The 115343-nt window shown below is 66.1% G+C and carries 99 protein-coding genes, 10 pseudogenes and 1 CRISPR repeat array (1 of these 110 running past the window's edge); of the genes and pseudogenes, 50 read left to right on the top strand and 59 right to left on the bottom strand.

The window, feature by feature from the left end:
* A protein-coding gene (locus C3K08_RS16170) for a GGDEF domain-containing protein (RefSeq protein WP_158680037.1) crosses the window boundary here: on the top strand, nt 1–205 show its final stretch. It extends 593 nt beyond the left edge of the window; the window shows 205 of its 798 coding nt (coding positions 594–798); its start codon lies beyond the left edge, outside the window; its stop codon occupies nt 203–205.
* Nucleotides 206–260: 55 nt separating this feature from the next.
* On the opposite strand, the gene C3K08_RS16165 is transcribed toward C3K08_RS16170, so the two are convergent.
* A complete protein-coding gene (locus C3K08_RS16165) occupies nt 261–1193 on the bottom strand; it encodes a tyrosine-type recombinase/integrase (RefSeq protein ID WP_104992476.1) in 933 nt (310 codons plus the stop codon).
* A 180-nt stretch (nt 1194–1373) separates the two neighbouring features.
* Here C3K08_RS16165 and C3K08_RS16160 point away from each other — a divergent pair, with 180 nt between their 5' ends.
* Nucleotides 1374–1871 (top strand): hypothetical protein, encoded by a 498-nt coding sequence (locus C3K08_RS16160; protein ID WP_104992671.1) that lies wholly within the window; start codon nt 1374–1376, stop codon nt 1869–1871.
* Between the two features lie 97 nt (nt 1872–1968).
* Here C3K08_RS16160 and C3K08_RS16155 read toward each other — a convergent pair whose 3' ends face one another.
* Entirely contained in the window at nt 1969–3054 is a 1086-nt protein-coding gene (locus tag C3K08_RS16155; RefSeq protein WP_104992475.1) for a DUF4384 domain-containing protein, read from the bottom strand.
* Between the two features lie 127 nt (nt 3055–3181).
* Nucleotides 3182–3694 carry a hypothetical protein gene (locus C3K08_RS16150; RefSeq protein WP_104992474.1) on the bottom strand — a complete coding sequence of 171 codons (513 nt, stop codon included), beginning with the start codon at nt 3692–3694 and terminating at the stop codon, nt 3182–3184.
* A 189-nt stretch (nt 3695–3883) separates the two neighbouring features.
* Here C3K08_RS16150 and C3K08_RS16145 point away from each other — a divergent pair, with 189 nt between their 5' ends.
* Both C3K08_RS16145 and C3K08_RS16140 read left to right on the top strand, forming a co-directional pair.
* Nucleotides 3884–5329 carry a HAMP domain-containing sensor histidine kinase gene (locus tag C3K08_RS16145; protein ID WP_234009286.1) on the top strand — a complete coding sequence of 482 codons (1446 nt, stop codon included), beginning with the start codon at nt 3884–3886 and terminating at the stop codon, nt 5327–5329.
* Between the two features lie 9 nt (nt 5330–5338).
* Nucleotides 5339–5977: a response regulator transcription factor gene (locus tag C3K08_RS16140; RefSeq protein ID WP_104992473.1), complete on the top strand. Its 639-nt coding sequence runs from the start codon at nt 5339–5341 to the stop codon at nt 5975–5977.
* An 83-nt stretch (nt 5978–6060) separates the two neighbouring features.
* Here the strand turns inward: C3K08_RS16140 and C3K08_RS16135 are convergent, their stop codons facing one another.
* The gene (locus tag C3K08_RS16135) at nt 6061–7758 is read right to left on the bottom strand and encodes a diguanylate cyclase (protein ID WP_104992472.1); all 1698 of its coding nucleotides are present in this window, start codon (nt 7756–7758) and stop codon (nt 6061–6063) included.
* A 158-nt stretch (nt 7759–7916) separates the two neighbouring features.
* On the opposite strand from C3K08_RS16135, the gene C3K08_RS16130 reads away from it, so the two are divergent.
* Nucleotides 7917–8804 (top strand): DNA repair protein, encoded by an 888-nt coding sequence (locus C3K08_RS16130; RefSeq protein WP_104992471.1) that lies wholly within the window; start codon nt 7917–7919, stop codon nt 8802–8804.
* 196 nt (nt 8805–9000) lie between these two features.
* A CRISPR array of direct repeats spans nt 9001–10370; the repeat unit is 29 nt; unit sequence GTGTTCCCCACGGGCGTGGGGATGGTCCG.
* Between the two features lie 25 nt (nt 10371–10395).
* On the opposite strand, the gene C3K08_RS16125 is transcribed toward C3K08_RS16130, so the two are convergent.
* Both C3K08_RS16125 and C3K08_RS16120 read right to left on the bottom strand, forming a co-directional pair.
* A complete protein-coding gene (locus C3K08_RS16125) occupies nt 10396–13467 on the bottom strand; it encodes a GAF domain-containing protein (protein ID WP_104992470.1) in 3072 nt (1023 codons plus the stop codon).
* Between the two features lie 105 nt (nt 13468–13572).
* On the bottom strand, nt 13573–14871 hold the full coding sequence (locus C3K08_RS16120; RefSeq protein ID WP_104989851.1) for an IS701 family transposase: 1299 nt from the start codon (nt 14869–14871) through the stop codon (nt 13573–13575).
* Between the two features lie 90 nt (nt 14872–14961).
* Between C3K08_RS16120 and C3K08_RS16115 the strand changes: the two genes are divergently transcribed.
* The gene (locus tag C3K08_RS16115; RefSeq protein ID WP_104992469.1) at nt 14962–15207 is read left to right on the top strand and encodes a hypothetical protein; all 246 of its coding nucleotides are present in this window, start codon (nt 14962–14964) and stop codon (nt 15205–15207) included.
* Nucleotides 15208–15359: 152 nt separating this feature from the next.
* Here C3K08_RS16115 and C3K08_RS16110 read toward each other — a convergent pair whose 3' ends face one another.
* The 5 genes from C3K08_RS16110 to C3K08_RS18985 all read right to left on the bottom strand — a co-directional run bounded on the left by C3K08_RS16110 (nt 15360) and on the right by C3K08_RS18985 (nt 19045).
* Entirely contained in the window at nt 15360–16337 is a 978-nt protein-coding gene (locus C3K08_RS16110) for a site-specific integrase (protein ID WP_104992468.1), read from the bottom strand.
* Between the two features lie 198 nt (nt 16338–16535).
* Nucleotides 16536–16970, bottom strand: coding sequence for a hypothetical protein (locus tag C3K08_RS16105; RefSeq protein WP_158680036.1), 435 nt, complete (start codon nt 16968–16970; stop codon nt 16536–16538).
* Between the two features lie 713 nt (nt 16971–17683).
* On the bottom strand, nt 17684–17905 hold the full coding sequence (locus C3K08_RS16095) for a DUF433 domain-containing protein (protein ID WP_104992465.1): 222 nt from the start codon (nt 17903–17905) through the stop codon (nt 17684–17686).
* A 177-nt stretch (nt 17906–18082) separates the two neighbouring features.
* Entirely contained in the window at nt 18083–18502 is a 420-nt protein-coding gene (locus tag C3K08_RS16090) for a hypothetical protein (protein WP_104992464.1), read from the bottom strand.
* 375 nt (nt 18503–18877) lie between these two features.
* Nucleotides 18878–19045 carry a hypothetical protein gene (locus tag C3K08_RS18985; protein ID WP_369848642.1) on the bottom strand — a complete coding sequence of 56 codons (168 nt, stop codon included), beginning with the start codon at nt 19043–19045 and terminating at the stop codon, nt 18878–18880.
* Between the two features lie 122 nt (nt 19046–19167).
* Between C3K08_RS18985 and C3K08_RS16085 the strand changes: the two genes are divergently transcribed.
* The 5 genes from C3K08_RS16085 (at nt 19168) to istB (ending at nt 25790) form a co-directional block, all read left to right on the top strand.
* Nucleotides 19168–20436 carry a hypothetical protein gene (locus tag C3K08_RS16085; RefSeq protein ID WP_104992463.1) on the top strand — a complete coding sequence of 423 codons (1269 nt, stop codon included), beginning with the start codon at nt 19168–19170 and terminating at the stop codon, nt 20434–20436.
* A 252-nt stretch (nt 20437–20688) separates the two neighbouring features.
* Entirely contained in the window at nt 20689–22194 is a 1506-nt protein-coding gene (locus C3K08_RS16080) for a hypothetical protein (protein ID WP_104992462.1), read from the top strand.
* Between the two features lie 194 nt (nt 22195–22388).
* Entirely contained in the window at nt 22389–23387 is a 999-nt protein-coding gene (locus C3K08_RS16075) for a DUF262 domain-containing protein (protein ID WP_104992461.1), read from the top strand.
* A gap of 71 nt (nt 23388–23458) precedes the next feature.
* The gene (gene istA / locus C3K08_RS16070) at nt 23459–25024 is read left to right on the top strand and encodes an IS21 family transposase (protein WP_104992460.1); all 1566 of its coding nucleotides are present in this window, start codon (nt 23459–23461) and stop codon (nt 25022–25024) included.
* Nucleotides 25025–25031: 7 nt separating this feature from the next.
* Nucleotides 25032–25790, top strand: coding sequence for an IS21-like element helper ATPase IstB (istB, locus tag C3K08_RS16065; RefSeq protein ID WP_104989849.1), 759 nt, complete (start codon nt 25032–25034; stop codon nt 25788–25790).
* Nucleotides 25791–25878: 88 nt separating this feature from the next.
* Here the strand turns inward: istB and C3K08_RS16060 are convergent.
* Nucleotides 25879–26993, bottom strand: a protein-coding gene (locus C3K08_RS16060) for an IS3 family transposase (protein ID WP_234009238.1) whose coding sequence is annotated in 2 segments (ribosomal slippage) — nt 25879–26744 and nt 26744–26993 — 1116 coding nt in all. Because the reading frame shifts where the segments join, the coding sequence is not laid out codon by codon here.
* A 421-nt stretch (nt 26994–27414) separates the two neighbouring features.
* Here C3K08_RS16060 and C3K08_RS16055 point away from each other — a divergent pair.
* On the top strand, nt 27415–27822 hold the full coding sequence (locus tag C3K08_RS16055) for a DUF3105 domain-containing protein (RefSeq protein ID WP_158680035.1): 408 nt from the start codon (nt 27415–27417) through the stop codon (nt 27820–27822).
* A 222-nt stretch (nt 27823–28044) separates the two neighbouring features.
* On the opposite strand, the gene C3K08_RS16050 is transcribed toward C3K08_RS16055, so the two are convergent.
* From C3K08_RS16050 to C3K08_RS16030, 5 genes are all read right to left on the bottom strand, one after another.
* Entirely contained in the window at nt 28045–28665 is a 621-nt protein-coding gene (locus tag C3K08_RS16050; protein ID WP_104992458.1) for a hypothetical protein, read from the bottom strand.
* Nucleotides 28658–28969 carry a PadR family transcriptional regulator gene (locus tag C3K08_RS16045; RefSeq protein ID WP_104992457.1) on the bottom strand — a complete coding sequence of 104 codons (312 nt, stop codon included), beginning with the start codon at nt 28967–28969 and terminating at the stop codon, nt 28658–28660. Before C3K08_RS16045 ends, C3K08_RS16050 begins: the two co-directional genes overlap by 8 nt.
* Nucleotides 28970–29074: 105 nt before the next feature.
* Nucleotides 29075–30502: a replication initiator protein A gene (locus C3K08_RS16040; RefSeq protein ID WP_158680034.1), complete on the bottom strand. Its 1428-nt coding sequence runs from the start codon at nt 30500–30502 to the stop codon at nt 29075–29077.
* Between the two features lie 521 nt (nt 30503–31023).
* The gene (locus C3K08_RS16035; RefSeq protein WP_104992455.1) at nt 31024–31533 is read right to left on the bottom strand and encodes an RES family NAD+ phosphorylase; all 510 of its coding nucleotides are present in this window, start codon (nt 31531–31533) and stop codon (nt 31024–31026) included.
* Nucleotides 31530–31976, bottom strand: coding sequence for an antitoxin Xre/MbcA/ParS toxin-binding domain-containing protein (locus C3K08_RS16030; protein WP_104992454.1), 447 nt, complete (start codon nt 31974–31976; stop codon nt 31530–31532). Before C3K08_RS16030 ends, C3K08_RS16035 begins: the two co-directional genes overlap by 4 nt.
* Before the next feature lie 666 nt (nt 31977–32642).
* On the opposite strand from C3K08_RS16030, the gene C3K08_RS16025 reads away from it, so the two are divergent.
* Entirely contained in the window at nt 32643–33941 is a 1299-nt protein-coding gene (locus C3K08_RS16025) for an IS701 family transposase (protein ID WP_104989851.1), read from the top strand.
* A 36-nt stretch (nt 33942–33977) separates the two neighbouring features.
* Here C3K08_RS16025 and C3K08_RS16020 read toward each other — a convergent pair whose 3' ends face one another.
* The 5 genes and pseudogenes from C3K08_RS16020 to C3K08_RS16000 form a co-directional block, all read right to left on the bottom strand.
* Nucleotides 33978–34775, bottom strand: coding sequence for an IS5 family transposase (locus tag C3K08_RS16020; RefSeq protein ID WP_104989958.1), 798 nt, complete (start codon nt 34773–34775; stop codon nt 33978–33980).
* Between the two features lie 82 nt (nt 34776–34857).
* Nucleotides 34858–36156: an IS701 family transposase gene (locus C3K08_RS16015; RefSeq protein ID WP_104989851.1), complete on the bottom strand. Its 1299-nt coding sequence runs from the start codon at nt 36154–36156 to the stop codon at nt 34858–34860.
* 78 nt (nt 36157–36234) lie between these two features.
* Nucleotides 36235–37020, bottom strand: a complete 786-nt coding sequence (locus C3K08_RS16010) for an IS630 family transposase (RefSeq protein ID WP_104991621.1) — start codon at nt 37018–37020, stop codon at nt 36235–36237.
* A pseudogene (locus C3K08_RS18660) lies at nt 36960–37259 on the bottom strand (helix-turn-helix domain-containing protein); the annotation flags it as partial. The gene C3K08_RS16010 and the pseudogene C3K08_RS18660, both read right to left, overlap by 61 nt.
* Before the next feature lie 113 nt (nt 37260–37372).
* Complete coding sequence (locus C3K08_RS16000) at nt 37373–38095, bottom strand: hypothetical protein (protein ID WP_104992453.1); 723 nt, start codon at nt 38093–38095, stop codon at nt 37373–37375.
* Between the two features lie 333 nt (nt 38096–38428).
* Between C3K08_RS16000 and C3K08_RS15995 the strand changes: the two genes are divergently transcribed.
* Nucleotides 38429–38833, top strand: coding sequence for a hypothetical protein (locus C3K08_RS15995; protein WP_104992452.1), 405 nt, complete (start codon nt 38429–38431; stop codon nt 38831–38833).
* Nucleotides 38834–39145: 312 nt separating this feature from the next.
* Here the strand turns inward: C3K08_RS15995 and C3K08_RS15990 are convergent, their stop codons facing one another.
* On the bottom strand, nt 39146–40759 hold the full coding sequence (locus tag C3K08_RS15990; RefSeq protein ID WP_158680033.1) for a hypothetical protein: 1614 nt from the start codon (nt 40757–40759) through the stop codon (nt 39146–39148).
* Nucleotides 40760–41431: 672 nt separating this feature from the next.
* Here C3K08_RS15990 and C3K08_RS15985 point away from each other — a divergent pair.
* Together C3K08_RS15985 and C3K08_RS15980 are read left to right on the top strand one after the other, a co-directional pair.
* Nucleotides 41432–42457 (top strand): hypothetical protein, encoded by a 1026-nt coding sequence (locus C3K08_RS15985; RefSeq protein ID WP_104992450.1) that lies wholly within the window; start codon nt 41432–41434, stop codon nt 42455–42457.
* 244 nt (nt 42458–42701) lie between these two features.
* Nucleotides 42702–42968 (top strand): hypothetical protein, encoded by a 267-nt coding sequence (locus C3K08_RS15980; RefSeq protein WP_234009285.1) that lies wholly within the window; start codon nt 42702–42704, stop codon nt 42966–42968.
* Between the two features lie 17 nt (nt 42969–42985).
* Here the strand turns inward: C3K08_RS15980 and C3K08_RS15975 are convergent, their stop codons facing one another.
* The gene (locus C3K08_RS15975) at nt 42986–43831 is read right to left on the bottom strand and encodes an IS5 family transposase (protein WP_104992449.1); all 846 of its coding nucleotides are present in this window, start codon (nt 43829–43831) and stop codon (nt 42986–42988) included.
* 151 nt (nt 43832–43982) lie between these two features.
* On the opposite strand from C3K08_RS15975, the gene C3K08_RS18655 reads away from it, so the two are divergent.
* A complete protein-coding gene (locus tag C3K08_RS18655; protein ID WP_234009284.1) occupies nt 43983–45833 on the top strand; it encodes a DEAD/DEAH box helicase in 1851 nt (616 codons plus the stop codon).
* Nucleotides 45834–46055: 222 nt separating this feature from the next.
* Here the strand turns inward: C3K08_RS18655 and C3K08_RS18110 are convergent, their stop codons facing one another.
* The 3 genes and pseudogenes from C3K08_RS18110 to C3K08_RS15960 form a co-directional block, all read right to left on the bottom strand.
* Nucleotides 46056–46217: a hypothetical protein gene (locus tag C3K08_RS18110; RefSeq protein ID WP_158680032.1), complete on the bottom strand. Its 162-nt coding sequence runs from the start codon at nt 46215–46217 to the stop codon at nt 46056–46058.
* A gap of 58 nt (nt 46218–46275) precedes the next feature.
* Nucleotides 46276–47120, bottom strand: a pseudogene (locus C3K08_RS15965) (IS5 family transposase).
* Between the two features lie 24 nt (nt 47121–47144).
* A complete protein-coding gene (locus tag C3K08_RS15960; RefSeq protein WP_104992448.1) occupies nt 47145–47930 on the bottom strand; it encodes an IS982 family transposase in 786 nt (261 codons plus the stop codon).
* A gap of 15 nt (nt 47931–47945) precedes the next feature.
* On the opposite strand from C3K08_RS15960, the pseudogene C3K08_RS18980 reads away from it, so the two are divergent.
* The 3 genes and pseudogenes from C3K08_RS18980 to C3K08_RS15955 all read left to right on the top strand — a co-directional run.
* Nucleotides 47946–48143 (top strand): annotated as a pseudogene (locus C3K08_RS18980) (hypothetical protein); the annotation flags it as partial.
* 20 nt (nt 48144–48163) lie between these two features.
* A pseudogene (locus C3K08_RS18975) lies at nt 48164–48292 on the top strand (IS630 family transposase); the annotation flags it as partial.
* Nucleotides 48280–49065, top strand: coding sequence for an IS630 family transposase (locus tag C3K08_RS15955; protein ID WP_104991621.1), 786 nt, complete (start codon nt 48280–48282; stop codon nt 49063–49065). The pseudogene C3K08_RS18975 and the gene C3K08_RS15955, both read left to right, overlap by 13 nt.
* A gap of 179 nt (nt 49066–49244) precedes the next feature.
* Here C3K08_RS15955 and C3K08_RS15950 read toward each other — a convergent pair whose 3' ends face one another.
* From C3K08_RS15950 to C3K08_RS15940, 3 genes are read right to left on the bottom strand one after another with little or no spacing between them, the layout of a single operon-like run.
* Nucleotides 49245–50141: a ParB/RepB/Spo0J family partition protein gene (locus C3K08_RS15950; RefSeq protein WP_104992447.1), complete on the bottom strand. Its 897-nt coding sequence runs from the start codon at nt 50139–50141 to the stop codon at nt 49245–49247.
* A complete protein-coding gene (locus C3K08_RS15945) occupies nt 50134–50943 on the bottom strand; it encodes a ParA family protein (protein WP_104992446.1) in 810 nt (269 codons plus the stop codon). The genes C3K08_RS15950 and C3K08_RS15945 overlap by 8 nt, the downstream gene beginning before the upstream one ends.
* A gap of 46 nt (nt 50944–50989) precedes the next feature.
* On the bottom strand, nt 50990–52309 hold the full coding sequence (locus C3K08_RS15940; protein ID WP_104992445.1) for a replication initiator protein A: 1320 nt from the start codon (nt 52307–52309) through the stop codon (nt 50990–50992).
* A gap of 812 nt (nt 52310–53121) precedes the next feature.
* Here C3K08_RS15940 and C3K08_RS15935 point away from each other — a divergent pair.
* The 10 genes from C3K08_RS15935 to C3K08_RS15890 all read left to right on the top strand — a co-directional run bounded on the left by C3K08_RS15935 (nt 53122) and on the right by C3K08_RS15890 (nt 67088).
* Nucleotides 53122–53766 carry a MerR family transcriptional regulator gene (locus C3K08_RS15935; protein ID WP_104992444.1) on the top strand — a complete coding sequence of 215 codons (645 nt, stop codon included), beginning with the start codon at nt 53122–53124 and terminating at the stop codon, nt 53764–53766.
* 182 nt (nt 53767–53948) lie between these two features.
* Complete coding sequence (locus C3K08_RS15930; protein ID WP_104992443.1) at nt 53949–55211, top strand: VWA domain-containing protein; 1263 nt, start codon at nt 53949–53951, stop codon at nt 55209–55211.
* 114 nt (nt 55212–55325) lie between these two features.
* Nucleotides 55326–55589 carry a hypothetical protein gene (locus C3K08_RS15925; protein WP_104992442.1) on the top strand — a complete coding sequence of 88 codons (264 nt, stop codon included), beginning with the start codon at nt 55326–55328 and terminating at the stop codon, nt 55587–55589.
* A gap of 55 nt (nt 55590–55644) precedes the next feature.
* The gene (locus C3K08_RS15920; RefSeq protein WP_104992441.1) at nt 55645–58326 is read left to right on the top strand and encodes a PD-(D/E)XK nuclease family protein; all 2682 of its coding nucleotides are present in this window, start codon (nt 55645–55647) and stop codon (nt 58324–58326) included.
* Nucleotides 58323–61601, top strand: coding sequence for an exodeoxyribonuclease V subunit beta (locus C3K08_RS15915; RefSeq protein WP_158680030.1), 3279 nt, complete (start codon nt 58323–58325; stop codon nt 61599–61601). The genes C3K08_RS15920 and C3K08_RS15915 overlap by 4 nt, the downstream gene beginning before the upstream one ends.
* Nucleotides 61601–62041 (top strand): hypothetical protein, encoded by a 441-nt coding sequence (locus C3K08_RS15910; RefSeq protein ID WP_199777070.1) that lies wholly within the window; start codon nt 61601–61603, stop codon nt 62039–62041. The genes C3K08_RS15915 and C3K08_RS15910 overlap by 1 nt, the downstream gene beginning before the upstream one ends.
* Nucleotides 62042–62044: 3 nt before the next feature.
* Nucleotides 62045–62986, top strand: a complete 942-nt coding sequence (locus C3K08_RS15905) for a YafY family protein (protein ID WP_104992439.1) — start codon at nt 62045–62047, stop codon at nt 62984–62986.
* A gap of 47 nt (nt 62987–63033) precedes the next feature.
* Nucleotides 63034–64419, top strand: a complete 1386-nt coding sequence (locus tag C3K08_RS18650; RefSeq protein ID WP_234009283.1) for a DUF4357 domain-containing protein — start codon at nt 63034–63036, stop codon at nt 64417–64419.
* A gap of 69 nt (nt 64420–64488) precedes the next feature.
* Nucleotides 64489–65805, top strand: a complete 1317-nt coding sequence (locus C3K08_RS15895; protein ID WP_199777069.1) for an McrB family protein — start codon at nt 64489–64491, stop codon at nt 65803–65805.
* Complete coding sequence (locus C3K08_RS15890) at nt 65802–67088, top strand: McrC family protein (protein WP_104992438.1); 1287 nt, start codon at nt 65802–65804, stop codon at nt 67086–67088. The genes C3K08_RS15895 and C3K08_RS15890 overlap by 4 nt, the downstream gene beginning before the upstream one ends.
* 45 nt (nt 67089–67133) lie before the next feature.
* Here the strand turns inward: C3K08_RS15890 and brxL are convergent, their stop codons facing one another.
* The 15 genes from brxL to C3K08_RS15815 all read right to left on the bottom strand — a co-directional run bounded on the left by brxL (nt 67134) and on the right by C3K08_RS15815 (nt 87866).
* Nucleotides 67134–69179 carry a BREX system Lon protease-like protein BrxL gene (gene brxL / locus C3K08_RS15885; protein WP_104992437.1) on the bottom strand — a complete coding sequence of 682 codons (2046 nt, stop codon included), beginning with the start codon at nt 69177–69179 and terminating at the stop codon, nt 67134–67136.
* Nucleotides 69176–71443: a BREX-1 system phosphatase PglZ type B gene (pglZ, locus tag C3K08_RS15880; protein ID WP_104992436.1), complete on the bottom strand. Its 2268-nt coding sequence runs from the start codon at nt 71441–71443 to the stop codon at nt 69176–69178. The genes brxL and pglZ overlap by 4 nt, the downstream gene beginning before the upstream one ends.
* A 69-nt stretch (nt 71444–71512) precedes the next feature.
* The gene (locus C3K08_RS15875) at nt 71513–72304 is read right to left on the bottom strand and encodes a type I restriction enzyme HsdR N-terminal domain-containing protein (protein ID WP_104992435.1); all 792 of its coding nucleotides are present in this window, start codon (nt 72302–72304) and stop codon (nt 71513–71515) included.
* A gap of 47 nt (nt 72305–72351) precedes the next feature.
* Entirely contained in the window at nt 72352–73026 is a 675-nt protein-coding gene (locus C3K08_RS15870; RefSeq protein WP_104992434.1) for a hypothetical protein, read from the bottom strand.
* Nucleotides 73027–73305: 279 nt separating this feature from the next.
* Nucleotides 73306–74471, bottom strand: a protein-coding gene (locus tag C3K08_RS15865) for an IS3 family transposase (RefSeq protein WP_104992223.1) whose coding sequence is annotated in 2 segments (ribosomal slippage) — nt 73306–74201 and nt 74201–74471 — 1167 coding nt in all. Because the reading frame shifts where the segments join, the coding sequence is not laid out codon by codon here.
* 33 nt (nt 74472–74504) lie between these two features.
* Nucleotides 74505–75875, bottom strand: coding sequence for a DarT ssDNA thymidine ADP-ribosyltransferase family protein (locus tag C3K08_RS15860; RefSeq protein ID WP_158680029.1), 1371 nt, complete (start codon nt 75873–75875; stop codon nt 74505–74507).
* A 64-nt stretch (nt 75876–75939) separates the two neighbouring features.
* The gene (locus C3K08_RS15855; protein WP_104992432.1) at nt 75940–76581 is read right to left on the bottom strand and encodes an HNH endonuclease; all 642 of its coding nucleotides are present in this window, start codon (nt 76579–76581) and stop codon (nt 75940–75942) included.
* Nucleotides 76581–79802, bottom strand: coding sequence for an N-6 DNA methylase (locus C3K08_RS18100; protein ID WP_158680027.1), 3222 nt, complete (start codon nt 79800–79802; stop codon nt 76581–76583). The genes C3K08_RS15855 and C3K08_RS18100 overlap by 1 nt, the downstream gene beginning before the upstream one ends.
* A gap of 10 nt (nt 79803–79812) precedes the next feature.
* Nucleotides 79813–81834: a UvrD-helicase domain-containing protein gene (locus tag C3K08_RS15845; RefSeq protein WP_104992430.1), complete on the bottom strand. Its 2022-nt coding sequence runs from the start codon at nt 81832–81834 to the stop codon at nt 79813–79815.
* A gap of 39 nt (nt 81835–81873) precedes the next feature.
* Nucleotides 81874–85296 (bottom strand): BREX system P-loop protein BrxC, encoded by a 3423-nt coding sequence (gene brxC, locus C3K08_RS15840; protein ID WP_104992429.1) that lies wholly within the window; start codon nt 85294–85296, stop codon nt 81874–81876.
* A gap of 36 nt (nt 85297–85332) precedes the next feature.
* Nucleotides 85333–85866, bottom strand: coding sequence for a DUF1788 domain-containing protein (locus C3K08_RS15835; RefSeq protein WP_104992428.1), 534 nt, complete (start codon nt 85864–85866; stop codon nt 85333–85335).
* Complete coding sequence (locus C3K08_RS15830; RefSeq protein ID WP_158680026.1) at nt 85863–86630, bottom strand: hypothetical protein; 768 nt, start codon at nt 86628–86630, stop codon at nt 85863–85865. The genes C3K08_RS15835 and C3K08_RS15830 overlap by 4 nt, the downstream gene beginning before the upstream one ends.
* 187 nt (nt 86631–86817) lie before the next feature.
* Complete coding sequence (locus tag C3K08_RS15825; protein WP_104992426.1) at nt 86818–87039, bottom strand: zinc ribbon domain-containing protein; 222 nt, start codon at nt 87037–87039, stop codon at nt 86818–86820.
* A gap of 321 nt (nt 87040–87360) precedes the next feature.
* Complete coding sequence (locus tag C3K08_RS15820; protein WP_104992425.1) at nt 87361–87621, bottom strand: Txe/YoeB family addiction module toxin; 261 nt, start codon at nt 87619–87621, stop codon at nt 87361–87363.
* Nucleotides 87618–87866, bottom strand: a complete 249-nt coding sequence (locus tag C3K08_RS15815; protein ID WP_104992424.1) for a type II toxin-antitoxin system Phd/YefM family antitoxin — start codon at nt 87864–87866, stop codon at nt 87618–87620. Before C3K08_RS15815 ends, C3K08_RS15820 begins: the two co-directional genes overlap by 4 nt.
* A 43-nt stretch (nt 87867–87909) precedes the next feature.
* Here C3K08_RS15815 and C3K08_RS15810 point away from each other — a divergent pair, with 43 nt between their 5' ends.
* Together C3K08_RS15810 and C3K08_RS18970 are read left to right on the top strand one after the other, a co-directional pair.
* Complete coding sequence (locus C3K08_RS15810; RefSeq protein WP_158680025.1) at nt 87910–88563, top strand: ASCH domain-containing protein; 654 nt, start codon at nt 87910–87912, stop codon at nt 88561–88563.
* Complete coding sequence (locus C3K08_RS18970; RefSeq protein WP_104992422.1) at nt 88560–88769, top strand: poly(ADP-ribose) glycohydrolase domain-containing protein; 210 nt, start codon at nt 88560–88562, stop codon at nt 88767–88769. The genes C3K08_RS15810 and C3K08_RS18970 overlap by 4 nt, the downstream gene beginning before the upstream one ends.
* A gap of 380 nt (nt 88770–89149) precedes the next feature.
* Here C3K08_RS18970 and C3K08_RS15800 read toward each other — a convergent pair whose 3' ends face one another.
* From C3K08_RS15800 to C3K08_RS18645, 3 genes and pseudogenes are all read right to left on the bottom strand, one after another.
* The gene (locus C3K08_RS15800) at nt 89150–90229 is read right to left on the bottom strand and encodes a zinc ribbon domain-containing protein (RefSeq protein WP_104992421.1); all 1080 of its coding nucleotides are present in this window, start codon (nt 90227–90229) and stop codon (nt 89150–89152) included.
* Between the two features lie 108 nt (nt 90230–90337).
* The gene (locus tag C3K08_RS15795; protein ID WP_104991621.1) at nt 90338–91123 is read right to left on the bottom strand and encodes an IS630 family transposase; all 786 of its coding nucleotides are present in this window, start codon (nt 91121–91123) and stop codon (nt 90338–90340) included.
* Nucleotides 91063–91362 (bottom strand): annotated as a pseudogene (locus tag C3K08_RS18645) (helix-turn-helix domain-containing protein); the annotation flags it as partial. The gene C3K08_RS15795 and the pseudogene C3K08_RS18645, both read right to left, overlap by 61 nt.
* Before the next feature lie 133 nt (nt 91363–91495).
* Here C3K08_RS18645 and C3K08_RS15785 point away from each other — a divergent pair.
* Nucleotides 91496–91723, top strand: a pseudogene (locus C3K08_RS15785) (IS3 family transposase); the annotation flags it as partial.
* Between the two features lie 127 nt (nt 91724–91850).
* Nucleotides 91851–92657: a hypothetical protein gene (locus C3K08_RS18095; protein WP_158680024.1), complete on the top strand. Its 807-nt coding sequence runs from the start codon at nt 91851–91853 to the stop codon at nt 92655–92657.
* A 188-nt stretch (nt 92658–92845) separates the two neighbouring features.
* Here the strand turns inward: C3K08_RS18095 and C3K08_RS15775 are convergent, their stop codons facing one another.
* On the bottom strand, nt 92846–93109 hold the full coding sequence (locus C3K08_RS15775; protein WP_092265738.1) for a metal-sensitive transcriptional regulator: 264 nt from the start codon (nt 93107–93109) through the stop codon (nt 92846–92848).
* Between the two features lie 64 nt (nt 93110–93173).
* Complete coding sequence (locus C3K08_RS15770) at nt 93174–93377, bottom strand: heavy-metal-associated domain-containing protein (protein WP_104992418.1); 204 nt, start codon at nt 93375–93377, stop codon at nt 93174–93176.
* 154 nt (nt 93378–93531) lie between these two features.
* Between C3K08_RS15770 and C3K08_RS15765 the strand changes: the two genes are divergently transcribed.
* The 7 genes and pseudogenes from C3K08_RS15765 (at nt 93532) to C3K08_RS15735 (ending at nt 99933) form a co-directional block, all read left to right on the top strand.
* Nucleotides 93532–96039, top strand: coding sequence for a heavy metal translocating P-type ATPase (locus tag C3K08_RS15765; protein ID WP_104992417.1), 2508 nt, complete (start codon nt 93532–93534; stop codon nt 96037–96039).
* 32 nt (nt 96040–96071) lie between these two features.
* On the top strand, nt 96072–96488 hold the full coding sequence (locus C3K08_RS15760; RefSeq protein ID WP_092265724.1) for a hypothetical protein: 417 nt from the start codon (nt 96072–96074) through the stop codon (nt 96486–96488).
* 138 nt (nt 96489–96626) lie between these two features.
* Entirely contained in the window at nt 96627–97349 is a 723-nt protein-coding gene (locus C3K08_RS15755) for a MerR family transcriptional regulator (protein ID WP_104992416.1), read from the top strand.
* Nucleotides 97350–97408: 59 nt separating this feature from the next.
* Nucleotides 97409–98522, top strand: a pseudogene (locus C3K08_RS15750) (IS3 family transposase).
* Between the two features lie 50 nt (nt 98523–98572).
* Nucleotides 98573–98770, top strand: a pseudogene (locus C3K08_RS15745) (IS4 family transposase); the annotation flags it as partial.
* 42 nt (nt 98771–98812) lie between these two features.
* Nucleotides 98813–99208 (top strand): annotated as a pseudogene (locus C3K08_RS18640) (helix-turn-helix domain-containing protein); the annotation flags it as partial.
* Complete coding sequence (locus C3K08_RS15735) at nt 99148–99933, top strand: IS630 family transposase (RefSeq protein ID WP_104991621.1); 786 nt, start codon at nt 99148–99150, stop codon at nt 99931–99933. The pseudogene C3K08_RS18640 and the gene C3K08_RS15735, both read left to right, overlap by 61 nt.
* A 44-nt stretch (nt 99934–99977) precedes the next feature.
* Here C3K08_RS15735 and C3K08_RS15730 read toward each other — a convergent pair whose 3' ends face one another.
* The 3 genes from C3K08_RS15730 to C3K08_RS15720 form a co-directional block, all read right to left on the bottom strand.
* A complete protein-coding gene (locus C3K08_RS15730) occupies nt 99978–100748 on the bottom strand; it encodes a M23 family metallopeptidase (RefSeq protein WP_104992415.1) in 771 nt (256 codons plus the stop codon).
* Nucleotides 100749–100882: 134 nt separating this feature from the next.
* Complete coding sequence (locus tag C3K08_RS15725) at nt 100883–101974, bottom strand: transposase (protein ID WP_102128614.1); 1092 nt, start codon at nt 101972–101974, stop codon at nt 100883–100885.
* A 58-nt stretch (nt 101975–102032) separates the two neighbouring features.
* Entirely contained in the window at nt 102033–102632 is a 600-nt protein-coding gene (locus C3K08_RS15720; RefSeq protein WP_234009282.1) for a DUF305 domain-containing protein, read from the bottom strand.
* Nucleotides 102633–102766: 134 nt separating this feature from the next.
* Here C3K08_RS15720 and lgt point away from each other — a divergent pair, with 134 nt between their 5' ends.
* The 5 genes from lgt (at nt 102767) to C3K08_RS15695 (ending at nt 108374) form a co-directional block, all read left to right on the top strand.
* Nucleotides 102767–103720 (top strand): prolipoprotein diacylglyceryl transferase, encoded by a 954-nt coding sequence (gene lgt / locus C3K08_RS15715; protein WP_104992414.1) that lies wholly within the window; start codon nt 102767–102769, stop codon nt 103718–103720.
* A 121-nt stretch (nt 103721–103841) separates the two neighbouring features.
* On the top strand, nt 103842–104507 hold the full coding sequence (locus tag C3K08_RS15710; protein WP_104992413.1) for a response regulator transcription factor: 666 nt from the start codon (nt 103842–103844) through the stop codon (nt 104505–104507).
* The gene (locus C3K08_RS15705; RefSeq protein ID WP_104992412.1) at nt 104508–105611 is read left to right on the top strand and encodes a cell wall metabolism sensor histidine kinase WalK; all 1104 of its coding nucleotides are present in this window, start codon (nt 104508–104510) and stop codon (nt 105609–105611) included.
* A gap of 100 nt (nt 105612–105711) precedes the next feature.
* The gene (locus tag C3K08_RS15700) at nt 105712–106806 is read left to right on the top strand and encodes a protein kinase (protein ID WP_158680023.1); all 1095 of its coding nucleotides are present in this window, start codon (nt 105712–105714) and stop codon (nt 106804–106806) included.
* Nucleotides 106803–108374 carry a hypothetical protein gene (locus C3K08_RS15695; RefSeq protein ID WP_104992410.1) on the top strand — a complete coding sequence of 524 codons (1572 nt, stop codon included), beginning with the start codon at nt 106803–106805 and terminating at the stop codon, nt 108372–108374. The genes C3K08_RS15700 and C3K08_RS15695 overlap by 4 nt, the downstream gene beginning before the upstream one ends.
* Before the next feature lie 39 nt (nt 108375–108413).
* On the opposite strand, the gene C3K08_RS15690 is transcribed toward C3K08_RS15695, so the two are convergent.
* On the bottom strand, nt 108414–108632 hold the full coding sequence (locus C3K08_RS15690) for a hypothetical protein (RefSeq protein ID WP_104992409.1): 219 nt from the start codon (nt 108630–108632) through the stop codon (nt 108414–108416).
* Nucleotides 108629–109285 carry a hypothetical protein gene (locus C3K08_RS15685; protein WP_158680022.1) on the bottom strand — a complete coding sequence of 219 codons (657 nt, stop codon included), beginning with the start codon at nt 109283–109285 and terminating at the stop codon, nt 108629–108631. Before C3K08_RS15685 ends, C3K08_RS15690 begins: the two co-directional genes overlap by 4 nt.
* A 723-nt stretch (nt 109286–110008) precedes the next feature.
* On the opposite strand from C3K08_RS15685, the gene C3K08_RS15680 reads away from it, so the two are divergent.
* The gene (locus tag C3K08_RS15680; RefSeq protein ID WP_234009281.1) at nt 110009–111385 is read left to right on the top strand and encodes a penicillin-binding protein 2; all 1377 of its coding nucleotides are present in this window, start codon (nt 110009–110011) and stop codon (nt 111383–111385) included.
* A 70-nt stretch (nt 111386–111455) separates the two neighbouring features.
* Here the strand turns inward: C3K08_RS15680 and C3K08_RS18635 are convergent, their stop codons facing one another.
* A complete protein-coding gene (locus tag C3K08_RS18635) occupies nt 111456–111785 on the bottom strand; it encodes a Pycsar system effector family protein (protein WP_234009280.1) in 330 nt (109 codons plus the stop codon).
* Between C3K08_RS18635 and C3K08_RS18085 the strand changes: the two genes are divergently transcribed.
* Together C3K08_RS18085 and C3K08_RS15670 are read left to right on the top strand one after the other, a co-directional pair.
* Entirely contained in the window at nt 111678–111992 is a 315-nt protein-coding gene (locus C3K08_RS18085) for a hypothetical protein (protein ID WP_158680020.1), read from the top strand. The two genes, C3K08_RS18635 and C3K08_RS18085, sit on opposite strands and share 108 nt — an antisense overlap.
* A gap of 47 nt (nt 111993–112039) precedes the next feature.
* Nucleotides 112040–112813, top strand: coding sequence for an IS982 family transposase (locus tag C3K08_RS15670; RefSeq protein WP_104992406.1), 774 nt, complete (start codon nt 112040–112042; stop codon nt 112811–112813).
* 17 nt (nt 112814–112830) lie between these two features.
* On the opposite strand, the gene C3K08_RS15665 is transcribed toward C3K08_RS15670, so the two are convergent.
* Nucleotides 112831–113784: an adenylate/guanylate cyclase domain-containing protein gene (locus tag C3K08_RS15665; RefSeq protein ID WP_158680019.1), complete on the bottom strand. Its 954-nt coding sequence runs from the start codon at nt 113782–113784 to the stop codon at nt 112831–112833.
* Between the two features lie 51 nt (nt 113785–113835).
* Here C3K08_RS15665 and C3K08_RS15660 point away from each other — a divergent pair, with 51 nt between their 5' ends.
* Nucleotides 113836–114633 (top strand): IS5 family transposase, encoded by a 798-nt coding sequence (locus C3K08_RS15660; RefSeq protein ID WP_104989958.1) that lies wholly within the window; start codon nt 113836–113838, stop codon nt 114631–114633.
* Nucleotides 114634–114669: 36 nt separating this feature from the next.
* Here the strand turns inward: C3K08_RS15660 and C3K08_RS15655 are convergent, their stop codons facing one another.
* Both C3K08_RS15655 and C3K08_RS18780 read right to left on the bottom strand, forming a co-directional pair.
* Entirely contained in the window at nt 114670–115032 is a 363-nt protein-coding gene (locus tag C3K08_RS15655) for a transposase (protein ID WP_369848652.1), read from the bottom strand.
* Between the two features lie 105 nt (nt 115033–115137).
* Nucleotides 115138–115329 (bottom strand): annotated as a pseudogene (locus C3K08_RS18780) (IS701 family transposase); the annotation flags it as partial.
* Between the last annotated feature and the right edge of the window lie 14 nt (nt 115330–115343).

The following is a 115343-nucleotide window of genomic DNA, read 5'->3' as shown; positions in this document are numbered from 1 at the left end:
ATTCGCCGTGCTGCTGCCCCCCGACCTGGCCCCATTGGAGACCACCCTGGAACAGGCCCTGGCCGGGCTGGATGGCGGCACCCTCCGCGCCGCCGTGGGAGGAGCCAGCTTTCCCGACGAGGCCGCCGAGGCCCCGGCCCTCTTCCGGCTGGCCGACGGGCGGCTGTACGCCCGTAAGCCCATTCGGGGTCCCTCGGCCTGCTGACCTGCCAGGGGGACCGGGGCCAGCCGGGTCGCGGTCTGCGTTGCACTAATCGGACTTAGTGTGAATCCGACTTTTTCTGCCCCCGCCGCCCACGTCCGCGTGGCCCTCCAGACCGGGCGGTGAGGTCGGGGCGGTCGCTGAGGCGGATCAGGGGCCGTACCGCGGTGCGGCCGCCCAGCCCCAGCGCCTGGGTCACCTCGCGCTGCGTGGCCTGCTCGGCCAGGAGCTTGAGGCCCGCCGCGTGCCGCAGCGCGTGCCACGCCTTGTAGGGCACCCCCGCCCGCTGACACAGCCGGAACACCTTGGCCCGCAGTTCGTAGTCGGTCAGGGGGGCCTCGCCGTGCCGGAAGAGCAGGCCCTGGGGTCCCCCATACAGGGGCGTTTCGCCCCGCAGCCGCGCCCAGGCGTCGAGCGCCGCCGTCAGTTCCGGGGTACAGGTGACGGTCCGCTGGCTGACCTGAACCTGAGCACGGTCCCCGGAGAGGCTCCCGAAAGTCAGCTGCCGCACCTCCGGTCCGCTCAGGCCCCCATGGGCGCCCAGCAGGACAAGCGCCCGCTCCTCGGCCGAGGCGTGTTCAAGCAACCGGGCGACCTCCTCGGCGCTGTAGACCGGTCGGCGTTCGTGGGCGATGTTGGGGCGGCCCTGGACCTTCTCGAAGGGATTGACCTCGACCAGTCCCAGCTCGCCCAGCACCCGGTAGAGGCGCCGGACCTGAACGAGCCGGTTGTTGACAGTGGCGGCGACCTCCTGGTATTCGGCCGCGAGCCAGTCCGCGTAGGCCTGGGCAAACGCTCCGGGATCGTGGACGTTGAGGAGACTGCGGTCTTCGGTACGGAGCCAACGCACGAACACGCGCCAGCCGCTGAGTACGTTTTTCCGGGTCGCGCCTGTGGGAGGGCCGGGCAGGGTGGTCGCCAGCAGGTCGAGGGCCGCATCAAGGTCGTCACGCTCAAGCAGGCGCCGCAGCGTGGAGGGCGAGGGGGGCATGGGGGAATGATAGAGGGCTGATCTTCGGTTGTATATATTGCAAAACAGGACGCGACCAGTGGGAGTCTTGAGGTGCCCCTGAGGGACTGCCGCAGCGGCCGGAACCTCCCGTACACTGTCGGGCATGAGCGGCTGTGCCCTGATGGTTTCCTCTCCGCCCGTCTGCCGGTGGGGGAGCGCGTGACGCGGCCTCCGGAGGCAGGCAGCTCGGGAGCGTCCTCGCTGGCTGAGGCGGTGGCGCAGTGGCAGGCGGGGGCACTCGCGCGGGAGGCAGTGGTCGGGCAACTCACCGCGCTCGGCGAGGGAGAGCCGGTTCATGCCCTGATCGCTGACCTGATCGGGGGAGCGCCGGGGCATGAGGTCACGGGCGCCGCCGACACCGACGAGTGGCGGGCCGAATTGCTGGCCTCGCGGGCCAAGGCGTGGGCGCATCCGGCGAGCGCGGGGCTGCTGGTGGGGCCGCACGTGCTGATCCTGACCGACGGGCGCCGGGGCGTCGTCCTCACGGCCGAGGGGACCCGCGTGTTGGGGGGCAGCGTCAGCGCGTCCATGCTGCTGCTGTGCCAGACCATCGTGATGGCAGACTACGCGGTGGACGCCCAGGAACTCGGCACCCTGCGCCAGCAGCGCATCGAGTCCACCTCCACCTCCCTCTCGGAGATCGAGCCCCTCCCCTGAGGTGGCCGCCACGGCACACGCCTGACCCCCCTGCCTTCACAACCCGGACCATAAAGAGTCCCCCAGGCGCTTACCTGGGGGACCACGGCGTGGAGGCTCAGTAGCGGTAGACGGTGGTCTCGCTCACCTGCACGACGATGGTGCGGTTCGCGCCCCGGTCGACGGTCAGGGTGACGGTGCCGGTGCGGCCCTGCAGGGTGCCGACGTAGCCGCTGGCCGTCTGCCGGGTGTTCTGGAGGACATACCCCTCACGCTGAAGTTCGCTGACCTTCTGGTCATAGGCGCTGCGGGCGGGGTCCTGAAGCTGGGTGCCCGCGATGGCGCCCAGCAGGCCCCGGAAGAGGTCGAGGACGATGTTGCCGGGCTGCGCGGGGGCCACGGCCACGGGCGCGGCGAAGTCCACGTTCAGGTTGGTGGTCACGCCCGCGCGGACGGTGACGGTGGTCGAGAAATCCTGGAAGCCGGGGGCCTGCACGCGCACCGGGTAGGTGCCGGGGCGCAGGTTGCTGAAGGTGGTGTTGGCGCTGCCCAGCCGCTGGCCGTTGAGGATCACGGTCGCGCCCGCCACGTTGGTGCCCACGAACAAGCTGCCCGTCTGCACCGGGGTCTGCGCCGCGACGGTGAAGAAGGCGGTGTCGGTCACCCAGTTCGTCTGGGGCAGCGGGGTCACGACGATGCTCAGCGCCTGCGCGAGCTGGTCTTGCCCACGGGCGGTCACGGTGGCGAACTGGTCCTGCTGGGTCTTGAAGGAGCTGACCTGATCGAGGTTGAGGGGCGTCAGGCTGGCGAGCGCGAGGACCTTGTTCAGGCCGACCGGGCCGTCCACCGTGAAGGTAAAGGCGTCGCCCGCCGCCGGGAAGACCTTGGTGGTGTTCGCCTTGACGAAGTTCGCGCCGCTCTCGAAGCGGTTGGGGAGGATCTGGCTGACCTCGCCGCTGGCGTCCACGTTAAAGAGGTAGACGTAGGCGTCCCGGTTGACGGTCGTGGAGATGCGGATGTTCTCGCCCACGCGGTAGACCGGGTTGGCGCTGCCGCTGGCGTCCTTGTCCACGCGCACGCTCACCGCGAGGTCCGGCTGAACGGGGTTCACGATGATGCTCTGGGCGCTCAGGCGCGGCTGGGCGAAGGCGGTGGTCGTCAGGGCGGCCCCGAGAGCCAGGCTGGTCGTCAGAACTTTCTTCATGCGGGTCATCATGCCGCGTCCGCTTAACGGCTTTCTGATGGCCCAGCGCCGAAACTTGAGCCTGCCTTTAAGGGCCGTAAGGTTCACGCTAGGAAACCGGGGGGCACCCGGAGGACACGCCGAGGCTTCAAGATTTCCGGGTCAACGCCCCCGACACGGCCGCCGCCGCCAGCCCCCCGGCGAGGTACCACGTGGCTGTGAGGACGGGGGTTCGGGGGGACCGGGCGCCGGGTTGCCGGCCCAGGCCCAGGGGTTCAGGCAGCACCACGGCGCCCACCCCGGCGGCCAGCCCCAGCGCCGCTCCACGTTCCCAGTGCCCGCCGGGCTGGCCCAGGGTGACCAGGCCGTAATACAGGGCGTTGGACAGCAGGTCGGCGCCCAGGGTGGCGCGGTAGAGGGCGCGGCCACGGGGAGGCCGGGCGCCCGCCGCCCGCAGGGTGCCGCTCAGGGCGCGTTCCCCGATCACCTCCATGCGGGGCGCGTGGGGCAGCACCCGGCGCACGCCCTCGTTGAGCAGCGTCACGGTGACGGCTCCGGCCGCCCCGGCGGCGACCGCCACGAGCCAGCGGGGACGCCGGGGCAGCTGGGCGGGGGCGTTCGTGTTGCGGTCCTGTGGGTCCTGCTGGGGGGATGGGGTCATACCTCTGCATACCGCATCCGGGGCACCTGTGGGCGGTGTCTCAAGACGCCCTCTGGGGGCAAGACGCCGCCCGGCCCAGGTCGCATACTGGGGCGGTCCGTCCCGCCGCCCCGCCCTCGCCCTGTTCAGGAGTCTCCTCTGTCCGCTCGTCCCTCCCCCCTCCCGGCTCCCCGCTGGCTGCCCCGGTCCGTGGGGTGGCTGAGCGCCGCGCTCCTCGTGGCGATCACGCTGGCCGACCTGCTCACGCCCGGCGGGCTGGTCGTGGGCACGCTGCTCACGGTGCCAGTGGCGCTCGCCGCGTTGGCGGGCAACCGCCGACTCACGTCGGCCCTCACCGTGCTGGCGGTGGCGGCGAACGTGGGGGCAGGGGGGCTGGGAGCGCTGCGGGACGGCGGCGCGGGGCCGCAGGAACTGGGCAACCGGGGGGTCAGCGTCGTGGCGGTACTCCTGGTGGGGGCGCTGTCGCTGCGGGCGGGCGAGGCGTCGGCGCGGGCGGCGCGGCTCGCGGCCGAGGAAGAGCGGCTCGCGCACGAGCGGGCGCTGCGGCGCATGGGCGACGCCGTGGGCGGGGCGCTGGGCGAGGCCGACTTCGTGGAGCGGGCGGCGGCGGCGCTGCGGGAGCTGGCAGGCGCGGAGTCGGTCGAGATCGGGCGGCTCGCGCGGGCCACCCTGCGGGAGCCGCATGGGCTGAGCCCGGAAGGGGCACCGTCGCACCTGGGCCGCCGCCTGCCGCTGGAGGTGCTGGCCCGGACGGGCGGGGAGGGGGGCGGGGCGGACTCCCCCTCCCTGGGGCACCTGCGCCGCCGGGACGGGGAGGACGAGGCCCTGCTGGTGCTGGTCACGCGCCCGGCGGTGCCCCCCGAGCGGCTGCGCGAGGCCCTGGCGATCCTGGAGGCGCCGCTGGAGCGGGCCGCCCTGCTCGACGACCTGCGGGTGCAGGGCGAGCGGCTGGCCCGGTGGGGGGAGGTGCTGCAAGACCTCGTGTACGCCTTCTCGCACGACCTGCGTACCCCGCTGCTGGCGAACTCCATGAACATGCGGGCGGCGCTGCGGGGGGCCTACGGTCCCCTCCCCGACGATTACCGCGCCACCCTGCACAACGGCCTGGAGGCGAACACCGAGCTGCTGGCGCTCGCCGATCAGCTCCTGCTGCTCGCCAAGTACGAGAGCGGCGAACCCGGTGGCGAGCGGCGCGAGGTCAAGCTGCGCGACCTGACCCTGGGGGTGATCGGGCAGCTCGCCGAGCGGGCGGGGGCGCGGGGGGTGGTGTTCGAGCCGGAGCTGGAAGGAGTGAGCGTTCACGGACTGGCGCACGACCTGCGGCGGGCCGTGCAGAATCTGCTGGAAAATGCGGTGAAGTTCAGCCCGCCGGGGGGCACCGTGCGGGTGACCCTGCGAGGACGCGGGGACGACGCCGTGCTGGCGGTCACCGACGAGGGACCGGGCGTGCCCCCCGCGCGGGAGGCGACCCTCTTCGGGCGCTTCCGGGGCGGGGGAGCGGGGGGCGGGACCGGGCTGGGGCTGTACCTCACCCGGCAGATCGCCGGGGCACACGGGGGCACGGTGACCTACGCCCGCACCGCCCGCGCCCAGAGCGTCTTTACCCTGACCCTGCCGCGTGGGGAGGCGGGGTAGCCTGCGGGCATGAGCGCTCCCGCCCCTCCCATCCGCGTGCTGCTGGTCGAGGACCACGCCTTTACCCGCGACGGGCTGCGGGCCACCCTGAACCTCGAACCCGACCTCCGGGTGGTCGCCGAGGCCCGCAGTGGGGAGGAGGCGCTGGAGGTGCTCGCCCGCGTGCCCGCAGACGTGGCAGTCCTTGACATCGGGCTGCCGGGCATGGACGGGGTGCGGACGGCGGCCGAGATCAAGCGCGGCTGGCCGGAGGTGCGGATCGTGATGCTCACCGCCCACGACCTGCGCGACGAGGTGTTCGCGGCGCTCGCCTCGGGCGCCGAAGCCTACTGCCTCAAGCGTGAGACGCCCGAGCTGCTCCTCCTGGCGGTGCGGGCGGCGGCGGCGGGCAGCGCGTACCTCGACCCCCGCATCGCGCACCACGTGCTGGGGGGGGTGCGGGCGCCCGGCGCGGCCCCTTCCCTGACCCCGCGCGAGACCGAGGTGCTGCGCCTGATCGCCGACGGCCACTCCAACCGCGAGATCGCCGCCCGGCTGAGCATCAGCGTGAGCACCGTCAAGCTGCATGTGCAGGACGTGCTGGTGAAGCTGCAGGCAGCGGACCGGACCCAGGCAGCGGTCAAGGCGCTGCGGCAGGGGCTGCTGTAGCGCCCACGGATTCGGAGGCAGGCTCCGCTGAACATCCGGAACACTGACCGGACTCGCCGGACCGCGCCGCTGGGGGAACCGGATCAGGAGGAGGGAACCGCCCGCTTTTCCTCGCGCTTGGCGCGGTACATCGCGGCGTCGGCGCGGCGCAGCAGGGCGTCGCCGTCGGGCGGCTCTCCAGGGAGGGTGCCGGCCACACCGACGGTCACATGCAGGGGCAGGCCCCCCACCCGCCGGGTGTGCAGCGCCGCGTGGATGCGCCCGGCGACCACCTCCGCCTCGGGGGCGGCGGTGCGGGGCAGCAGCACGGCGAACTCGTCGCCGCCCCAGCGGAACACCTCGTCCCCGGCCCGCAGCGCTCCCGCGACGGCCGCCCCGATCTGCACGAGCGCCTCGTCCCCGGCGGCGTGGCCGAGGCCGTCGTTGATGGTCTTGAAATTCGACACGTCCAGCACGAGCAGCGACAGGGCCGTCTCCTGCCGCCGGGCGGTGGCGACCTGCCGCTCAAGCGACTCGGAAAAAGCGCGGCGGTTGGGCAGCCCGGTGAGGACGTCGGTGCGGGCCACCTCCTCGATCTGGGCACGCTGGGCCGTTTCGCGCAGCAGGGCAGCGGCGTGCAGGGCGAAGGTGCGGGCCACCTCGACTGAGTCCCCGCCAAAGGCGTGGGGGTCGTGCAGCGCGTCGATGTTGAGAAAGGCGTAGACCTCGCCCCGGTACAGCACCGGCACTCCCACGTTGGCCGCGATCCCGTACACCGAGGGGAGCAGGTCGTCCACCCACACGCCGCCGCGGGTGTAGCCCGTTCCATAGACGCCCTGTCCCGGCTGCACCAGCACGCGCGGAACCCCGGCCGCCCAGGCGTCCTGACCCAGGCCGTACCAGCGGTCGCGCACGTCCTCCAGGGTGAAGGTCACGTCCCGCAGCTCGGTCAGGTCGTGGACGATGGCGGCCCGGAACCGGAAGACGTCTCCCTCGCGCACGAGCAGCGAGCCGGTCTCGGCACCGGGGATGATCCGCAGCGCTTCTTCCAGCAGTGGACGGTAGGCGGCCTCGGCTCCCAGGGCCAGCAGGTTTTCCTGCAGGCGCAGGAGGGAAGCCATATGGCGGGTGAGCTGCACGCGTTCGAACTCCAGGCCCGCCGCGTGCGCCATCGCCCCCAGCAGGCCGAGGTCATGTGGGGACCACGCGCGGCCGGGGGGAGCCGTGAACCACATCGCCAGCCGGGGCCGCCACCGCCCGGCGAGGGGCAGCAGCAGGCCGTCCTCACGGATGGTCGGCTGGCCTCCGCGCAGCGCCGCGCGCTCGGCCTCGCTCCAGTCGGGGAGGGCACCGGGGTCACCCACCCGCCAGTGGGCCTCGGGGTGCAGGATGCCGCAGCGGTCGCGCAGGCCCTGGGCGCCGCGCAGGCCGAACTCCTGCATGGTTCCTTCGAGGATGTGGCGCATCAGGTCGGGGTTCTCGCCCTGTCCGGCCAGCCGCTCGGTGAGGCGGTGCAACCGCTCGGCCCGCGCCCGCCCGGCGCTCACCTCCAGCAGTGCCCCCACCCCGGCAGCAAACAGCAGCCACGACCCCAGCGGAGCGTGCGGCGGCAGCCCCAGCTCGCCCACCACCTCCTCCCCGCAGCGCAGCGGGACTCCGCCCACACCGGGCGGGTTCACCTCGGCGGCGTCCGGCCCCACCCCGGCCAGCAGCTCCGGCAGCCGGGCCAGCACCTCGTCGCCCGGCAGCCGACCCAGCGCGGTGAGTACGGTCGCCAGTCGTCCGTTCAGCGTGTACGCCAAAGAAGCCCTCCGCCCTCAGCTTACAGGGCAGTTCCTGACGGCCCTCTTGCAACCGGGGCCGCCCGCCACTGGTGGCCCCAGCAGGCCGTTTATGACATAATAGGGGCGGATTTGATCTGTTCACAACAGAACGCTTTCCGAGTTTCCCTGAGGTATCTATGACCCGAGCCACCAAGAAAAAGGACGTGACCGAGCAGCCTGCCGCCGAGACGAGGGCGGACGTGCTGACCCAATTTGCTGACCTCGTCGCCACGGCGGGCGTGACCAGCGAGGCTCCGGCCCTCTCCGCGGACGGGGTGGGCGAGGACCGCCTGAACGCGGTGCTGACCGAAGAATTGCGCCTCGCCCACGACCGCTGGGGCCTGGGGCTGCTGCACCTGCGCCACGCGGCCGAGCTGCGCCGCACCGAGGGGGGCGGGCTGGACATCGCCCTGCTGGTCGACGGAGCGGAACGCGCCCGCGTGAGCGAGGGAGCGCAGACCATTGCCGCGACCTACGCGGTGATGACGGCCCCCGGCGCCGACGGCCTGAGCGAGTGGGGGGTGCTGCCCGATGGGCACCGGGTAACGCTGCGCCCCGGCCTGGGCCAGATCAAGGTGCTGGTCGAGGATGCCCGCGACTTCGAGACCCTCTGGACCCAGGAGCGCGGCGGCCTGTGGACCCGCACCTGGCGGCAGGGCGACACGCTGGCGGTGGAAGTTCACCGCCCCGCCTCGCCCACCACGGCACTGGCCGACGCGGCCTGGGACGTGATCACGTCGGTCAAGGACCGGAACTTCCAGCGGGAGCTGATGGAACGCTCCAACAGCGTCGGGATGCTGGGAGCGTTGCTGGGCGCCCGGCACCGCGGAGCAAGCGAGGCGCTCACGCTGCTGCCCGAGGCGCACTTCGCGGTCAGCTCGGCCGTGCTGCGTGTGCAGGGCGCCGAGGGCCGCAGCCTCGACCGCTGGAAGGCCCTGCTGCGCGAGGCTGCCGAGCAACTCGATGAATTGCAACGCGCCGGGACGAAGCGGCTGGCGGCCGTGTTGAGCGGCGGACTGCGCTGAATCGTCCTGACCCCGCCCCCTCCTATGCAGAAGGGGGCTTTTCTCGTTTCTGACCTCTACACCGCGCAGGACCTCGCTGGCCCCCTAGAATACTCGGGGAGCCAATCCCGTGGTCTATGAAAATGTAAGCCGATTCCATGACCGAGGGTGGGCCTTGAAGCGGCTTGGCGGTAGAGTGGAGCTGCGTTTCTGGAGTGTGTTCCCCACGGGCGTGGGGATGGTCCGTGCGTGAACCCAGAGCATCTAGACGCTGTAACGTGTTCCCCACGGGCGTGGGGATGGTCCGAACGGCGGGGCCAGCGCTGGGGAGTTCTTCTCGTGTTCCCCACGGGCGTGGGGATGGTCCGGCCACGTTTCGGGCGAGGCGGTCCAGCTTGGCGTGTTCCCCACGGGCGTGGGGATGGTCCGCTCAGCAACCGCTACCGCACCGCCAGCGGTCCGTGTTCCCCACGGGCGTGGGGATGGTCCGACGGACCCCAGCGCCCGCTTGCCTACCTTCATGTGTTCCCCACGGGCGTGGGGATGGTCCGGGGATGGACCCCGCGAAGGCGGCGAGCATCGCGTGTTCCCCACGGGCGTGGGGATGGTCCACACGTGGTTCCCAGTGGACCCCACCGACCCCGTGTTCCCCACGGGCGTGGGGATGGTCCGCAGAACGCCCAGATTCAGCAGCAGATGGCCCAGTGTTCCCCACGGGCGTGGGGATGGTCCGCGCCCACCTGGCCCGCCAGGTGCTCACGCTGTGTGTTCCCCACGGGCGTGGGGATGGTCCGAGGCGAGGCTCTATGGTCAGCGGGTCGGTGGCGTGTTCCCCACGGGCGTGGGGATGGTCCGAAGGGCTGCGGCGGATCCTTCACCGCTGGGGAGTGTTCCCCACGGGCGTGGGGATGGTCCGGCGTCGGCCCTTTTGTAGCTGCCCGTCTGCACGTGTTCCCCACGGGCGTGGGGATGGTCCGTGCGGGCCGCCTTGGCGAGGATGCCCGTCATGGTGTTCCCCACGGGCGTGGGGATGGTCCGGCAGCGGCGGCCCGGAGGTGGGTGTGAAGCCCGTGTTCCCCACGGGCGTGGGGATGGTCCGGCTGAGGTCCGGTCAACCTCAGCCGCTCATCTGTGTTCCCCACGGGCGTGGGGATGGTCCTGTCTTGCACGCTGAATTGCTCCACCATCACGGGTGTTCCCCACGGGCGTGGGGATGGTCCGGGTGCGGGGGCGGGAGAGGGGGGCGCTGACCAGTGTTCCCCACGGGCGTGGGGATGGTCCGAGGGCTTGGACCCGGACGGCACCGACGACGACGTGTTCCCCACGGGCGTGGGGATGGTCCGTCCCGAGCGTTGAACCACAGTTGAGCCTCGTCGTGTTCCCCACGGGCGTGGGGATGGTCCGTCGTTGGCGAGTTCCTGCTCTCGGCGGAAGCCGTGTTCCCCACGGGCGTGGGGATGGTCCGCGGCTGTAACGCGTCCAGCGTGACGCGCAGCAGTGTTCCCCACGGGCGTGGGGATGGTCCGGCCGAGACGCAAGGGCTGTTCGCGGGCGACCAGTGTTCCCCACACCCGTGGGGACGGCCATGTAAGACCCCGCTCCGTAGCCGCGCCTACTCCTGCCCTCCGGCCTCTGCCGCCCGCAGGGTGAAGTGAAAGGTGCTGCCCACCCCCAGCTCGCCCTCGGCCCAGACGCGGCCCCCGTGACGCTGCACGATCTTGCGCACGATGGCGAGGCCCATGCCGGTGCCCTCGTAGCGCTCGCGCAGGTGGAGGCGCTGGAACATCTGGAAGACACGTTCGGCGTACTCGGGTTCGAAACCGATGCCGTTGTCGCGCACGGTGAAGTGCCAGAACTCGCCCTCGCGCGCGGCCCCGACCTCCACGACGGGCGGTACCCCCTCGCGGCGGAACTTGACCGCGTTGCCAATCAGGTTCTGGAACAGCTGGGGCAGTTCGCCGGGCGCTCCCAGCACGGTAGGCAGCTCACCCGTCACGATCCGTGCTCCACTCCCCTCGGTGGCGCCGTGCAGCCGGGCAAGGGCCTCCGCGAGCGGCTCGGCGCTGGGCACGGGCACCAACGGTTCTTGTACGGCGTTCAGGCGCGAGAAGACGAGGAGGTCGTCGATCAGGCTCTTCATGCGCTCGGCGCCCCGGACCACGAAGTCGAGGTACCGGCGTCCCTGGGGGTCGAGGCTCTCCGCGTGGCGCCGCACGATCAGCTCGGTGAAGCTGGCGATGGTCCGCAGCGGCTCTTGCAGGTCGTGCGAGGCGACGTAGGCGAAGCGTTCGAGTTCGGCGTTGCTGCGCTCAAGGTCCTCGGTGCGGCGCTGGAGGGCGCGGGCCTTGTCGGCGCCCTCCAGGGTCAGGCTGAGACTGCGGGCCACCGTGTCGAGCAGCGCCCGCTCGGTGTTCGTCCAGCGCCGCCCCCCGAAGAGGCCCACCACGATCACCCCCTGCACCCGGTCCCCCACCCGCACCGGAAGCGAGGCGACCGCCGCAATGTGATCCACCCGGCTGCCCAGCCCGTCGCGGTCCCCGTCGTAGGTGTCCTGATAGAGCGGCTCGCCCGTCTGGTAGGGCACCCACATGGTCGGGGTCTCCCGCAGCGACAGCCCCGCGTCAAGTTCGCGTTGCAAAGCCTCGTTGCGCAGGTCGCCCACCTGCGAGCGGGCCACCCAGCGCTCCCCTTCCGGCTCCCAGTACACCGAGTAGCCGTCGGGCAGCAGCGAGAGCATGATCTCCTGCGCCCGGCGAATCAGCACCCCCGCGTCGGCCTCCAGCGTCAGGTCGCGCGAGAGGTCGGCGAAGGCTTCCAGGGCGCGGGTGCGGGCTCCCAGGGCGTCGCGCTGCGCGGCAAGCTGCCGGGCGCTGTCGGCCCGTTCCAGCGAGAGCGCGAGGCTGCGTCCGGCTGAGCGCACGACCCCGCGCCCGCGCTCGGACCACCGCCGCTCGGTCTTGAGGCCGACCGCGAGCATCCCCGGCACCTCCGGCCCCACCGCCAGCGGGTAGAGGGCCACCGTGCCGTACTCCTCGGTCTCGGCGACCTGCTGCTCGCCCGCGTCCCAGCCGTCGACAAAGACTGGCTCACGGGTGCGTTCGGCCTCGGCGAAGGCCGGCGCGTCCAGCGGAATGCCGCCCGTGATGGAGGCCACCACCTCCGGGGCGATGTCGTCGGTCCAGACACGTGCCCGCCAGAGTCCGTCCCCGCGCTCGTAGTACGCGGCGCTGCAGTCGGCAAAAAAGGAGCGGAACACCCGCAGGGCCTCCCGCGCGAGTTCCTGCACGTCGGTGCGGGTGCCGACCGCCTCGGTAAAGCGCACGAAGGCTTCGAGCGCGGTCGCCTGCTCGGCGAGTTCGCGGGTGCGCTCCGCCACGCGGCTTTCCAGCCGGGCGCGTTCCTCCTGCAATTCCTGATAGAGCCGCGCGTTGTCGAGGGCCACCGCCGCCTGCGCGGCCATTCCCACCAGCAGATGCTCGGCCCGCTCGTCGAAGCGCTCCGGCTCCGGGTGCCCGAAGAACAGCCCTCCCAGCACCGCTCCCGAGCGCGACACCACCGGCACCCCGAGGTAGCTGCGCACCGGGAGGTGCCCCGGCGGCATCCCCCGGTAGGGTGCGTTGTGCCCGAAGCGCGGGTCCTGGGTGATGTCGCCCGAGCGCACCACGGCCTGCCCGGTCAGGGTCGGCCCGAAGACCTGGGTCGGGCGCGGCGGGGGAAAGGCGGCGAAGGCCTCGCGCGGCGCTCCCGAGAGGGTGTACAGGGGGAAGGCTTCGGTGCCGGACGGGTCGTAGAACAGCGCCCCATATTCGGCCCCACTGAGCGCCACGCCCGCGTCGGTCACGGCCTGCATCAGCCGCCCGAGGTCGAGTTCGGCGGCGATGGACGGCCCGACCCGGCCCAGGGTGCCCAGCACTTCGGCCTGCCGGGTCAGGCGTTCGCCCGCCAGCACGCGGCCCAGGGCCTGGGCACCCTGCTGCATCAGGGCCGCCAGAAAGGCCCGCTCGGGGGGGGCGAAGCCGCGGTGCTCGCCCGTTCCGAAGACCAGCGTGAGTACCCCCCACACCTCATCCTCCACGCACAGGGGCAGGGCGACGAGGGGAGCGGGAGCCTCTGCCCGGAAGGCGGGCTGCCCGGTGCGCCGGACCTCGGCGGGGAGGTCGGATGCGGGGACGGGGCCGCCGGTCACGGCCTGGGGAGAGCCGCCCTCCCCGTCCACGACCTCACCCCCCACCGCCCCGGCGGCGGCCACGATCCCGTGCAGCAGTGCGTCCAGCACGTCGGCGGGGGTGCGGGCTTCGGCGAGGGTCGCGCTCAGGCCTTGCAGGGCCTCGGCGCGGCGCAAGGCGGTCACGTCGCGCAGTTGCACGGCCAGCGTGTCCCCGTCCGGCACCACCCGCACCCGCACCCAGCCGCCCAGCAGGGGACTCGGCGCCTCGTACTCGGTGGGCTGCCCCGTGCGCCGGGCCTGGTCGCGCCCGCTGATCCAGCGCGGGCTGAACTGCCCCGCGAAGTCGCGTTCCAGCACCTGACCCACCAGTGCGGCGGAGTCGTGCCCGGCGAGCTGCGCGGTCAGCGCGTTGGCGTACAGGATGCGGCCTTCCCCGTCCACGACGAACAGAGCGTCGTCCGCGAGGTCCAGCCAGCGGGCGAGGACAGGCGGCAGGGAGGGCGCAGCCCGGGTCACGGGCGGGCGACCTGGGGCCGGGAGCGGGAGGAGCCGGGGCGGCGGGGCATCGGCTGTGGATTGTAGCGGAGCGGGGGACCCTCCCTAGCTGTACTTCGGGGATATTCAGGGGCCGCTGAATAAGGCGGTGCAGGTGTGACATCGGCGGCAAGGAGGTGGCAGGGGCAAGTCCCCTGCCACCTCCGCTCGAATGGCCGGAATGGTGTCGCCTCTGAGGTCGTCGGGCTGGGTGAGGCGAAGCCATTGCAGGAAGGTCAGGGCCACCATACACAGCACGGCGTGGTGATGCAGACCTTGCCAGGACCGGCCCTCGAAGTGGTCCAGCCCGACTTCGTCCTTCAGCTCCCGGTGGCTCAGCTCACACGCCCAGCGGCGCTTGGTGACTTCCACCAACCGCGACAACGGCGTGTCAGGGGGCAGATTGCAGACGTAGTATTTGCGCTCCTCACCTCGTCGCTGTTCTCCGATGATCCAGGCGGCTTGACCCGGCAGATGTTGACTGCGAGCGTACTCCTCCCCGTCTGCCAGGCGAACGTATTCAGCCGCGAAGCGTCCGGAGAGCGGGCCTTTGGTTCCATGTCGCCATACCAGGTGCTGCCATGCAGCACCCGCCAGCACTTCTTCTACCGACAGTCGGTCCTCGGATGGGGTTGGGTGCGTCGGTTTCCTGCCCCGGAAGATCCGAGGGATGGGGATCAAGCGAACGTCCCTGGGATAGACCGTCTGCGTGCGGGTGATGCCGACCGACCACAGCAGTCCTCGCTCGGTGAGTGCCTGCCGGAACCGGGCGTTCACGCCGTACCCCGCATCCGCCAGAACCATGCCGAAGGTGACGTGTGGACGCACCCGGTCCAACTCTTTCAGCGCCAGTTCGCACTTGGTCTGTGGCGGCTGGTGTTCCAACGGAACACCAGCCGCCCTGAGCCGAGCGGGATCGTTGGTCCACTCCTGTGGCAAGAAGAGCCGTAGGGCGAGCGGAACCGGCAAGTCGTGCTGGGCCAACGTCAGGGAGACGAGGCATTGACAGGGGGTGATCTTCCCGACCTGCCCGGAATACTGACGGGCGACGCCGACAGACTTGGTGCCGAACTTTGTCAAGCAGGTGTCGTCGATGATCAGCACGGCGTCTTTGCCACCCAGCATCTGCTGAGCCCGCTGAGCGAGCAGGGTTTCCAGGGGTTCGGTCAGCCAGGGGCTGTCGGTGATGAACTGCTGGAGATGGTCCTCTTTCCCGGGCGCCACGACGGCAGCCAAGGGCTGCATGCTTTTTCGGTGGACCGTGCTGCACAATCCACGGACGTACAGAGGCGCCCAGGTCCGCTGGGCTCGGTGGCGAAAATGCACCAGAAAGGGCGCAAACCAGGTAGGGAAATGTCGGGTCCAGCGAGGCAGAGAACGAGCCATAGCACAGGGGCCAGCATCCGAGATGCTGGCCCCTGTGTCCCCTCCCTGAATATTCCCGAAGTACAGCTAGGAGGCAACCGCTACGGCGTCGTGGAGTTCACGCCGACTGGACTGACGGTCGCCGTGTTCGATGCGACCGACGAGGACCCCGGCACCTGGCCCCTGTGCAAAAAGGAGTACACCTACGTTGACTTCCCCCGGCAACTTCCCATGAACGGGGCGATGTACGGGTGGCCGGGATTCATCGGGTTGGCCCGCAAGACACAGCCCCCCGCGTGGTTCGGCGTCACCTCCGACGACACGTCCGGATGGGTCAGCTGCCTGGTCCACGACTGATCTTCGCCGCGAACTCGTCTCCCAGGTGCATGCGGGGGGCTGCCCAGGTGCGCCTCCCCTGTGGCAGGAACAGGTTCCAAGCCCGCTTCGGCTCTGTTCGCGTAGAGAGCTGTCGCCGCAAGGTGCCGAGCGGCCGGTCGGGTCCGCGTCCCCTACCAGTCCCTGTTGGCGGCTTTTTTGCCCCTCCTGGCGTACTGGACGTAGACCTGGGTGGAGGTGATGTCGCGGTGCCGGAGCAAATCCTTGGCCTCGAGAATATCGCCGGTCTCGAGGTAGGTGCGCGTCCCAGCGGTGTGGCGCAGGCCGTGGACCTCACGTCCTGCATAGCGGACGCCGGCCAACTCGCACAATTTGACGACGTGGCGCCGGACCGTGATGCGGTTGCGCCAGGTGAGCAGGTAGGGCTGGCCCGCGGGCACGTGCGGCAGCCAGGCGCGGATGGCCTGCTCGGTGCGCAGGCTGAGGGGGGCGGCTTCGCGGTACCCGGCGCGGCCCTTGCCGCGGACCATGACGTGGGGATGTTCGTCGTCCAGCCGCAGATCGCCGACCTGAATGGTGGTCAGCTCGGAATTCCGGAGCCCGCAGTCGGCCGCGAGCAGGAGCATGACCCGTTCCTGGGGGTCCGCTTTGGCGAGCAGCGCGTCAACCTCACGTGAGCTGTAAGGGCCGCGCTTTTCGTGGGCGGCCCGGGGATCGCGTGCCGCGCGGACGTCCGCGAAGGGGTTGGCCTCTGTCGCATCGGTCCATCTCAAAGCAGCGTAGAGCGCCCGTGCGCCACTGAGCCGCACCTGCACAGTGCTGGGGCGCAGGCCCGCGCTTTCCAGATGCCGCACGTACGCGAAGCCCTCGCTGGCCCTGGGCCTCAGCACCTGGACCCCTGCCGGACCGGCCCAGCTCACGAACTGCCCTACGCTGTCTTGATAGGTCTCGAGGGTTCTGGGGCTGACCTTCGCCCCCTTGCGTCCCCGGGTCACCAGGTACGCCTCGGTAATCTCCCAGAGCGCTTGAATGTCCGCGTCACGGCAGGCGACGATGGCCCGCTTGCGCAGGTCCTCTGGTTCCAGTCGGGCAATCCGTTCCGCCCGGGCGACCAGCGAGACCGGAGCGAGGACGATCTCGAGGCCGGTCATGCTCGGAGGGTAGACACAGGGAGGGGGACGGAGAAGGGTGCAGTCTGGGGTCTACCTTCCATGGTCAGAGTATGCATCCTAATACAAGTTCGGTGACTCCGTCCAAGTGGTAGGGATTCCTCTCAATCCACCGACCCGTTCCCCCACAGGGCAAGAGCATGGGACCAACCCGCTTGCCGCTGACCGGCCCTCGGGAAATCAAGCAGCGCCGTCCCCGTAGGACGGCGCTGGAGTGTGGGTGAGCGCGTGCACGCCTCTGCGGCTCGGCGACCCGCAGGGCCTGAGGTAGTCCGGCTCGACCTGATCCAGCCAGTCGTCGACGGGCGTCAGCAGGGACCGGACGCGGTTGAGCAACGCCTCGTTCTCTGCCGCACTGAACGCCTCGTCGTCCACGAAGACCGAGATCGCTTCCTCGATATAGCGCGCAGCGAGGGCGCAGGCCTCGCCAATGTCATTCGACACGCTTGAGTTGACCACCACGCCGTCCAGGTGCCCATCCTCAGCGTGGATGGTGAGCAGGTTGTCCAGGATCGCATTCGCCTCCTTGGCACGATCTCCGGAATTCCAGCGCATGGAATTGAACACAGCTTCCCGCAGGCGACGGACGCGATCGATGGTCTGCAAATCTTGCATACCAGCAGATATAGCTGTCGGGCCCACCACCCGACTCCCCGCGCCGACGGGTTCGGCCTCATTCTGCTCATACATCCCGCTGGGGGCGTTCCTAGGGATGGCTGCCTTGGGACGAAGACGAAATACCCAGGGACTACGTCGTCTTGGACCGGTCTTCTCACTGGCAATCTTTGCGCGTTTCAGGGTCCTGCTCGGTCTGCACCGAGCACCGCTTTTCCTCAGCGCTCTGGAGGGGGGCACCACTGCCGGAAGCCAGAGGCATGCTCCATTCTTCCCCACTCCCGCTTCACTTGCTCCCGCTTCACTTGGTTCACCACTCCAGGCACCAAGCGGTCCGCACGGTCAGGACGCCCGCGAACCGCCCTTCTTCACGTCGGCACCAAGCAGCTGTTCCAGATGCAGGCGTCATCGGTCCAAGCTCTGCATCTCAGGGGGATCCTTTTGCCTCTGCTCCTGCAGACGCGGGGAAAGATAGACACAGGGGGGGAGATCGGGACCCTGCGCAACTTAAAGGGAGAGGAGCCGCAGGCATTCCTGGCCCCGGAGAGCGGCACCGGCTTGTTCATCGCGAGCCCTGTCTGACGCGCACAGGCGGTGGGCACAGCCAAGTTCGGAGGACCAGCTCGAAACTTCAAGACGGTTCCTGGGCGGCGCTGCTGTAAGCCGCAGCCCCATCAGCCTGACCTTTCAGCCAGATGGGGCGTAGGGGCCTGTCAGGCGCTCCGTCGCGGATGGCCCACGTAGCACGCGGCATAGAGCAGCGCGGCATGGATGTCCTCGCGCTCGAGATCCGGATAGTCGGAGAGGATCTCTGTCTCGGGGATGCCCTGGCCCAGCAGGTCCAGAAGGTCGCTGACCCGGATGCGCATCCCGCGGATGCAGGGGCGCCCACCGCACTGACGCGGGTCGACGGTGATCCGGTCAAGGGGACTCATGGGCTCAGTGTATCGGCGCCACACAGTGACTGTCCGCTTGTGTTCAAACTCAGGCGAAGATGAACGCATGGGGAGGGGACGGCAACGCGGGCCCCTCTGCTGGAACCCTCCCCCCGTGCACTCGCGTGGCGGGAGGAAAGCAGGTCCCGGTCATGTGGAGACCTGCCCGCCGCTGGATCAGTCGAACAGCACCCCCTTGAACAGGGCCCGCTGCAGCGCCGCGTCGGCCTGCCGGGGATCCAGGCGGGGCGTGGTACCGTCGCCGAGTCGACCAAGCACCGCTTCGACGTGGTAGGTCTCCACAACAGCTGTGCGCAGACGGGGGACGCTCAACCGGAAAACAGGCCGTTCGACTCCACGCACAACGAATCCCCAGGACGCGTGCAGCACAGGCAACTTCCCGGCGGACGGTTCACCGTTGGGTCGGGACGGACCGGGCTCCGGCTCCTTGGGATTGACGTGCACTTCCGCGCACCAGGAGGCGCTGTAAGGCAACGCCGTGCCCAGCACGTCCAGGAGCATGGAGTCCGTGACCTCCTCCGGCGTGGCGGGAAAATTCCTGTCGTCCGGATCGAAGAAGCTCTCGGGATGGCCCATACGGCCACTTTCCCTCCCCACCCTGCGGTCCACCTGGAACCGGAGCTCAACCCGGAATCAATCCTCTACATTCGCGGAGGGAGGGAGAAGGAAGTGGGGCAGATCTGCTCTTGCCTCTGCGAGGGCGGGGTAGGGGGGTGGACACGGGGGGGAAAGGGGAATGCATAGAGGGGAGAGGACTTATATATTTATCCTCGTCCGCTATCGTTGCTGCCTGCGCTCATAAGTAGGCCACCTCACTGAGCCGTCAGGAACAACGCGTTCGGTACAGACGTGACATTACCGGGCGTCCCCCATCAGGAAGGCAGTCCGGCGCAGGATGGCGAGCAGCCCCGACTCCCAGCATTCCGACATGGCCCCGTCGTGGAACCGCTCCTACCGGGCAAGGACGATGAGGAGCCGAGCGAGTTGCAGGGGCGTGGCCCGGGCCAGGGCTTCATGGTCGTCCCGCAGCCTCCGTGTCTCCCCGGTCTGCACCCACCGGGGCCAACGAAAGCCACGTTCCCCTTCCACCCAGCCGTGACGACTCAGGACGTCGACCAACCGGTAGACCTCCTACTGGGAGGTCGGCATCACGAGGGGCGGCCACGGGCGCCGACGTCCCCAGGCCGCGTCAGCGCTCAGATTGGCGTGGAGAGTCGGCGACCCTATGCCATGCTCCCGGCATGTCCGACCGTCCTGTTCGTCCCACACCCGGGGTTGGGATCCGTATCTACGATGACTTCGCCGAGGTGCGGCTAAGAGTCGAGAGTGCCGAGCATCGCCTCGCCGTCGCCTTTCCGCACGACACCTGGCGCCAGATGGTGCCCCACTCCCTGACGTTGCTGGATTTGCCCTTCACCGTCATGTCCAGTGCGCCCCAGCCTTCCTGGCTGGCATCCTTGGAAGGAAGAGCGGTATGGCTGGAGACGTCGGAAGGACGGCAGCAGGTCACCCTGATTCGCGCTGAGGACCTGCTGGTCCAGGACGCAGAGGGCGCTTACTTGCATGCGGGAGAGCGGCAACTGCGCTTCCCTGAGCCTCCCCCTGTCGCCAACAGGGGCGAAGGGGCGCTCGTCAATTTCGAGCTTCGCGCACCGGGTGAAGGCGTGCTGTCCTACCTGACCCAGGCGCTGACCTGGCAGGCCCACTACACCTTGGAGGTCGACGGGGAGGGCGTCGCGCGGCTCACCGGTCAGGCCGAATTGAGCAACGGCACCGAGCAGGCGCTGATTCCTGAAAGCGTCACCCTGATGGGCGGCCAAGTGCGTCTGTCCGGTCCCCGGTCCGGGCGCCGCGGCGCCCGGACCGGAATCGTCTTCGCTTCCGCGCCGCACTTCTCCCCGGAGTTCGAGGACGTCCGCGAAGTGGCCGGGCTCTACACCTTCGAGCTCCGAAACCCACCGGTACTCCCTGCCCGCGGGAGTGCGGTCGTCCCCTTTCAGGACATCGACCTTCCAAGCTTCCAATCCATCGCTGGACTCTTCCGTTCCTTCGACACCCGTTCGCCCACCCAGGGAACGTGCTCCCGGCACTACCTGCTTCGGGCGGACCAGCCCCTGCTGGCCGCTCAGGTCACGGTCCGGGAGCGGGGCTACCTCGTGGGTCAGGCGAAATGGACTGAGACAGCCAGCGGGGATCCCGTCAACTTCTCCCTCGGGTCCGACCCAGACGTGACCTACACCCGCCACGTTCAGGAACGGGTGCCGCCAGTGGAGCCGGAGCGACCCTCTCCCAGCACCCGCCAGGTCGAGTACCGGGTGACCTATACGTTCCGCAATGCCAAGGCGAGACCGGTCCTGCTGCGCCTGGGTGAGCATCTGGGCCGCGGCACCGTGTTGGCTTTGACCGGGGACGCGGTCCTCGCCGAACAGAACGTCACCTTCGAGACGACGCTGGCGGCAGGGGAAGTGCGGGAAGTGGGCTACGAGGTGGTGCTGGAAGAGCGCGAGTGAGCGGCCTCACCGCCACGTCGTTGGACGACGCCCCAGGGAGAGGAGCGACTCAGGACTCCAGCCAGGCGGAGGTGGGGCGGGGTGTGCCCGCAACTGCGCTCATCCCGGTCACACACGCGTTCTAATATCGACCGATCAACACCCGAACGACCTGCTCTTCAGCGCATGGGCCTTTCCCGAGCGAGGCCATGAACACCCGGGGCGGGCGGTCCTTCGCCATAGCCACCTGCTTCCTTTGAAACGAGGTCCCTCTTGCGTTCCCTGCCCCCCCGCATCCGCCTGAGCACCGAGCCGCAGTTCATGGAGTTGATGGATCAGCTGACCCGGACCATGAAAAGGGAGGGACGTCGCCCGAAGTTCACCGCCTATGGAGGCCACACCCACGATCTGCCGCTGGACCCCCGGGCCTACACCTTCGAGGACCACGGCGCGGCGGGCCACCGGAACTGCGCAGCCTGCCGGGTCGACCGCCAGCGGCGCTTCGCGCTGTTCGTCGAGACGCCGCAAGGCTCCCTGGGTCCAGTAGGCAGCACCTGCCTTTTCGAGCGGGTCCTGGGGCTGCGGCCGCAGGAGGCGCAGCGCCTGGCACGTCTGCTGGAGCAGGTGGCCCGCGAGGCCGCGCATCGCGAGGGGCACCGCTCCCTGCTGCGTGGCCACCCTTCCCACGTCCTCTACCTGCGGGCCCTGGGATTGGAGTGGACACGTGACGCCCAGCTGCTGGCCCGCGCCCCATTGACCCATGCGCAGCGGCAGGCCTTGCGGGCCTGGAACCTCGCACCCCTCTCCGCGTTGCCGCTCCGGCTGTTCGAGGTTCTCACCGCCCTGACGCCCAGTTCTCGCTCAGCCGACCTGGCGGCTCAGGCCCCCGGGAGCCTGGCGGCCGAACCTGCGCGAGCCGGCACTACCATCACGATCAGTGAGCGCAACCGGGCGGCGCGGCTGGGGCGAGCGGCCCTCGAGCGCCGTAAAGATCTCGGAAAGGCGCGCACGCACCTGCCTGAAGGAGGAATGCGCCCGCTGACCGAGGGAGACCTCGACATCCTGCGGTTCGTCCTTTCACGGCCGCTCCCGGAAGAGGACCGCAGCCTCTTCGAGGCACTGCAGCAAGCTGGACAGACGAGCCGTGCCGACTGGCAGCGGGTTCTGCGTGCCCAGACCGCTTCGAAGGCGAGACCCAGCGAGACGCAGGCTGGCCACCAACTGCTGGCCGAGCTCGGGGCTTGGCTGCCGCGGCAATTTCATGCTCAGGTGAGCTTCCTGCAAAACCCCAGGGCACCAGGCATCAACCCGAAGCTGAAGGCGGCCATAGACCTCGCAGAGGCCGCCCGGGATAAGCGGCAGCCAGCCGTCAGCCCAGAAGACGTCGAGACCAGAGCCCACCAGCTCGCGGCGCTACAGGTCGGGTTCTGCCACCCGCTGGCGCATTTCGGTCCATGGCGACGCTACCTGAAGACTCACCTGCGCCATGCGCCCCTCACATCTGCGATGGCCGCTCTGGTCGGCTTGGACTCCACCGCTGAAGAACGCAGGCAGAACATCACGCAGCGGGCGGAGCTGTTGCAGGTCACGCTCCGCTGGACTCTGGAGCTGACCCAGCAACACGATCTGCTGCGCTGGTACGTCCGTGATCCCGAAGGCGTCCTCGCGCGCTCCGTCTTCGTGGCCGAGCATTACGCCCGAACTGGCGAGTTGCACGCCCGGACCCTCCGCTGGTTGCGTACCCTGGCCGAGCAGGACGGCCACCCGGTGGCGACGTGACCCACTCGTGCAGGCTCGGGGGCGCTGGACGGTCCCGTCCTGAGCCGACAGCGTCGGAGCATCGGCATGGCCGCCCTATTGGCCGAGATAGGCGGCCCTGAGAGATCCTCCAGGGGCCTTCCAGAGCCCTGAGGCAGGGAACAGCGTCCACAAAGTGTGCCGGTCCGGTATGAAATGCTCCGTATCCTCGGGTCATGCGGCCTGACAAGCGTGGTGTCCTGGAGCTGTTCGAGCGTCCTCAGCGGTACGTCATCCCGCTCTATCAACGGCGGTACGTCTGGACGGAGGAGAAGCAGTGGGAACCGCTCTGGAGCGACATTCGCCGCCGTGCGGAGGCTGAACTCGACCAACGCGGCCGCGTCAAGCCCCACTTCCTGGGGGCCGTGGTGTTGTCGAACATCCGCACCTTCGGACGCGAGTTGCAGGCCTTCGACGTCATCGACGGCCAGCAGCGCCTGACGACCTTCCAGCTGTTCCTGGCCGCCTTTCGGGACGTGGCCAAGGAACTGGGTGTCCAGGCCCTGGAGCGGGAACTCGAGCGCGTCACGCTGAACGACGGCTCTCTCAGCCATGACCTGGAACGCTACAAGGTCTGGCCCACCCGGTTCGACCAGTCCGGGTTCCAGCGGGTGCTCGACCGCACTCCGGGGGACACGATCGAGCAGGAGGTGCAGGCCAGTCAGAAAGACTTCAAGTTCGTACCGAACACCACAGCCGCCTACACGTACTTCCTCGGCGAACTGCGCACCTGGCTGACCGAGGACCCTGATCCGGCACGGCGCGCCGAGGCGCTCTTCACGGCCCTGCGCCGCTCCCTGCAGGTCGTCACCATCGAACTGGAAGAGGACGACGACCCGCAGGTGATCTTCGAGACCCTGAACGCACGGGGCGAACCGCTGCAGCCGGCCGACCTGGTGCGGAACCACATCTTCAGCGACGCCTCCCGCCGGGGTGAGAACGTCCAGACCCTGTTCGACCACTACTGGGCCCCGTTCGACGAGGACGGCAGCCTGTGGCGCACCGACGAGTCCCGGGGCCGCGTCACCCGGCCGCAACTGGCCTGGTTCCTGACCGCTTTCCTGACCGTGAAGCTGGAAGAGGACATCACTGCGTACGCTGGCGTAATCCGGCGGGGGTCGCTGGAGTTATCCGGCACCTTCCGCTGGTCTAATCCGGCACCCTGCGCTGGTTGATTCCGGCACCCTCCGGTCGCGGACGAGACTCCCCTGGTCATCCTTGCAGGATGACCAGAAAGCGAGCGTCCATGCGAAAAATCAGGGAAGTCTTGCGGTTGAAACTGGAACTGAAGCTCAGTGACCGCCTCATTGGACAAAGCGTCCAACTCGCCCGCAGCACCGTGCAGGATTACGTCGCACGCGCTCAGCAAGCGGGGCTGAGCTGGCCTCTCCCCCCAGAGCTGGACGATGTCCAGCTCGAAGTGCTGCTCTTTCGTACCCGTGAGCAGGCTGCCGTCAGTGTCACCCACCAGCCCGACTGGGCCGCCATTGACCGGGAACTGCGGCGCAAAGGCGTCACTCGTCAACTGCTGTGGGAAGAGTACCGTCGGCACCATCCGGACGGCTGGCAATACGCAACCTTCAACGAGAATTACCGGAAGTGGAAGGCCACAACGGGCCTGACCATGCGCCAGACCCACCGGGCAGGTGAGAAGCTCTTCGTCGACTACGCCGGACTGACGTTGCCCTTGACCGACCCGAGGAATGGGGTCGTCCAGGCTGGCCAGGTGTTCGTGGCCACCCTGGGTGCCAGCGACTACACCTACGCCGAAGTGACCCGAACCCAGGGCATTCACGATTGGATCGCGTCGCATGTCCGGGCGCTGGACTTCTTCGGTGGAGTGCCCGAGATCATCGTCCCGGACAACCTCAAGGCTGGCGTGACCCACGCCAGCCGCTACGAACCCGAGCTGAACCGCACCTATCAGCAATTCGCACAGCACTACGACGTCGCCGTCATCCCTGCCCGGGTCCGCAAACCCAAAGACAAGGCCCTGGTGGAAGTGCACGTGCAGATCGTGGAACGCCGCATTCTCGCCCCGCTGCGCGACCGGGTGTTCTTCAGCCTGTCCGAGGCGAACGAAGCGGTCTGGGAACTGCTGAACACCCTCAATGGGCAACCCTTTCAGAAGAGGCCAGGCAGTCGCCGCAGTGAGTTCGAAACCCTGGATCAACCCCTGCTGCGCCCCTTGCCCGCCCAGCCCTTCGAGGTGGCCGAGTGGAAGCACGCCACGGTCGGTCTGGACTACCACGTCGTCGTCCAGGGGCACGCGTACAGCGTGCCCCATCACCACGTCAAGACCCGGGTGGATCTGCGACTCACCGCGCGGTTGATCGAGATCTACCGTTCAGGCGTACGGATCGCGGTTCATCACCGGGTCCCCGACGCGCTGACGTCGGCCCGGCAACAGACCACGGTGCCGGACCACATGCCCGCCCACCACCGGTACTACCGCGAGGTGGGTCCGGACCAACTCCTGGGTCAGGCTCAGCAGATTGGGGAGGCCACGACGACCCTGGTGCGCGCCATCTTCGACGGAGATCAACATCCTGAACAGAGAAAGCGCGTCGTGACGGGTCTGCTTCGCCTGCACCGCGAGTACGGGGAGCGGCTGGAAGCGGCCTGTCGGCGGGCGTTGGCTCTGCAAGCGCACAGCTTGCAGAGCGTGAAATCCATCCTGAAGCACCGTCTGGACGAAGCGCCACTCCCCGATGCCCCCACCGCACTCCCTGTAGCCGACCACAGCAATCTGCGTGGTCCTGGGTACTTCGCAGAGATCGACGAACCGGGTGCCGAGCGCACCCTGAATTGAGGTTGACATGTTGCCCCATCCGGTGATTCAACAGTTGCGCGCCCTGAAGCTCGATGGCATGGCGCTCGCTTTGCAAGAACAACAGGAACAACCTGGTCTCCGCGAGCTGAGCTTCGAGGAACGACTCACCTTGCTGGTCGACCGTGAGCGGGCCTGCCGGGATACCCGGGGCTTGCAGCGCCGCCTGACGGCGGCGCGTTTGAAGGTCAATGCGAGCCTGGAAGAGGTGGATGTGAAACACCCGAGGGGGCTGGATGCCCGGTTGCTGCGTTCACTGGCCCAGGGTCAGTGGCTCGCCGAAAAAAGGGGGGTCATCATCACCGGCCCCACGGGCGTCGGGAAGACGTTCATCGGGTGTGCCCTGGCGCACCAGGCTTGCCGTCAGGGCTTCACGGCGTTGTATGCGCAAACCGGGCGACTGTTGCAGGAACTGACCCTGGCGAAAGGGGATGGACGGTATCTGAAGCTCCTGGCGAGCATCGCCAGGGTGAACGTCCTGATTCTGGATGACTGGGGGCTGGATGTGCCCACAGCGGAAGGTCGAAGGATTTTGCTGGAGATTCTGGATGACCGCTATGAACGGGCTTCGACGATCATTACCAGTCAGTTCCCGACCCCGGCCTGGCACGCGAATCTGGGAGATCCCACGCTGGCGGACGCGATCTTGGATCGCGTCCTGCATCACGCCTACCGGATCGAACTTCGGGGAGAAAGCCTCAGAAAGAAGAGCAGGAAGTTGACCCCGGAGACGGTCAGCCTTTCATAATGGGGACAGCTCGTCCGTTGGCTGGGAGGGTGCCGGATTGAGGGTGCCCCAATTGCGGTACCAGCCGATTTGCAAAAGTCAGCGTACCTCAGCCCGCCTGTTCGAGGCGGGCGAATTCGTTCGGGGTCCGTCCACCGAGCGAGGTATGCGGCCTGACGGCGTTGTAGTCCTGGCGCCAGGCAGAGAGGATCAGGCGTGCCTGATCCAAGCTTTGGAACCAGTGCAGATTCAGACACTCGTCCCGGACACGGCCGTTGAAACTCTCGATGTAAGCGTTCTCGACGGGCTTCCCCGGCCGGATGAAGGTGTGCGTGATGCCACGCCCATGGGTCCAGAGATCCAGGCCCTTGCCCGCGAACTCTGGGCCATTGTCGGTGGTGATCGACTGCGGTGCCCCCCGGAAGCGGACCACCGCTTCCAGAGCGCGGACGACGTCATGCCCGGTGATGGAGGTCCCGACGTGCATCACCAGGCACTCCCGGGTGAAGTCATCCACGACGTTCAGGACCCGAAACCGCTGCCCGGAGGCCAGCTGGTCCGACATGAAGTCGAGGCTCCACCGCTGATTGGGCGCAGAAACCGCAGGTTTCTGCTGTCGCTCTCCTACACTGAGCTTGCGGCGCTCCTTCTTTCGAACGGCCAGCCCTTCAGCCCGGTAGATCCGGTAGACGCGCTTGTGGTTGACGGTCTCGCCCTCTCGACCCAGCATCAGGTGAATCCGCCGGTACCCGAACCGAGGTCGCTCTCGGGCCAGTGTGCGGAGACGCTCGACCAGGCGTTGGTCTTTTTCCCTTTTGGGGCTGTTCCGTCTTTGCGTGGTCCGGGAAAAGCCCAGCACCCGGCAGGCCCGACGTTCGCTGACCGCAAAAGAATCCCGCAGCAGGGTCACCATCTGCTTTTTGAGGGGCGTCTGCGCCTGGGACGACGTCCCAGGCGTCACCACTTTCGCCCCACCACCTCCTTCAGCATGGCGTTGTCGAGCGACAGATCCGCTACCAACTTCTTCAGGCGCTGGTTTTCTGCTTCCAACTGGCGAAACTTGCGGGTCTCGTCTTTGGTCATCCCACCGTATTTGGCTTTCCAGCGGTAGATGGTCGTCATCGCGACTCCATGGAGTCGCGTCAGATCGCTCAGCGGCGTGCCTGCCTCAAGCTGCCCGAGGATGTCCAGGATCTGTTGTTCGGTGTACCGTTTGCCTTTCATGTGCCTCCAAGTTTGCTGCTCGATTTGCAATCAGACTGGCACCGGAAACAGGGGCAAGGTCAGGATAACTCCATTCCTGGAGGCCGGATAACTCCAGCAGCGGGTGCCGGATTGGCCAGCATACGCAGCAGGATGAGGATTCGCTTCACGGGGACAGCCTGTCAGAGCTCTGTTCAGGTTCGGTAAGCACCGGGTGGTGCTGCGCTGCGCAGGACGTCGTCCAGGCTGCGCCCAGCTTTACCAGAATTGAACAGTTGCTCCCTAGCGTGGGCACGTCATGAACACTCGCAGAACGTCCAACGAGACCTTCACTTCGGCGCCACCACGCCGTACTCCCTGGGTTGGGGTCCTGGTGGGGGCCCTCGTGCTGGGGCTGATCGGGGGGACCTGGTGGTCGCGTTCCGGCGGCGAAGCTGGAGGGATGGGCCAGACGTTTCCCAATCAGGGCCAGGAACACATCGCCGTCGGTGCCCAGCACCCCGCGTACAATTCCTTCCCTGCCACGAGTGGCTGGCATTACGCTCAGCCCCAGCCCTGGGGGACCTTCGTGTATGAAATCGCGCCGGAGGCGCTGGTGCACAACCTGGAGCACGGTGGCGTGGTCATTCAGTACAATCCGTCGCTCCTGAAGCAGGACGTCGGGCAACTGGAGGCCATTCAGCGGCGCTTCCCGAACAAGACCGTCGTGGCACCCAACTCGCAACTCGAAGTCCCGCTGGCCCTGACCGCCTGGCGCCGGCTGTACACCCTGGACACGTTGGATGAGGCGAACATCGTCGAGTTTATTGAGCGGTACAAGAACCGTGCTCCTGAACGCTTCCCTGACTGAACCCCGTTGAACAAGGGGGCTGCGGCCCAACACCAAGGTGCTGTAGTCCCTCGTTGGGCAACCCCCTCCGGAATTCATCCGCGTTCCGCTGACCGGTCGGGCGTCCCACCTGGAGCAGTCGCCAGACGCGAACTTCTGCGCGTCGTGGGGTACCCTGCGGCGAGGAAACCGATGGGCCGAACGTGCGCAAGCATATGGGTGAACTGGTCAACCGCGCAGCGGTCAGTTCACGGGCCGTCTGCGGGTCCGCCACAGACCGGCACGCCGGAAATCGCGTCCGTACAGCAGGGTCATGCCGGCGCAGAAGGCCGCAGCAAACCACGCGTGACCAAACCAGAGACTGTCGACGATAACCAGGCCGCAAATGACCAGCTCTGCCCGCCACACCCAGTCGGGCAGTCGCCCAGCTGGAAACCAGGGCGGATCAAAAGACCGGCGCCCCAAGGCGGGGCCGAGGAGAAGGACCAGGACGGCCACGGCGACCAGTGCCCCCGTATCGCCTTCGGACCAGGCACGGCGAGTGCCTTCGGGCACCCCGACCAGGAGGCTGATGCGGGCCAGCCAGATGAAGATCGGCTGGAGTCGGTCCAGGAGGCTGTTCAGGAGTGGCGCACGTGCAATGCGCAGGCAGCTCAGGGCGTACCCGAACTTGCTCCATTTCCCTGGGAGTTGATCCAGGATCGCCAGCCACTCGTGTTCACGTTCTGGAGCGCGTGTGGAGAGGGAGCGGGCGGCGCGCTTCACCATGGTGTCCGAGAGGCGGGGAAGCCAGTCGGTGATCTCCCCCAGGGCTGCCGCGAGAACCACGCTGAGAAGGAGTTCCGGCCAGTTGAGGTCAGGCACGCGCTACACCAGCGAGCCCTGGAGGAAACAGCGCGGCGCGTGCAGCTTCGAAGGTCCTGATCCCTTCACCCGTGAGGGTGTAAAAGCGCCTCGGGCGCCGACCAGCCACCCGCGGATTGATCTCCTCCCAGCAGGCCTGAATGAGCTTCAGGTCCTCCAGCTTGTCCAGGATGGGGTACAGCGTGCCGTTCCCGATCCCAGTGGCCCGGCTCAAGCTCAGACCGTACTGCTGCCCAGTCGTGTCGCTGTACAGGACGGCCATGACCTTCATGGCATTCATGTTGATCTGTGGGCCGGGGGGCATGTCGGCATCTTCGACTATGGGGGGCAGCTTGTCAACCACCGGACTCGGGAGGGCCACAGGGAGCGATCCGGGCTGTACGGGAGACTGGCCCCCTGCTCTGCTGGGTCAGGCGCTGGCGCCTGCGCTGCTGTGTGCCATCAGGGTGTCCTTGAGGTTGTCCATGAAGGCCTGCAGGGTCAGCGTGGCGACGGCCGCGTTGGCTTCACTGAGCAGCACACTGGCTTCCAGGTCGCCGGAGCAGCAGCTGGCTTCGAGGACTTTCCAGAGGTCTGCTCCGAGGGGGCGTTGCAGCAGGAGTCGCAGGGCACTGCGGTGAACGGCCCACTGCTCGTCTGGAGGAAGCTGGAGTTGCGAGCGGCGCAGTGCTTCGAATTCCTGCTCGGCTTCTTTCTCCGATTCAGCGGTTTTTGGTGTTCTCGAACCGGGCACCTGCGTCTCACGGGAGGGCTTGGGCGGAGCGTAGGCGTACTTCCCGCTTTCATCCACCAGGATGTCCCAGGCGTACGCCCCGCGGCTCTTTCTGAAGCGGGTGGTGCTGGCCAGGATGCCTTCGGCCATCGCGACCCGCTCACGAACCCGGCCCGGGCCGTGCTTGCGCACGTACGCGCGTGCCTGGGTGTCGGTGATGCCCAGGGCCTTGATACGTCCGACGAGCTCGAGTTGTTCGACGGTGAGCGGGTAATCCGGGCGCTGGGGGTTGAACACGTACTTCACGCGCTGCTTGGACCCGCGACCGGAGAAGGTGGCGCTCTGGAGGAATTCGCTGGCGATCAGCTCCTCGTGGATCGGCACGATGGTCCGCCGAATGCTGTCTGGACGCAGGTTGATCAGCCGGAGCAGTTGCCCCAACTCGATCAGGTCGTACTCGAGGAATCCTTGCGCGGCGGTATGTGGGTCGCTGTACCACAAGGTGTCGAGTAGACGGAAGAGGGTCCGGCTCTGGCTGCCGGACAGTTTCAGCATGAAGTCCAAGTCGAACGGCCGGACCCTGGGAGAAGAGAGGCTGGCGGCGACCACCTTGTCCAGGGTGATCTTGAGTTTGGTCCCGGCGCCGAAGCTCTTGAGATTCAGGTGACGGGCTTGGCCCTGAATCTCTTCGATGCGCTCCAGGGAGCGGAACGTCACGCGTCTGGCTGTGCCGCCCGGGTGGTCGAGCCAGCCAGCAATCTTGTAGAGGGTGCCGGACAGCCGGGTGAGGCTGTCATGCATGATCCGGTAGTTCTGGCTGCTGTCGGTGCGCCCGAGCATGCGCAGCAGCTCATAGGCGCTGCAATGCACCGCGTTGTCCTTGGGTTGGCCCTGCTCGAGGTAGAGGTTGCTGAGCACCAGCATCATGTCGTTGTCCGGACCGTGGGGAAACCCGTAGGAGTTGCCCAGACACTCCACGTGCATCTGACGCCCTGCGATCTCGAAGGAGTGTTCCCAACTCGTTTCACCAGGCTTCAGGCGGGTGAGGCAACTGATCAGGGACGCTTCCGCCAGATTCAGGTCGTCGAACTTGGATCGCAGAACCGGGGCGCTGGACGACGTCATTTGCTCAACCATAACACGATGGTTGATCAAGATCTTAAAGAAAAGAGATAAATAATAAAGAAGAATCTTCTTCAGGACAGGAGGAGGGGTGCTTTACTGCACGGCATTTTTCTTTTAAACCCCACAAAGTGGACGGGTGAAACGCTACGAAGTGGACGGGTGAAGAGGGGCGAAGTTCCACGAACTGGACGGCCCAACAGGGGGAAAGCTCCACAAAGTGGACGGGCGGAGCTCCACGAACTGGACGGGTGTACGGGTGTGACTGGCAAGCTTCTGCAGGCCTTTCCCACGAACTGGACGGGTGGCTCAGCTGTAAAGTCACCACAAAGTGGACGGGTGGAGATGGACGGAACCCCACAAGCTGGACGGGTGGCGTGAGGTGGAACGCCACAAAGTGGACGGGTGGGAAGAGGGCCGGGAAGGCTGCCCCGCAGAGCTTCCTGGCTCTGGAGGTGCAGTTCACGGTGGGGAGGGAACAAGACGCGGGGCCCTCAGGGCCCCGCGTCTTGGGTCGTTTTGATCTAAAGCCGCGGATCCATGGGGAGGGGATGGCAGCTCAGCAGCTGGACAGCCCGTTCGAGATCAGGATGGCGGGCATTGATGAGGTAGTTGGCGTGGCCAGGGCCATAGGCATACAGGGGGAGGATGGCCGAGGGGATCCGGAGGACGGGCGAGGCCTGCAAGTCGTACCATTCGTCGCCGATGACCTGGGTTGCGGGGGTCTCGGGGTGGGCGTTCCAGGTGCTGGGCAGCTGGGTGAGGTCCAGGTCGGCGATGGCTCCGGGATCCACCTGGAGGGTGACGTGGCCATGGGGGACGGTGTGGAGGACTTCGCGGTCAACGTGCACGATGACTTCCAGCATGGCCTGGGTGAGGGTGTCGCTGGCGAAGATGATGCGTCGGTCGTGCCGTTGGCCTGGGTCAGGGGTGTTCCAGCGGCTGCCGTAGCGTGCGGCACCGATGCCGTGTTCGGGGAGGGTAGGGAGGGCGGCGTACTGGAGTTTGCTGATGCGGTGGAGAGTCAGCTTCACGTGTGGACTCCGTGCTCGAGCCTGCTCAGCACGGTGGTCACGTACTCGGCACCTCCAGGGAGGAGGGCGAACTGAAGGGGCGTGCGGGAACCGAAGGTCACCCGGGGTGTCTGAAGCCAGGTGTGGGCCGCCTTCGTGTTGCCGAAGTAGTGCTCTGCGGCTTCGGTGACGCGTGCCAGGTGGTAGAGACTGGCACTGACTTCCGGTTTGATGGGCCGGTTCTGACGCCGGTGGCTGTGGTAGGTGCTGGGGCTCAGCCCGATCAGGTCGAGTGTGTCGCCCAGCGAGAGCCCCAGGTGGTTGGCCAGGCGTTCCAGCGTGACGGGATCAAAGCCGTCGTGCACCGCGTCACCCAAGTCCAGCAGGGTGGTGGCCTTCAGGCCGAGGAGTGAGGCACCGGGGAGAGCGGGGGGCGTTCTTGTCGGTGTAAACGTTTGCGTCATGTCGCTATGCCTTCGGCGCGGAGGTGAGTCTGGGTGCCCTTGGCACGTCGACTCACGTCATTGAGGTAAGGTCAGTCCTTGACTGAGTGTCACCTGCGCGGAGGTGAACCCCGGCAGCGTCCCTTGGACACTTCAGGGTGACCGGGCTGCCTGGCAAGCCTGGTGGCGTGCAGTCTGAGGACAGTGCCCTTGGCATGGTCCTCCCCGATCCTTGACCAGGTGACTGGCGGCGCTGAGGGTGAGGCCCAGGAACCTCGCCAGCTGAGGTTGCGGCCTCAACGAGTGCAGTTTAGCATTTTTTTTGTTTATATGTGGAGTGCCGTGGGGTCATTCAGGGTGGCTCAGGGCTGGACGGGTCCGGGGAAGTGCAGGGGAGGGTTCCCTGACTTCCTATGAAGTTGGGCCAGCATGCTCTTACTCGCCGGTCGCGATGAGCATGCAGGGGCGCTCGATCAGGTCGGGGCGGCCGTTCTGTAAGCAGCCGAGCATGGTGTGGAGGAGGGGTTGCCGGGGGCACTGCTGCTCGCCGTACCGCCAGGGCCGGCGCATCAGGGCGTAGAGGTGGTCCTCGGCGAAGTGGCTGGTGAGGAAGACGCCTAGCTGTACTTCGGGAATATTCAGGGAGGGGACACAGGGGCCAGCATCTCGGATGCTGGCCCCTGTGCTATGGCTCGTTCTCTGCCTCGCTGGACCCGACATTTCCCTACCTGGTTTGCGCCCTTTCTGGTGCATTTTCGCCACCGAGCCCAGCGGACCTGGGCGCCTCTGTACGTCCGTGGATTGTGCAGCACGGTCCACCGAAAAAGCATGCAGCCCTTGGCTGCCGTCGTGGCGCCCGGGAAAGAGGACCATCTCCAGCAGTTCATCACCGACAGCCCCTGGCTGACCGAACCCCTGGAAACCCTGCTCGCTCAGCGGGCTCAGCAGATGCTGGGTGGCAAAGACGCCGTGCTGATCATCGACGACACCTGCTTGACAAAGTTCGGCACCAAGTCTGTCGGCGTCGCCCGTCAGTATTCCGGGCAGGTCGGGAAGATCACCCCCTGTCAATGCCTCGTCTCCCTGACGTTGGCCCAGCACGACTTGCCGGTTCCGCTCGCCCTACGGCTCTTCTTGCCACAGGAGTGGACCAACGATCCCGCTCGGCTCAGGGCGGCTGGTGTTCCGTTGGAACACCAGCCGCCACAGACCAAGTGCGAACTGGCGCTGAAAGAGTTGGACCGGGTGCGTCCACACGTCACCTTCGGCATGGTTCTGGCGGATGCGGGGTACGGCGTGAACGCCCGGTTCCGGCAGGCACTCACCGAGCGAGGACTGCTGTGGTCGGTCGGCATCACCCGCACGCAGACGGTCTATCCCAGGGACGTTCGCTTGATCCCCATCCCTCGGATCTTCCGGGGCAGGAAACCGACGCACCCAACCCCATCCGAGGACCGACTGTCGGTAGAAGAAGTGCTGGCGGGTGCTGCATGGCAGCACCTGGTATGGCGACATGGAACCAAAGGCCCGCTCTCCGGACGCTTCGCGGCTGAATACGTTCGCCTGGCAGACGGGGAGGAGTACGCTCGCAGTCAACATCTGCCGGGTCAAGCCGCCTGGATCATCGGAGAACAGCGACGAGGTGAGGAGCGCAAATACTACGTCTGCAATCTGCCCCCTGACACGCCGTTGTCGCGGTTGGTGGAAGTCACCAAGCGCCGCTGGGCGTGTGAGCTGAGCCACCGGGAGCTGAAGGACGAAGTCGGGCTGGACCACTTCGAGGGCCGGTCCTGGCAAGGTCTGCATCACCACGCCGTGCTGTGTATGGTGGCCCTGACCTTCCTGCAATGGCTTCGCCTCACCCAGCCCGACGACCTCAGAGGCGACACCATTCCGGCCATTCGAGCGGAGGTGGCAGGGGACTTGCCCCTGCCACCTCCTTGCCGCCGATGTCACACCTGCACCGCCTTATTCAGCGGCCCCTGAATATCCCCGAAGTACAGCTAGAGGCTGCCAAGAACCCTAAGCAAAAAGTGGCGTGAGGTTGTGGCAGAGCAGAATGCAGGCGGCGAGGAAGTGGAACCCAACCAATGTGGAGGGAAGGCGTTCCAGATCTCGGCTCAGCCTCCGGAAGCGTGCCAGCCACGCAAACGAACGTTCAACCACCCAGCGTTTCGGAAGCAGGATGAACCCCTTGGTCGCTTCTGGACGCTTCACGACGACCAGCTCGACGCCCGCATCCGTCGCGTCTAACGCGGTCTGGACTCCCGTATACCCTTGATCCACGAAGGCGACTTCCACCTGTGCTCCGGTGGCTTCCTGCACCTCTAGGCACAGGTCTTTGACCTGTGCCCTGTCCTGTTCGTTGGCTGGGGAAGTGAGGATAGCCAGCACGTGTCCCAGGGTGTCCACGGCGAGGTGAACCTTGGTGCCCTTGCGCTTCTTGGCCCCGTCATAGCCCGCACGGTGACCGCTTTCAGGTGTGCTTTGGAGGGTTCGGCTGTCCATGACCACCGCGGACGGCTCGGGATCTCGACCTTGCTCCACCCGGGCCAGGATTCGCAGGTCGTGGGCGGCATTCTCGAAGCAGCCTGCCACGAACCAACGGTGCGCCTGTTGGCGCACCGTCTCCGCAGGAGGAAAGTCGTTTGGAAGATAGCTCCACTGCGCCCCCGTGCGGGCCATCCACAGCAAGGCGTTCAGGACATCCCGGATGGGGTACTTCCGTTGACCTGCATCCGCACGGCTGAGCAGCAGGTACGGGAGCAGGAACAAGTAGGTGTCATCGTCAACGTCGCTGGGGTAGCCTCGCCGCGTCACCCACCCATTCTGCTGTTCTCAGAGCCACGCCCCTCGAGTTCGTCCCTGTTCTTGGCAGCCTCTAGCTGTACTTCGGGGATATTCAGGGGCCGCTGAATAAGGCGGTGCAGGTGTGACATCGGCGGCAAGGAGGTGGCAGGGGCAAGTCCCCTGCCACCTCCGCTCGAATGGCCGGAATGGTGTCGCCTCTGAGGTCGTCGGGCTGGGTGAGGCGAAGCCATTGCAGGAAGGTCAGGGCCACCATACACAGCACGGCGTGGTGATGCAGACCTTGCCAGGACCGGCCCTCGAAGTGGTCCAGCCCGACTTCGTCCTTCAGCTCCCGGTGGCTCAGCTCACACGCCCAGCGGCGCTTGGTGACTTCCACCAACCGCGACAACGGCGTGTCAGGGGGCAGATTGCAGACGTAGTATTTGCGCTCCTCACCTCGTCGCTGTTCTCCGATGATCCAGGCGGCTTGACCCGGCAGATGTTGACTGCGAGCGTACTCCTCCCCGTCTGCCAGGCGAACGTATTCAGCCGCGAAGCGTCCGGAGAGCGGGCCTTTGGTTCCATGTCGCCATACCAGGTGCTGCCATGCAGCACCCGCCAGCACTTCTTCTACCGACAGTCGGTCCTCGGATGGGGTTGGGTGCGTCGGTTTCCTGCCCCGGAAGATCCGAGGGATGGGGATCAAGCGAACGTCCCTGGGATAGACCGTCTGCGTGCGGGTGATGCCGACCGACCACAGCAGTCCTCGCTCGGTGAGTGCCTGCCGGAACCGGGCGTTCACGCCGTACCCCGCATCCGCCAGAACCATGCCGAAGGTGACGTGTGGACGCACCCGGTCCAACTCTTTCAGCGCCAGTTCGCACTTGGTCTGTGGCGGCTGGTGTTCCAACGGAACACCAGCCGCCCTGAGCCGAGCGGGATCGTTGGTCCACTCCTGTGGCAAGAAGAGCCGTAGGGCGAGCGGAACCGGCAAGTCGTGCTGGGCCAACGTCAGGGAGACGAGGCATTGACAGGGGGTGATCTTCCCGACCTGCCCGGAATACTGACGGGCGACGCCGACAGACTTGGTGCCGAACTTTGTCAAGCAGGTGTCGTCGATGATCAGCACGGCGTCTTTGCCACCCAGCATCTGCTGAGCCCGCTGAGCGAGCAGGGTTTCCAGGGGTTCGGTCAGCCAGGGGCTGTCGGTGATGAACTGCTGGAGATGGTCCTCTTTCCCGGGCGCCACGACGGCAGCCAAGGGCTGCATGCTTTTTCGGTGGACCGTGCTGCACAATCCACGGACGTACAGAGGCGCCCAGGTCCGCTGGGCTCGGTGGCGAAAATGCACCAGAAAGGGCGCAAACCAGGTAGGGAAATGTCGGGTCCAGCGAGGCAGAGAACGAGCCATAGCACAGGGGCCAGCATCCGAGATGCTGGCCCCTGTGTCCCCTCCCTGAATATTCCCGAAGTACAGCTAGTACAGCGTTCATTTAATACGAATGGCTTCGTAGTGCCGTCCTAGCGTCCGGCGGGCGACCTGGGTGGAGAACTGCCAGTTGAGGGTGACGCCCGCGCGTGAACGCGCTGCCACCCAAGCCTCGACTTCCGACCGAAGCCGTTCCAGCACTGGAATACGCCGGTTCAAGCACTGCCGCTGAAGGGCACTGAATTCCAGTTCTGCCATGTTCAGCCACGAGGCATGTTTGGGCGTGTAGACCCACTCGAAGCGGCCCACCAACCGGTGGGCCGCCTGTGGCGACATGAACTTGTAGAAACTGCCGCCGTGATGCGTATTGAGGTGGTCCTGAACCAGGGTGATCTGGACGGCTGCTGGATAGGCCCGTTCCAGGTTCTGCATGAAGGCGGTGTACTCCTCGGCGGTCCGTCGGGCACAGACCTGGACAAACCGTCGGCCTGTTTTCGGCTCGACGGCCAGCAACACAGCCGCGCTCCCAAAGCGCTGGTATTCGTAGTCTTGTTTGGCGACTCGCCCCGGTTCCGATGGAACCGGGGCCATGACGTCACCGATCAGGAAGCAGGGTTGCTCATCGAAGCACAACACGGGAAAACGGTCGTCGTAGGGCCGAGAGTACACGTCCAGAACGCGTTCCATCTCGCAGAGGAAATTCGCCGTCAGGTGCGCGATGCACCACTGCCTTTTGCGGTGCGGCTGGACCGCGTTTTTTTCAGAATGTAGAACACCGTCGACGGAGCGATGTGGTCGACCAAGTTCAGCTCTACAGCCTTCTCTGCCAGCAAGCGAATACTCCATTGTGCGTGACCTTCGGGCGCCTCACTGCACGCCAGCGCGGTGATGGCCGCCCGGTCTTTGCCGTCGAACTTCGCGGGTCGCCCCGTATGCGGCGCATCGAACAGCGCCGCGTCCAGTCCCCCCAGGGCAAAGCGTTTTCGGGTCGCTTGCACCATCTGGACGCTGATACCGAGGGCGTCCTTGATGGCCGAGTCCGTGACCTGTCGATGGGCCAGCAGCAGAATCCGGGCGCGGGTCATGACCCGCGCCTTGCCACTGCCCTTCATGGTCATGCCGTGCAGAGTCTGTTCTTGCTCAGCACTCAAAGTCACTGGATAGCGAAGAGGACGGCTCATACCTCACTATGACAAATTCAAAAACGCTGTACTAGGGCGATGAAGCTCTCTTTCGGCTTCGCCGTGTCGTTGATCAGCGCGATAATTTGCCGGTCCCGGTCCGTCCGTGCCGGTGCGGCGGCGACCTGTTTCGGCATGTCTAGCTGGGCGGCGGGCACCACGGGCGGCAGGGACGCAGGTGGTGCGGCCGGTGCCGGCGAGACGCGCACCGGTGGAGCGGATGGTGCAGGTGCCGGGGTCGCCGGTGAGGACGTGGGCCTCGGTGGCGTGACGCCTTGCGGTGTATAGGTAAGCATGCCGTTCGGACCGGCGGTCCACGTTCCCGATCCGCCCACCTCGTCGACGACCTTCTCACAGGTTCCGTTCGGTGCCATGCGGAAGACCATCCGCTTCACCGGCCCCCGACCGTCGGAGACGCCGACTTGGAGGGTGCCGTCCATGGACCGCGACTGTCCCCAGTAGTCCACATGCGGTGTGCTCAGGCGCACGCTGCACATCCGGTTGGCGCGTTCTTGCAGCATCACGAAAGGCGCGACCCCACCCTTCTGCGGCCCTCCGGCGGGACCGGAACCGTAGATGCCGGCGCCCAGGTGAATGAACTTCACCCCACTGACCGTCTTGGTCGCCGGGTACTGGTTGCCCTGCGCTAGGCTTCCGGAGGCGGTGGCCACCAGGCCGAGGAGAAGGAGGAGCCGTGTCACGGCGGCATCGTAGAGCGGTTTCGGCGTCTCGGTGGCCACATCTGCCGACCGGCTCTCAAGAGTCCGAACTCCACGTCGGGTGCCTAGATTCCACTTGCATGGAGGGCTGAAATCGTCATATGGATCTCTAGATTGAGCAGCTTCCCGCCGTGTCTATTCCCTTGCCACCGCATATGCACCGGCACAAGCAGGAGCGCACCGGTACACTGATGTCTTGAGCTCTTGAAACACATTTCCGTCGCTCCGCAGCAATAGGTGGTCGTTCCGCACCTGCGAAATGTGGGTCCGGGTGAGCGCCCTCAATCTGCTGATGTCAGGGCGGGCCCGTGGTGGGGATCGGTGGCCGGTAGGGTAGAGGCTGAAGGAGACGGTATGGATGACATGGATGACGACGTGATGGAATGGCGTGCTCCGCATCTGATGGGTCTGTCCCAGGAGCTGTTGAAGGCTGAGCTGCGGAGCGTGGAGGAAGTCGCGCAGTACGACCTCGAGGTCTGGTCCCCGAACGGCTGGATCAGCGTCTCGCGCCTGCTCGGCCGCTGGCCACGGGTGCGGGGGCACCTGGCGTACGAGGCCGAGATTCTGGAGCGCTACCTCGCGTGGCGTGAGGACCTGGTCCGGAACGGCGACATCACCCTCGAGGATCTGGACGTCACGCTCCACCGTCTGGCGCTGTACGAGGACGACGAGCTGCTCTACGCGCTGCTGGTGTTCGATGTGCCCAGGTGGGTGCAGCAGCGCATAGGAGAACAGCCGCGACCTTCCCTACTGGCTTGACAGGCCAGCCCTCTCACGCACGAGGTGTCCATGCTGCTTCGGCAAGAATTCTGCCCCAACTGCGCCTACACCTCTGCGGGGACTGGAGGTCTGGGAATGACGTTCTCTCGTCCCCAGCGCGAGACCGTGCAGTGCTCTGACTGCCGGGACTGACGGACCTGCCGTACCGGGCGGACGGCGAGAGAGGTAGAGACGGCGAGGAGAGGCGGGAGACCCAGGTCTCCCGCCTCTGTGCGGGGATGAGATGGAAGTTGGCTTGTATATATTTTGGACGCTGCGGCGTAGGCTGGCTATGCCCGCGCCCAACTCCCGTTACCGCACGCAGGCGGGAGCGGTCCAGGCTTCCTTCATGGTGCGTCCACCCGACGACTGGATTTCGATGGAACTCAGCGCCAGACCGGGCAGCGCCAGCGCCACATACATGGTGTTGTGGTTCAGGGTGTAGCCCCGCGCCAGCGCCCACGACGCCGAGGCAGACGGGGTCGGCGTATGAGGGAGGAGTTCGTCCACCGAGACGGGCTGGCCACCCGCCCGCCGGACCGGGCAGGCGGAGATCAGGCCGACGCCTTTGATGTAGGCCTGCCGTGCAGCCTGCTGCTCTGCAGGAGCCCAGCGGTTGATCAGCCGGCTGATGGCACCAGCCTCGCTGGCCAGCGCCACGTACGCGACGTCAATGAACCGCAGGGAACTGGGGGAGCGGGTGGGTCCCGAAAGGTCGTTCCCCAGCGCAATCCGCTGAGACGCGTTCGTCAGCACCAGGCCGTTCCCAAGGGGCAGGGTGACATTCCGGTCGCGGCGCAGGACCTGGGGGTCCTGAGAGGTCCCCGCAGGAACGGAGAGGACATAGGGAGGCGCCATCACCCCCTTCAGGCTGGGCAGGGGTCGGCCGGTCAAGGTCACCAGATTCCGGAGGTCCTGCACGGTCCCCACGTCCGTATACTCCTGCGAGCCGAGCCCATACACGCCCACCGCCACGGTCTTGCCATTCTTCAGGAAGGCGAAGTACCCCTCGCTGCCCACGCTGTAGGAATCCTTGGTCGCATACGTCGCGAAGAGGTACCCACCCACCTGTGCATTGCCCAGCACCCGGCAGCCCACCTTCTGGCACAGCGACGTGGCGGAAAAGGGCGTGGTCGTGCCCAGGATGTTGGTGCCGCCTGCCACCGGGGCGGTCACGGCGACACTCTTCCAGCCCGTGGGCTCCGCGGTCACCTTTACCGCCTGCACGCTTACCTGGCCCGCCGCGGTCCGGTCATTGCCGCAGCGCCCGGAGATGGGCTGCTGGGTAAAGCGCGGCACCGTGCCCGGCGTGACGCGGATCACTCGACTCTTCCAGGTGCCCCCGCTGCCCACCGCGCCGCAGTTGTCCTCCCGGACGGCAAGCCCGTTCGAACTGCTGAAGCTGGCCAGAATCCGCCGCTGGGGAGCGAACTCGGCGATCTCCAGGTAACCGCGCGTCGAGCCTTGCCCGGTGAACGCCCCACCCAGGGCGAGCTCGGTGTAGCCATTGCGGTTGATGTCCTTGACCGAGTACATCTCGGAGGTCCGGGCAGTGAAGGTGTAGTGGACCAGCGTCTTGCTTCCCTCCGTGATGACGAGCCCCTGATTCCACGCGTTGGCAACGACGTAGCAGTACGTGTAGAGGTACGCCGTCTGCTTCGCGCCCTTCACGGTAAAGGCTCCGGGGGCGACCCCATGAATCTTGAAATCCTGGCCATCACAGTTGGCCTCGGAAGGCTGGGGATCGGGGCTGTCCCAGGCCCTGGCCCGGGCGGCCTGCGACGCGAGCGTCTGGATGCGCGCGCGCTCCTGAGCACTCACCTTCGGCTCCGGGGTCGGCAGGCGGCTGTCGTAGACCACGTTGCCCTGCGCGGCGGCCAGTCCGCCCCAGGTCAGCAGGGCCAAGGCGATCGTCGGAAGCTTCATGGTCAGATCGTAGGCGGAGGCAGGCACCCGGGAGAGCGCAGAGTCGGACGCCCCCATCAGGGGCATGACCGCCGCCGTATTGGTCCGGAGCCCCCCAGAGACTCCTTATCACCCCGCCGCGGGAGATTTCCGATTACAGGGAACTCGGTCCGTTGCGGCCCGGCACACCCGGACCTTGCGGCCCTGGCCCGTGCGTGTCGGCACCCCAGGGACGGTACTCCCAGTTGTGGCAAATGGACTGCAGCATGTCGTCCTCCGCGTTCGCAATAGGCGTCGGCCGGGTTCCCAGCCTGTGATCAGGCGTCCGGGAGACCCATGACCATCAGCAGGGGCACAGAGTTGAGGTCGGTGACCTGCAGACTTACCACGCGGCGGATGGGCAGGCGGCTCGGGCGGGGCAGGACCTCCAGTGTGAACGTTCTGATGAGTGACTCGGCCACCCCACGCGTCCTGTGCGGGTGAGTGGGGCCTTTTGCCGTTCTGGCAGGCCATGGATCGCCTCGCCGCCTGACCGCCCGTCACCTCCCCCACATCTGCGCGACAACCTTGGTCCTGCTTTCTATGCTGAGGACCGCTGTGGGCCGGGAACAACGTGGGCCAAAGACGCTGGCGTTCCCTCCGGTCCGCCTTCCGGGTTTCTTCCCACCCCAGCCCATCCAAGGAGCACCCATCATGTTGAATGTCCTGTCAACCGCGCTGCTGCTCGCCGCGCCCGGAGCGGCCGCCGAGCGGCTGCTGCCTGCCCAGGGTGACTTCTGCCTGAAGTACGCCTGCCGCTACGTCAAGGAGCAGATCACCACCAAGGAAGCGAGCCACATGGTCCCGGAGCGCAGCCTCTCCCGGACGGAGGCCTACACCTTTGGAAAGACCAACGCGCAGCTGACCGTAGAACGCCTGCGCCCAGTGCAGTCGCCTCTGGACGACGACCAGCTGGCCCTGTTCGAGGCGGCAAAGCTCGATCCGTCCTGGCCCATGGCCTACCTGCAGCTGACGCTCGATCCCAAGGCTGCGAATACCCGCGCCTTCCTGGTCGACCTGCTGAGCGTGCAGTTCCCAAGCTACCCGAAGTCGGCGCTTCCAGATCGGGTAGGGGCCTGCCTCAACGGTGCTCAGGCCAACTCCGGCTCCGGATCTGTGTGGGACTACGCTCTTGTGCTGGGATGCGCGCCGGCCGCCCAGGGGCGCGTGGCGGTCAGCGCGACCGATCTGCTGCGGGGCGTCTTCGACGGCGGGATGGAGATGGCGCTGGGCCCGTCCAGCACCACCCAGTTCCTCGAATACAACGAGCTGTGCAGCACCTACGGCTGCCGGCGCACGGGCGAACGGCGCACGACGGAGGGAGGCACCAAGAAGATTCAGGTCACGTACAGCTTCCGGAACAGCCCTTTTACCGCCCGGGTCTACGCCACCGCCACGGGAGACAGCTGGGACGTCGAGACCATCGAGTTCACAGCGCGGGCCGACCGGATTCAGAACGCGCATCTGCCCTTTCTCGCCCAGGCGTTCGCCCACGTGGCTGCCATCGATGTGCCTGCGACGTGGTATGCCCCCTGCCGCGACACGGCCCGGCAGGGGGCCGCGCAGAAGTTCCTCTCGCGCCGCGTCGTCCGCAACACGCCTGTCAACCGGGTCGAATGCGACTATTTCGACAAGAGCAGCGGGCACTGGAACGTCACGTACAGCACCTATATGTTCTGACCTCAGGCTGGGAGCGTCCAGGGCACGCACTGACCCAGATCACCGCTGGACCAGGCTCCGCGTGTGGTCGGTGACTCCAGGGACTGACGGCGGTGGGGGCTGCAACGCTTCAGACCGATCGGCCTATCCGCATGGGCCGTCTGCCTGCGATCTTCAGGCGCAGGGACCGATGGTCCTGGGCAACTCCATGGCCGGTGCATGCTCGCCTCCGGCGCAGAGTCCGCCGCGCTACTCTGCGCGAGCTATGGCGGAATTTATCGTGACGGAGGCGTTCGGCGGCCCCGGGGAGCAGGGGGAAGCGCGGGTCTTCGAGGCGGTCAAGGCCGCGTATGCAGGTGAGGAGGCCCTGGGCTTCTGGCGCTACCCCCTGGTCACCCGCGAGACGGTGCGCGAACCCGACATCCTGATCGCCGACCCCGAACTCGGCCTCACCGTCATCGAGGTCAAGAGCCTCCCGCTGGACATGCTCGCGGGCGTGGTCGGCTACCGCTGGGACCTCTCCCGCCCCTAAAGTGCGTCTGAAAACCGTCACGGTGGGCCTTTTGCCAGGCGACGCACCATCAGCCGAATCATGACTTCATAGACCATGTTCTCTGCGGTCTCGACCAGCGCTTCGTAGTCCTTGGCCATCCTCCTGGACTTGCCCAACCACGCGAACGTTCGCTCCACCACCCAGCGGCGCTTCAGCACCACAAACCCTTTGGGCACCTCCACCACGCGTGGAGGTGCGTCTTTTGGTGCCCAGGTGCCCTGCCAACCGGACCAGGGATGCTTGACGATCTCCAGCGTCCAACCGAGGTGCGTTTTGATGTCCCCAGCGAGCTTTCCGGTGTAGCCCGCGTCCGCCCAGAGGTACCCCATGCGCGGAAACACGTTCGGCAGATCGCGCAGGAGGAGGACCGCGCCCGCGCGGTCCTGGATGTCCGCCTCGTGCACCTTGATCGCCATGACCAGCCCCAGGGTGTCGACGAGCAGGTGACGCTTGCGGCCACTGACTTTCTTGCCGCCGTCGTAGCCGCGGGGTCCGCCGGCTTCGGTGGTCTTGACGGATTGACTGTCGATGATCGCGGCACTAGGGGTCGCTGCACGGCCTTCCCGGAGTCGAACCCACTCCCGCAGGCTCGTGTGCACGGTCTCCCACACGCCTTGCAGCCTCCAGATTCGATGGTAGTGATAGACGGTCTGCCAGGGGGGAAAGTCATGCGGCATTGCCCGCCAGGCAATGCCGCCGCGCAGCAGATAGAAAATGCCGTCCAGGATCTCCCGCAATGACCACTTCCGGGGTCGGCCGACTGGGGCCTCTGGAGGGAGCAGCGGGAGAAGCACGTTCCACTCAGCATCCGTGAGATCGTTCGGGTAGGCAGGCCGGGTCATGGGCACACCACCTCCGTCTCATCGTGCACTCTTGTTCACGCAGGGAAAACATGCGCCAGCACGTTTTTCAGACGCACTTTACTACGGCAAGCTGCATCTCAATCCCTACGAGCAGGCGAGGAAGCAGGCTCAGCTCCTGGGGGAGATCGCCGTGCGCAAAGCCGGACTGCCCCAGCTCGCCACCCGCGCCATCGTCGCCCTGCCACTGATCACCCGGGAAGCCTGGGACGAGCGCTTCGGGCACCTCCTGTCGGACGTGCCGCTGTTGTTCGCCGACCAACTGACCCCCGCGAGGCTGCGGGCCGCCCTGGTGCAGACCCCTCCGGTGCGCTACGGCGAAGCGCTGGACGCCGCCGCCTGGCTGGCCTTACGCAGTGCCCTGGGCACCAGTGGGAACGTGCCCAAGCGGGAGATCCGGGTGCCCTCCCCTGTGCCCACCTCGTCCCCACGCAAGGCGGACCTGATTGCCCGCACCGCCCGGCACCTGCATGCGTTCGACCTGCAACAAGAACTGATCGCCAAGACCATCCCCCCAGGGCCACAGCGCATCCGGGGCATCGCAGGCAGCGGCAAGACGGTGCTTCTGGCGCAGAAGGCGGCCAACATGCACCTCAAGCATCCGGACTGGAACATCGCGTTGGTCTTCTTCTCGCGCAGCCTCTACGACCAGATCCGGGGGCAGGTCGACCACTGGTTGCGGCAGGCCACCAACGGGGAGCAGAGCCTGCGAACCGCGCAGCACAAGCTCCGCATCCTCCACGCCTGGGGCAGCAAGGACCAGCCGGGCTTCTACCGCACGCTGGCCGACCAGGTGAGCGTCACGCCCCTGACCGTCGACCGCACGCCGCAGGGGTCACCGACCGCGAAGCTCCTCTTCGCCTGCCGCGCCCTGCTGCTCGACGCGCAGCTCACCGGACGCAGCCTGCAGGTGTTCGACGCGGTGCTGATCGATGAAGGGCAGGACCTCGTGCACGAGCAAGTGCAACTCACCTTCGAGGAGAAGCAGGCCTTCTACTGGATGGCGTATCAGAGCCTGCGGCCTGTGGCCAGAGACGCCCTGTTCGATACCGGGGAGCCGGAGGCCCGCCGCCTCATCTGGGCGTATGACGAGGCGCAGAGTCTGGACACGCTGACCATTCCCAACACCCGGGCGCTGTTCGGGAACGCCGGGGCGCAGGTGTTCGGAGCAGGAGTCGCCTACAAGGGCGGCATCAAGAAGAGCGAAGTCATGAATCGCTGCTACCGGACGCCGGGTCCGGTGCTGCTCGCCGCCCACGCGCTGGGGATGGGCCTCTTGCGAGAGGAGGGCATGCTCGCGGGGCTGACCAACAAGGCGGACTGGAAGGCGATCGGTTACGAGGTCGAAGGGCAGTTCCGGGGCGGCAGTGAGGTGACTCTGACCCGGCTTCCGGAGAACTCGCCCAACCCCCTGCCGCAGTTCACGGACGAGCCGCTGGTGACCTTCGGGAACTACCGTGACCGGCAAGCGGAGCTGAACGCGCTGGTGAGCCATATCCAGCAGGACCTGTCCGAGCACGGCCTGCAGCCCAGCCGCCAGATTCTGGTCGTGGTCCCTGGCCTGGACTGGGCGCCCTACACCCTGCAACGCGAGGTCTTCCAGGCGCTGCGGGCGGCCGGGATCAGCGTGTACCTCCCCGGCAACAAGGACGTGAACGTGCCCAAGCAGAAGTGGCCGCACACGGATCCCAACGGGTTCTGGCGGGACGGGGCGGTGACGGTCTCCCCCGTGATGCAGGCCAAGGGGAACGAAGCGGACGTGGTGTACGTGGTGGGACTCGATCAGGTGGCCGTGCGGGAGGACCACATCCCACTGCGCAACCAGCTGTTCGTGGGCGTCAGCCGCAGCCGGGGTTGGGTGAGACTGAGTGGGGCGGGGATGGCGGGGCCGCTGGCCGACGAGATTCGCCGGGTTCTGGCCGCCGGGGACACGCTGCGCTTCACCTACCGCCCGCCCCGGCGCATGCTCGACGCCGTGGAGTAAGCGTTGCGGCCTCTCCCCTCTGCAGTCCCACCGCAGACCCGCGTCGCTTTTGTTGCTGGTCGTCCAGCAGGATCGGCAGGACCCCGTCGCTCACGACGGCCTCGCCTCGCCCAGGGCCTCCAAGGGTTCTTTGACCCGCTCGGCGGAGGTCGCCGGGTGCCGGGGCTTCCCCTACACGCCGAGCCCGCCACCCCTGCCACCCCACACCTGCCTGTGCATGGTTCACAGACAGCCCCACAGCCAGCCAGGGCGGCACGCCCGGTGCAGTGAGGACCAGTTCGACTGGATGACTTGAACGCCTTCGCCGCCCAGACCTGTCAGGGAGTTGAGCTGCTCCAGCACCTGCTGGGCCATTGCGATGCGTTCGTGGGTTGAATGGGTCATGACCAGTCTCCAGGGTGTAGGAGATTTCTGACTCTCAGTAAAGTGCGTCTGAAAACCGTCAGGGTGGGCCTTTTGCTAAGCGACGCACCATCAGCCGAATCATGACCTCGTACACCAGGTTCTCGGCGGCTTCGATCAGCGCCTCGTCGTCTTTGGCCATCCTCCGTGACTTGCCCAGCCACGCGAACGTGCGCTCCACCATCCAGCGGCGCTTCAGCACCACGAACCCTTTGGGCACCTCCACCACGCGTGGAGGTGCGTCTTTTGGCGCCCAGGTGCCCTGCCAGCCGGACCAGGAATGCTTGACGATCTCCAGCGTCCAACCCAGGTGCGTTTTGATGTCCCCAGCGAGCTTCCCACTGTACCCCGCATCGGCCCACAGGTGCCCCATGCGAGGAAACACATTGGGCAGATCCCGTAGGAGGAGGACCGCGCGGGCGCGGTCCTGGATGTCCGCCTCGTGCACCTTGATCGCCATGACGAGGCCCAACGTGTCGACAAGCAGGTGACGCTTGCGTCCACTCACTTTCTTGCCTCCGTCGTACCCGCGAGGCCCGCCCGCTTCGGTCGTTTTGACGGATTGACTGTCAATGAGCGCGGCACTGGGCGTAGCCTCACGGCCTTCCCGCTGACGAAGCAGTTCACGTAACGTTGTGTGTCACGCCTCCCAGACGCCTTGCAACCGCCACAAACGGTGAGAGTGATAGATCATTCGCCATGGGGGGAAGTCATGCGGCATCACCTGGCGGCGATGCCCCCACACAGGACGTAGAAGATGCCGTCCAGAATTTCCCGTAACGACCATTTACGGGGACGACCGACCGGAGCTTCCGGAGGAAGCAGCTCTTGGAGGACGTCCCACTCGGCATTGGTAAGGTCGTTTGGGTATGCGGACCGAGTCATCGCCAGATCACCTCTCGACGCCGTTTAGGGCGGAGCAAGGTTGTGGGCGATGATGGCCAGGACAACACGGAAGCGAAGTGAGGCGAGCGTCTTCGTCTGCACGGAACGGATTTGGGCCTCCACCAATTGGGAGAAGACGGTTTCAATGCGCTTGCGTAACTTCGGGTGGCGGTCTTCCCGCCACCCGGTGTCGTACCGGGAATTTTTCTTCGGTGGAAATACGTATCCCAGGCAGCAGTAGCCCTTATCACCGATGATCTTTGGCCCGCCGAACTCCGGCCATCTTCGGTTCAGCTCGTAGCTGACCGTAGTGTCGTGCAGGTTGGCAGGTTTCAGCAGGTACTGGACGATTTCACCGTTCGGCGTCACCCAAGCGTGGAGTTTGTAGCCGTATACGTCGCCCTGCGTCCCAAACCCCCACCTGGCGCCAGGGAACGCGCAGCGTTTCCCTCGTTTGGGTCGGCAGACCGGAAGCGGCATCGAGTCGATGATGACCTCTGTGCAGCGTCTGGCTGGGCTGGCGACAGCTTCAAGGCCGTTCAGGAGACGGAGGCCACGGGTGTAAGCCTGGGTGTATGAGGGAAGACCGGAGCGGTCTTCCCTCAGCATCTGCCACCAAATCGACGGGAACGGATGCTTGAAGACCAGACGGCTGAGCAGCAAGGCCACCAGCAGCGCATCGCTGAGCTTCTGATGCTTGAACCGCTTGTGATCACTGAAATGCCGTTTGGCCCAGCGGTGAAGCTGACGGATGACGGTCCGCCGACCTAAACTGTGGTGGAGACGGTATCTAGTACAGCGTTTTTGAATTTGTCATAGTGAGGTATGAGCCGTCCTCTTCGCTATCCAGTGACTTTGAGTGCTGAGCAAGAACAGACTCTGCACGGCATGACCATGAAGGGCAGTGGCAAGGCGCGGGTCATGACCCGCGCCCGGATTCTGCTGCTGGCCCATCGACAGGTCACGGACTCGGCCATCAAGGACGCCCTCGGTATCAGCGTCCAGATGGTGCAAGCGACCCGAAAACGCTTTGCCCTGGGGGACTGGACGCGGCGCTGTTCGCTGCGCCGCATACGGGGCGACCCGCGAAGTTCGACGGCAAAGACCGGGCGGCCATCACCGCGCTGGCGTGCAGTGAGGCGCCCGAAGGTCACGCACAATGGAGTATTCGCTTGCTGGCAGAGAAGGCTGTAGAGCTGAACTTGGTCGACCACATCGCTCCGTCGACGGTGTTCTACATTCTGAAAAAAACGCGGTCCAGCCGCACCGCAAAAGGCAGTGGTGCATCGCCCACCTGACGGCGAATTTCCTCTGCGAGATGGAACGCGTTCTGGACGTGTACTCTCGGCCCTACGACGACCGTTTTCCCGTGTTGTGCTTCGATGAGCAACCCTGCTTCCTGATCGGTGACGTCATGGCCCCGGTTCCATCGGAACCGGGGCGAGTCGCCAAACAAGACTACGAATACCAGCGCTTTGGGAGCGCGGCTGTGTTGCTGGCCGTCGAGCCGAAAACAGGCCGACGGTTTGTCCAGGTCTGTGCCCGACGGACCGCCGAGGAGTACACCGCCTTCATGCAGAACCTGGAACGGGCCTATCCAGCAGCCGTCCAGATCACCCTGGTTCAGGACCACCTCAATACGCATCACGGCGGCAGTTTCTACAAGTTCATGTCGCCACAGGCGGCCCACCGGTTGGTGGGCCGCTTCGAGTGGGTCTACACGCCCAAACATGCCTCGTGGCTGAACATGGCAGAACTGGAATTCAGTGCCCTTCAGCGGCAGTGCTTGAACCGGCGTATTCCAGTGCTGGAACGGCTTCGGTCGGAAGTCGAGGCTTGGGTGGCAGCGCGTTCACGCGCGGGCGTCACCCTCAACTGGCAGTTCTCCACCCAGGTCGCCCGCCGGACGCTAGGACGGCACTACGAAGCCATTCGTATTAAATGAACGCTGTACTAGCCATACCGTCTCCATTTTTTCGCGTCTCCACGCTGCCCGAGGCCGTGTCACTCAAGCCCTAAACGGCGTGACTCTGCAGTACTTGAGCCTGCCCGGCGACTGCTACAGGTTGGCCCGGGGGCAGCCCCCGGACCTCGCTCCTGACAACCTCGCTCCTGCTCTTAACGTTAAGAGCGCCGACGCCCCGGCCGCGGCGGGCCACTCAACAGCCCCTCCAACTCCCCGAGCAACTGTTGGACCCGCTTTCGATCGCGTTCACCCAGTCGGGCCATCTGGCGTTCGTCCAACAGCTCCCGCACGCGCCGCAGCGGCGTGTCCACCACCCGTGATGGCCGGGCCGCGGCCGCGATTTCACGAACGCCCAGGTTTTCTCCAAGGGTGCGCTGGATCAGCTCGGCGCGCAGGTGAGCATCCTTGACACGGGACAACGCTGCTGCCCGGGTGTATTCCAGTCGACCCGCACGCATCAGGTCCAAGAGTTCCGGCGCGAAGCGCAGCACGCCGACCTTGTTGGCTGCAAAGGAGCGCCAGGTTCCTCGTCCCAGCCGGGCGAACACCGCGTCCAGCCTCGCTACAGTCTCCTCGTCAGGTGCCCGGCGTTGCGCGTGCAGCAGGGGCACCACCTCGTCCACACGGACGCGCAGTTCCCGGGCCACGATGGTCAGGGTGGCCTCCACCTCATCCAGTGGATTCAGGTCCTCTCGCTGCAGGTTCTCCAGGGCCGCCATCACGTCGGCTTCCTCGTCGCTGACCTCCCGGACCAGTGCGGGAACCTCGCTCAGCCCGGCCAGACGGGCGGCACGCACACGCCGTTCTCCTGCAATCAATTCATAGTCCTGATCCACCCGGCGCAGCAGCACCGGCTGCAGCACGCCTTGTTCACGCACGCTCTGTGCCAGCGAGGCCAGCGAGGCCTCATCGAAGTGGCGCCGAGGTTGCCGGGCACGGACCCGGATCTGGTCCAGCGGCACCGCGCTCGGGCTGGGAGGCGCCAGGTCCAGCTTCGTGGTTCCCAGCAAGGAGCCGAACGCGTCGGCGCGGCGCGGCTTCGTGGCCTTAGGCACGCTGACTCACCCCCAGCACGTCCAGCAGCTGCGCTGTGACCGCACCGATTTCTGTTGCTGCGGGACTCTTGTGCGCGAAGGCCGGCAGGGGCTCACCATGCAGCTGCGAATCGGGATACAGCGCCGGCCGGTAGGTCAGCGGCGCACTGATCGGGGCCAGGTGACCGAATTGCGCGCGCAACTGCGCCAGGCTTTCCCGGCTGTGGTTGGTGGTGTCGTTGTACTGGGTCACCAGAATCATGGCGAGGCTGAGCTCCGGGTTGGCCTTCCGGAAGCGGCCCAGCATCTGCACCACCGTTTGCAGTCCCTTGAGGCCCTTGCCGCTGGCCGGAACCGGGACCACCACATGCTGCGCCGCGATGACCGCCAGGGCACTCAGCTGGCCCAGGCTGGGCGGGGGATCAATCAGCACGAAGTCGTAGCGGTCGGAGAGCGGCCGCAGGGCCTCCTTGAGCCGCATCACGCCCATCAGCTGACCGGGGAGCAGCGGCTCGATCGTCGCCACGTCGAGGTGCCCGGGAATCAGGTCCACGCCGTGCACCGTGACCGGAGAGGGGAGACGCAGCTCCGCGTCGTCGTCCCCCAGAACTGCCGGGTACAGCGTGTCGTCGAGGTCAATCTCCCGCGTATCCGGACCCTCTCCGACCATACGCACGCCCAGCCAGTCGGTCAGGTTCGCTTGAGGATCAGCATCGATCAGCAGGACGCGGTGACCCAACTGCCCCAACGTGAAGCCGATGTCGCGGGCGCTGCTGGATTTGCCCACGCCACCGGCATGGTTGAAGAACGTGATGACCTTCATCACTTCATGCTACCCCGGTAAGCCCAGCGACCGGGCATGGAAGAGCCTAGGGCTCCGCGGGTGGACCCAGCAGTGTTCGCAGTTCGGCGGCCGCGCGCGCACGGTCTTCCTGTGGCCGGCCCAGGACGCGTGCGTGGACGCCCTGCAGGGTGGCCAGCGGGAGGCGAACCAGGTCCTCACGGCGTAGGCCCTCACCCTTCAAGAGGAAGGCCAGGGTCCGGGCCAAATCCTCGCTGGAAGGCAAAACCTCCGGCAGGTCGGGTTGCGGCGGGCGCGGGGGCGTGGGAGCCGCCTCGATCGGCCGGGACGTGCGGGTGCCTTCCGGCCAGGCGTACTTGCCGTTGCCGTAGGACCGCACCACGTCCAGCACGAAGCCCACGTCGTTGTGCGGCCGGTATCCACGGGCCAGAATGGCGCGTGCCTGCGCCACCCCGTCGCGGACGTTCTGGGGATAGTCCAGCGCCAGCTTCCTGGCCGCCACCACCGGCACCTTCAGGGCGACGAGCAATTCCACCAGCTCGGCTTCCGGTTCTGCCACCGGTTGCCCGAACAGGTAGCTCACCGTCTGTTTACGTCCGCGTCCTGTGACCTGGATCTCGTGCAGGTACCCGGCGGCCAGCAGATCCTGGTGAATCGGATCGAGCGTGCGGCGGATTTTGTCGGGCTTGTCACTGGCAATCCCGCAGCGCTGCGCAAGGTCCATCAACGGGATCTGCAGGCTGACGGTTCTGGTCTGCGGATCCACCGGATCGTGGCGCAGGGCGTCCAGCACCCGGTACGCCGCGCGGGCCGGCTGGCCCAGCTGCCGGAGCAGCGACGTGCTGACCGGTTTGAAGTACCCATTGCGGATGTTGCGGGTCAGTTCCCGCGGCAACGTCACGGCGATCAGCTTGGCCCCGTCGGTGTCTTTGCGTGCCCGGGTGAACACCAGCTTCTCGATCAGCCGGAAGCCCACCGTGACCCAGTCGTCGTCTTCATGGCTGCGCCAGGCCCCACTGATCCAGTACTGGGTCGCACTCAGGCGTTCGAGACTTTGACGCATCATGCGGCGGTTGGCCCCGCTGTCCTCCAGGCCACACATCTGCAACAACCGGTACATCGTGAAGCCGATCCGACCGTCCTCAGGGCAGCCCTGCTCGATGTACAGTTCCTGCAGCGCCAGGTACGAGTCGTTGTCGATGCCGTGAGGCACGCCGTACTTCTGGGCCCCATTGCACTCAATCTCGCTGGGAATCCCGGCCCGCTCAAAATGGACCTTCCACGAGGCATAGTCCGGCGCAATTTTGCGCTGAATGGAAATCAGCCCCAGCTGCCCGACGTTCAGGTCCTCGCGCAGCACCACTTCCTGGTCGGGTTGGTTGGCCACGTGCCCTCCGCAGATGTCCAGTCTACCCGTCTGTCTCAGGCTGTGCCACGCCGTTATGAATGGGGGACCGCTGGAGCGCCCCTACCGTTGCGAATGGGGGATTTTCGCAGAAAAGGCTCTTTGGCACAGGTTTTTGCCACTCTCCAGAAGGACCCGTTATGAATGGGGGAAAACCCGGCCACCGTACCGTTACGAATGGGGGGAAAACGGTTGGCTCCCCGTTATGAATGGGGGAAACCAGGCCGTTATGAATGGGGGGAAGATACCGTTATGAATGGGGGAAAACCCGGCCGCCGTACCGTTACGAATGGGGGGAATGGGTGCGGAATTGCCGTTATGAATGGGGGGAATTGCCGTTATGAATGGGGGGGAAAGTGGGGAAAAGCCCGTCCCCATCGGGTGACGGCGATGCGGCTGATGTTGTTTTCGTATCAGTCTTTTTCAATCTTTCTACACCAAACAGATCAACAGTCAGAAGCTGGATTCGACCTTGCCCTGTCTCCGGTCTCTGTCCGATGACAATCGGGCGGCCGTTGAGCCGCCCATGGGGACTCAGCAGTGGGCACTGCCCGAAAACAAGACGCAGAGTGGGGAGGTGCTGGCCAGGGACCTCACGCGTTCACTGCTGGGTGTGGCTGCCAGTACGTTTCTGGGGGAATGCGTCGATCAGCTCAAGCGCTGCCTCAGTTCCCTACCGACTGGGGAATGAGGAGCCAGGATGGAGCTGACGGCCTCCCGAAAGAACGCAGAGCCGGGGCGGTGGAGAAGACCATGACAACGCCACCTGTCACGGTGTTTGCTACGCTGGGGCCGTGATTGACGTTCAGGCCGACTGGTCCGGGGGCATCGAGGCGCTGGTGGAAGAAGCCAACCTCTGGCTTGCCCGCCTGCTGCCCGCAGACCGGGCCTCGCGGCCCAAGGATGAGGTCAATCCCCGGCTGGTGCGTCACTACACCACTCAGGGGCTGTTGCCGGCTCCTCGCCGGGAAGGGCGGGACGCCCGGTATGGCCGGCTGCATCTCGTGGCGCTGCTGGCCTTGCGTCGCCTGATGGCCGACGGACTCAGCGGCAGGGCGCTGACCGCGGCTCTGGGCGGGCAGGATGAGGCCGGTCTGGAACAGTTGGCGCTGGAAGGCATCGTGGCTGCGGACGTGGGGCCGTCCAGTGACGATGACAATGAGGCGCTGCGCTACCTGCGCCAGCTCTCCGTCATGGAGGTCTCAAGCCCCGCACGGGTCTCCAGACTCAGCGCACCCGTACCGGCCCACGCTGCCCTCCCGGACTTCCTGCTGGGATCCCAGAGGAAGGTGAGCCAGACCACCCGTGTGGTGGTGAGGCCCGACTTGGAACTGCAGATTGGCCAGGACTTCGGGTGGCCGGAGACGGAGTCGGAATGGCGCGCTTTGCTGAAGGAACTCGGCGCGACGCTGCGTGACGTGCGGGGGCAGCAGGAGTGAGCGTCATCCGTTGACACGTTGGAGAGAGAAGATCAGGCAGACAGGGATAATGACTGTCTGATTTGTTGACAATCTCTGCTGTACATGTATCATTCTCGTACGGACGAATGCCGTCTGCAGCGCTCTGAATCACCGCCGGACTGTGGGCGGTGAACGCCTCACTCCCTGCCTGGAGACCCGCCATGACTGACCTGCACCCTCAAGCGCCCCGCATCGAACTCCTGCCCCTTCAGGCGGCCCTTCCCGCGGGTCAGGACAGCGACCTCACGGTGCTCGCGCGCATTTCTCCGGCCGCCGTCCCCGCGCAGAGCGGCCCGCGCCCGCCCCTGAACCTCTCGCTGGTCATCGACCGCAGCGGCAGCATGGGTGGCCAACCGCTCGAGATGGCCCGGCAGGCGGCACAGGTGGGCCTCCGCAAGCTGCAGGCGCAGGACCGCGTCAGTGTGGTGATCTTTGACGACGAGGTCGAGATGCTGATTCCCTCGCAGTCGGCCGCCAACAGCGAAGAGCTCTGCCGCGTGGTGGAGGGCATCACTGCGGGGGGGTCCACGGCCCTGTACGCGGGCTGGCTCGACGGGGCCATGTCGGTGGCACAGCACCTGGATTCACAGGCGCTGAACCGCGTGCTGCTGCTGAGCGACGGCCACGCCAATGTGGGGAAGCGCCGCGTGGGGGAGATCGTCCCGGACGTCGCGGGCCTCACAAAGCGGGGGGTCAGCACCAGCACCATCGGGCTGGGCATCGGCTACGACGAGGATCTGCTGCGCGGCATGGCGGTGGCGGGCGACGGCAACTTCGAGCATATCGAGGACCCGGAGCAGCTTCCCCGTTACTTCGACGCGGAGTTCAGCGGGCTGGCCCGCACGACCGGGCACACGGTGAGTTTCGGCATCGAGCCAAATCCGGCGCTGGGGAGCCTGCGGCAGGAAGTGCTCAACGACCTTGGGCGCAACGACCTGGGCCGCTTCCAGCTTCCGAACCTGATCGCGGAGCGGCCTCTCGAGGTGATCTTCACCCTGCACGTTCCGGCCCAGCCGGAACAGGCGGACGTTGGCGTAACCCGGGTGCGCCTGGCGTGGACCGGACGTGACGGGGTTCGCCGCAAGGCGCGAGCACAGCTGAATCTGCCGGTGCTGTCCCCGGAGGCCTACGCGCAGGTGCCGGAGAACGTGGAGGTCGGGCTGGCACTGGAGTTGCAGCGCAATGCGCGGGCCAAGCGGGACGCGGTGAGGCGTCTGGATGCCGGCGACGTCCTGGGGGCGCAGGCCGTGCTGCGTGAACGTCAGCAGGTGTTCGGTGTGGTGGCGGCGCAGGCCCCGGCACGGCTGCGGATGCAGGAACTCACCGAGCTGGAGGATCTGGAGCGGAACGCCGCGCAGAATGCCAACCTCGCCCGCAAGCGGGCCTCGAGCCAGAACTACAACCGCAGCCGCAGCAAGTTCTGAGGTGGGTTGAGGAATGAGCGGGGCTGCCGCGTCATCGGTTGACGCGGCAGCCCCCGGTTCAGTCTGTCAGGCGGTGACGCCTGGCAAGGTCATCCTGAACATAGGAGGTCACCCATGCGCGAGCTGGTCATCAGTGTCCACGCGGCCCAACGCTACCAGGAACGCTTTGCGGGAAATCTGAGCTGGCCAGCCACCCAGCAGCGCCTGCGCCGGTTGCTGCGCCGGGCCCGGTTTCGTGGTGTGCGGCCCGGCCAGGCGAGGCTCTACGCCCTGGGCGACATGCGCTTCGTCGTGGAAGACGGCGTGCTGGTGACGGTCTACCGCCTGCACTACCGCGACGTGCCTCCCGTGGAGGACCTGTGGTGCCTTGCGAGCTGAGGGCGGGGCCGCAAATGTGCGGGCGTGGTCAGAGCGCACCCGATAGGGTAGGGGCGTGACCCGCTTGCTGCTGCATCACCCGGCGTCCAGCATCCTGCTGACAGGCCTGGGGGAACGGTTTCATCCCGGGCTGTTGCCCGTCGTCCCCAACGTGCAGGCGGGCCGGGACGTGCGCGGAAGCCTGCGGGGCGCGGGCCGGGCCATCACCCTGACGCAGTGGGCACGCGAAGCCCTGCAGGACGCCGGATGGAGGCCCCTGCGCCCCGGTGAACGGGAGGCGTTTTTCCGGAACGCCCTGTCGGATCTTTCCCTGGACTACCTGGGTCCTCTGATGGACCGGCCGGGCACCCTCACGCGCCTGAGCAAGCTCGTCGGAGAGTTGCTGCGCGACCACCTCGACCCGGCGGAGGTGCAGGCGGTGGCGGCAGACGCGCGGCAGCGGGACGTGGCCACCGTGTATGCCGCCTACGTCGGGCGGGCGCAGGCCGAGCGGCGCTTCGACCTGCCGGGCACGGAGTACTTCGCGAGTCGCCTGCCGTCGCTACGCGTGCGCGCAGCGGCCGTCCACGGCTTCGTGTACTTCGACGCGTCCCAGGTCGCGTTCCTGGGCCGCGCCCTGGCGAGCGGCTCGCTGGTGACCCTGCCCCTTGAGCGCGGTGTGCCTGCCTTGCGGCGCACCGAGGAAACCTTCCAGGCCCTGCAGGGGGCGGGCTTCCAGCCCCAGGCCATCACGGGCCTTCCGAGCCGCAACGGGGACCGTCTGGTGCAGGCTTACTTGACCCGTGCGCCCGTCCCCGGTGGCGTGTCCAAAGCGGAATTTGCGGAGATCGAGGCGGAGGTCCGCGCCTGCCTGGGGCAGGTCCGGGCCTGGCTGGCCCAGGGCAGCCGACCCGAGCAGGTGGCCATCGTGGTCCGGCACGAAGCGACGTACCTGCCCACCCTGGCGGACGTCGCGCGGGAGTACGCCATGCCGTTGGTCAGCGGGTTGCAGGTGCCGCTGCTGGAGACGCCCCTGGGGGGCGCCGTGCAGGCGTGGGTCGACGCCCACACGCGGAACTGGACCTACGCGGCTGTGGCCCGGCTGCTGACCCTGCCGCTGCTGCGGCCACCCTTCGACGCCCTGCGGCAGGCCAGACGCCTGCGGCCTGCCTGCCCCCCCGGTCTGGACGCCTGGGGCGACCTCGGCTGGCTGGCCCTGCCCCCGGAGACGACCTGGCGAGCGGGCATAGGAGTCCTGCAGCGGCTACTCACCGAGTTCGGGGTCAGTGACCGCTGCCAGCAGGATCCTGGGCTAAATGTGGCGCTGCGCATCCTGGTCGACCGCCTGGAGGCCGAGGCCCGCCGTGACAAGGGCTGCTCGCGTGAGGAACTTCTTGGGCTGGTCACCCACGTGTTGCGGACCGCCACGGTTCCTGCCCTGCTCGGGCGCAGCGGCGTTCGGGTAGCCAACCCCATCGCGGCGCTCGGGCGGCGCTTCGACCACGTCTGGGTACTGGGTCTGTCGGACGGCCTGTTCCCGGTGCGTCCCAGTGACGATCCCCTGCTCGACAGCACGGTGAGGGCCGAGTGGAGGGACGCAGGCGTGAACATCCCCGACGTGACCAGCCTCGCCACCGTGCAAGAAGCCCTGTTCCTGGGATCGGTGGCTGGGGCCTGGTCGGACATCGTCCTGAGCCGTCCCCGGCGGGACGCGGGCGGGCGGGAACTGCGCGCGAGTCCGTACTGGCTGCGGCTCGGGGGCGCCGCGGAGCCCGCCGCGCTCCCTTACGGCTCCGAGGCCGAACGTGCCCTCGCGGCGGCCCTGGGGGGAGACGTGCCGCCAGCTGTTCGTGAGCGACAGGCCGCCGAGGTCGCGCGGGCAGGTGGCCTCGTCGGGGCCTATCAGGGGCAACTCGCGGAAGGCATCGACGTGAACGCGCGGCGCTGGAGTCCCTCGCAGCTGCACGCGGTGGGGGCCTGCCGCTTCCGCTGGTTCACCCAGAAGCTGCTGGGCCTGGAGGAGGGTGTGGACCCCGACGCCGATGAGGACCGCCGCGTCACCGGCACCCTGCTGCACGCGGCGCTGGAAGGGGCGCTGCAGGACTGGCAACCGGGAGACGCTCCCGAGGTGCTCGCGGAGCGTGCCGAGGCGGCCCTGCACCGCTCGGAGCGCGAGCTGCGCCGCCTTGGCACCCTGCGCCCCGGTCCCCTCTGGCCCACGCAGCTTGAGGAGGTGCGGCGCACCGCTCTGAAAGCCCTGCGGAGTGACGCCTTCCTGCCCCCAGGCTGGCGGCCCCTGGCCCGGGAAGAAACGCGGGAATTCACGCTGGAGGTCGGCCCCCATATCTTTCAGTTCCGCGGCATCGTGGACCGGGTGGACGAGACCCCGCACGGCCTCACCGTCACCGACTACAAGACCGGGTCGTACATCAGCCGGGTGGTGCAGGGCGGCGTGATGAACCTGGAGGTGCAACTGCCGCTGTACCTGCACGCCACCGGTGCTGTGAGCGGGCGGTACCTCAGTGTGGAGGGGGGCAAGGTGCTCAAGCAGGCGGGGCGCGCGGCGGAGGGCGGCCGGAGCAAATACGACTGGACCGAGCATCAGGCCCAGGTGCAGGCGTTCCTGAGAGGGCTGGGAGACGCGCTGGCGGCCGGGAACATTGCCCCCAGTCCGGACACCCGCCGGGAGGCGTGCACCTACTGCGGCGTGCGGGCGGTGTGCCGGGTCGCGGGCGGGGCCGTGGAGGTGAGCGCGTGAGCACCCTCCAGGCGAACACGTTCACGGACGCCCAGGCGCGGGCGATCTTCAGCGAGGGCAGCGTCGCGATCTCGGCGGGCGCGGGCAGTGGCAAAACCCGGGTCCTGGCCGAGCGCATCCTGAACTTCCTGGCCCGGGGCGTGCGGCCCGCGCAGATCGTCGCCGTGACCTTCACCGAGGCTGCTGCCGCCGAGCTGCGCGAGCGCGTGACGGCGGTGGTCGAGCGCCGTGCCGAGGCGGAAGGAGGGCACTGGCCGGAACTGGTCACCGAACTCGCCCTGATGCCGGTGGGCACCATCCACAGCCTGTGCGGCCGCGTCGCGCGCGAGCACCCGGTGGAAAGCGGAGCAGGCCTGGGCTTCACGGTGCTCGACGAACTGGAGGCCCGGGTGTGGCTGGACGAGCACCTGACCCCGGTGCTCGCCGAGTTGCAGGAAGATGAACGGGAGACGCTCCTGGCCGTCCCGGGCAAGATCCGCCGCGAGGTGCTGGAGGCGCTGCTGGAGGACCCGGCCTCTGCGCGGGACGCCCTGCGGGTGGCCGTGGCTGCCCGGACGCTGGACCCCTTCGAGCGGGCGCGGCGGGCCTGGCAGGCTGCGTTGCCGCAGTGGCAGATGGCGGTGGCGGCCCTGGAAGGGGTCTCCGGGCCTCATGGAGACGTGCTGGAGGAGATGCGCGCCCGGACTGCCGCTTTAGGCCGGGACGCCCCCCTGCTGGGAGAACGCCTGCTGGCCGTGCGGGACGTGCTGCGGGAGCACTCCGGCCGGATTGGAAGAGGCTGGACGGCCGGGGCGAAAAAGGAGGTGAACGCGGCGCTGGGCGTGCTGGGGGCGCTGGCGGCGCGGGACGACCTTGCGGGCATCCCTGGCGAGGCCACCGCCGCGCACGACCGGGCCGTGCTGGCGCTCGACCGGCTCTTCGGCCACGTAAGTCGCCGGTTCGCGGTTCTGAAAGCCGAGCAAGAGGTCGCGACCTTTGCTGATCTGGAAAGTTTTGCGGATGCGGCCCTCGCCTTTGAACATGTCCGGGCCCACTACGCCCGGCGCTGGACGCACCTCCTGATCGACGAGGCGCAGGACACCAACCCGGTGCAGTGGCGCATCCTCTCGGCCCTGGCGGGGGAGGGCGTGAACCTCACGGTGGTGGGCGACGAGAAACAGAGCATCTACGCGTTTCGCCGGGCGGACGTGCAGGTGTTCCGCGCGGCCCAGGGGGAGGTTCAGGCTCGGGCTGGCCAGGTGATTCCCATGGGCACGTCCTTCCGCACGCACGCGGCGTTGGTGGAGACCATCAACGCCTTTTTCGCCTCGCTGATGGCGGGACCGGATCAGGCGCGCCCCACCGCCGCGCGGTTCGAACCGCTGTCCGCGTCCCGGACTCCCTCCCCCCTGGGCAAGGACGCGCCGTGCGTGGAGGTGTACGACCTTCAGGGGGAGGACGCCAGCACGGCGCGGGCCGCGGAAGCCCGGCTCCTCGCGGCGCGGATTCAGGACCTGCTGTACGCGGGAACGCCCGTGTATGACCGCGCGCTGGGGGGAACACGCCCCCTGAGACTCGGGGACGTGGCCGTGCTGTTCCGGGCGCGGACGCACCTGGGGACCTACGAGCAGGCCCTGGCCGCCGCGGGCATCCCTTATGTGGTCCACGGTGGACGTGGCCTGTATGACCGCCCCGAGGTGCAGGACGCCGCCGGACTCCTGCGGGCCGTCGCCGACCCCACCGCGGACATTCCGCTGGCGGCCTTCCTGCGTGGCCCACACGTGTGCCTGACCGACCAGGCACTGCTCAACCTCGCCCGGGGGCGTGAACCCGGAGAGAGCCTCTGGGACGCGGCGCGGCGCTCGGCAGACCCAGAGGTCCAGCAGGCCGTGGCCTGGATCCAGGGCTGGCGTGAGGCGAGCGTGACCCTCAGCGCCTCGCAACTCCTGATGGAAGCCGACCGGGTGACCGGGGCGGCACTGGTGCATGCCGCCATGCCGGACGGGGCGCGGCGCACAGCGAACCTGGCGCGCTTTCATGCCCTGCTGCGGTCCTGGGCGCAGGCGGGCGTGCGGGACGTGGTGCGGGTGGCCGGTCACCTCGCGGAGCTGGAGCGCCTCGGAGCGCAGGAAGCCGAGGCCGTGAGTCCTTCCCCGGACGCCGTTCAGCTCATGACGATTCACGGGTCCAAGGGCCTGGAGTTTCCAGTGGTGGTCGTGGCCGACGTGCTCAACCAGGGAGGGGGGCCACCACCGAAGGTGCGCTTCGACGCGTCGGCAGGCGTGGCCCTGAAGTTGCCCGGCGTGGAGGAGGACCTCCCGGACTGGGAGGCACTGGAGGCGCTCGCGAAAGAGCGCGACCTCAGCGAGGCCGAGCGGGTCACCTATGTGGCGTTCACCCGCGCTGCCGACCTGCTGATCCTCCTCGCCCCCGGCAACCTCGGCGCGGCCGCCCGGAAACGCTTCGAGGCCTTTGTGAGCCATCTGCCAGCGCAGGGCGTGGCCTTGAACTATGCGGAGGCGGCGGACGTCCGTGCTCCGCGTCCGCTGCCTCCCGTGGCAGCGTCTGGACATCTTCGGCTGGACGTCGAGACCGGGCCCGGCGTGATCCTGCCGGGGACCCTGCCCGTGACCAGCCTGGCCAGTTACCTCGCGTGCCCGCGCCTGTTCGCCTACCGCCACCTCGAGGGCCGCGAACCGTTGGTGACCCTGTGGAGCGAGCGGGAAGCAGCTGAGCGCAGCAACCCGGAAGGCCGCCTCGCCGGACGTCAGATCGGCGACGCGGTGCACCGTGCGCTGGAACATGGCTGGGACCGCGCGGTGATGCGCGAACGCTTCCCGTACTTTGCCCCCGCCGACTTTCAGACGGTCGTGACGCTGGTGGAAGCGATGGGAGGCGAGGCCTTCTCGGACCTTCGGGGCCGGCCCTTCGAACGCGAGAAGGCCATCCAGGTGCCGCTCGGTGCGGTGACGTTCGAGGGGATCGTCGACGCCTTCGACCCCCAGGGTGCCCTGGTACTGGACTACAAGACCGACCGCCGGATGCTTCCCGAACATCACCTGCCGCAGCTCGCCCTCTACGCGCACCATCTGGGAGCACGGGAGGCGGCCCTGGCCTACCTGCGCCACGGGGCGCTGCACCGCTTTACTGAAGACGATCTGGAGCGTGGCCTCGCCCTGGTGCAGGACACCGCCCGGCGGATGGAAGACCTGGACTTCGCCCCAACCCCCTCCGCGTCCACCTGCCGCTTCTGTGCCTTTCGCGGCGTGTGCGACGCGGCCTTCAAGGAGACGTGATGACCGAACCCACGAGCGAAGTGACCCTCCCCGAAGTCGTTCCGACCCCCTACGCGGTCGCCATGCTGGACTTTCTCGCGGAGGAAGGTTTCCGGCCCCACCTGGACGATGATGGAGACGTCTATTTCAAGTACGAGGGCGGCACCTACCTGGTGATCACCGCCACCGACGAGCCGACGGTCCTGACCCTGGTGCTGCCGTACTTCTGGCCGATCGAGGACGCCGCGGAGCGGACCCGCGCCCTGGAGGCGGCGATGTTTGCCCAGCGTCAGGTTCGCATCGGGCGGGTCACCGTGCTGGACGACAATGTCTCGGCCAGCGTGAACGCTTATTTGCCCGATGAAACCAGCTTCCGCGCCGTGCTGCTGAGCAGCCTCGACGGGCTGAAGTACCTCGCCCTGAAGTTCCGCGAACACATGCACGCGCAGCTGGAGAACTGACCCGTGACCGCGACCACCAAGACCGAGCGCATCCTTGACCTGCTCGACGCCCTGGGTGAAGGCGAGTGCAGCGCCCGTGATCTGGTGCGCCGACTGGGCCTGCCGGAGAACCAACTGCGCAGCGTGCAGCGGGACCTGCGAACCCTGATCGACCGGGGCCTGCTGGAGGTGTCGCCCGCGGGCCGGTATCGCCGACCTGTCCGCGTGACCAGCCTCAACCCGGTGGAGGCCCTGGCGGTGTACTCGGCGACGCGGATGCTCTACCACCACGCCGCGGAGTACAACGAGCATTACCTGCGGGCGATGGAAAAGCTCTCACGCCAACTCCCCGAACGCGCCCGCCGGGTGGCCACCCTCGCCAGTGAGGCGTACCGGGCCAAGCCCAACGCGGCGGGTTCCCGCACCTTCGAGCTGGCCGCCCAGGCCTGGCTGGAGGGCCGGGTGCTGCGCTTCGCGTACCACTCGCCTCAGCGGGTAACCCCGGTCGAGCTCGCGATCTACTTCATCGAGCTCAGTCCCCAGAACCGTCAGGCCTACGCGATCGGGGTCAACCGCCTGAGGGAAGGCGGGCGGCCCTTCGTGTACCGGCTCTCCCGGATGCGGGACGCCACGCTGCTGGCCGACGAATGCGAAATCCCGGAAGATTTCCATCCGCTGAAGTTTCTGTCGAATGCCTGGGGCATCATGCCGGGAGAGCCGGTGCGGGTCGAACTCTTCTTCTCTCCGCAGGTACGCGAGCGAATAGGGGAGACCCACCTCGGGGAGAACGCGGAAGTCCGGGTGTTGGCCAGCGGCCATACCCGCGTGGTCCTGACGGTGGGCGGGTGGAAGGAGCTGATTCCCTGGGTGCTGGGCTGGGGCGGCGAGGTGGAAGTGCTCGAGCCCAGGGAACTGGTGGAAGCCGTGGCCCAGGCCCACCGGGCGGGAGCGGCTGTGTATGACTGAAGGTGCACGGCCCTGGGGCCGTGGTGCGGAACGGGAGGGGGCACACGGTGATTGAACAAGGGCAGACTCTTCGTCCAGAAGCAGGGGGGCCATTCCCCTTTGAGCGGTTCGCGGCGGACGCCCGCCAGTGGGGGGAGCAGCACGACGTCAGGACCGTCAATGCCCTGCTGGATGACCGGTACGGCCCTGTGCTTCTGGACGCGTTGTTGCAGGCTGGGGCAGGCCAGCCTCTGCGGCCAAGTCGGGACCGGTCCTTCACCGGAAAGCGCGATACGGCGGTTCGCATTCCCTTCAACCTGGGCACCCACGAATTCTGGGGCGGGGCCAAGTTGCACCATCAGGAACACAACGCCGATGGCGTGCCGAGGGGGCTGTCCTTCACGCTGGGTCTGCCCCACGGCAACGGTCCAGAAATGGCCCGGCAGGGCTTTCAGGATGAGGCGGCGTTTGCCGCTTACCTGGAGGCGCTCTTCGCTCCACTCCCTCTGACACAGCCACCACTGCTGGAAAGCCACGGATCACTCGGGCGGCAAACGCCCCTGATTCCGGCGCGCCGGGCGGAGGTGGAGGACAAGCTGCGCCGCTACCGGAATGCCTGGGGTCAGTCCAGAAAACTGCAGGTCTACGTGATCCTGACGCCAGAGGAACTGGAGAGCGGCGCATTCCTGGAACTTTTGCAGGCAGCGGTGGCCTGGTGCGCCGGGCTGATCGCCGCTTTGCAGCGGGTCACCGCGGTTGGGGCAGCGAATCTGGACACTGCCCCTCTGGCTCAGGACAGGGACACGTACGAATTGACATTCGAGAACGTGCGGGCGCTTGGTGCGAGGGTGGGGGAGACCTTTGTGGTCCGGGCAGGGAGCACCGCCCGGGCGCAGGTGGCTCCCTCGTTCGAGACGCACCATTACGCAAAGCTGCGGGCCTCGCTCATCGAGGAAGGTCGCCTCACGCTGCAGCCCGGCGGGGAAGCGCTGGTCTTCCAGCAGGACGTCCCGTTCGATTCGGCCAGTGCGGCGGCGGCCGTCATTGTGGGCCGGGCGGCCAATGGCCTGAAGGAATGGAAGGAACCGGGGACGAACCGCACCCTCCGGGATTCACTGGCCGGTGTGCTGCCCAGTGAATGGCTGCAGGCGCCCACCTTCGAGTGGATCCCGTTCTTCGAAGCGCTCGCTGGGCGCCTGCTGGACTTTGAGTCGGCAGAGGGGCAGGTGGAGTTGCTGCGTGTCCTGCGAACCGCGGGGGTCAACATCAACCACGACCAGGGGGAGGCGTTGTCGGTCGTTGATCCCTTTACCTTCTTCTCGCTGGTGCTCAAGTCGAAGTCGGATGCCCGAATTCAGGGGTTTTTCGAGGTGATCGCCCGGGAGCTGAACATCCAGGAGGCTGTCCCCCGCACCTTCGTCGGTGTGCCCTGGAGTGATCCACGGAGTGCCTAGTTCTTCGGCTACCGTTCACTGCGCCAGCCGACCGACCTGCCGACCCTGTGGGCTCTGGCCCGGCAGGCGGTGGCCGGAGAGCTGCAGCCGGAGACCTTCGCTGCCGCTCTGGTGATCTACATGGTGGGCGTACCCCGGCTGACCCAGGGACTGTTCTGGCTCAGTCCCTGGCGCAACCTTCCTCTCAATGGTGTGAACGTCCCGTACCTGACGTCATTGGGCATCACTGGGGCCGACCGCATCGAAAGCCTGGCCGATTATCAAGCGGTCCTGGAGCAGGCCGCGAGCCTGGAACAGACATTCCCCGAGCTGTCCGCAGCCGCCTGGGTCCACGCGCAGGCTGTCCCCACGACCATTCGGCCGGTGGGTGACGGGCATCAGCCCGAGGTGCTGTTCACGCCGCCTGCGGACGTGCCGCTCAATCAGATTCTGTACGGTCCGCCCGGGACCGGAAAGACGTATGCGGTGACCGAGGAGGTGCTGCGCATCCTCGCGCCCGCCTTTCTGGCCGCCCACGGTGAGCCCCATCAGCGGGAGGCGCTGAAGGCGGAATACGGCCGTTTGGTGGACACCGGAGCGGTGACGTTCGTGACGTTCCACCAGGGCTTTACCTATGAAGACTTTATCGAGGGCCTCAAGCCCCGGGTGGAGAATGGCCAAGTCGTCTTTCGTGAGGAAACCGGCATCTTTCTGGACGCTGTGCGCCGCGCCGGCGGCCGGGTGAGGGAGGAAGACCCCGAGCTGTTGCCGCGGGCCCACGTCCTGGTCATCGACGAGATCAACCGGGGCAACGTGGCCAAGATCTTCGGGGAACTGCTGACCCTGCTGGAAGACACCAAGCGGGCGGGGGCCAGCGACGCCCTGAGCGTCCGGTTACCGGTGAGCCGCTTCGAGCTGACCGTGCCGCCGAGCCTCTACATCATCGGCACCATGAACACGGCCGACCGCAGCCTCACGCCACTGGACGCGGCCTTGCGGCGTCGGTTTACCTTCAAGGCCGTCTGGCCCGACGCGGCACTGCTGCCGGAGCGCCTCGGTGTGGCCGGGGGACAGCTGAACCTGCGCCGCTTCCTGGAGGTGCTCAACGACCGGCTCGAGGAGCGCCTGACGCGGGACCAGCTCATCGGCCACGCCTACCTGCTGAACCTTCCCGCGCGGCTCGACGCGGTGGCCGGGGCGCTGAGAAACAGGATTCTGCCGCTGCTCGAGGAATACTTCTTCGAGGACTGGCCGAGCATCCGGGAAGTGCTGGGCGACGACCGCAAGACTGACCCGGCCGACCAGTTCATCCACGTCATCGGGGAGGGCGAGCGGCGCCGTTACCGCTACAACGAGGAGGCCCTGACCCGCCTGAGCGCCTTTACCGGCGTCTATGACCCGGCATGAGCCACGTCGTCGCCCGTGAACATGACCTGGTGGTGCGGGAGTCCGGTGCTCCCGTCTGTCTGCCGGGCGCAGCGTTCGATGCCCTGCTCGAGGTGGTGGAAGATCCCGAACTGAACCCGGTGGCGGTCCCGGTGCTTCACCGCGGCCAGCTGGCCGTGAAGCTCACGCAGTGGGTGGGGGCCGTGCAGTTGCCGGACGGCACCGTGCTGGAGATCCTGCCGAAAACCCATGCCCGGGGAGACGACGTGGGGGCCAGCCGCGACCTCCTGCTGCGGATGCTGGCCGCGGTGGACGCCCGGTTCCGGGTGGCGCCCCCCACGGCCCTCGACCCGGCCCGGATGCCACTGTTCGAGGTCTTCCTGAGCTTTGCCCTGGAAGGGTTCAGGGCCGGTGTGGGGCGGGGCGTTCCGCACCGCTACGCCCCCGTGCGGGAGGAACGCTCCTCCTTCAAAGGCCGCCTCGACGCCACGCGGCAGGTGCGGCAGCCCCTGCACCGGGCCCACCTGCTGCACGTCGAGTATGACGAGTACCTCCCGGACCGCCCGGAGACCCGGCTGGTGAGGCTGAGCGTGGAGCGGATCGCCCGGTTGACGGGTCGCCAGGACACCCGGCGTCTGGCCCAGGCCCTCGCGCACGTGCTGGAGGGTGTGCCCGCGAGCGGGGATCCCAGACGCGACGAGCGGGCGTGGTCCCTGGAGCGCGGGTACCGCCACTTCGAGGCCCTGCGGGGGTACTGCCGCCTGATCCTGCACGAGCTCAATCCTGTGGTCCGGGGCCAGGCTACGACGTCGTTCGCCGTGCTGTTCGATATGAACGTGCTCTACGAGCGGTACGTGGCGTTCCTGCTGCGGCAGAAGTATCCGGGCTGGACCATCGACACGCAGCGCCGGGGCGAGGCGCTGGCCACCTCCGGCGGAGACAAGGCCTTTCCTGTGCGGCCCGACCTGTACGTCAAAACCACAGGGGGCGAGGTCATCGTGGCGGATACGAAGTGGAAACGTCTTGACCCCACCGCAGCTCCTGCCTATGGGATCAGCAACGCTGACGCCTACCAGTTGTTGGCCTACAGCGAGGTGTTTCAGGGGCGGGATGGTCGCCGGGATGTGGTCCTGCTGTATCCGGAGCTGCCGGGGCTGCCGCGGCGGTTCGGCCCCTTGACCCTGCCCAGTGGGAGTGCCCTGCACGTCCAGACGGTGCCCCTGCACGACCTGCCCGCGTTTATGCGTGAATTCGAGCTGGCAGGACACGTGGAAGCGCCCGACCCGGGAAGAGGATCCCCTTGATGGTCGGGCGCTGGCCTGAAGGCCCTCCGCCCGTTGGGCCCTGGGCTACTCCACCAGCGCCTTGAGCAGGGCGTCCCGCGCGTCGGTGTAATACAGCAGGGTCAGCCGGGCGGCCACGTCGTCGGAGAGGTCGTTGAGTTGCTTGCGGGCACTGATGGGGACCAACAGCGCGGCGGCCTGTTTCTCGGCGGCCAGCTCGGCCAGGTCGACGGCGTTGTACACGGGGTCGAGGCCGCCCCCCAGATTGAGATGCCCCGCCACGATCAGGCCGCCGCGCAGGGAGCGCCCCAGCAGCACGCTGCACAGCGCGAGCAGGGCCGGGAGACCCAGGCTGCTGCCACTGCGGGCCGAGTCAAAGGCGCGGAGTTGCACGGAGTATTCGTGCTGCCGGGGGTCACGTTCCCCCACCAGGAAGCGGGCCTGGGCGTAGAGGTTTTGCTCGGCGAAGCGGATGCTCTCCTGAAAGGGCCGCGGCACCGGGTTGTTCAGCACGCGCACGCCGCTTCCTGGCCCCTCCGTCACGTCGATGCGGTAGAGCCCCGCATGTTCGTCCAGGCCCCCGGTCCCCAGGGCCCACACCTGTCCGGGCGGCAGGGGATCGGTCCCGATGGCGTCGTCACTTTGCAACTCCGGCGTGGTCACGAAGCGCTCCACTCCCTCCTCGCCAAGCTGGTAGCTGAAGTGCGTGTTGCGGAACTCTGCGCTGCCGATGCGCTTTTGCTGTTCCTTGACCCGGCGGCGGACCTCCAGCGCGAGGCGCACCGCCCACTCCAGATCGGCGTCCTCGATCTCCGCTGCCTCGTCGGGCGAGACGAGCTTCAGCAGGCCACTGACGGTGCGCCCCACAGCGGTGGTGTCGCGGCCACTCAGCGCTCCGCCCAGCCGGACGCGGTGAGCAACCCCATGCCAGCGGCCCTGAAAGCGCAGCTGATGCCAGCATTCGGCCAGGAAGTCGCTGACCAGCCCGAAGTGACCGGTGAACAGCCCGGCGTGCAGTTTCGGCACGTCCCAGCCGGGCAGGTAGGCGTGGATGCGGTCCATCAGGGCGGTGTCGTCGCGCATCTCCGGGGGCATCGGGCCGAAGAGGTGCCCGGTGCGCTGCTGATGCGTGACGTCCACATCGAAGTTCCCGACCATCACCACGCCGCCGTCGGCGCGGATGCTCTCGCGGCCCCGCGAGAACTCTCCGCTTTCCATGTACCCCTTCATGATGTTGACGCCGTCCTTCTGGTCGAACGACACGCCAGACACCTCGTCAAAGCAGACGACGTCGTACTGGGTGACGAGGCCGCGCTGCCCGGTCGAATTGTTCACGAACATGCGGGCCACACTGGCCTTGCCCCCCGACACGAGGTGGGCATACGGCGATACCTGCTGGTAGAGGTGCGATTTGCCGGTGCCGCGTGGTCCAAGTTCGACCGCGTTGTAGTTGCGCTCCACGAAGGGCACCATCCGCAACAGCAGCACGTCCCTGGCCCGCTCGCTCAGGGCCTCCGGCTCAAAGCCCACGCTGCGCAGCAGCAAAGCCTTCCACTGCTCGCTGGTGAAGGCCGCCCGGCCCTGTGCCAATTCGGTGAGGGCCGAGCGTTTGGAGAGCTGAATGGGCCGCAGGGACGCCACGCCGAAAGGCCGTCCGCTTTTCTCGGCGGCGATGACGGCGTCGTATTCCAGCTCCACCTCGGCGTAGAAGCCCCCGGTGAGCATCCGCTCGTGCTCCTGCACCAGTTCCGGCGTGATCCGCACGTCGCGCAGCTGCAGGCTGGGCAGCTCAGCGAGGTAGGCGTCGGTCTTCGCGTCCAGCCGGGCAGTCACCAGGTCGATGAGCTTGACGCTGCCCCGCTCGCGGGCACGGGCCTTGAACAGTTCCTGGGTGCCCGCCCGGACGGTGCGCTCGTTCATCAGCCGCTGCACCACGTCCAGCCCTTCCCGGATCTCCTCCTCGTCGGTGCTGGCGCAGTACCGGCCCAGCAGGAACTCGCCGACATAGGTGGGCACCGGGTACTGGCCCTTGAACTGTCCCGCGAGGTCCTTGCGCACGAGGTACCCCTCGAAGACAGAAGCGGCCAGCCGGTCGATGATGTCCAGATTCATGCGTTTTCCCCCACGGTGACCGCCTGCTGCCGCAGGACTGCGCCACCCGCGTCCAGCACGACCAGCGTCACCTCCAGACCATCGAGCTCATCCCCCTCCACCAGCAGGGAGGCCAGTCCCCCGTCCCCCACCGGCTTCGGCCCGGTGAGGATGCTGCTGGCCGGATCGGTGGCCCGGCGGCGCAGGTCGAGGGTCAGCCCCGTGCCCCCCGCGACCTCGACCCGCAGGCGGTTGCCCCGCCAACGCCACTCCAGAATCTCTACAGCAGGAGAAGGGGCCGCGCTGCCCTTCACGGTCAGGACCGGAACCACGCTCTCCTGGAGGCTCAGGCCGCCGTGGGCGTACACCTCGCCTGCCTCGAAGGCGTGGACGCCAGGGGCCAGGGTGACCTCCACCGACGCGTCCCACGTCCAGGGCAGGGTCGGGTAACCGCTCGCGTTCCCCTCTTTCAGCACGGCGCAGCGGCCCTTGCGAAAGAGGGTCAGGGAGGCCGGGAGGTCCAATTTGGGCAACTCGCCGGGCAGCAGCAGCCAGCCGTGGTCGGTAACCACCCGCACTTCGCGGTAGCCCGCGGCCAGGAGGGCCTGCACCCGCCGGGCGATCCGGGTGAGCTCGCCGTCCAGGTGGTGGGCCAACCGCTCGCCGCGGGCGTGGCCGAGCCGGTCCAGGTCGCCCGCTTCCGTCCAGGCCGCGCCCGCCGGGTTTCCCGTCGTGTCCGGGGCGAGGGGGAGAAAGCCCCGCGTCTCCAGCAGTTGCCGCAGCACCTGGGCGCTGACCGCGCGGGCCAGGTACCCCAGGGTCAGGCGCTCCGGGTTCAGGGGGTCGATTCCCCCCCCGTGGGGGGCCACCGCCGGCTTGGCGGTCGGGGTCACCGTGGGCAGCGCCGCGAACTGCCAGTCCAGGGTCGCCCCGGACAGGCGCTCCTGCAACCGCGCGGCCACGTCGTAGCGCAGGCCATCCACGAACACCACCGCCAGTCCGGGCGCGGCCGTCCACCCCCCTGACCGGGGTTGGAGGAGCGTGCGGTTCCCCGTTCCCACCTCGGCCTGCACTGCCGCCATGAAGGCCGCGTTCACCCGTTCCAGCCAGCCGAGGTACGGTCCGCGCAACACCTGTCCCACCAGCGTCAGATGGTCGTCCCGGTCCACCGCCGCCAGGGTGTCCAGCACCGCGAGGTCGGTCCCGTACCCGCCCTCCGCATAGGCGGCGGCCAGCTCGGCGGCGCTCTGCCCCGTCAGCGGCCGGGCGGCGTGCTCGACCAGCTGCGTCAGGGGCGCCAGTGCGCCTGCCAGCGGCGAGCGCCCCAACTCGGTCCAGACGAATCCCCGGCGTGCCCCGTGCGCGTCCTCCAGCGCCTGCACGCCCACCGCGACCTCCGGCCCCGGGCGGCCCACCAGTGCCCGGAGCCCCTCTTCCAGGGCGCGTTCTGCGGCGTCATTGACTCCTGGCCAGACCTCGGCAGCGGCCAGTGTCCACCCGGCGCTCGCCGGCGGCCCGACTCCCTCCAGCGCGGCCACCACGCCCGGAAAGCGGCCCGGAGCGGCGGCAAACCGTGTCCATACTGCACTCCAACTGCCCTGCCGCCCCGCGAGGTGGGCGGCCACACTCAGCCGCCCCTCGGCCAGGGACAGGTCGTACTCGCCCAACACGGCGCTGTTCAAGGCATCCGGCACCTCTGCGCCCGGCGTGTTCAGCCACTCCAGCACGTCCCCCGCGAGGTCGGGGAAGGCGAGAGACTGCACGTTGCGGGCCGTCAGGGGGACCCGTGCCCGCAGCGTGTCCAGCGGCGTCGTCAGCAGGAGGCTCAGGTGCGCCGCCAGTGCGGACCGCGCTCCCGGCGCCACTTCCAACCCCAGCCCGTGCGTGGTGTTCCCCAGGAACGACGCCACCGTCCAGGCCTTGCCGTTCGGGTGGGAGAACACGGCTCCCCGGTACTGCAACTCCACCAACGGTTGCAGGTGAGGAGGCGCCGACTCGCTGCGAAGATCGTCCCGGCGCACGCCGGGCAGATAGATCACCGGGGGCGTGGTCCAGTCCTCCGTGTCCAGCACGGTCCGCAGCCAGATGGCCGGGCCACACTGCCTGTCAGGGTCGTAGGTGCCCAGTTCCAGCAGGGGCCGCCGCCCCCGCAGGGCCGCCGCGGCCTCCTGCCATTCCCCTTCCGGATCAGGCCACAGCAGGCACGCGGGCGGGGCCACCTCTCCCCGGTGGTACTCGCCCGCGTGCCGCAGGGCGTTCTCCAGGGCGGAAAGCAGGGTCGTCATCGGGGGACAGGATAGCGGGACGCCCCGAGGGGGCGGCCGGCAGATGTGACTCCCCCTGCCCCAACCTTCCTAGCGCCCCTGTGCGACTGCGCGGCGATAGTCCACGACGGCTGCTCGGCCGATCAGCCGGTAAAGGTCGGCAAAATTCTCCCGCAGGGCATTGCGGTGGCTGTTGTAAACCTCAACGTCGGCCTCAATGGGACTGCGGTACAGGAACACACGCAGGTCATCCCCATTGGTCAACAGGTAATAGGGCGAGTGCAGGAACATGGCGTAACTGCGGGCCTGCGCCACATGGTCGGTCAGGCGTTTGCCTGTGCGCTTGGCCTCCACGACCAGCAAGACGTTGCCCACCTCCCTCCTGTCTCCGTCAAACAGCACGAAATCCGCCTCCGCCCGGGTCTTCCGAACACCCACCACAATGTCCACGGGGAAGCCGTCTGCGCGGTCCTGCTCGTGGTACCCGAGCCGCTCGAGCAGGGGAAGAATGAACCGGATTTCGACCTCGCGTTCGCTGGCAAACGTCTTGGTCTGCACGTCTTCGAACCACGCGTCCTGTGAAATGTCTGGCACGGGGGGACGAAGTTCTTCAACGGGATGGACCGGGAGACTCGGGTCGACCAGGGAGAGGGTGACCCAGGCCTCCCGGTCACAGGTGGCCAGGTCCGGCGCCACGAGGATCCCAGCCCGGTTCAGCCCCTCGGTGATGCGGGTCAGTCGGTCGGCCGACCGGACCTTGAAGCCAAACTCCCGGAGCAGGGTCTTGAGCAGGATGCGGCGGGATTTTCGGGGCGTCGCCTCCAGAGCGCCCCGAATCTTCTCAATGGCCTCATGCAGCTCGCCGTTGTGCGGGTCGGTCATGTGCTGGGCAGTCTAGTGCGCTGCCAGCGGGTCTTGGGGCGACCCTCTCAGAAGAGTGAGGGTTGTCGCGTCGGCCGGGCCACTGGTCCGAGGGCCTCCAGATAAGCCTCCCGACTTCCCAGCGCTGCCCTCCACACTCCTGCCTCCTGCATGCCCAGGCACATCGCCGCGCAGCGGGCCTGACACGCTGCCGACTTCTGCGGATTGAAGGCAATGTCAGTAAAGCCCTGATACCCGCCCAGTGCCTCCAGCAACCCCGGGTGCTGTGCCAGCGCCTGAAGGTACAGCCAGTCGTAAAACGCCGTGGTGGGCTGCGCGGGCCACCGTTCTCCGAAGTGGTCGAAGCCCGCGATGTCACTGCGGCCCTTCACGCGCTCATCGAGCTTGGCGTCGCGGCTGCTCGCGCGATACAGATCCGGGAAGTGGTCGCCGTTTTTAAAGACCTTGCTGCCCTGGTAGGCCGATTCCACCGAGAGCCGCGTGCCGTCCGGGGCGGTGAAGGTCAAGTTGAAGGCGCTGAGTTTGATGCCCAGGGGATTTTCGCCCTTCGAGGAGATTTCCAGCAGCGGTGCCAGTCCTTCTGCACCAGCAGAAGCGTGGAGTTCGGCGATGGATTTCTGCGCCTGCGAGCGGGCCATGCCCGCGTGCCATTTAAAGGAGATGGATTTCTCCCGGACGAAGGGGGGCGCAGGGGCGGGGAGAAAGACCGGACGCTGGGCCATGCTTAGAAAAGTACCCGGTTGCGCCAGTGTTCGTGGTCATGTCGACCCCAGAAGTAGGTGTCATCGGTTTTGATGGGGATGATATGTCCCTCGCAGTCGTAGGAGGGCGGCTCATCGGGCTCAGAGTTGAAATGGATTTCGTCAATGTAGGTCGGGTGAATGGGTTCGAAAACCAGCACCTCGGCCTGTGGATTGGTTGTGTAGTGTGGGGGGAGACGGAGGCGGTTTCGCAACGCGGCATCATCAAACTGGGCCTGCCTCGGTTTTGCGTACTTTCGGTTACGCCGCTACGGGTTCCCTGATCCGCTCGAATTCTACCGGGCTTCGGTAGCCCAGGAACGAGTGCCGCCGTTGCCGGTTGTAGAACATCTCCACGTACTCGAACACCTGTGATCGCCCCTCCTGGCGCGTGTGGAACACGTGGTCCAACAACAGCTCTCGCTTCAGGGTCGAGAAAAAGCTCTCCACGACGGCGTTATCGAAACAATCCCCTTTCTTGCCCATGCTCGCTAGGGCGCCCTGGGCCTCCAGGGCGCCTCGGTAAGCGGAACTCGTGTATTGGCTGCCCCTATCGCTATGGTGGATCAGTCCCGGCGGCGGTCGCCGCCGGTCCAAGGCCATCTTGAGTGCCGAGAGCGGCAGGTCCGTGGTGAGCCGTTCCCCCATCGACCAGCCCACCACCAGCCGGGAGTGCAGGTCCAGCACGACGGCCAGATACAACCAGCCCTCTTTTGTGGGCAGGTACGACATGTCGCTGACCCACACCGTGTTCGGTGCGGTGACCTCGAAGTTGCGGCGCACCAGGTCCTCGGCGGGTGGGTGAGCCGGGTCCGCCTGGGTGGTGGCTTTGTACCTTTTGCGGACCTTGCCCCGCAGGCCCGCCTCACGCATGAGGCGGGCCACCCGACGACGCGAGCACGCCGTCCCAGCAGCTCGCAACTCGGCGTGAACCCGGGGGACGCCGTAGCGGCCCTTGCTCCTGATATGGATGCGCTCAATCTCGTCCTTCAGCTCGGCATCCTTGGTTTTCCTCGTGCTGATCGGCCTTCCTCGCCAAGTGAAGTACCCGCTCTTGGTCACGCCGAGCATGCGGCACATCACGTCGAGACGAAACTCGTCCCGGTGCCCTTCGATGAACTCGAAGGCCGTCATTGTTCCCGGGCGAAGAAGGCCACGGCTTTTTTCAGGACATCACGCTCCTGACGTGCAATGTCCAACTCCCGTTGCAACCGCTTGATTTCGGCCTGCTCAGGGGTCAGGACCTGCTTCCCGTGCCCGGGAAAGGCCGCCCCTCCCTGCCCTGCGAACTCACGCATCCAGCGGTGCAGGGCCGAGTCGCTGATCCCCAGGCCCTGCGCGACCTGGAGCACGCTCCGGTCCGGCTCTTTGGCGAGCCGGACGGCCTCCTGCTTGAACTCTTTGCTGTACCTCTTTCGCTCTCCCACACCCCACCTCGCTTGAATTGTCGAGGCGTTTCCTCAGGTACGCAAAACCGCGGTACTTCCAAACATACGCTCGAAGGCCGCGACTGTTTTCAATTCGTCCTCCGGCCGGGTCCAGACATCGCTCGACGCAGCGTTGACCTCCACAAAGCCACAATCTCGCTCCCAAAGCAGACAGGGGTCGAGCAAGAGGACGGCCCAACCGCCGCCCTTGCGCAGGCGGTAGTCATAAAACATCTTGTAGTTGGGATAGCTCACGGACAGGCAGATGGCGTGCGGCCGCTTATCTCTGCGCCAGTCATCGTTCCAGACGCAACCATCATTCCCCAGGGTCGCGCGGCTCCAGAGGCCACGCTCCCGAATTCCAGGCAGATTCTCGACGCGCGTGAAGTGCATGAGGTGCTTGATGCCCCGTTCCTCCACGATGCGGCGAATCGCAGCCTCACGCTGTCCCACCGCTTCGACCTGGTCAGTGGGCTGGACCAGTTGTTCTGCGCTGGTCGCGCGGTGACTCTCTTGTGCCGGGGCGAGCTGAGCGGCCCTCTGCTCCGACTCGGCGCGGATTTGTTCTGCCAGGGCGGCGGTCCGTTGTTCGTGACGTTGCGCTTCTGCCAGCTGCCGCTGACGCTCTCGGATCCCCGCTTCAAGTTGCGCCTGAGCACGCTGACGCTCCTTTGCTTCCTTGGCCTGACGCTGGGCCTCTACTTCTGAAGCTGTGTACGGAATCTGTAGCTTCTGCCTGACCCAGGCTGTATTGATGCTCCCCCGGCCACCTATCCAGTCCACCAGCAGCTGCTTCTGATACATCTGGGCCACTCCGGAATCCGCGCAGACTTCGACGCGAACGGGCAAGTAGGTGGCTGCTTTGAGGACAGCAACAAGGCCATCACGCTCGGCGGGCGTCCGGAACTCCAGAGGAGCACCACACAGCAGTTCCGAACCCAGCCAGATCCGGACACATGTTGCCGGGGCCTGCAGCAATTTGCCCTTTGCGGAGTAAGCAGGGGCGGTACCCCAGCCCACCGTCCCCGGTGAGGGGATACCGGACGGCATCGAATGGCTCGCTTTAACAGACACCGCCTCTTCCGCCTGCAGGGTTGACCTCGGTGGCTGTCGAGGGTGAGGTGTCCGTGGCCCTTCTGCGGCTGATCGCTGGTAGGCGGCAGGCAGCCTGGCCTGACAGGCTGCAACCTGTGGTGCCAACACGCCGTTTCCTCGTAGCCACTCCGCCACATGGGTCGGATCGAAGGCCCGGGCTGAGGCGTAGCTTTTGACCGCCGTCACGTCGGCACTCAGAGCTTCCCGCAGGGCTTGCAACACCTGGTCTTTCTGAACGTCATTCTCCAACTCATAGGCCGTGCCGAAGAGCCGCTCGCTGCCGCTGCTAAACGCGTATCTCACGCTCACGGTTCACCTCATCAAGAGTGGCGGGATCGTCTGACTCGCCCGTCATGCCGGACCAGCGCCCGCGTCACTGACCACTTTCCTGGTCCAGGGACGACAGCAACAGGACACGTGCAAACGCCAGGGCCCGCGCTGGATGCAGGAAGGAATTGAACGCGATTCTGCCCAGCGCCTCTCGGCTCAGTTGCCCGGAGCCGACCAGGCGTAGGAATCGCAGCCATTCCCCGTAAAAGAAGAGGTGAGACTTTCCTGGGTAGCGGCGCTGCAGCAAGTAGGCGCGGTATTCCTCCAGGGTGCGGTCCCCCTTGCCGTCCCCGGCAGGGTTGTTGCAACTGCGGCAACTCACCACCAAGTTGCTGGAGGCGTAGCTCTCGGGCAGGTCGCGGGCGCGGGGCGTCTGGTGCTCCAGTTCGGCACTGTCCTCCAGGCCGCTGCGGGTCGTGTTCAGGGTGCGCCCGCAATACCAGCACCTCCCACCCTGCTCTCGGATGAGGTGATGACGATTCGAGCCGAGGTAGAGCTGCACAAGGTGCGGATGCTGATCGACGTAGGTTTGCGCGGCCAGGCGCGACCCTTTCTCCGGAGCCAGCGCATAGGAGATATGCCGCTCATCGAGTTCTGGGCGTAACTCCGCCGTCCAGTTCAGATACTGGGGACCGGGCGCGTAGCTCTCCGTCTCGACGAGCAGGGCGTACCATCTGCGCTCCATCACGCCGTCACACCGCCTTGAGTTCGCGCCGCCTCTTCCTTCTCCCGCAGCGTGAAGTGCAGGTCATTGTGGCGCTCGTTGCTCTGGTGCTTTTCCAGGTCGGTCTGGGGGTCGCGGCCATGCACCTTCTGGAAGTCCACCTTGCCGGGATCGCTGCCCCGGTCCTTGCCCCACTTCACGTTGACCCGTGCCCGGAGAATCCCCGCTTCCACAAAGGGGCGGATGTTCAGGCGCACGCCGTCGCCCAGGTCAGGGTTCCAGCCGCGCGGTTGCTCGCCCAGGTCCTTCCAGCGCACGTAGATGTCGTAGGGCGGTTCGCCCAGCAAAATCGCTTCCAGCTTCTGCTGAAGCTCCAGCGCCGCCGCCAGCCGCAGCTCGGCGCCCCTGTCGTCGCTGCCCCGCTGGCGGTCAATCCACGCGCCCAGGTACGTGTAGGTCAGCTTTTCCAGCCGCGCCCGGTCCAGCGTGTGGTAGTTGACGATGGCCGAGAAGCCGTCCTTGCGCCCGTCCCAGATGTGCCACAGAAACGGGCGGTGGTGAAAGAGTTTGGCGTGCTGCTCGAAGAACTTGTCGCGCAGCCACGTTTCCAGCGAGTCCGCGCCCACGCCCGACAGCAACTCGCGCAGCTTCTCCGGTGTCCAGTCCGGCCCGTACACGCCCGCCAGCACGTCCAGCAGCCGCTCGTGCGCCGCCTTCTCGCCCGAGAGCGCGGGCAGGGGCACGATGCCGTCGGTGTCGGGTGTGATGCCGTCTTCCACCTGTTCCGGCCAGGCGTAGCCCAGGAGCCGCGCCATCGCTACCTGCAAAGGCTCGGTCGTGTCCGTCACCGTGCCTCGGAAGAGCCACTGCGTGGGGTCGTTGCTGTACGGCTCCGGCAGGCCGTCCGGGTACTTCTCTGCGGCTACTTGCTGCCAATAAGGGAGGTCAAAGGGGACTTTTTCTATGTAGCGAGGCTCCACATCTAGCTTGTTATTAATTGTTCGCATTGCAACTTTGAAGCTGTCGGAGGACAGGAAGCACCATAATGGAATTAAGTGACTCGGATGTTTTGGCCTCACTATACCAACATCGCCTGAAAATTTATCACCCGTGTAGAGAGTGGCGTAGAGGTTTGCCATTCTATTAATGGCAATGCCGGGACTGCCCCAAAATGGCTTGCCACGTCGCCAACTCTGCACTGCATGGTTCAGGTGCTTTAGGCTGTAAGCCAACTGAGCCAGCTTGCCCCTCTCGCCCTCCCACAGGATTATCGTACTACGTCCTGAATATTCATAATCGCCCTCGCAAGTCTCTTGCAGAGGCTCCCAACCACCTCCTACGGTTTTAAGCTCCCAAAAATACCTCTCAAATTCATTTGATGCTCCAGTTGATAGGCCCCGAAGAGAGTCTGCATAGTCTCCTATCAGGGTTTTGATCTCTGTCTGAACACTACTAATTACATCCCCACTGTTTTTGACCTTTTTAAGATCAATTTCAGATAGGGGTTCAATTAACAGAGCTGACGCTTTGTCTTGTTGGGCGAAATCCTCAACATCAATTAGGAACGCCTTTTCTGAGATTCCTGTATTGCCAATACATATCACAACATTTTTCCTAATAGAAGTTTCAAATGAGTTACCCCCCAAAACGGCGATTAAATTCAAGTCGTAGTGTTTAAGAAGCTCTTTTCTAAATTCCCTGTCCTTAGTTTGAAAAAACCAGTCATTTGGTATTACAGTAGCTACAGATCCGTGAGGCTTTACCATACTTGTCGCACGAAGCATCATAGCCAGAGAAAGATCTGTTCTGGCAGATGAATAAAAGTTGGAAATATAGTCTCTTAAGAACTCTGTCTGTTTCAATTGGCCCAGAAAAGGCACATTTGTTACGACAAGGTCATAACTTTCCATCAGCAATTCTGATGCTTTGGTAATGCCCTGCACGTTCTCGCCGTAGATGGCGGCAGCGGGGTCTTGGGCCTGCTCACGCTCCAGCAGTGTGCCGATCAGGTCGGGCAGACCGTCCAGCGCCTGATCCCCGAAGATGCCGAGGCGCTGCCGGATACCTGCCGCCGGGTTGATGAGGCTGCCCAGGTCGGGCGCGTCCCGGAACTCGTCGTGCAGCACCCGGAAGACGTTGCGGGCGGTGTCGTCCGGCGCGAAGGGCAACCAGTCCTCCACGCTGGCGCCGATGCTCAGGCCCGAGCAGGCGATATTCAAAGGCGGGAGCTTGCGGTAACCGCCCGATTTCCACGCCTCCAGCGTGAGGTTGAAAGCGGCAAGCTGCGTGCAGCGTGGGTCCAGTTCCAGGCCGTACAGGTTGTCGCGCAGCACGGCGTCGGCGGCTTCCCGCTCGCTCAGACCCTCCTCCAGCATCCTGAGCCGCTTGAGCAGCGCGAACGCGGCCACCAGGAAATGCCCGGAGCCGCAGCAGGGGTCGAGCACCTTCAGTTCTCGGACGGTGGCGGGCCAGCCGGGGAAGGTTCCGGCGGCGGGACTGCCATCCTCGTTGACCCGCAGGTAACTCTTGTCGGTGGGCAGCGCTTCTTCCGGGTGCCGTGCCGTCCACCACGCGCCAACCGTGTTGTGCAGCATGAACTGCACCATGTAGTGCTCGGTAAAGAGCTGCGTGACCGGGGAGATGTCCGCCCCGCCGATCTTGCGCCCGGAGGCGTTGACCTGCTGTTTGCGGGCGGTCTGCCAGAACTGGTAGACCCAGCCGAGAGCATCGTCGGCGGTGAACGCGGGTTTCGGGATGCCCTCAATCAGGGCTTCCAGGCGGTGGCGGTGTTCCGGGGCAAACCGCACCCGCAGCAGGGGGTCGTGCGGGCGGAAGATGCCCGGCAGCATGTGCGCGGCGTAGCGGGCAGCGGTGGCGTAAGCGTCGGCATCGCCTTCCTCCTGGGCCAGTTCCGCGAGGTCGTCCATGTTCACGCTCGCCCCGGCCTCCGGGTGCATGAGCAGGTCAGAGGCTTCCAGAAAGCGGGCAAACAGCATCGCGTGCCACTGCTCGTAGGCGCACTCGCGCACCAGCGCCTCGCGGCTGCCGAGTTGCTTCTGCTTGGCGAGCAGGGCCTTGCGCAGCTTGCGTTCGTCTTCGGTGAGGTGGGCCAGGTTTCCGCCCCCGCTGTTGTCCACCAGCAAGCGGGAGAGGGCGGCTTCAGCGGCGGTTTCGGCGGTGTCGCGGGCGGCGATGACCTGTTTTTCCAGCGTCTTGCGGAGGGGGGTTTCCAGGGCGGGCATGGGCTTCCTTTCAGGCCTGGGCGGTGTCCCAGTTCTCGTCTTGCAGGTCGTACAGCAGTTCGCTTTCCTCGCCGGGCCGGGTGAACACCGCGAGGTGCCGCATGGCGCGGGAGCAGCCCACGTAGAACAGGCGGCGGTCCTTGAGCTGTTCCTCGGTCTGCTCCTCGCTGGGCAGTTCCGAGACGTCGCGGGGCAGCACGCCGTCGGTGACGTTCCACAGGGCGACGATGGGGAACTCCAGCCCCTTGCTGGTGTACAGGCTCAGGACCTTGATGCAGTCGGCGTCCAGCCGCAGGTCACTGCTGCTCATGTAATTGGCCTTCAACTTGCGGGCCTTGAGTTGGCGGGCCAGGGCCACGCCTTCTTCATAGGCCTGTTTCTGGTGTCCAGCCACCAGAATGGCGGCGTTGCGCTGCGGCTCCCGGCTCTCGCGGGCCGCTTCACGCAGGTACTCGATCAGGGCGTCAAGCTGCGTGTCGGCGGGGGCGTGGATCACGCGGGGGCGCGGGCCGCTGCTCAGGCCCTCCTCCAGGGCCGCCTCGCTGTCTTCCAGGCTCAGGGCCTCGCGCACGTCGCCCAGCGCCCGGACAATCTGCGCGGTGTTGCGGTAGTTGCGCTTCAGGGCGTGGGTTTCCGCCTGCGGCCAGCCCCCACGCAGCGCGTCCCAGGAAAAGCTGCTCTCGTACAGCGTCTGGTTGGCGTCGGCGGTGATGTACAGCCCACCGGGGGTCCTGACCATCCGGGCGAGCATCCGCAGCGTGATGGGGCTGAGGTCCTGCGCCTCATCCACGATCAGGTAATCCAGCGTGGGCTGAAGGCGTCCGTCCTCCAGCGCGTGCAGGGTGCGCTGGCGCAGGGTGGCCCAGGTCAGGGCCTTGGCCCCTGCCACCCGTTCCCGGAAGCGCCCGTACAGCGCCCAGATCAACTTGCGGTTGGCGGCGGACATGGGCGACCTGCGGCCCAGGCGGGGCGAGGCGAGGTACTCCGCCTCACTGGACAGGCCGTTGACCTCGATCACGTCGAAAATCTCGCTGAGAAGATAGCGGGTGCTGTACTTGCGCAGTTGCGGCGGCCTGGGGTCCAGCACCTCATCAAAGAGGGCCGCGGTCAAGGCGTCATCCGGTCCCAGCAGGGTGCCCAGCGCTTCGACCTGGCTCAGCGCCCGGAAGGCGAGGCTGTCCACCGTCTCCACTCCAACCTGCGTGTGGTCCTCGGGCAGCAGCACCTCGAGTTGCTCGCGGCTGGCCTTCGTCAGCGCCTTCGTGTAGGTGGTGTACGCGATGCGGGCGTCCGGATACCGCTCCGCGAGCAGCTTGGCGCGGTACAGGGCCACCGTGCTCTTGCCGCTGCCCGGCCCGCCCTTGACCACGATGGGGGCGCGGGCATCTTCCAGGTGCAGGGCGCTCAGGCGGCGCTGGTGCTCGTCAAGGCGCAGCAGCCGGGTGGTGAGTTTGCCTTCCGCGAGGTCTTCCAGGTCGGTGGGGCGGCCCAGCACGTACTGCGGTTGGGCGAGGCGTTCTTGCCACTTGCGCGAGTACAGCAGGTCCACGACGCGGCTGAACACCCGGTACTCCACCGGAGCCTCCAGCAGGTCGTCCTCGGTGCAGCAGGCCGTCAGGATGACCTGGGCTTGGGCCGGAATGCGCCAGGAGGTAAGCAGTTCGGCGGTCAACGGGTGAGGCAGCGGCGCAGACTCGCCCGGACGCACGGCCGGCGTGACCTGCACGTCCGGGACGAGCTTCAGGGTGTCCTCGTCCGGAATGCCCAGCTTGCGGTACACGTCCTTGCGCGGCAGGACGCTGAAAAAGGTCTGCCCGTGTGGGTCGACCTTGTACAGCACCCGGTAGTCGTCGATCTTCAGCCGCCACGCGTCGATCTCCTCAAGTTTCTTCGTGTCCAGCTCGCGCCGGGCGTTGGTCGGGTCTTCCTTGAGGGTCCGGATGGCCTTCTGGACCCGTTTGTGCACACGCGGCGGCAGGGCCGCCTGCTCACTCTCGAAGGTGGGCGTGACGAACTGTTCAACGGTGGGCATGAATCAACCTCGGCACCGTCCATGAAAGCGCCGGCGTTGTCACACAATCACCACAACGTCGCCGGCCTGAACGGCCCCCAGCAGTTCTTCCCGCAGCCTCCCGAGGTACGTCTCCACGTCCGCGGCGGTCTTGAGGGTGGCCTGCCGGGGGCGCACGGTGCGGGCCTGCGGCTCCAGGCTTTTCAGGAACTCTTCGCGCAGTCGCCCGAACCGGGTTGGCAGCGCCTCGGTGAGGGCCTGCCATTCCCCCAGGCCGCGCCGGTCCAGCGCGTCCACGATCTCAGTGATGCCCGAGGGCCGCTCCTGGGGCGGGGCCTCCAGGCCAACCCGACCACGCCACCTCGCCTGCTCGGCCTCCGGCAGAGCCTGCCATTCGGCCATGCCCTCCAGCGCCGCGGCCTCCCGCGCGTACGTTGCCCCGTACCCATCCAGCACGGCACCCAGGTCGGCCCGCAGGCCGTTCATGACCTCGCTCGCCAGCGGCACCACCGGGTCGGGTTCGGCCAGCAGCATTCGCCCTTCCCGAATGGCTTCGGCCTGCGCCGCCAGCTGCGGGTCGCGGTTGTGCCGCAGCAGTCGGCCCAGCTTCTGCCAGTGGTCACGCCGGCGGGCAATCAGGTCGGCGCGGGCGTCGGCCTCCGAGCGCAGCGCCCTGAGGGCCTCGCGCGCCTCGTACAGCCCCAGCAGCAGCTCGTTGCCGCCCAGGTGCTCCAAGGCGTGCAGCGGGGCGCGGCTCAGCGGCTCGGGGAGGGGAGGCTCGCCGCCCGACGCGCCCACCTTCTCCGCCAGCCGCGAGAGGTACGCTGCCGCCTGCGCCGCTTCCTGCCCGGTCTGGGGGCTGAGGCCCGCGTCCTGGTACAGCCCCCGCACCCCGATAAGCTGCACCTTGGTCAGCGTCACGCTCTCCGGGCGGAACTCGGACGCCGTGAGCTTCTGGGCGTCGAGCTGTTTGGCCTCCACCGGCGAGCCGTTGTGCAGCGCCCGGAGGTGCCCCGTCAGCGTGAGCAGCACCAGCGCCGTGTCCACCGCGTCCTGCGGCCAGCCATAGGGGGGAGCCATGAAGGTCTTGCGCAGGTCGCTGCCCTTCTTGCCCGCCCCGATCTCCGACAAGATCGCCCGCAGCACCGGGTGACTGGCCGGTTCCGCCGCGTGTCCCACGCTTTCCAGCGCCGCCTGATTGCCCTGCTTGGCCTGCCGCAGCGCCGTGTCCCAGCGGGCATGATCTCCGGCGGCAAACTGGGGGTAGAGGCGCACGGCCGACGCCGCCAGCGCCGCCTGCACGCCGCTTCTCAGGCCGCCTTCCACCTCCTGCCCTCCGCCCTGAAACACGCGGGCCCGGTCCACGCTCAGCGCGATCAGGCGTTCGGCGTCGGCCTGCGCGGTGCCCATGCGGGTCTGCATCGCGCCCTGCGCCTCCCGGGCTTCCGGCGCCGTGGGGTTGGGCCGCGAGGCCAGCACGTCCTTGGCCGCCAGCCACCCTGCCAGGGCCGTTCTCAGTGCCTCACGCTCCGGTTCCGGCAGGAACACAAAGACGGTGGGCGACGCATTGCCGGCGGCGAGGGCGTCTGCCTGCACGCTCGCGGCGGTGTCGCTCCACCCATCGCGGATCCACACGGGCAGGTGGGCTGTCCCCGCCGGGGGCGCGGCGTAGAACAGCTCGGCTTTGCGGGTGGTCTTGCTGGCTCCCTGGTTCACGCTCAGGGTGCCCCTCAGGGCGCTCTCCACGGCCTTGCGCAGCAGGGCGCCCCGCTCCTGCACCTGCCGGACCTCGTCTCCCCGCAGGCGGTTGTACGCGCTGCGGAACGCCCCTTCCCACTCGGCGCCCTCGCGCGTCTGGAGGCGGTACTCGTCCCCGGTCTGCATGACCTGCCCGCCCTCCACCAGCCCGCGCAGCACCTCCGGAAGCCGGGCGCGCAGCGCCGCACTTCCGGCTCCCAGGTCCTCGACGAGCAGGTCGGCCAGGGTCGCCTCGGTGGACCGGAGGCCCAGGCGCGGGTCTAAGCGCGAGAGCACGTAGATGAGCTGCGCGGCCCGCTGGCGCAGCCTTCCGTCGGGCGTGCCGTCGTTCAGGCGCTCGATCAGGGTGTGGGTGTCGCCCAGCAGCACTCCCGAACTCAGCAGGCTGGGAGCCAGCGCCGGATACACGAAGTCCGCGCCCACCACGTGCCCCAGCGGGAGGGGCGCGACCTCCCGGCTGGCCTCGTGCGCGATGCGGAGCTGGCTGCGCAGCTGCCCGCTGCTGCCTGCCCGGTCGCTGGCCCGCAGGAACTCGTCCCACAGGCGGCGGCGGGTGGGCAAGACCGGGTAGTCGGCGGCCAACACCGCCCGGTCCTCCTCGCGGGGGGCCAGGCGGCTGCCCAGGAGGTGGCGGTTGAGTTCACCGCTGCTCCGCTCCAGCACCCGCTCCACCTCCGGGAGGTACCGCGAGTCCTTGCGGAGGATCACCTGCCGCACCACGTGGTCCACGTCCGCGCTGCTCAGTTCGATGGGCTGCGGAAAGCGGGCCTTGATGCGCTCGAGCTGCGGGGTCGCGCCCATCGCCGACTGCCCGGTGCCCACCAGCAGCAGCTTGCCGCCGAACCGCTTGCTGACCGTCTCGGTGAGCTGCTGGACCTCCATCGCCCGGCTGACGCTGTCCCCAATAAACTGCTGCACCTCGTCGAGCACGACCAGCGTGCAGGGCAGCTTCCCCGGCTTGCGGCTGACCAGCGCCAGCACGTCTTCGGTCACCCGCAGCAGTTCCTCGTCGCTGAGGTCCGTCGGCCTGGGAAACTGCTCGCGCAGCAGCGCCCGCACCTCGGCGTCGCTCGCGAAGCCGGGCAGGTGTGCGTGGATGGCGGCCGAGAGCGGCACGGACATGTACAGGTTGTCCAGGGCAAAGCGCCAGCTCTCCCCAGCAGCTTCCACCGCTTCCCGCACGCCCCCCAGCACGCCCTTTTCCCGCAGCCACATCACCAGTCGGGCCTGCTGGAAGGCCGGGGGCAGTCCCGCGGCCCGGAACAGGATGGTCGCGAAGGCGAGCCGCACGGCCCCGTCCGCTCCGGCCCCCAGCGTGCCCGAGGCGGACCACAGGCCACCCTCACGGCGCCCTGCGGTGTCCAGCTCCCGCAGGGCGTCGGCCACCTCCTGGGGCAGATGCACCAGCGAACGGGCTGTACTGCCGTCGGGCAACCGGGTGTCGGCCCACAGGTGCTCAAGCACCCGCACGAAATGCGACTTGCCCGAGCCGTAAAAGCCGCTGACCCACCATGACGGCTGATCGGACTCGTCCACGCGGGCGAGGTAAGCCGTCAGCAGCCGGCTCAGGCCACGGGCGTACTGCCCCTCGCACACGAAGCTCTGCAGCTCCCAGTGCAAGGTGGCCCATTCGGCGTCGCTGGCGGGGGTATCCAGGCGGGTGACGCCGCTGTTGGGAATGTTGAACTTGAGGGGATCGCGGGCGAAGACGTCAGCATTCAGCACGGGGGAAGCTCCTTGAGGGGTCGGGGTCCGGCGGGGTCATGGGGTCAGCGGAATGGAGTGGTAGTTCCAGCCGTCGCGGGCGCCAAACATCCGGTAGTTGTGGCCTTCCACGCGGCCCGGAAACAGCAGCAGCATCCGGCCCTGCAGCGCGGGCGAAGCCTGCTCGATCAGCCGGGACACCCGCGTCAGCCCGTACAGGCTTCCGCTGCCCAGCACACCCACCACGCTGCCGGGCTCGGCGGCCTCCAGAGTCTGCCGCACACGCAGGGCCAGCGCGTCCTCAAAAGCCCCGAGGCTTCCGGCCAGCAGCTCCGGCTCGGCGAAATACGCTTCCCGGTAGGGATGGGCCGCCATCCACTCGGCAAACGCTCCAGTGAGATCCAGCGCGTGCCAGGCGAGTCCCGCCTGCCGGGTGGCCAGCTCGAAGGCAGGCAGAGCCGCCCGCAGGCGACGCTCGTCCGAGGGGTCGTACACCGCCACCCACACCCGCTCGGTGGGGGAGAGGGAACCTGCCCACGGCAGCCCCACCTGGGTGCGGTACCGCTGCAGCAAGCGCTCGACCGGGGTCACGCCCCCTCACCTGCCCTCTGTTCCGTCAGACCCGGAAAGGTTACCTCCAGCACGTCGGCGATGCGGCGGTAGGTGAGCCACCCGCGGCGTGACGCCTCAAAGGCCATGTGGTCGAGCGTCTCTGGGCTGGAGTCCAGCACGTGGGCGTAGGGCGTTTCCAACAGGGCCAGCCCCCGCCCGCCCTGGCGGTAGCCCAGCAGCAGGGCCAGGGTCACGACCTCGGCGGTCACGGGGGGCCGGGTCCGCCGCTTGGGGACCTGGCGGCTCAGCCACCCCGCCTGCGTCCAGCTGGACAGCAGGTTCCGGGCGCTGCTGCCCAGGGTGGTCTCGGTGTAGCGCGTGCCCTCCTCCCGCAGAAACCGGACGAGGTCCGGCCAGGTGACGGGCTGCCCCACGGTAAGTGACAGGACAAAGGGCACGCTCTGCGTCAGCAGCCGGTCATGGTCCAAGGCGAGCAGCAGGGCCAGGCTGCCCCGGGTTTCCGGCACCTGCCACAGCTCCCGGAACAGGGGCGTGTGCATCAGGGCCGCCTCCAGCGGATACAGGCGTCGCAGGTACCCCAGGGAAGCCGCCCGCGTGCGGACTGTGCCTTTCCCCAACACGTTTTCGTCAAGCACCAGAGGCCGCAGGGCCTCCGGGGCCGCCTCGCCAGGGGGAAGATGCTCCAGCAACCGGGACAGGTCTTCCAGCATCAGGGTGCGGCTGTCGTGAACGGTTGGAGCGGAGACGCCGCGGGCTGCGCGGCGGGGAGAGGGGCGGGTCATCGCCCGGAGAATAGAGAATCCACCGGCAGATCATCGGAAGGCTTGCGCTTGCCGCTCAGGACGGGGCTCTGGCGGGGCCACACCACGGCAACGTTCGCCGTGCCCTTCGAACGGCCCGTCCCGGTACAGGAAGATGTGCCAACCGCTTCAGCGGTTGGAGTGTCGGGCCCCGCATGACTTCTCCGTTCTAAACCGAAGGCACTGCCCGTGCCAGGATGTTCCAAGCGGCGTTGACGTCGGCGTTCCCGGTATGCCCGCACTGGCGGCACACGAAACGGGACTGGCTGAGCCTATTTCCCTTCTCACTGTGGCCGCACGTCCGGCAGGGTGGCAAAGTGTACGCCGGATTGACCCCCCCGACCCGCTTTCTGGCCCATTCTGCCTTGGAGGCGAGAATCTGGGAAAACAGACGCCACCAGCGTCCTGGATGCTGCGGGGCAGATCCCGCGCCCCGTACCGCCGACGTTGAGGTGGAGGCTGTTCAGCGCTGAGCCCAGGTTGTCCCTTTCCAAGAAAGGTGGCCTCGCCTTTCCGATCGCTGGCATGCACCCAGCGGCGGAGCAGGGACGCGCTCCACTCCAGGTCGCGCGCGACCTGGCTCATCGCCACATCCGGCGGCTGGGCGAGTTGCACCCTCTCTGCTGGCGGTAAAGCTACGATGTTTGCCCACGCTTGACCTCGACTTCTCAATGTCAGGCCTTCACTCCATGTCCACGAGAGCGGGGCAGGCTCAATCCTCGTAATGGAAGCGCAGGCTGGCGATCAGCAGGTCATCCCCGCTCACGCGGTACACGAAGCGGTGTTCCAGGGTGATGCGCCGCGACCACCAGCCCTGAAGCTGATGCCGCAGCGGTTCAGGTTTGCCGGGGCCGCTCAACGGGTCGCGGGTGGTGGCCCGGATGAGTTCGTTGATCTTCCTCAAGGTCTTGCCGCCTTGCTCCTGCCAGAACAGGTAGTCCTCCCACGCTTCCGGGGAGAAGACCAGTCTCATTCGGTCAGGTCCCGTTCCTCGCCCCGTCCAGCCTCCAGGGCCGCGATAGACCTCAGGAGGCGGCGGGCGTTGGCCGGCGTCCCCAACAGGTGCGCGGTTTCCTGCCAGGAGTTGAAGTCCTCCAGGCTCATGACCACTACGGCCCGCTCACCCCGCGTTACGATCACCGGATCGTGGTTGTCGATCACCTCGTCCATGGTGGCCGCGAGATTCTGCCGCAGCTTGGTATAGGTTACCGATCGCATATGTACAGGATACTGTACAGCTCCGACCGATAGGGGGATGTCGATGAAGATCACCAGCAAGGCCATCACGGAAGTTGTTCAGACGGTCGAGAACAGCGAGGCGGGCGAAGTCATCGTTCCAGCCGGGGAGTTCTGGGCCCACTTTGGCGTGCAGGATTCCATGCAGGCCTTGCAACAGCAGATCGCCCAGCGGCTGGCAGAGGAGGGGCTGGAGGTGGCGTTCGAGGTGGTCATCGCCCTCCCCCCAGAAGAACTCCCTCTGGTCGGAGAGTTCTCCGTGCCCGCCCAGCCCGCGCCCCTGGATCTGTCGGCAGGCACCCTGCGCGCTCTGAGCATCCAGCAGCCGTGGGCCGAGCTGATCCTGCGCGGCGACAAGAACCTGGAGTACCGCTCACGCCGGATGCGCGAGATGGGGCCGCTGCTGGTGCATGCGTCGGGCACCCGCGTTCCCGAGAACTTCGGGGGCCGTGACCTCGACCCGGACGCCCTGCCCTACCGCGCCCTGGTCGGCGTCGTGGACGTGGTTGGCGTGCAGGAGGTGGAGGGAGAAGACGGCCTCTACGCCTGGCAGCTCGCGTACCCTCGGCGCTTCCGAACGCCCCTCCCTTACTCCGGGGCGGCAGGCATCTTCCGGGTGCCGACTGAAACGGTGCGTGAGGCGCTGGAGACGGCCACGACACCGGAAACGCCCCTTTGAAGTCTGACCGCGTTCGCCTCCCCCTGCAGACGACCGCCGCTGGAAGCACCACGGCCGCCGCACAACGTCTGTTGCGGGAGCGCCCTGAGCCCGTCGCGGTCCTGAACGTTACGTCGGCCGCATCGCCGGGCGGGGAGGTCCTCACCGGGTCGGCAGAGCCTGTGCCATGCGAGCGCCCTCCACGCCTCCTCGACGCTTCATCCTGAGAATTACGGGATCCCCCGTCAGGCACGGGACCCGCTTTACACCGATTTCCTGATGTCCGCACGGGACGTGCCGATCTTCCGCGAGGAAGACGGCCACTGGAGAGGTGACCCCTATGCCCCCAATGTCCTCACCACCGCGGCCCCCAACCTGCGGGACATGGGGGCCGCGGTGGTGAGGCGCTGCGACCGGCAGCACAACGTACCCTGGAGCAGCGGGCCTCCCGGGTGCTGGCCCCCTCCGAGCATGAACGCTGCCCCGCGTGGTGCTGAGCGCCTGGGGCTGCGGTGCGTTTCGCAACGACCCCGAGCCCCAAGCACGTGCCCTCGGCCTTCGCGTAAGAACCAGGGGCCGGTGGATGGCACTCCTCTCCTTCCCTCAGTCACGCTGCTGCCCGTCCGCGTGGGGGAAGCATCTGACCCCGCAGCAGCACGTTATGGGCAGCGTTGGCGTGCGCATCCAGATCCGCCCCGCACGCCGGGCAGCGGAAGCGGTCGCCCGCCCGCAACCCGTACACGACCCGGCCTTGGTGCTCGAAGCAGGGAGCGCACAGGGTACTGGTGTGATGCGGAGCCACACGCCGAAAATCGACACCAGACGCGAACAGGTACTGGCTGAGCGCCGAAAAGTGATGGTCATGAATTGCCCGGTCGCGTCCGCTGTGAATCCAGTGGGTGGACATCCCCATGTGGTTGATGCGCTCGGCGTACACCGTGTGGGCGTGAAAGTTAAGCCACGCCACGATCCCCTCGGCGTCCAGTCGCCCGGAGGCATAGATCAGGTCCCGCAGCAGCATCTGGGCGTCCGCGCTCAGCCACGGCAGCTGACGTACGTGGCGCAGCGACGTCGGTCGGAAATACCGGGTCGCGCCGGTATCGGTGTGGGCCACCGTGAGCGGATCAATCCCCAGGTCCAGCCCCACTGCAGAGCGCCTGGCCAGCCCTGGTGGCGGAACGTACCGGACCGTGTAGCTCAACCCCAGCATGTAATGCCCATTGGACAGCCGCGACACAAAACTGCGTTCTGGGAGCCAATAAGTGAGGTAAGTGGTTGGGGGAACGGCCAGGGCAGGACGTGGCAAAGGGACGCGGCCCTGACGCACCGTCGCCTCCAGCGCGTGGGCAAACCCCCCTGGATCCCAGTCGTCATGGGAACGCAGGAGCCGGGACAGCTCACCCGTGCCGGCGTACTGGGTGAAATGGGGCGAGGCGGCGACCATGGCGCAGTACGCGTGGCTGGGCTGGTGATGTAGCGCCGCCTGCAGCGGCACGCCAGCGATGGAGCACTGGTGGTCAGACTGTACGGTCAGCGGGGAATCCACCCGCCAGATCTGGGCCCCTGGGAAACCGGAAAGTCGGCCCAGGTACGGCTGGAGGGCCCCAGCCTGAACCAGCGGGCCGAGTCTTGAGTAACTGGAGTGCCGAATCTGGACCCAGTGGAGATCGGGGTCGTTGCGTGCCATAGGAATCACCGGTGTAGAAAAGCCCCCACCGCAGGGCGATGGGGGAGCGTGAAGCGGAGAGAAGTTGAGAACGTGCCCTAGAGGCTGCCAAGAACCCTAGTACAGCGTTCATTTAATACGAATGGCTTCGTAGTGCCGTCCTAGCGTCCGGCGGGCGACCTGGGTGGAGAACTGCCAGTTGAGGGTGACGCCCGCGCGTGAACGCGCTGCCACCCAAGCCTCGACTTCCGACCGAAGCCGTTCCAGCACTGGAATACGCCGGTTCAAGCACTGCCGCTGAAGGGCACTGAATTCCAGTTCTGCCATGTTCAGCCACGAGGCATGTTTGGGCGTGTAGACCCACTCGAAGCGGCCCACCAACCGGTGGGCCGCCTGTGGCGACATGAACTTGTAGAAACTGCCGCCGTGATGCGTATTGAGGTGGTCCTGAACCAGGGTGATCTGGACGGCTGCTGGATAGGCCCGTTCCAGGTTCTGCATGAAGGCGGTGTACTCCTCGGCGGTCCGTCGGGCACAGACCTGGACAAACCGTCGGCCTGTTTTCGGCTCGACGGCCAGCAACACAGCCGCGCTCCCAAAGCGCTGGTATTCGTAGTCTTGTTTGGCGACTCGCCCCGGTTCCGATGGAACCGGGGCCATGACGTCACCGATCAGGAAGCAGGGTTGCTCATCGAAGCACAACACGGGAAAACGGTCGTCGTAGGGCCGAGAGTACACGTCCAGAACGCGTTCCATCTCGCAGAGGAAATTCGCCGTCAGGTGCGCGATGCACCACTGCCTTTTGCGGTGCGGCTGGACCGCGTTTTTTTCAGAATGTAGAACACCGTCGACGGAGCGATGTGGTCGACCAAGTTCAGCTCTACAGCCTTCTCTGCCAGCAAGCGAATACTCCATTGTGCGTGACCTTCGGGCGCCTCACTGCACGCCAGCGCGGTGATGGCCGCCCGGTCTTTGCCGTCGAACTTCGCGGGTCGCCCCGTATGCGGCGCATCGAACAGCGCCGCGTCCAGTCCCCCCAGGGCAAAGCGTTTTCGGGTCGCTTGCACCATCTGGACGCTGATACCGAGGGCGTCCTTGATGGCCGAGTCCGTGACCTGTCGATGGGCCAGCAGCAGAATCCGGGCGCGGGTCATGACCCGCGCCTTGCCACTGCCCTTCATGGTCATGCCGTGCAGAGTCTGTTCTTGCTCAGCACTCAAAGTCACTGGATAGCGAAGAGGACGGCTCATACCTCACTATGACAAATTCAAAAACGCTGTACTAGCGAGCATGGGCAAGAAAGGGGATTGTTTCGATAACGCCGTCGTGGAGAGCTTTTTCTCGACCCTGAAGCGAGAGCTGTTGTTGGACCACGTGTTCCACACGCGCCAGGAGGGGCGATCACAGGTGTTCGAGTACGTGGAGATGTTCTACAACCGGCAACGGCGGCACTCGTTCCTGGGCTACCGAAGCCCGGTAGAATTCGAGCGGATCAGGGAACCCGTAGCGGCGTAACCGAAAGTACGCAAAACCGAGGCAGGCCCAAACTTCGGGGAGAAAGCCTCAGAAAGAAGAGCAGGAAGTTGACCCCGGAGACGGTCAGCCTTTCATAATGGGGACAGCTCGTCCGTTGGCTGGGAGGGTGCCGGATAACTCCATTCCTGGAGGCCGGATAACTCCAGCAGCGGGTGCCGGATTGGCCAGCATACGCACAGAACTGGAAGACATGCTGTTCCAGCCGAAAAACGACCCCCTGCTCTTCGCATATTTCGGGATCAGTTTGCAGACGAGGAAACGGTCACGTCAAAGTGAATTGAGGGCTGTCCTGGCCTGGCGCAAACGGGTTGGCAGAATTCTTGGCAACCCAACGGACATCCTCCAGAAGGAGATCCTCTTCCGTGACGCGACGGATGACGCCTATCCCTTGACAGAGGAAGTAGCAGACTTTGAACAGAATCCAAGGTGGGCGATCTACCGCGTTCGCTACTTTAATGCGCGCAACGCCCTCATCCTTGAGATCCGCTCTCACCTTGCTTTTCATGACACTGAAACTGGCGAGTGGGATATGCTCCCGGACCCTGTCCCCAGTGACCTCGATAACCAGCTCTGGGGAAAAGAGAGCGAGTACAGTGATCTGCACTGGCGCAGACAGCACGCCTGGCAGCGCACTGTTCCTGAAAAGCACCGAGCGGAACTCGTGGTCTTGAACAGGATTTCGCTCGAACGGGTGCTGGCGGTGGACGAGGTGGGCGACTTGGCTCACCCCCTGCCGATTTTCTATGTCGAGCCCCTTCCCTCTGGGAGGCTGCTGGATGCGGAGGACGAATTCCACTACCTCACCTCAGCCAATTACGGCTTGCACAAGCCGGAATACGATGCGGATCCTGAAAAACGCATCCCCTACTTCAAGAATTTCAAGCTTGAAGCAGGGGATGAGCCACACACCTAACCCGCTGAGTCACCACCTCCGTGTTGAACCCAGGGCGGCAGCGATGGCGGTGGGTCTATGGATTGAGCTCTTCCGACAATCTGAGCCGTTGCTCGAGGCCGCCGATGGTGATCAGGAGAGGGGGACGACCCCCGAACTCGGGCGCGGGCCACACCGCAAGGGTGGCCCGCGCCTATAGCCTGCACCGCTCAGGTGTACTTGAGCGCTTCCATCAATTCCTCGACGAGCTCCACGCTGTCACCCCGCGTCGAGGCGGTGGCGACGTGCGCCTCGAGGTGCCCGCGCAGCACGACCTCGCCCGCGCCTGAAAGCGCACCCTGCACGGCCTTGATCTGCCGGAGTACGTCCACGCAGTAGGCATCGTCCTTCTCGAGCATGGCCACAATGCTGTCCAGGTGCCCTCGGGCAATCTTGAGGCGCCGGGCTGCGCGTTTGCGCGCGTCCTCCGGCATGCACAAGTGGCTGGAGGACGTGCCGGTGTGGCAGGTGGTAGGGTCGGCTTTCGCGGCGGTCACGTTAAGCGCGGACCTGAGCCCCGTAGCCTTCCTCAGTGACGGCGGCGACAAGCGCCTGCGGATCAGCGTCGCCCTGCACGGTCGCGGTACCGTCCTGCAGGTTGACACGGACATCCTGGACGCCCGGCACACTCTTGAGCGCATTCTGAACGGCCTTCTCGCAGTGGCCGCACGTCATGCCGTTGACGGTCAGTTCGGTGGTCATGCCTCAACTGTAAACCCTATGGGGGAGGGTGTCAAGGCGGTCTGGCGCAGCCCCTAGCTGTCTTTCCCCTTGACAGTGGGCGAGAAAGGCTTGCTTCAGCTTGGACGCTGGCTTATGCTTTCTCCGTACCCCCCGGAGGGGGATAGGAGCGACGATGAAGAAAACGATTGAACTCGGCGTCCAGGGCATGACCTGCGCCTCGTGCGTGGGCCGCGTCGAGCGGGGCCTGAAGAAAGTCGAGGGGGTGGAGGGGGCCAGCGTGAACCTGGCCACGGAACGTGCGACCGTCACGTACGACCCGGCGCTGACCACCCCGCAGGCGCTGCTGGACAAAGTGAAGGACGTTGGGTACGAGCCAGTGATCAGCGAACTCCAGTTGGGCGTGCAGGGTATGACCTGCGCGTCCTGCGTGGGACGGGTCGAGCGGGCCCTGAACAAGGTGGAGGGCGTGCTGGACGCCTCGGTGAACCTCGCCACCGAACGGGCCACCGTGCGGTATTTGCCGTCCAGCGTCAGTCCGGGGCAACTCAAGGCCGCTGTAAAGGCCTCTGGTTATGAGGTGCTCGAGAGCGAGCCCGGCAAGGACCGCAGCGACCTGGAGCGTGAAGCGCGTGAGCAGGAGGTCCGCAGTCTGCGGCGTGCCGTCACCTTCAGTGCGGTCTTCGCCATCCCGCTGGTGATCCTCGCGATGGTGCCGATGCTCTACATGCCCTTCCACATGTGGCTGATGGAGTACATGAGCGAGCGCACCATGACCTGGATCATGCTGGCGCTGGCCCTTCCCGTGCAGTTCGGTCCCGGATTGCGCTTCTACCGCCTGGGCTGGAAGGCCCTGAAAAACCGTTCCCCCGACATGAACTCTCTCGTCATGATCGGCACCTCGGCCGCCTTCTTCTACAGCCTGGTCGTCACGCTGGCACCCCAGATCTTCCCCGAGGGCACGGCCCACGTGTACTACGAGGCCAGCGCCGTGGTCATCACCCTGATCCTGCTCGGCAAGTATTTCGAGGCCATCGCCAAGGGAAGGAGCAGCGAGGCGATGAAGAAGCTGCTGAGCTTGCAGGCCAAGACGGCCCGCGTGGTCCGTAGCGGTCAGGAACTCGAAGTACCCACCGACGAGGTGCTGATCGGCGACCTGGTGTCCGTACGCCCCGGCGAGAAGGTGCCGGTGGACGGCGAGGTCACCCAGGGCAACTCCTTCGTGGACGAGTCCATGATTACCGGTGAGCCCATCCCCGTCGCCAAACAAGCGGGCGCGGCCGTCGTCGGCGGCACGATCAACCAAAATGGCGCGTTCCAGTTCAAGGCCACCAAGATCGGGGCCGACACCGCGCTGGCCCAGATCATCAAGTTGGTGGAAAGCGCTCAGGGCTCCAAGCCGCCCATCCAGGGGCTCGCGGACAAGGTCGTTTCGGTCTTCGTCCCGATCGTCCTCGGGATTGCCGCCCTGACCTTCCTGATCTGGCTGCTGGTGGGCGGGAGCACGGCCCTTTCCTTCGCCCTGGTCACCACCGTCGCGGTGCTGATCATCGCCTGCCCCTGCGCGATGGGGCTGGCCACACCGACCAGCATCATGGTGGGCACCGGCAAGGCGGCCGAGCTGGGCGTCCTGTTCCGCAACGGTGCGGCGCTCGAGGGCTTGCAGGGCGTGAATGTGGTTGCCGTGGACAAGACGGGCACCCTGACCAAGGGGAGGCCCGAACTCACCGACCTCGTGACCGCCTCCGGCTTCCAGCGTGCCGAAGTGCTGCAACTGGTCGCGGCGGCGGAAGAACAGAGCGAACACCCCATCGCCCGCGCCATCGTGGACGCGGCGAAGAAGGAGGGTGTCGCCATCCTCCCCCTGGAAAGCTTCGAAGCGGTGCCCGGGTATGGCCTGGAAGCGCGGGTGCAGGGCCGCCTGGTGCAGGTCGGTGCCGACCGGTACATGCGCAAGCTCGGGCTGAACGTGGGTGACTTCGCGGCCCAGGCCGAGCGGCTCGGGGACGAGGGCAAGAGCCCGCTGTACGCGGCCATTGACGGGCAGCTCGCCGCCGTGATCGCGGTGGCTGATCCCATCAAAGACGGCAGCCCGGAGGCGGTGAAAGCGCTTCACCGGCAGGGCCTGAAGGTCGCGATGATCACCGGGGATAATGCCCGGACCGCGCAGGCCATCGCCCGCCAGCTCGGCATCGACGAGGTGCTGGCTGAGGTGTTGCCCAGCGGCAAGAGCGACGCGGTCAAAGAGCTCCAAGCGAAAGGCCAGAAGGTGGCGTTTGTCGGGGACGGGATCAACGATGCTCCGGCGCTCGCCCAGGCAGACGTCGGTCTGGCGATCGGGACCGGCACAGACGTGGCCGTCGAGACCGCCGACGTCATCCTGATGAGCGGCGACCTGCGTGGTGTGCCGAACGCCCTGGCGCTCTCCCGCGCCACCCTGCGCAACATCAAGCTCAACCTCTTCTGGGCGTTTGCGTACAACATCGTCCTGATTCCTGTCGCGGCGGGCGTGCTGTACCCCGCCTTCGGGTGGCTGCTCAGCCCGGTGCTGGCCGCGGCAGCGATGGGCTTTTCCAGCGTGTTCGTGCTGAGCAACGCGCTTCGCCTACGCTCCTTCCGCCCCCCCGTCCGTTCCGACCCCGCTCCTGTCCGCGCAGCGCCCACCGTCATGGCCCAGGCCTGAGCTGCCGGTCCACCGCCCCCAAAGGAGACACCATGACCAAACTCACCGTAGGCCCCTGGATTGCGGCGCAGAAACTCCCCAGCCGGAACGTGGCGCGCGACCGCCTCGCGTTCCTGGAACGCACCCGGGTCCGGCAGGCCACGCCCACGGTCGCGGGCTTCCCGCTCGTCGGGCTCGGCGGAAGCTGTGGCAAACCGTGCTTCGCCCTCCCGTACACCCTCACCTGGGACGACCAGAACACCCAAGCACTGGAAGCGCTCGCCGGGGAGTTCGGCTGTTACGTGGAGTACGGCGTATACCCGCACCTCAAACTGCACGAGAACGACCAGGAAGTCGCGGCGGTGCAGGACTGGACGACCTTCGCCACTGTCTACCTGCGTCCCGGCTACGACCGCGCAGAGGAACTCCTCGTGCGCCTCGCGGACACATTCCGGCCAGCGGGCAACTGACCCGAATTCCCCGGGGGCGGCGCGTGAGCGTGCCGCCCCCACTCTTCACTCCAGAAGCCTGGTCCCCATAACGCTGACGCCGAGGCGCCGACCTTCCACGCTTGACCTTGACATGCTGGAAGGGCTCAACCTGAACGGATGATGCACATCAGTGAGTTCGCGCGGCAGAGCGGCATCCATGCCCAGACGCTCCGGCGGTATCACGCTCAAGGCTTACTCGTGCCCGAGGTCGATCCGCATAGCGGTTATCGCTGGTACTCCAGCAGCCAACTCCACACGGCCCGGGTCATCCAGAGCCTCAGGGGCGCAGGGTGCAACGTGGTCTTGATCAGGGCCATGCTGCACCCCAGCGATGCTCCAGACCTCCTTGGGCAGCTTGAGGCATACGCACTGACCCTCCGCTCCCAGGCCACGCACCAACAGGCCCTGGCCATCACCATCGAAGGATTCCTGCAGCGCGGCAAGGACACAACGCTTCCCGACATTCACGAGTTCTGGAATTCCCTGTGGCTCACTCCGGCTGACGCCCACATTAGGGTCGCCTTCGTGGGTTTAAAGGGCGGCGTGGGCCGTACCACCAATGCCATCTACACGGCCACACTCCTGCAGGCCCTCGGGCGGAACGTTGCGGTCGTTGATGTCTCCGGCCACGGCGATGGGGCGCTCACATGGGCCAGGCAAGCCAGCCAGCGGGATAAGCCTCTGCCGTTTCCCGTGTATACGCTCCGTCAATACCCGGATATCGCGGAGGATGTCGACGTCATTTTCGACAGCACACCGCGGGTAGAGGACTTCACGGCGGCAGCACTGCTGGCCGACCGCCTGGTGCTGTGCGTGGACGCGGGCGGTATGGTGCAGTGACCTTGCCCCTGTTTCCGGTGCCAGTCTGATTGCAAATCGAGCAGCAAACTTGGAGGCACATGAAAGGCAAACGGTACACCGAACAACAGATCCTGGACATCCTCGGGCAGCTTGAGGCAGGCACGCCGCTGAGCGATCTGACGCGACTCCATGGAGTCGCGATGACGACCATCTACCGCTGGAAAGCCAAATACGGTGGGATGACCAAAGACGAGACCCGCAAGTTTCGCCAGTTGGAAGCAGAAAACCAGCGCCTGAAGAAGTTGGTAGCGGATCTGTCGCTCGACAACGCCATGCTGAAGGAGGTGGTGGGGCGAAAGTGGTGACGCCTGGGACGTCGTCCCAGGCGCAGACGCCCCTCAAAAAGCAGATGGTGACCCTGCTGCGGGATTCTTTTGCGGTCAGCGAACGTCGGGCCTGCCGGGTGCTGGGCTTTTCCCGGACCACGCAAAGACGGAACAGCCCCAAAAGGGAAAAAGACCAACGCCTGGTCGAGCGTCTCCGCACACTGGCCCGAGAGCGACCTCGGTTCGGGTACCGGCGGATTCACCTGATGCTGGGTCGAGAGGGCGAGACCGTCAACCACAAGCGCGTCTACCGGATCTACCGGGCTGAAGGGCTGGCCGTTCGAAAGAAGGAGCGCCGCAAGCTCAGTGTAGGAGAGCGACAGCAGAAACCTGCGGTTTCTGCGCCCAATCAGCGGTGGAGCCTCGACTTCATGTCGGACCAGCTGGCCTCCGGGCAGCGGTTTCGGGTCCTGAACGTCGTGGATGACTTCACCCGGGAGTGCCTGGTGATGCACGTCGGGACCTCCATCACCGGGCATGACGTCGTCCGCGCTCTGGAAGCGGTGGTCCGCTTCCGGGGGCACCGCAGTCGATCACCACCGACAATGGCCCAGAGTTCGCGGGCAAGGGCCTGGATCTCTGGACCCATGGGCGTGGCATCACGCACACCTTCATCCGGCCGGGGAAGCCCGTCGAGAACGCTTACATCGAGAGTTTCAACGGCCGTGTCCGGGACGAGTGTCTGAATCTGCACTGGTTCCAAAGCTTGGATCAGGCACGCCTGATCCTCTCTGCCTGGCGCCAGGACTACAACGCCGTCAGGCCGCATACCTCGCTCGGTGGACGGACCCCGAACGAATTCGCCCGCCTCGAACAGGCGGGCTGAGGTACGCTGACTTTTGCAAATCGGCTGGTACCGCAATTGGGGCACCCTCAGTCGGTGTGGCGTTTATCTGGGCCTGTGTAACTGGGGAGCTGCTGGTAACCGAGAAAGGCGTACGGATCAAGAAACACGGACACCGCACGGTGTCCGTGTTCCGGCTTGGCCTCGACCATCTTCAAGATCTGCTGCTGCATCCCTCTCGGTCGTCTTGGCACACCCTCGCGACTCTCATGCCGCGTTTTGAAGGGTAGTCAGGGCCTAGTACAGCGTTTTTGAATTTGTCATAGTGAGGTATGAGCCGTCCTCTTCGCTATCCAGTGACTTTGAGTGCTGAGCAAGAACAGACTCTGCACGGCATGACCATGAAGGGCAGTGGCAAGGCGCGGGTCATGACCCGCGCCCGGATTCTGCTGCTGGCCCATCGACAGGTCACGGACTCGGCCATCAAGGACGCCCTCGGTATCAGCGTCCAGATGGTGCAAGCGACCCGAAAACGCTTTGCCCTGGGGGGACTGGACGCGGCGCTGTTCGATGCGCCGCATACGGGGCGACCCGCGAAGTTCGACGGCAAAGACCGGGCGGCCATCACCGCGCTGGCGTGCAGTGAGGCGCCCGAAGGTCACGCACAATGGAGTATTCGCTTGCTGGCAGAGAAGGCTGTAGAGCTGAACTTGGTCGACCACATCGCTCCGTCGACGGTGTTCTACATTCTGAAAAAAACGCGGTCCAGCCGCACCGCAAAAGGCAGTGGTGCATCGCGCACCTGACGGCGAATTTCCTCTGCGAGATGGAACGCGTTCTGGACGTGTACTCTCGGCCCTACGACGACCGTTTTCCCGTGTTGTGCTTCGATGAGCAACCCTGCTTCCTGATCGGTGACGTCATGGCCCCGGTTCCATCGGAACCGGGGCGAGTCGCCAAACAAGACTACGAATACCAGCGCTTTGGGAGCGCGGCTGTGTTGCTGGCCGTCGAGCCGAAAACAGGCCGACGGTTTGTCCAGGTCTGTGCCCGACGGACCGCCGAGGAGTACACCGCCTTCATGCAGAACCTGGAACGGGCCTATCCAGCAGCCGTCCAGATCACCCTGGTTCAGGACCACCTCAATACGCATCACGGCGGCAGTTTCTACAAGTTCATGTCGCCACAGGCGGCCCACCGGTTGGTGGGCCGCTTCGAGTGGGTCTACACGCCCAAACATGCCTCGTGGCTGAACATGGCAGAACTGGAATTCAGTGCCCTTCAGCGGCAGTGCTTGAACCGGCGTATTCCAGTGCTGGAACGGCTTCGGTCGGAAGTCGAGGCTTGGGTGGCAGCGCGTTCACGCGCGGGCGTCACCCTCAACTGGCAGTTCTCCACCCAGGTCGCCCGCCGGACGCTAGGACGGCACTACGAAGCCATTCGTATTAAATGAACGCTGTACTAGGCTCCTCCTCTGACGCCCGACCCACTCAGGACTCAGTACAGGCTGAACGGATGAATGGGTTGTCCCTGATACGTGACGCGGTAATCCAGATGCGGCCCAGTGCTGTTCCCGGTGCTCCCCACCCGGGCGATGACCTGCCCGGCCTCCACGCGGTGACCCACCGAAACCAGATTCGCGGAGTTGTGACTGTACCGGGTCTGCAATCCGTTTCCGTGATCCACCAGGACCGTCCAACCCCATCCGCTCTTGCTGTCGAAGTAGGACTGCGTCACCACGCCCGGCGCCGCTGCGCGAATAGGCGTACCCGTCGGCGCCGCGAGATCCACGCTCAGGTGTCCTTCCCGGTACGGCGTGGTGACGCGGCCCGAGACCGGCATGACCGCCGTGACGCGAATGGACACCGGACGCGCGACCGCCCCCGCGGCCGACCGGGGAGCCGCAGCGGCCCTAGGCGTAGGCAGCAACAGTTTCTGCCCGATCATCAGGGGCCGTTGCTGATCCAGGCCGCGGTTGGCGGCGACCAGCGCGGCGACCGTCGTCCGTTCGCGCTGTGCGATGCCAGACAGCGTATCGCCCGCCCGTACGCTCCACACGCGCACGGCGGTGGCCGGGAGCGTCACGCGGGTCCCAACACGGAGAGGGCCCTGCGGCAGGGACGGATTGGCCCGCGCCAGAGCCTGCGTGGTCGTGCCGTACCGAACGGCCATTCGCTGGAGGGTGTCGCCCGCCTGTGCATTCACCGTCGCTGCAGCAGCAACACTGAACCCCATCAGGGCGAAGGTAAGCAAAAGAGGCAGACGCATGAACGTGGGTCAGCTTGTCCTGATTGTGTAAAGATCGTGTAAAGGCCTCGTGACGCTGACGGTTGAGAGCTCGCGGCCTCAATGCAGCGCGTGCCGCCTGTCAGGCGGCACGCGTCAGTGTGTAAGTCTTAGACTCAGGAGTTGCACCTCGCATAGCGCAGTGAATAGCCGTGCTGGCGGAGAAATTCCGAGTTTCTGCTGAACGTCAGGAGCAGGCGGTTCAAATGAACGTCTGGCATGACCGTCATCAGTGCCAGAGCAGCACACGCCTCCAGGGTCATCCCGGTCTCTCGGTGCAGGATGGCCAGTGTCCAGGCCAGGAACACCAGCAGGACCCAGCGATCCAGGCCCACAGCAGTTCGCAATGCGAACTGCGCCAGACCAAACTGGTGCTTGCCCTCCTTGAAGAACGATTCCTCACTCCACCGCTTTGCCCCCTCGGCGACCACCTCGTCGCCTTCCATCAGTTCCGAAGAAACCGCGTGAAACACCCGGTCTCCACGGTCGACGCGACCCAGCACCAGCGGGTCATGCGGCCAGTTCTTCAATTCGATGTAGCCTCCATGCGGACAGTCAGCCACCGTGACCTCGCCTGGGTGCATCGTCCGCCGGGTTGACCGAACGCCCACCACAAACTCGAAGCCCAGCTGCCTGACTTCATCCAGGAAGACAGCGGATTCGAATCCGCTGTCTGCTAACACGCGAATCCGGAATCGACGACGGATCGCGTCTGGGACGGTTCGCAGAAGTTCTCGTGCCAGAGTCACTGGGGTCGCTGTCCCCTTGCCCCGGTAGACCCGGTACCCCACGGGAAACTTCACCGCTCCGTATTCGGCGAACAACACGACCAGATGGATGCCGTGAACCTCGTTGTAGACGCGAACGAAGGGCAGCGTGCTGCCCTTTTTTTCGATGCTGGTCAGGTCGACACTCAGCCGCAGGAGTGGGCGGTGTTTTCGTCGGGCCGCGACAAGCAGCGCGTCCCACTGGGCGCGCTGCAAGATGGCCCAACCCTGTGCCGTATCCCAGGGGTACTCGTTCAGGAGGCGGCTCAGCGCACTTTTGCTGACCAACTCAGCGCGGTGCAACGCCGTTTTGGTGGCAGTGTCCAGGAACATCGACAGCGCAGCCTCCAGGCTGCGCTGTTGGTAGGACGTGGTTGGAACGGCCAGGAACTCATCTGCCAGAATGCGGACGCGCTCCCCCAGAATCTGTGACGTAGACACTCCCAGATTTTCTCGGCTGGGAGCGCTTCCCCGTCGTTATGCAGGTGCAACTCCTGAGTTAGAGACCGCGTTTCAACAACCACAGGCGGAAGTCGTGCACCTCCGCCACTTGATCCTGCGCGATCGTGCGGGCAAGCTTCAGCACGCGCACGTCACTGCTCTTCTCCAGAGCCATCACTCCCATCTCAATGGCTGACACGTGATGAGGAATCATGCCTTGTACGAACGCAACATCAGGATTCTTGGCCTTTTTGACCATGTCAGCCATGCCGCTCATGCTCTGCTTCATCATATTCGCCATGGCTGCGTCACTGCCGCCATAGCTCTTGAGCAGCGTGTTCATCTGCTTGATTTCGCTTTCCTGGGCTTTGATGACTGCATTTGCCCAACGTTTGACCGTTGCGTCTTTGCTGCGCGGCAACACCGCACGTGCCATATCCACGGCCATCTGGTGGTGGGGGATCATCATGCTGAGAAACGCCCGGTCGAATACCTTGCCTTTCAACTTCGCCGGAGCGCTCATGTCCATCGTCATGGACGAACCGCTCTGACCGGACATGCCGCCCATATTGCTGTGATCCATGCCGCCCATGCTGCCCTGCCCGAGGCTCATGCCGGACATGCCCAGTACAGCCATGATAAGAAGGTTCCGTTTCACGGTTGGAAGATAAACCCAGCCTGTAAAGTTCGTGTAAAGTCCGCTCGCCGCCCGCTCGGCAAGCTTTACAGCACCTTTACACACCCTGCATACCGTTACCGGGGCGAAGACAGCTTGGCCCACGCGGAGGCGAAATGGACCCGGTATTCCTTCAGATCGGCAATTTCACGATTGCCTGGTACGGCGTGCTGATCACGCTGGGCATCGTCCTGGGGCTGCTGGTCGGCACCCGGCTGGCCCGTCAGCGTGGGCTGAACGTGGACCTCTTCAACGACATGGTGCTGTGGGCGATCATCTGGGGGCTGGTGGGCGCCCGCATCGTGTTCGTGGCGACCTCCTGGGAGCAGTTCGCGGGAACGCCGATGCCCCGGCTGCTGCTGGACATCATCAACCTGCGCCAGGGCGGCATCTCGATTCACGGCGGCCTGATCGGCGGCATTCTGGTGCTGGTCTACTACGCCCGGCGCTACCGGCTGAACTTCTACCAGTACGCCGACCTGTTCGTGCCCGGCGTGGCCTTTGGGATCATCGGCGGGCGCATCGGCAACATCATGAACGGCACCGACACGGTGGGCCGCGTGACCGGGTGGCCGGTCGGCTACCGCTGGCCCAACGAAGCCCGCGCCTTTCACGAGGGCATGTGCATTCCCAACCCCAACCCCGACATGGACCTCTCGCGCTACTGCCAGGAGATCGGCGGGCAGCTCGTGATGACGGCGCCCGTGCACTTCACCCAGCTTTACGGCGTGTTCATCGGCATCGTGCTGAGTATCGCCGCCTACTTCTGGCTGCGCTCGCGCAAGGCGGGCTGGGCCTTCTGGCAGTTCTGGCTGTGGTACTCCATCCTGCGGGCCGGGCTGGAGGAGACCTTCCGCCTCAACCCGCTGGCGATTAAGAGCTACCTCAACCAGGGCCTCGACGCCCCCGGCATCGGCTTGTGGACCGACACACACATCATCAGCGTGCCGCTGATCCTGCTGAGCCTTTACATGCTGCTGAAAATTCGGCGCCAGCCGGACTCCCGTCCCACGGTCCTGACAGTACCCACTCCGCTCACCTCTACCCGTTCGTCCACGGAGTCCCCATGATCTGTATGGCTGTTCCCCCACATCGGCTTCAATTCGCTCTGCTGCCGGAGAGCTTAACTGGCGGCCGTGAAACGCCGCAGTGGGGCGCCATGTTGTGTGTCCTCCTCGGGCCAGGAGTGTCATGGCCACGGTCCTGATCGTGGATGATGACCCGGCCATCGTGGAGGTGCTCACGGCGTACCTCGCGGCGGAAGGTCACTCGGTGGTGATGGAGGAAGATGGCCTGGCTGCCCTGCCCCTGCTCGCCCGCGCGGACGTGGCGATCATCGACTGGATGCTGCCGGGCATGACGGGGGTGGAGCTGACCGCGTACGCCCGCCGCGAGCACCCACACCTGCCGGTGCTCCTGCTCACGGCCCGGGGTGAGGTGGAGGACCGCTTGGAGGGGCTGAACGCCGGCGCGGACGATTACGTGGTCAAACCCTTCAGTCCGCGCGAGGTGGTGGCCCGTATCCGGGCCCTGTTGCGCCGGGTGGGTGTCCGGGAACGCATTGAGGCTGGGCCGCTCACGCTCGATCTGGCCGGTCGATCGGTCGCGTTGCACGGTCAACCCGTGGCCTTGTCCCGCACGGAATTCGATTTGCTGGCGACGCTCGCGCAGCATCCCGGGCTGGTCTGGTCACGGGAGCGGCTGCTGGAACGGGTCTGGGGTCCAGAGTATCCGGGGGTGGCACGGGTGGTGGATGTTCACATCACGGCGGTGCGCCGCAAACTCAGGGATGATCCGGACGCCCCGCAGTTCATTGAGACCGTGCGGGGGCTGGGGTACCGCTTCCGGGAGGACTGAATGCGCCTGTTTCCACGCTTGCTGCTCAACCACCTGGTGGTCGTCACGGTGACGGCTGCCGTCCTGCTGGTCTCGGCGGAGCTGGCGGCCCATCCGTTCATTCAGCGGCACGTGCAGGAGATGATCGACCTCATCGGCCCCGAGGGGGGAGTGCTGCGGGAGGACCTCACGCACGGAATGCGGGACACCCTGACCCAGGCCCTGATGGCCGCGCTGCCCCTGGCCCTTCTGGTGGCCACCGTCACCGCCTGGGTAGCGGCCCGGCGCGTGACGGCCTCCGTGCGGTCACTTCAGGCGGGCAGTCGGTCCATCGCCAGCGGGGAGTACAGCCGCCGCCTGCCCGAGACCGGGCAGGACGAGCTGGCGGGCCTCGCGCGGAGTTTCAATACCATGGCGGGTGCCCTGGAGCGGGTAGAGCAGACACGGGTGGAATTGATCGGCAACGTGGCGCATGAGTTGCGAACGCCTGTGGCGGCGGTGCGCGGGTACGCGGAGGCCGCTCAGGATGGAGTCTTGCCCTCGGAGCAGGCCCTGAACGCCATCGCACGGGAGGTGGCCGGCATGGAACGTCTCGTCCATGACCTCAGCCTGGTCAGCCGTGTCGAGAGCGGGCGGGTGGACCTGCACCTCACGGCGGTTCCGGTGAGTGACCTGCTCGTGCAGGCCCAGGAGCGTTTCCAGATGGCCTTTGAGGACCGGGGGATCACGCTGCAGATGAACACGCCACCCCCCGAAATCAGGGTCCACGTCGATCCCCAGCGCGCTCAACAGGTACTCGCGAACTTGCTGAGCAATGCACTCAGGTACACCCCGCCGGGCGGAAAGGCGTGGGTCTCGGCGGCCGTGCAAGGGCGGCACCTGACCATCTCGGTCACAGACACAGGACCGGGAATTGCCCCGGAGCACCTCGAGCGCGTCTTCGAGCGTTTCTTCCGTGCGGACCTTGCCCGGACACGGGGTGATGGGAGTGGCATGGGGCTGACGATCGCCCGCGGTCTGGCCCGGGCGATGCAGGGCGACCTCAGGGTGAATTCCAGGCCCGGGCAAGGGGCCTCCTTCCACTGGAGCATGCCCCTGAGCCCGGAGCTGCCACACCCGCAGTGAACGCTCGGGGAAGCACGGCTGTTCCCGGCAACTGCGCTTCCCCAGCAGCGTCCTTTGCGCGAGAATGCTCACCAGTTCCGTAACTGGAGGAGTTCGTGTCATGACGTTACCCGCGGCTTTGCCCACCATCAGCACGCACCCCGCCTTGTTTCTGGACGGGCTAACCCTGGACGGCGGTTGGCGCGTGACGGGCCGGGCGACCACAGTCAGGGGACAACCCGCGGGCGGGCATCAATCGGTCGGGTACTTCGCCGAACGCGCCGACGGACACCAGGGGTTTCTCAAAGCCATCGACCTGTCCCGACTCATCCAGGCCCAGCACGTCATGAGGGCCCTTCAGGAGGTCACCGAGCAATTCAATTTCGAGGTGAGCTTGCTCGAGCAGTGCTGTGATATGCGGCTGAGCCGGGTGGTGCACGCGATTGACCATGGGGAACACCGGGTTCCAGGCGCCCTCGTGCCGGTCCCGTACATCATTTTCGACCGGGCGGACGGCGATGTCCGCGACCATCTGGAAGCGACAACCATCGACGACGTCTGGCTGTTGCGGTGCGTTCATCATGTGGCGGTGGGTCTGCACCAACTCCACACCTCGAAGTTTGCCCACAATGACATCAAACCGGCCAACGTCCTCGTGTTCGCGGCTATGGGTTCGAAAATCGGGGATCTGGGAACGGCCGTGGACGCCTCCGGCATGTCCCCGCACGGTGACAAAGCGTTCGCGGGAAGCTGGGACTGCGCGCCTCCGGAAGTGCCTTACCTGGCTGAGCCAGCAGATGCCTGGCAGCACGGGCGGCGCTGTGACCTGTACATGCTGGGTGGACTCATCACCTTCCTGTTCACGCATCAGCACTTCAACACCTTCCTGAAGCAGGAGCTCTCGGAGGACATGCTGCCCCTCTTCTGGGGCGGCGACTTTACCGGGTCCTTTGAAGAGGCGCTGCCGCATCTGCTGGGCGCCTACGACCGGGCCAGCCGGAATGTGGACGACACCCTGAGGGCCCGGCTACCCGGCACAGTCGCCACCGAGGTGCTGCAGAGTGTGCGCGAGCTGTGTCATCCGGAGCCAGCACGCCGGGGGCATCCCCGGAACTTGTCTGGCCTGAATCCTTTGGGTCTGGAGCGGTACATCAGTTTGTATGACCGCCTGGTGCTGAAAGCGAGTCTGGCGCGGGCACGCCAGAACACTCCATGAGTCTGCCCGCCAAACGCAGCAACCGCCGGGTTCTTCCGCGGTGGCGCGATACCCAGGCCGCCGCTGAGACCGGGGAGATGAAGGGCCTGAAGCGCGTGACTGAGACTGAGAGGGTCCGGGCGCAGCAGGGCGTGGCGCAGCGCCTCAGGCACCTTCAACTGGAGTTTGCCGCGAAGCCCAACGTGGGACGCGCGGCCGAGCTGACCAGCGCCGCGGTCCTGATGAACCAGCCTGAGGCGGCGGAGGATGCAGCGGCCTACCTGCTGCTGAACGCGGAGCGGACAACGCCAGCCGCACTGATCTCAGCCCGTACCCTGCTGCAGCTGCCCTCGTCCGGAGGCGCCGCGGGGCCAGAGCAGCAGGAAACGCCTCTGATGACGGTGCAGGCGGAGGTCCGCCGCCTGCGTCCCCTCCTGCGCGACTTCCCGCACAACCCGTTGATGCATTCGGATCTGGCGCGTGCTTACGCCGCGCTGGGCCAGGACCAGCGGGCCGAACGGCACCTGCGGGTGGCCCTGGCCCTGGCCCCGCAGCACCGCTTTATGCTCCGCACGGCGGTACGGTTCCACGTCCACATGCATGACCCACGTGCCGCCGTAGCCCTCCTGCGCCAATCGGACCGCACGCCACATGATCCGTGGCTCATCGCGGCCGAGATCAGTGCGTCCATGGTGGCCGGCGTGCCACCCAGGTTTGTTCGTCGGGCCCGGGAGGTCATCGAGCACTGGGACGCCGACCCCCTCCACATCAGCGAGCTGGCCGCCGCCCTGGGAACCCTAGAGTTGAAGGACGGCGCCAAGAGCAAGCGCGTGCGCAAGATGTTCCGACAAGCGCTGGAGCATCCAACAGAGAATGCGGTGGCGCAGGTGCAGTGGGTCGCGCCGCAGGTGCATGTCCCTCTGGACGAGCAGCAGCTGACCGGGGTGCCCCGCAACTTCGAGATGCGGGCCTGGGAGGGGTACGCCTTATCGCGTTTTGGGGCGGCAAGATCCGCCTTCGAACGCTGGCTTCAAGACGAGCCATTTTCCTCCACCCCGGTGATTATGGCGGCGTACCTCGCTGGGGGCCTCGACCCCACGCCTACCCGGGCGATCGAGCTGACCCGCCTGGGGCTCACGGCTCACCCCACCAACGAAATCATGCTCAACAACATGGCCTTCTACCTGGCCAGTGCAGGTCAGTTGGAGGACGCAGAAGCGTACCTGGCCCGCGCTCAGGCCGCGACGTCACCCGGCGACACCTGGAACACCGCGAATCTGGTGGCCACCCAGGGCCTAGTGATGTTCCGCCGCGGTCATCCAGATGAAGGGGTCCAGCTGTATGAGGCAGCGGCCGCGATGGCGAGGAAGAGTGCTCTTCCGCGGCGGGCTGTGGTGGCGCAGCTCTATCTTGCGCGTGAACTCATCCGCTGCGGCGATGAGCGGGCTGCCAGGGTGCTGGCCCAGGCGCTTCAGGAAGCGCAGGCCTCGGCCGCACCGGAGGTGGATCTGGCGATGGCGGCTCTCCGCATCCAGGTGGCCCGACTCGAGGTTCTGCCGCCAGGGTTGCCAGCCACTCTGTTGCCATAACAAAGGGCGGGTCAACTCTCGCTGACCCGCCCTGCTGCCTCAGGACGCTCTTTGCTGCAGTTGTTCCACCGCAAACCCGAAGGCCTCTTCCGTCACCGGGCGCACCAGGCCGGTGTCGTCACGGCGGATCATGCTGTAGTACCGGGAGTTGGACTCGAACTGCCCCAGGTGCGCGTTGAAGGCCAGGATGACGGTCTGACCGCCGGGCTGCTTGATGACCTTTACGGGAACTGCGCCGACCATGTAGTACTTCGTCATTCCTCCACCTGCCCTTCCGTCACCAGGCTATTCCACACCCGGGAGAACATCAGTGTACTCGCATCATCCAGTGTTTCCAGGACAACCGTCTGGACCGCTGAAAGCTGGGGGAGAACTTCCAGGGTTCTCCTCATCTCGTACAAGCGGTGTTCATAGGAATCCAGTTCATCGAAGGCCGCCAGGGCGAGCTTGACCTCGGCCAAGTGGTGACCGAGGTCCACGATGAACTGCATGTCGCGGTACCCACTGGACCGTGGTTCGAGAAAGCGGTCACGGAATCCCACCACAGTAAACGTGTCGCTGACCTGTTCCGCGGAGGCGTAGATATCCGCGAGCGCGGTAAATACGATCTTGCCTGCCAGGATATCCAGGGGGGGGAAACCGAACAGCCGGGTCTTCTCCTCCAACCTGGCCCGGGACTTGACGCCACCGGGTCTGGGGAATGCCGGGCAATTGAGACGCGTCCCCAGGGTCAACAACCGTTCGGCGAAGTGGCCTTGCCGCTGCACGGCTTCGTCGTAAGCTGCCTGGGCACTGGTGGCAGGCTGCCGCAACTGTGAGGGGTCATGAGGGTACCGGACGCGCAAAGCACGGCTTTGTTCGGCGTAGGGTTCCGGCAGTGGAGTGGCGCTGTTGGGATCGGGCTGAGGCATGAGCAGTCCTGGCCCCGCAGTGTATGACGCCGGCACGCAGGCACCGCCCCCATACGCGTACCTCTGAGCCGATGTTGCTCTGAGGGGTCGTCGGCGACTCGGCTCACCTTTGATCGTGCCGGACAACGGGCGTGAGACAGGACGAGAGAATCGCGGGAATGCAAGTTAGCCCTCCGCTCTTCTCGGGCGCCGAGCATCACGCGTGGCCCCCAGCGTCGACCACAGTCCTGACTTCATCACGGCCAGCAGTTCGCTGCGGTCGACCGCGTCAACAGGGGCAATGCCCTCAGAACCTTCCACAGGCCACCACCCCAGGGGGAGCAGGCCGGGTGTGGAGGGCAGCCGCACAGGGGCGAAGGGGTCCCAGAGCTTGGGGGAGCCAGGGCTAATCACAGGGGTGACGCTCGGCACCACCGCTTCTGGCCAGTTGACCTGCTTTACACAATGTGAACACGCCGTTCTTAGCCTGCTTGCCAAGACATGCCGATTCACTTCCGTTTGGCCTTCATCTCTACGCCGCACAGGGGCATGATCTTGTGCGCGCTTTCCTCGCAGACTCGGGCCCAGTTGGGCTGGACACCTCACTGATGCAGCGTGCCTTGTCCACCACGTCTGGCTTGCTGTACCCGGAATTCGGGCGACCTCACAGCGTCCTCTTGGTCTTGACCGCGCCCCATGGAGCTGCGTGGGTCATCCTCATGCCGACAGAAGGACTGCTTTCCTGTGCGACACAACTTTTTTCGTGCCAGTGATTACCGGGTGGCCCGTCGGGCGAGCCTGATCGCATTTCTGACGCTGATCTCTTTTATGGCCCTCGCGGTGACGCTGGCCCAGCTTACGGCGCCACCTCAGGACTCCCCAGTGCCGCTGCACGCCGGCGCAGGCACCCGCGGGCGACTCGTCAGTGCCGACGGTCAGATTCTGGCAGGAGGACCCTTGCAGCGGCGCCAGTACCCTCAAGGGACGGTGGCGGCGCAACTCGTGGGGTTCGTGGGTGCTGCCGGCGGTCTGGAAGGCTTGGAGCGCGTCTATGATGCCCAGCTCCAGCGTGGAGAGACACTGAACCTGACATTGGACACGCGGGTCCAGGCGGCGGTCGAGCAGATTCTGGCCGACGCGGTGGCCCGCACGGACGCCCAGTACGCGACGGCCATCGTGATGGAAACCCGGACCGGAGACATCAAAGCCATGGCCTCCACCCCAGGATTTGATGCCAATGCGTGGCGAGGGGCTTCCCCTGACCGTTGGCGCAACCGTGCGGCGCTGGACGAATACGAACCGGGGAGTGTGGTGAAGGCCCTGACGGTCGCGGCCCTGCTGAACGAGGGGCGGACCACACCGGACACGGTGTATGACACGCCCATGTGGCGCCGGTATGCGGGGGCCACCATCAATGACATCGTGGGGCATCCGAAGCGCCTGAAGACCCGGCAGATCCTGCGGTACTCCAGCAACGTCGGCATGACGCGCCTGGTCGAGGACGTGCCGCCCGCAGTGCTGCACCGTTACTTCACCGCGTATGGCTTCGGGCAACCGGGGCCACTCGCGCTTCCATCCGGAGATGGACTGCTCCTGGAGGCGGAGGACTGGGGAGCCCTCTCGCAGGCCACCATGTCGTTTGGGCAGGGAATGACCGTCACGACCCTGCAACTGGTGGCGGCCTTTAACGTGATCGCCAACAATGGGCTGTACGTCTCGCCGCAGCTGATCCTCGGCAAACGTCCGCAGGCGCGGAGGGTCCTGAGCACGGCGACCGCTGCAAGCATGCGGGAGATGCTCCACAGCGTTATCGACGAGGGCATTCAATCCAGAGCCGAGCTCCCTGGGTATCACGTAGGTGGAAAGACCGGAACGGCGCAGGTTGTGGTCGACGGGCGGTACAGCAGCCAGGTGTTCTCCAGCACCTTCGCGGGTTTCGTTCCGGCAGATCAGCCGCTGTTTACGGTTGCTGTGATGGTTCGCGGCGCGAAACGCGAGTACCAGGGGTCGCAGGTGGCCGCGCCGATCTTCCGGGACGCGACGGCCACCCTGCTGTCTCTTCAGGGGATCCCCCCCAGGGTCGAGCGCCCGCGCGCTCAACAGCGGGACAAAGAGGAGTGAGGGTCCCGGGCACCGCGGTTCAGCAGAGGCAATCCGTGACCAGGGCAAGGTCTAGCCCTGGGCTCCGCGATCAGTAGAGCGGTGTCAAAGCTCCAAGAGCCAGAATGACCATGCAGGTGATGATGGCGTAGAGCGTCGCCCGCATGGCCCACGTGAAGGCCGTGTACTTGGCCAGGCAGATGTCGGCATTGGAGATGATCTGCTGGGCCAAAGCCCAATCGTACGGGGTCGTGTCGCCGGGCGCTTGACCAACCAGGAAGGAGAACCGTTCCAGATAAGTCTGAGGGTCGTAGTGAGCCGCGTGACCGTAGAAGAGAAGATTGTCAGTGTCCTGCGGTCTGACACTCGGCTGGCGGGGCACGATCCGGACCCTGGGTGTGACGCTGAGCAAGGCTACCATGATCGAGACGATGGTCAGGAGGAGGTAGCTGAGCAGGGCAATCTTTACGTATTCAGGGAATTTCTCGTTCGTCAGCAGCTGGGCGCAAGCAAAGGCGGCAGCGCCATTGACTGTGATCAGGACGGTGAGCTTGGTCTCAGCAAATTTGAGCCAGTCATTGACGGAGGTCAGCGTGGCCAGCAGTCGCTCACGCCGTTTAGGGCTTGAGTCAGGTGGTCTCGGGCAGTGCGGGGACGAGAAAAAATGGAGACGGTATGGGTAGATACCGTCTCCACCACAGTTTAGGTCGGCGAACCGTCATTCGTCAGCTTCACCGCTGGGCCAAACGGCATTTCAGCGACCACAAGCGATTCAAACACCAGAAGCTCAGCGATGCGCTGTTGGTGGCATTGCTGCTCAGCCGTCTCGTCTTCAAGCATCCGTTTCCGTCGATTTGGTGGCAGATACTGAGGGAAGATCGGAGCGGTCTTCCCTCGTACACCCAGGCTTACACCCGTGGCCTCCGTCTCCTGGAGCGCCTCGAAGCCATCGTCAGCCCTCCCAAATGGTGCGGAGAGGTCATCATCGACTCCATGCCACTGCCCGTCTGCCGACCCAAACGAGGGAAACGCTGCGCGTTTCCTGGCGCTCGGTGGGGCTTTGGGACGCAGGGCGACGTGTACGGCTACAAGCTCCACGCTTGGGTGACGCCGAACGGTGAAATCGTCCAGTACCTGCTGAAACCTGCCAACCTGCACGACACTACGGTCAGCTACGAGCTGAACCGAAGATGGCCGGAGTTCGGCGGGCCAAAGATCATCGGTGATAAGGGCTACTGCTGCCTGGGATACGTATTTCCACCGAAGAAAAATTCCCGGTACGACACCGGGTGGCGGGAAGACCGCCACCCGAAGTTACGCAAGCGCATTGAAACCGTCTTCTCCCAATTGGTGGAGGCCCAAATCCGTTCCGTGCAGACGAAGACGCTCGCCTCACTTCGCTTCCGTGTTGTCCTGGCCATCATCGCCCACAACCTTGCTCCGCCCTAAACGGCGTCGCTCACTGATCATAAGCTGTTGACGGCGGTAAATATGACGTCGGCTCCATAGATTCTTCCTGAGTACTCCTTTATTTTGATGCTTGTCTCCTTGAAATACCCAGCCTTCACGATTGGGTCATTGGCATGCTCCGCCAGTAAGCCATCGTAAACCTCCTGCGTCACCAAGATGGGTTTGTGCGTAATTTGACTCGTTTGCGGCGCGACAAAGAAGCTGCTGAAATACTCTTCACTATGAAGTAGAGTTTTCGAGTACGTAGGCTTCAGCTTGTCAAGAAATTGTCGTGGGGTCAAACTATCGTCCCAATGCCACTTATCCGTTAAGGGATAATGAAACCCCTGATATACCACATCCTTTTTACGCGTAATTGTCTTGTTTCCCAAATCCGTCAGTCTTGAGGCGACATTGGCCGGTCGACCGAGCCAGACCAGCGTTCGGTAAAACTCAGTCTCCCCTCCTCGTCTGATGGCCCCACCCTTGACGATCAGCATCTGACCGTAATCGATTCCGATCCCACACTTAAAATCTATACCTTCAATCTTTTTGTCAATAATGTGCTGCGCAATGGAATTCATAAGCGTTGCCGTACGGTACGCATTGATGAAGCAGTTCTCCCGATCGAACACAACCATTACACGGTCACCAATGATGTTACGCACATGACCACCGTAGTGACGCGCCGCAGCAATCATATTCTTGACAAATGCCGAGTACATTTTGGCAAGTCGCTCAGACTGATTCGACACGCTGATAATCGCAGAATCTCTAATATCTACGTAAAGAACGCAACTCTCGAGCAACTTGCATTTCTTCTTGTTTTCATTAAAATTATCGTAGGTAATAAAGGGGTCGTCAAAATTGGGAACGTATCTCGTGCGCGTGATTTCTATCTCATAATCTTCAGCCAGGACAATCTCAACGTCTTCATCAACCTGTTGCAGGAAATCAATAGAGGCTGCCAAGAACAGGGACGAACTCGAGGGGCGTGGCTCTGAGAACAGCAGAATGGGTGGGTGACGCGGCGAGGCTACCCCAGCGACGTTGACGACGACACCTACTTGTTCCTGCTCCCGTACCTGCTGCTCAGCCGTGCGGATGCAGGTCAACGGAAGTACCCCATCCGGGATGTCCTGAACGCCTTGCTGTGGATGGCCCGCACGGGGGCGCAGTGGAGCTATCTTCCAAACGACTTTCCTCCTGCGGAGACGGTGCGCCAACAGGCGCACCGTTGGTTCGTGGCAGGCTGCTTCGAGAATGCCGCCCACGACCTGCGAATCCTGGCCCGGGTGGAGCAAGGTCGAGATCCCGAGCCGTCCGCGGTGGTCATGGACAGCCGAACCCTCCAAAGCACACCTGAAAGCGGTCACCGTGCGGGCTATGACGGGGCCAAGAAGCGCAAGGGCACCAAGGTTCACCTCGCCGTGGACACCCTGGGACACGTGCTGGCTATCCTCACTTCCCCAGCCAACGAACAGGACAGGGCACAGGTCAAAGACCTGTGCCTAGAGGTGCAGGAAGCCACCGGAGCACAGGTGGAAGTCGCCTTCGTGGATCAAGGGTATACGGGAGTCCAGACCGCGTTAGACGCGACGGATGCGGGCGTCGAGCTGGTCGTCGTGAAGCGTCCAGAAGCGACCAAGGGGTTCATCCTGCTTCCGAAACGCTGGGTGGTTGAACGTTCGTTTGCGTGGCTGGCACGCTTCCGGAGGCTGAGCCGAGATCTGGAACGCCTTCCCTCCACATTGGTTGGGTTCCACTTCCTCGCCGCCTGCATTCTGCTCTGCCACAACCTCACGCCACTTTTTGCTTAGGGTTCTTGGCAGCCTCTAACTGTACTTCGGGGATATTCAGGGGCCGCTGAATAAGGCGGTGCAGGTGTGACATCGGCGGCAAGGAGGTGGCAGGGGCAAGTCCCCTGCCACCTCCGCTCGAATGGCCGGAATGGTGTCGCCTCTGAGGTCGTCGGGCTGGGTGAGGCGAAGCCATTGCAGGAAGGTCAGGGCCACCATACACAGCACGGCGTGGTGATGCAGACCTTGCCAGGACCGGCCCTCGAAGTGGTCCAGCCCGACTTCGTCCTTCAGCTCCCGGTGGCTCAGCTCACACGCCCAGCGGCGCTTGGTGACTTCCACCAACCGCGACAACGGCGTGTCAGGGGGCAGATTGCAGACGTAGTATTTGCGCTCCTCACCTCGTCGCTGTTCTCCGATGATCCAGGCGGCTTGACCCGGCAGATGTTGACTGCGAGCGTACTCCTCCCCGTCTGCCAGGCGAACGTATTCAGCCGCGAAGCGTCCGGAGAGCGGGCCTTTGGTTCCATGTCGCCATACCAGGTGCTGCCATGCAGCACCCGCCAGCACTTCTTCTACCGACAGTCGGTCCTCGGATGGGGTTGGGTGCGTCGGTTTCCTGCCCCGGAAGATCCGAGGGATGGGGATCAAGCGAACGTCCCTGGGATAGACCGTCTGCGTGCGGGTGATGCCGACCGACCACAGCAGTCCTCGCTCGGTGAGTGCCTGCC

Source organism: Deinococcus sp. NW-56, assembly GCF_002953415.1.
Lineage (GTDB): Bacteria > Deinococcota > Deinococci > Deinococcales > Deinococcaceae > Deinococcus.
Note: the sequence above shows the minus strand (reverse complement) of the source record. Positions and strands in the feature narration are given on the sequence as shown.

Coding starts and splice junctions, on each gene's coding strand:
- C3K08_RS16165 (WP_104992476.1), bottom strand. CDS start 1,193: ATGCCCCCCTCGCCCTCCACGCTGCGGCGCCTGCTTGAGCGTGACGAC.
- C3K08_RS16155 (WP_104992475.1), bottom strand. CDS start 3,054: ATGAAGAAAGTTCTGACGACCAGCCTGGCTCTCGGGGCCGCCCTGACG.
- C3K08_RS16150 (WP_104992474.1), bottom strand. CDS start 3,694: ATGACCCCATCCCCCCAGCAGGACCCACAGGACCGCAACACGAACGCC.
- C3K08_RS16140 (WP_104992473.1), top strand. CDS start 5,339: ATGAGCGCTCCCGCCCCTCCCATCCGCGTGCTGCTGGTCGAGGACCAC.
- C3K08_RS16130 (WP_104992471.1), top strand. CDS start 7,917: ATGACCCGAGCCACCAAGAAAAAGGACGTGACCGAGCAGCCTGCCGCC.
- C3K08_RS16120 (WP_104989851.1), bottom strand. CDS start 14,871: ATGGCTCGTTCTCTGCCTCGCTGGACCCGACATTTCCCTACCTGGTTT.
- C3K08_RS16110 (WP_104992468.1), bottom strand. CDS start 16,337: ATGACCGGCCTCGAGATCGTCCTCGCTCCGGTCTCGCTGGTCGCCCGG.
- C3K08_RS16105 (WP_158680036.1), bottom strand. CDS start 16,970: ATGCAAGATTTGCAGACCATCGATCGCGTCCGTCGCCTGCGGGAAGCT.
- C3K08_RS16095 (WP_104992465.1), bottom strand. CDS start 17,905: ATGAGTCCCCTTGACCGGATCACCGTCGACCCGCGTCAGTGCGGTGGG.
- C3K08_RS16090 (WP_104992464.1), bottom strand. CDS start 18,502: ATGGGCCATCCCGAGAGCTTCTTCGATCCGGACGACAGGAATTTTCCC.
- C3K08_RS16085 (WP_104992463.1), top strand. CDS start 19,168: ATGTCCGACCGTCCTGTTCGTCCCACACCCGGGGTTGGGATCCGTATC.
- C3K08_RS16075 (WP_104992461.1), top strand. CDS start 22,389: ATGCGGCCTGACAAGCGTGGTGTCCTGGAGCTGTTCGAGCGTCCTCAG.
- istA (WP_104992460.1), top strand. CDS start 23,459: ATGCGAAAAATCAGGGAAGTCTTGCGGTTGAAACTGGAACTGAAGCTC.
- istB (WP_104989849.1), top strand. CDS start 25,032: ATGTTGCCCCATCCGGTGATTCAACAGTTGCGCGCCCTGAAGCTCGAT.
- C3K08_RS16055 (WP_158680035.1), top strand. CDS start 27,415: ATGGGCCAGACGTTTCCCAATCAGGGCCAGGAACACATCGCCGTCGGT.
- C3K08_RS16045 (WP_104992457.1), bottom strand. CDS start 28,969: ATGCCCCCCGGCCCACAGATCAACATGAATGCCATGAAGGTCATGGCC.
- C3K08_RS16040 (WP_158680034.1), bottom strand. CDS start 30,502: ATGACGTCGTCCAGCGCCCCGGTTCTGCGATCCAAGTTCGACGACCTG.
- C3K08_RS16030 (WP_104992454.1), bottom strand. CDS start 31,976: ATGACGCAAACGTTTACACCGACAAGAACGCCCCCCGCTCTCCCCGGT.
- C3K08_RS16025 (WP_104989851.1), top strand. CDS start 32,643: ATGGCTCGTTCTCTGCCTCGCTGGACCCGACATTTCCCTACCTGGTTT.
- C3K08_RS16015 (WP_104989851.1), bottom strand. CDS start 36,156: ATGGCTCGTTCTCTGCCTCGCTGGACCCGACATTTCCCTACCTGGTTT.
- C3K08_RS16010 (WP_104991621.1), bottom strand. CDS start 37,020: ATGGAGTATTCGCTTGCTGGCAGAGAAGGCTGTAGAGCTGAACTTGGT.
- C3K08_RS15995 (WP_104992452.1), top strand. CDS start 38,429: ATGGATGACATGGATGACGACGTGATGGAATGGCGTGCTCCGCATCTG.
- C3K08_RS15990 (WP_158680033.1), bottom strand. CDS start 40,759: ATGAAGCTTCCGACGATCGCCTTGGCCCTGCTGACCTGGGGCGGACTG.
- C3K08_RS15985 (WP_104992450.1), top strand. CDS start 41,432: ATGTTGAATGTCCTGTCAACCGCGCTGCTGCTCGCCGCGCCCGGAGCG.
- C3K08_RS15980 (WP_234009285.1), top strand. CDS start 42,702: ATGGCGGAATTTATCGTGACGGAGGCGTTCGGCGGCCCCGGGGAGCAG.
- C3K08_RS15975 (WP_104992449.1), bottom strand. CDS start 43,831: ATGACCCGGCCTGCCTACCCGAACGATCTCACGGATGCTGAGTGGAAC.
- C3K08_RS18110 (WP_158680032.1), bottom strand. CDS start 46,217: ATGACCCATTCAACCCACGAACGCATCGCAATGGCCCAGCAGGTGCTG.
- C3K08_RS15955 (WP_104991621.1), top strand. CDS start 48,280: ATGGAGTATTCGCTTGCTGGCAGAGAAGGCTGTAGAGCTGAACTTGGT.
- C3K08_RS15945 (WP_104992446.1), bottom strand. CDS start 50,943: ATGAAGGTCATCACGTTCTTCAACCATGCCGGTGGCGTGGGCAAATCC.
- C3K08_RS15930 (WP_104992443.1), top strand. CDS start 53,949: ATGACTGACCTGCACCCTCAAGCGCCCCGCATCGAACTCCTGCCCCTT.
- C3K08_RS15925 (WP_104992442.1), top strand. CDS start 55,326: ATGCGCGAGCTGGTCATCAGTGTCCACGCGGCCCAACGCTACCAGGAA.
- C3K08_RS15910 (WP_199777070.1), top strand. CDS start 61,601: ATGACCGAACCCACGAGCGAAGTGACCCTCCCCGAAGTCGTTCCGACC.
- C3K08_RS15890 (WP_104992438.1), top strand. CDS start 65,802: ATGAGCCACGTCGTCGCCCGTGAACATGACCTGGTGGTGCGGGAGTCC.
- brxL (WP_104992437.1), bottom strand. CDS start 69,179: ATGAATCTGGACATCATCGACCGGCTGGCCGCTTCTGTCTTCGAGGGG.
- pglZ (WP_104992436.1), bottom strand. CDS start 71,443: ATGACGACCCTGCTTTCCGCCCTGGAGAACGCCCTGCGGCACGCGGGC.
- C3K08_RS15875 (WP_104992435.1), bottom strand. CDS start 72,304: ATGACCGACCCGCACAACGGCGAGCTGCATGAGGCCATTGAGAAGATT.
- C3K08_RS15870 (WP_104992434.1), bottom strand. CDS start 73,026: ATGGCCCAGCGTCCGGTCTTTCTCCCCGCCCCTGCGCCCCCCTTCGTC.
- C3K08_RS15855 (WP_104992432.1), bottom strand. CDS start 76,581: ATGGAGCGCAGATGGTACGCCCTGCTCGTCGAGACGGAGAGCTACGCG.
- C3K08_RS18100 (WP_158680027.1), bottom strand. CDS start 79,802: ATGCCCGCCCTGGAAACCCCCCTCCGCAAGACGCTGGAAAAACAGGTC.
- C3K08_RS15845 (WP_104992430.1), bottom strand. CDS start 81,834: ATGCCCACCGTTGAACAGTTCGTCACGCCCACCTTCGAGAGTGAGCAG.
- C3K08_RS15830 (WP_158680026.1), bottom strand. CDS start 86,630: ATGACCCGCCCCTCTCCCCGCCGCGCAGCCCGCGGCGTCTCCGCTCCA.
- C3K08_RS15820 (WP_104992425.1), bottom strand. CDS start 87,621: ATGAGACTGGTCTTCTCCCCGGAAGCGTGGGAGGACTACCTGTTCTGG.
- C3K08_RS15815 (WP_104992424.1), bottom strand. CDS start 87,866: ATGCGATCGGTAACCTATACCAAGCTGCGGCAGAATCTCGCGGCCACC.
- C3K08_RS15810 (WP_158680025.1), top strand. CDS start 87,910: ATGAAGATCACCAGCAAGGCCATCACGGAAGTTGTTCAGACGGTCGAG.
- C3K08_RS15800 (WP_104992421.1), bottom strand. CDS start 90,229: ATGGCACGCAACGACCCCGATCTCCACTGGGTCCAGATTCGGCACTCC.
- C3K08_RS15795 (WP_104991621.1), bottom strand. CDS start 91,123: ATGGAGTATTCGCTTGCTGGCAGAGAAGGCTGTAGAGCTGAACTTGGT.
- C3K08_RS15775 (WP_092265738.1), bottom strand. CDS start 93,109: ATGCCGGAGGACGCGCGCAAACGCGCAGCCCGGCGCCTCAAGATTGCC.
- C3K08_RS15770 (WP_104992418.1), bottom strand. CDS start 93,377: ATGACCACCGAACTGACCGTCAACGGCATGACGTGCGGCCACTGCGAG.
- C3K08_RS15765 (WP_104992417.1), top strand. CDS start 93,532: ATGAAGAAAACGATTGAACTCGGCGTCCAGGGCATGACCTGCGCCTCG.
- C3K08_RS15760 (WP_092265724.1), top strand. CDS start 96,072: ATGACCAAACTCACCGTAGGCCCCTGGATTGCGGCGCAGAAACTCCCC.
- C3K08_RS15755 (WP_104992416.1), top strand. CDS start 96,627: ATGATGCACATCAGTGAGTTCGCGCGGCAGAGCGGCATCCATGCCCAG.
- C3K08_RS15735 (WP_104991621.1), top strand. CDS start 99,148: ATGGAGTATTCGCTTGCTGGCAGAGAAGGCTGTAGAGCTGAACTTGGT.
- C3K08_RS15730 (WP_104992415.1), bottom strand. CDS start 100,748: ATGCGTCTGCCTCTTTTGCTTACCTTCGCCCTGATGGGGTTCAGTGTT.
- lgt (WP_104992414.1), top strand. CDS start 102,767: ATGGACCCGGTATTCCTTCAGATCGGCAATTTCACGATTGCCTGGTAC.
- C3K08_RS15710 (WP_104992413.1), top strand. CDS start 103,842: ATGGCCACGGTCCTGATCGTGGATGATGACCCGGCCATCGTGGAGGTG.
- C3K08_RS15705 (WP_104992412.1), top strand. CDS start 104,508: ATGCGCCTGTTTCCACGCTTGCTGCTCAACCACCTGGTGGTCGTCACG.
- C3K08_RS15700 (WP_158680023.1), top strand. CDS start 105,712: ATGACGTTACCCGCGGCTTTGCCCACCATCAGCACGCACCCCGCCTTG.
- C3K08_RS15695 (WP_104992410.1), top strand. CDS start 106,803: ATGAGTCTGCCCGCCAAACGCAGCAACCGCCGGGTTCTTCCGCGGTGG.
- C3K08_RS15690 (WP_104992409.1), bottom strand. CDS start 108,632: ATGACGAAGTACTACATGGTCGGCGCAGTTCCCGTAAAGGTCATCAAG.
- C3K08_RS15685 (WP_158680022.1), bottom strand. CDS start 109,285: ATGCCTCAGCCCGATCCCAACAGCGCCACTCCACTGCCGGAACCCTAC.
- C3K08_RS18635 (WP_234009280.1), bottom strand. CDS start 111,785: ATGGTAGCCTTGCTCAGCGTCACACCCAGGGTCCGGATCGTGCCCCGC.
- C3K08_RS15670 (WP_104992406.1), top strand. CDS start 112,040: ATGGGTAGATACCGTCTCCACCACAGTTTAGGTCGGCGAACCGTCATT.